Annotated in this window: 91 protein-coding genes and 4 pseudogenes (1 of these 95 only partly in view); 33 read left to right on the forward strand and 62 right to left on the reverse strand. The window is 41.8% G+C overall.

Annotation, left to right across the window (positions count from 1 at the left end; all coding sequences use genetic code 11):
* Nucleotides 1–1,795: the 5' portion of an ABC transporter ATP-binding protein gene (locus MSHOH_RS15700; RefSeq protein ID WP_239451010.1), read on the reverse strand. Its footprint begins 41 nt before the window's first position; the window shows 1,795 of its 1,836 coding nt (coding positions 1–1,795); its start codon is at nt 1,793–1,795; its stop codon lies off the left edge, out of view.
* A gap of 108 nt (nt 1,796–1,903) precedes the next feature.
* Here MSHOH_RS15700 and MSHOH_RS15705 point away from each other — a divergent pair, with 108 nt between their 5' ends.
* Complete coding sequence (locus MSHOH_RS15705; protein WP_048141032.1) at nt 1,904–2,767, forward strand: energy-coupling factor transporter transmembrane component T family protein; 864 nt, start codon at nt 1,904–1,906, stop codon at nt 2,765–2,767.
* A gap of 80 nt (nt 2,768–2,847) precedes the next feature.
* Here MSHOH_RS15705 and MSHOH_RS15710 read toward each other — a convergent pair whose 3' ends face one another.
* Nucleotides 2,848–4,116, reverse strand: a complete 1,269-nt coding sequence (locus MSHOH_RS15710) for a DUF3344 domain-containing protein (protein ID WP_048141034.1) — start codon at nt 4,114–4,116, stop codon at nt 2,848–2,850.
* 589 nt (nt 4,117–4,705) lie between these two features.
* Between MSHOH_RS15710 and MSHOH_RS15715 the strand changes: the two genes are divergently transcribed.
* From MSHOH_RS15715 to MSHOH_RS15725, 3 genes are read left to right on the forward strand one after another with little or no spacing between them, the layout of a single operon-like run.
* Nucleotides 4,706–6,451, forward strand: a complete 1,746-nt coding sequence (locus MSHOH_RS15715; RefSeq protein WP_239451011.1) for a CARDB domain-containing protein — start codon at nt 4,706–4,708, stop codon at nt 6,449–6,451.
* Nucleotides 6,420–7,406 carry a DUF3344 domain-containing protein gene (locus MSHOH_RS15720; protein WP_239451012.1) on the forward strand — a complete coding sequence of 329 codons (987 nt, stop codon included), beginning with the start codon at nt 6,420–6,422 and terminating at the stop codon, nt 7,404–7,406. Before MSHOH_RS15715 ends, MSHOH_RS15720 begins: the two co-directional genes overlap by 32 nt.
* A gap of 33 nt (nt 7,407–7,439) precedes the next feature.
* Nucleotides 7,440–8,123 (forward strand): ABC transporter ATP-binding protein, encoded by a 684-nt coding sequence (locus MSHOH_RS15725; protein WP_048141041.1) that lies wholly within the window; start codon nt 7,440–7,442, stop codon nt 8,121–8,123.
* A gap of 131 nt (nt 8,124–8,254) precedes the next feature.
* Here the strand turns inward: MSHOH_RS15725 and MSHOH_RS15730 are convergent, their stop codons facing one another.
* Nucleotides 8,255–8,758, reverse strand: a complete 504-nt coding sequence (locus MSHOH_RS15730; RefSeq protein ID WP_048141043.1) for an amino acid-binding protein — start codon at nt 8,756–8,758, stop codon at nt 8,255–8,257.
* Between the two features lie 496 nt (nt 8,759–9,254).
* Here MSHOH_RS15730 and MSHOH_RS15735 point away from each other — a divergent pair, with 496 nt between their 5' ends.
* Together MSHOH_RS15735 and MSHOH_RS15740 are read left to right on the forward strand one after the other, a co-directional pair.
* Entirely contained in the window at nt 9,255–10,949 is a 1,695-nt protein-coding gene (locus MSHOH_RS15735; RefSeq protein ID WP_048141044.1) for a DUF3344 domain-containing protein, read from the forward strand.
* Nucleotides 10,946–12,556, forward strand: coding sequence for a COG1361 family protein (locus tag MSHOH_RS15740; RefSeq protein ID WP_239451013.1), 1,611 nt, complete (start codon nt 10,946–10,948; stop codon nt 12,554–12,556). The genes MSHOH_RS15735 and MSHOH_RS15740 overlap by 4 nt, the downstream gene beginning before the upstream one ends.
* Before the next feature lie 584 nt (nt 12,557–13,140).
* Here the strand turns inward: MSHOH_RS15740 and MSHOH_RS15745 are convergent.
* The 11 genes and pseudogenes from MSHOH_RS15745 to nikR (MSHOH_RS15785) all read right to left on the reverse strand — a co-directional run.
* The gene (locus MSHOH_RS15745; protein ID WP_048141046.1) at nt 13,141–16,788 is read right to left on the reverse strand and encodes a CARDB domain-containing protein; all 3,648 of its coding nucleotides are present in this window, start codon (nt 16,786–16,788) and stop codon (nt 13,141–13,143) included.
* Nucleotides 16,789–17,817: 1,029 nt separating this feature from the next.
* Entirely contained in the window at nt 17,818–18,780 is a 963-nt protein-coding gene (locus MSHOH_RS15750) for a DUF3344 domain-containing protein (protein WP_158024207.1), read from the reverse strand.
* A 1,318-nt stretch (nt 18,781–20,098) separates the two neighbouring features.
* On the reverse strand, nt 20,099–20,464 hold the full coding sequence (locus MSHOH_RS15755) for a helix-turn-helix domain-containing protein (protein ID WP_048141049.1): 366 nt from the start codon (nt 20,462–20,464) through the stop codon (nt 20,099–20,101).
* 787 nt (nt 20,465–21,251) lie between these two features.
* Nucleotides 21,252–21,618, reverse strand: a pseudogene (locus MSHOH_RS22980) (ribbon-helix-helix protein, CopG family).
* A gap of 287 nt (nt 21,619–21,905) precedes the next feature.
* Complete coding sequence (locus MSHOH_RS15765; RefSeq protein ID WP_052730891.1) at nt 21,906–24,164, reverse strand: PKD domain-containing protein; 2,259 nt, start codon at nt 24,162–24,164, stop codon at nt 21,906–21,908.
* Between the two features lie 1,760 nt (nt 24,165–25,924).
* On the reverse strand, nt 25,925–27,748 hold the full coding sequence (locus tag MSHOH_RS15770; RefSeq protein WP_048141052.1) for a NosD domain-containing protein: 1,824 nt from the start codon (nt 27,746–27,748) through the stop codon (nt 25,925–25,927).
* 1,123 nt (nt 27,749–28,871) lie between these two features.
* A complete protein-coding gene (locus tag MSHOH_RS15775; RefSeq protein ID WP_048141054.1) occupies nt 28,872–30,437 on the reverse strand; it encodes a DUF3344 domain-containing protein in 1,566 nt (521 codons plus the stop codon).
* Between the two features lie 574 nt (nt 30,438–31,011).
* Nucleotides 31,012–31,158 carry a hypothetical protein gene (locus MSHOH_RS23995; protein ID WP_158024208.1) on the reverse strand — a complete coding sequence of 49 codons (147 nt, stop codon included), beginning with the start codon at nt 31,156–31,158 and terminating at the stop codon, nt 31,012–31,014.
* Nucleotides 31,159–31,722: 564 nt separating this feature from the next.
* Nucleotides 31,723–31,875, reverse strand: a pseudogene (locus tag MSHOH_RS22985) (nickel-responsive transcriptional regulator NikR); the annotation flags it as partial.
* Between the two features lie 698 nt (nt 31,876–32,573).
* Complete coding sequence (nikR, locus tag MSHOH_RS15780; RefSeq protein WP_048141057.1) at nt 32,574–32,996, reverse strand: nickel-responsive transcriptional regulator NikR; 423 nt, start codon at nt 32,994–32,996, stop codon at nt 32,574–32,576.
* Nucleotides 32,997–33,948: 952 nt separating this feature from the next.
* Nucleotides 33,949–34,362, reverse strand: a pseudogene (gene nikR, locus MSHOH_RS15785) (nickel-responsive transcriptional regulator NikR); the annotation flags it as partial.
* Between the two features lie 1,124 nt (nt 34,363–35,486).
* On the opposite strand from nikR (MSHOH_RS15785), the gene MSHOH_RS24395 reads away from it, so the two are divergent.
* Nucleotides 35,487–35,723 (forward strand): hypothetical protein, encoded by a 237-nt coding sequence (locus tag MSHOH_RS24395; RefSeq protein WP_162197649.1) that lies wholly within the window; start codon nt 35,487–35,489, stop codon nt 35,721–35,723.
* A gap of 119 nt (nt 35,724–35,842) precedes the next feature.
* On the opposite strand, the gene MSHOH_RS15790 is transcribed toward MSHOH_RS24395, so the two are convergent.
* From MSHOH_RS15790 to MSHOH_RS15810, 5 genes are all read right to left on the reverse strand, one after another.
* Nucleotides 35,843–38,299 (reverse strand): PKD domain-containing protein, encoded by a 2,457-nt coding sequence (locus MSHOH_RS15790; RefSeq protein WP_239451014.1) that lies wholly within the window; start codon nt 38,297–38,299, stop codon nt 35,843–35,845.
* Between the two features lie 26 nt (nt 38,300–38,325).
* Nucleotides 38,326–39,195, reverse strand: coding sequence for a hypothetical protein (locus MSHOH_RS15795; protein WP_048141060.1), 870 nt, complete (start codon nt 39,193–39,195; stop codon nt 38,326–38,328).
* A 120-nt stretch (nt 39,196–39,315) separates the two neighbouring features.
* Nucleotides 39,316–44,175: a DUF3344 domain-containing protein gene (locus tag MSHOH_RS25335; protein WP_338037949.1), complete on the reverse strand. Its 4,860-nt coding sequence runs from the start codon at nt 44,173–44,175 to the stop codon at nt 39,316–39,318.
* 834 nt (nt 44,176–45,009) lie between these two features.
* Nucleotides 45,010–48,723: a DUF3344 domain-containing protein gene (locus MSHOH_RS24740; RefSeq protein ID WP_204245337.1), complete on the reverse strand. Its 3,714-nt coding sequence runs from the start codon at nt 48,721–48,723 to the stop codon at nt 45,010–45,012.
* 962 nt (nt 48,724–49,685) lie between these two features.
* On the reverse strand, nt 49,686–52,454 hold the full coding sequence (locus MSHOH_RS15810; protein ID WP_239451015.1) for a DUF3344 domain-containing protein: 2,769 nt from the start codon (nt 52,452–52,454) through the stop codon (nt 49,686–49,688).
* Between the two features lie 868 nt (nt 52,455–53,322).
* On the opposite strand from MSHOH_RS15810, the gene MSHOH_RS15815 reads away from it, so the two are divergent.
* The 3 genes from MSHOH_RS15815 (at nt 53,323) to hisE (ending at nt 56,149) form a co-directional block, all read left to right on the forward strand.
* Entirely contained in the window at nt 53,323–54,150 is an 828-nt protein-coding gene (locus tag MSHOH_RS15815; protein WP_048141064.1) for a YkgJ family cysteine cluster protein, read from the forward strand.
* A gap of 319 nt (nt 54,151–54,469) precedes the next feature.
* Nucleotides 54,470–55,756: a 3-isopropylmalate dehydratase large subunit gene (locus tag MSHOH_RS15820; RefSeq protein WP_204245458.1), complete on the forward strand. Its 1,287-nt coding sequence runs from the start codon at nt 54,470–54,472 to the stop codon at nt 55,754–55,756.
* Between the two features lie 78 nt (nt 55,757–55,834).
* Entirely contained in the window at nt 55,835–56,149 is a 315-nt protein-coding gene (gene hisE / locus MSHOH_RS15825) for a phosphoribosyl-ATP diphosphatase (protein WP_048141068.1), read from the forward strand.
* A gap of 176 nt (nt 56,150–56,325) precedes the next feature.
* Here the strand turns inward: hisE and MSHOH_RS15830 are convergent, their stop codons facing one another.
* Nucleotides 56,326–57,201: a CBS domain-containing protein gene (locus MSHOH_RS15830; RefSeq protein WP_048141070.1), complete on the reverse strand. Its 876-nt coding sequence runs from the start codon at nt 57,199–57,201 to the stop codon at nt 56,326–56,328.
* A gap of 520 nt (nt 57,202–57,721) precedes the next feature.
* Between MSHOH_RS15830 and MSHOH_RS15835 the strand changes: the two genes are divergently transcribed.
* The gene (locus MSHOH_RS15835; protein ID WP_048141072.1) at nt 57,722–58,753 is read left to right on the forward strand and encodes an NOG1 family protein; all 1,032 of its coding nucleotides are present in this window, start codon (nt 57,722–57,724) and stop codon (nt 58,751–58,753) included.
* A gap of 19 nt (nt 58,754–58,772) precedes the next feature.
* On the opposite strand, the gene MSHOH_RS15840 is transcribed toward MSHOH_RS15835, so the two are convergent.
* Nucleotides 58,773–59,711, reverse strand: a complete 939-nt coding sequence (locus MSHOH_RS15840) for a cytochrome c biogenesis CcdA family protein (protein ID WP_239451016.1) — start codon at nt 59,709–59,711, stop codon at nt 58,773–58,775.
* 528 nt (nt 59,712–60,239) lie between these two features.
* Between MSHOH_RS15840 and tnpB the strand changes: the two are divergent.
* A pseudogene (tnpB, locus tag MSHOH_RS15845) lies at nt 60,240–61,353 on the forward strand (IS200/IS605 family element RNA-guided endonuclease TnpB).
* Nucleotides 61,354–61,468: 115 nt separating this feature from the next.
* On the opposite strand, the gene MSHOH_RS15850 reads toward tnpB, so the two are convergent.
* From MSHOH_RS15850 to MSHOH_RS26075, 6 genes are all read right to left on the reverse strand, one after another.
* Nucleotides 61,469–62,581 carry a pyridoxal phosphate-dependent aminotransferase gene (locus MSHOH_RS15850; protein ID WP_048141074.1) on the reverse strand — a complete coding sequence of 371 codons (1,113 nt, stop codon included), beginning with the start codon at nt 62,579–62,581 and terminating at the stop codon, nt 61,469–61,471.
* A gap of 142 nt (nt 62,582–62,723) precedes the next feature.
* On the reverse strand, nt 62,724–63,338 hold the full coding sequence (gene hxlB / locus MSHOH_RS15855) for a 6-phospho-3-hexuloisomerase (RefSeq protein WP_048141076.1): 615 nt from the start codon (nt 63,336–63,338) through the stop codon (nt 62,724–62,726).
* Nucleotides 63,339–63,620: 282 nt separating this feature from the next.
* Complete coding sequence (locus MSHOH_RS15860) at nt 63,621–64,133, reverse strand: hypothetical protein (protein ID WP_048141078.1); 513 nt, start codon at nt 64,131–64,133, stop codon at nt 63,621–63,623.
* 13 nt (nt 64,134–64,146) lie between these two features.
* Entirely contained in the window at nt 64,147–64,506 is a 360-nt protein-coding gene (locus MSHOH_RS15865) for a DUF2073 domain-containing protein (protein ID WP_048141080.1), read from the reverse strand.
* Nucleotides 64,507–64,511: 5 nt separating this feature from the next.
* The gene (locus tag MSHOH_RS15870; protein WP_048141082.1) at nt 64,512–65,153 is read right to left on the reverse strand and encodes an Era-like GTP-binding protein; all 642 of its coding nucleotides are present in this window, start codon (nt 65,151–65,153) and stop codon (nt 64,512–64,514) included.
* Nucleotides 65,154–66,346: 1,193 nt separating this feature from the next.
* Nucleotides 66,347–67,342, reverse strand: coding sequence for a PhoU domain-containing protein (locus MSHOH_RS26075; protein ID WP_082089382.1), 996 nt, complete (start codon nt 67,340–67,342; stop codon nt 66,347–66,349).
* 265 nt (nt 67,343–67,607) lie between these two features.
* Between MSHOH_RS26075 and MSHOH_RS15880 the strand changes: the two genes are divergently transcribed.
* Genes MSHOH_RS15880 through MSHOH_RS15890 form a run of 3 tightly spaced genes read left to right on the forward strand, consistent with a single transcriptional unit; the run spans nt 67,608 to nt 69,189 of the window.
* On the forward strand, nt 67,608–68,489 hold the full coding sequence (locus MSHOH_RS15880) for a shikimate kinase (RefSeq protein ID WP_048141085.1): 882 nt from the start codon (nt 67,608–67,610) through the stop codon (nt 68,487–68,489).
* Entirely contained in the window at nt 68,486–68,773 is a 288-nt protein-coding gene (locus MSHOH_RS15885; protein WP_048141086.1) for a chorismate mutase, read from the forward strand. The genes MSHOH_RS15880 and MSHOH_RS15885 overlap by 4 nt, the downstream gene beginning before the upstream one ends.
* A gap of 20 nt (nt 68,774–68,793) precedes the next feature.
* Nucleotides 68,794–69,189: a 5-(carboxyamino)imidazole ribonucleotide mutase gene (locus MSHOH_RS15890; protein WP_048141088.1), complete on the forward strand. Its 396-nt coding sequence runs from the start codon at nt 68,794–68,796 to the stop codon at nt 69,187–69,189.
* Between the two features lie 437 nt (nt 69,190–69,626).
* On the opposite strand, the gene MSHOH_RS15895 is transcribed toward MSHOH_RS15890, so the two are convergent.
* From MSHOH_RS15895 to dph5, 5 genes are all read right to left on the reverse strand, one after another.
* A complete protein-coding gene (locus MSHOH_RS15895; RefSeq protein WP_048141090.1) occupies nt 69,627–70,298 on the reverse strand; it encodes a diphthine--ammonia ligase in 672 nt (223 codons plus the stop codon).
* Nucleotides 70,299–70,429: 131 nt separating this feature from the next.
* A complete protein-coding gene (locus MSHOH_RS15900) occupies nt 70,430–71,329 on the reverse strand; it encodes a carbohydrate kinase family protein (RefSeq protein ID WP_048141092.1) in 900 nt (299 codons plus the stop codon).
* A 283-nt stretch (nt 71,330–71,612) separates the two neighbouring features.
* A complete protein-coding gene (locus tag MSHOH_RS15905) occupies nt 71,613–72,002 on the reverse strand; it encodes a DUF555 domain-containing protein (RefSeq protein WP_048141094.1) in 390 nt (129 codons plus the stop codon).
* A 262-nt stretch (nt 72,003–72,264) separates the two neighbouring features.
* Nucleotides 72,265–72,546 (reverse strand): DUF357 domain-containing protein, encoded by a 282-nt coding sequence (locus MSHOH_RS15910; protein WP_048141096.1) that lies wholly within the window; start codon nt 72,544–72,546, stop codon nt 72,265–72,267.
* A gap of 143 nt (nt 72,547–72,689) precedes the next feature.
* Nucleotides 72,690–73,490 carry a diphthine synthase gene (gene dph5 / locus MSHOH_RS15915; protein WP_048141098.1) on the reverse strand — a complete coding sequence of 267 codons (801 nt, stop codon included), beginning with the start codon at nt 73,488–73,490 and terminating at the stop codon, nt 72,690–72,692.
* A gap of 164 nt (nt 73,491–73,654) precedes the next feature.
* On the opposite strand from dph5, the gene MSHOH_RS15920 reads away from it, so the two are divergent.
* Together MSHOH_RS15920 and trxB are read left to right on the forward strand one after the other, a co-directional pair.
* Entirely contained in the window at nt 73,655–73,897 is a 243-nt protein-coding gene (locus MSHOH_RS15920; RefSeq protein ID WP_048141100.1) for a glutaredoxin family protein, read from the forward strand.
* A gap of 53 nt (nt 73,898–73,950) precedes the next feature.
* Nucleotides 73,951–74,868, forward strand: a complete 918-nt coding sequence (gene trxB / locus MSHOH_RS15925; RefSeq protein ID WP_048141102.1) for a thioredoxin-disulfide reductase — start codon at nt 73,951–73,953, stop codon at nt 74,866–74,868.
* Between the two features lie 325 nt (nt 74,869–75,193).
* Here trxB and MSHOH_RS15930 read toward each other — a convergent pair whose 3' ends face one another.
* A complete protein-coding gene (locus MSHOH_RS15930; protein ID WP_048141104.1) occupies nt 75,194–75,475 on the reverse strand; it encodes a MarR family transcriptional regulator in 282 nt (93 codons plus the stop codon).
* A gap of 245 nt (nt 75,476–75,720) precedes the next feature.
* Here MSHOH_RS15930 and MSHOH_RS15935 point away from each other — a divergent pair, with 245 nt between their 5' ends.
* Both MSHOH_RS15935 and MSHOH_RS15940 read left to right on the forward strand, forming a co-directional pair.
* Nucleotides 75,721–76,233 carry a response regulator gene (locus MSHOH_RS15935; RefSeq protein ID WP_048141106.1) on the forward strand — a complete coding sequence of 171 codons (513 nt, stop codon included), beginning with the start codon at nt 75,721–75,723 and terminating at the stop codon, nt 76,231–76,233.
* Nucleotides 76,234–77,261: 1,028 nt separating this feature from the next.
* A complete protein-coding gene (locus MSHOH_RS15940) occupies nt 77,262–78,140 on the forward strand; it encodes a tetratricopeptide repeat protein (RefSeq protein ID WP_048141108.1) in 879 nt (292 codons plus the stop codon).
* Nucleotides 78,141–78,300: 160 nt separating this feature from the next.
* On the opposite strand, the gene MSHOH_RS15945 is transcribed toward MSHOH_RS15940, so the two are convergent.
* Nucleotides 78,301–79,086, reverse strand: coding sequence for an HAD family hydrolase (locus MSHOH_RS15945; RefSeq protein WP_048141110.1), 786 nt, complete (start codon nt 79,084–79,086; stop codon nt 78,301–78,303).
* Nucleotides 79,087–79,452: 366 nt separating this feature from the next.
* Here MSHOH_RS15945 and MSHOH_RS15950 point away from each other — a divergent pair, with 366 nt between their 5' ends.
* From MSHOH_RS15950 to MSHOH_RS15960, 3 genes are all read left to right on the forward strand, one after another.
* A complete protein-coding gene (locus MSHOH_RS15950) occupies nt 79,453–80,649 on the forward strand; it encodes a tetratricopeptide repeat protein (RefSeq protein ID WP_048141112.1) in 1,197 nt (398 codons plus the stop codon).
* Between the two features lie 206 nt (nt 80,650–80,855).
* Nucleotides 80,856–81,368, forward strand: a complete 513-nt coding sequence (locus MSHOH_RS24745) for a succinylglutamate desuccinylase/aspartoacylase family protein (protein WP_048141114.1) — start codon at nt 80,856–80,858, stop codon at nt 81,366–81,368.
* 359 nt (nt 81,369–81,727) lie between these two features.
* Nucleotides 81,728–82,633, forward strand: a complete 906-nt coding sequence (locus tag MSHOH_RS15960; RefSeq protein WP_048141116.1) for an ATP-grasp domain-containing protein — start codon at nt 81,728–81,730, stop codon at nt 82,631–82,633.
* 74 nt (nt 82,634–82,707) lie between these two features.
* On the opposite strand, the gene MSHOH_RS25740 is transcribed toward MSHOH_RS15960, so the two are convergent.
* The 6 genes from MSHOH_RS25740 to MSHOH_RS15980 form a co-directional block, all read right to left on the reverse strand.
* The gene (locus MSHOH_RS25740) at nt 82,708–82,833 is read right to left on the reverse strand and encodes a hypothetical protein (RefSeq protein WP_269848523.1); all 126 of its coding nucleotides are present in this window, start codon (nt 82,831–82,833) and stop codon (nt 82,708–82,710) included.
* Nucleotides 82,834–83,067: 234 nt separating this feature from the next.
* Nucleotides 83,068–83,913 carry a class I SAM-dependent methyltransferase gene (locus MSHOH_RS15965; protein WP_048141118.1) on the reverse strand — a complete coding sequence of 282 codons (846 nt, stop codon included), beginning with the start codon at nt 83,911–83,913 and terminating at the stop codon, nt 83,068–83,070.
* A 178-nt stretch (nt 83,914–84,091) separates the two neighbouring features.
* Nucleotides 84,092–84,235: a hypothetical protein gene (locus MSHOH_RS24025; RefSeq protein ID WP_158024210.1), complete on the reverse strand. Its 144-nt coding sequence runs from the start codon at nt 84,233–84,235 to the stop codon at nt 84,092–84,094.
* 181 nt (nt 84,236–84,416) lie between these two features.
* A complete protein-coding gene (locus MSHOH_RS15970; RefSeq protein ID WP_048141120.1) occupies nt 84,417–84,908 on the reverse strand; it encodes a cupredoxin domain-containing protein in 492 nt (163 codons plus the stop codon).
* A 549-nt stretch (nt 84,909–85,457) separates the two neighbouring features.
* Nucleotides 85,458–85,847: a hypothetical protein gene (locus MSHOH_RS15975; protein WP_048141122.1), complete on the reverse strand. Its 390-nt coding sequence runs from the start codon at nt 85,845–85,847 to the stop codon at nt 85,458–85,460.
* 648 nt (nt 85,848–86,495) lie between these two features.
* Nucleotides 86,496–86,852 carry a hypothetical protein gene (locus MSHOH_RS15980; RefSeq protein ID WP_048141124.1) on the reverse strand — a complete coding sequence of 119 codons (357 nt, stop codon included), beginning with the start codon at nt 86,850–86,852 and terminating at the stop codon, nt 86,496–86,498.
* Nucleotides 86,853–87,120: 268 nt separating this feature from the next.
* Here MSHOH_RS15980 and MSHOH_RS15985 point away from each other — a divergent pair, with 268 nt between their 5' ends.
* The 3 genes from MSHOH_RS15985 to MSHOH_RS15995 all read left to right on the forward strand — a co-directional run bounded on the left by MSHOH_RS15985 (nt 87,121) and on the right by MSHOH_RS15995 (nt 91,739).
* Complete coding sequence (locus MSHOH_RS15985; protein ID WP_048141126.1) at nt 87,121–88,485, forward strand: NAD-dependent succinate-semialdehyde dehydrogenase; 1,365 nt, start codon at nt 87,121–87,123, stop codon at nt 88,483–88,485.
* Nucleotides 88,486–88,672: 187 nt separating this feature from the next.
* Nucleotides 88,673–90,307 (forward strand): acetolactate synthase large subunit, encoded by a 1,635-nt coding sequence (locus tag MSHOH_RS15990; RefSeq protein ID WP_048141128.1) that lies wholly within the window; start codon nt 88,673–88,675, stop codon nt 90,305–90,307.
* A 64-nt stretch (nt 90,308–90,371) separates the two neighbouring features.
* A complete protein-coding gene (locus tag MSHOH_RS15995) occupies nt 90,372–91,739 on the forward strand; it encodes an aspartate ammonia-lyase (RefSeq protein ID WP_239451393.1) in 1,368 nt (455 codons plus the stop codon).
* Nucleotides 91,740–91,763: 24 nt separating this feature from the next.
* Here MSHOH_RS15995 and eif1A (MSHOH_RS23010) read toward each other — a convergent pair whose 3' ends face one another.
* The 7 genes from eif1A (MSHOH_RS23010) to MSHOH_RS16025 all read right to left on the reverse strand — a co-directional run bounded on the left by eif1A (MSHOH_RS23010) (nt 91,764) and on the right by MSHOH_RS16025 (nt 95,620).
* Nucleotides 91,764–92,114 carry a translation initiation factor eIF-1A gene (gene eif1A, locus MSHOH_RS23010; protein WP_082089383.1) on the reverse strand — a complete coding sequence of 117 codons (351 nt, stop codon included), beginning with the start codon at nt 92,112–92,114 and terminating at the stop codon, nt 91,764–91,766.
* Between the two features lie 252 nt (nt 92,115–92,366).
* Nucleotides 92,367–92,591: a CxxC-x17-CxxC domain-containing protein gene (locus MSHOH_RS16005; RefSeq protein ID WP_048141133.1), complete on the reverse strand. Its 225-nt coding sequence runs from the start codon at nt 92,589–92,591 to the stop codon at nt 92,367–92,369.
* Between the two features lie 369 nt (nt 92,592–92,960).
* Complete coding sequence (locus MSHOH_RS16010; RefSeq protein ID WP_082089384.1) at nt 92,961–93,164, reverse strand: CxxC-x17-CxxC domain-containing protein; 204 nt, start codon at nt 93,162–93,164, stop codon at nt 92,961–92,963.
* A gap of 320 nt (nt 93,165–93,484) precedes the next feature.
* Nucleotides 93,485–93,628 carry a hypothetical protein gene (locus tag MSHOH_RS24750; RefSeq protein WP_204245338.1) on the reverse strand — a complete coding sequence of 48 codons (144 nt, stop codon included), beginning with the start codon at nt 93,626–93,628 and terminating at the stop codon, nt 93,485–93,487.
* A 319-nt stretch (nt 93,629–93,947) separates the two neighbouring features.
* Entirely contained in the window at nt 93,948–94,271 is a 324-nt protein-coding gene (gene eif1A / locus MSHOH_RS16015) for a translation initiation factor eIF-1A (RefSeq protein ID WP_048141135.1), read from the reverse strand.
* A gap of 573 nt (nt 94,272–94,844) precedes the next feature.
* Complete coding sequence (locus tag MSHOH_RS16020; protein ID WP_048141137.1) at nt 94,845–95,069, reverse strand: CxxC-x17-CxxC domain-containing protein; 225 nt, start codon at nt 95,067–95,069, stop codon at nt 94,845–94,847.
* A gap of 326 nt (nt 95,070–95,395) precedes the next feature.
* The gene (locus tag MSHOH_RS16025) at nt 95,396–95,620 is read right to left on the reverse strand and encodes a CxxC-x17-CxxC domain-containing protein (RefSeq protein WP_082089503.1); all 225 of its coding nucleotides are present in this window, start codon (nt 95,618–95,620) and stop codon (nt 95,396–95,398) included.
* Nucleotides 95,621–95,932: 312 nt separating this feature from the next.
* On the opposite strand from MSHOH_RS16025, the gene MSHOH_RS16030 reads away from it, so the two are divergent.
* Nucleotides 95,933–96,259, forward strand: coding sequence for a DMT family transporter (locus MSHOH_RS16030; RefSeq protein ID WP_048141141.1), 327 nt, complete (start codon nt 95,933–95,935; stop codon nt 96,257–96,259).
* Between the two features lie 31 nt (nt 96,260–96,290).
* Here MSHOH_RS16030 and MSHOH_RS25340 read toward each other — a convergent pair whose 3' ends face one another.
* Nucleotides 96,291–96,581 (reverse strand): hypothetical protein, encoded by a 291-nt coding sequence (locus MSHOH_RS25340; protein WP_052730893.1) that lies wholly within the window; start codon nt 96,579–96,581, stop codon nt 96,291–96,293.
* Nucleotides 96,582–96,593: 12 nt separating this feature from the next.
* Entirely contained in the window at nt 96,594–96,728 is a 135-nt protein-coding gene (locus tag MSHOH_RS25345) for a methyltransferase domain-containing protein (protein ID WP_239451394.1), read from the reverse strand.
* Between the two features lie 1,174 nt (nt 96,729–97,902).
* Between MSHOH_RS25345 and MSHOH_RS16040 the strand changes: the two genes are divergently transcribed.
* From MSHOH_RS16040 to MSHOH_RS16050, 4 genes are all read left to right on the forward strand, one after another.
* The gene (locus MSHOH_RS16040; RefSeq protein WP_048141142.1) at nt 97,903–99,234 is read left to right on the forward strand and encodes an MFS transporter; all 1,332 of its coding nucleotides are present in this window, start codon (nt 97,903–97,905) and stop codon (nt 99,232–99,234) included.
* Between the two features lie 121 nt (nt 99,235–99,355).
* The gene (locus MSHOH_RS24400) at nt 99,356–99,526 is read left to right on the forward strand and encodes a hypothetical protein (protein ID WP_162197650.1); all 171 of its coding nucleotides are present in this window, start codon (nt 99,356–99,358) and stop codon (nt 99,524–99,526) included.
* A gap of 37 nt (nt 99,527–99,563) precedes the next feature.
* A complete protein-coding gene (locus MSHOH_RS16045; protein WP_052730895.1) occupies nt 99,564–101,579 on the forward strand; it encodes a serine hydrolase domain-containing protein in 2,016 nt (671 codons plus the stop codon).
* 383 nt (nt 101,580–101,962) lie between these two features.
* A complete protein-coding gene (locus MSHOH_RS16050) occupies nt 101,963–102,274 on the forward strand; it encodes a hypothetical protein (protein WP_158024212.1) in 312 nt (103 codons plus the stop codon).
* A 91-nt stretch (nt 102,275–102,365) separates the two neighbouring features.
* Here MSHOH_RS16050 and MSHOH_RS23020 read toward each other — a convergent pair whose 3' ends face one another.
* The 11 genes from MSHOH_RS23020 to MSHOH_RS16095 form a co-directional block, all read right to left on the reverse strand.
* Nucleotides 102,366–102,560 carry a YwbE family protein gene (locus tag MSHOH_RS23020; RefSeq protein WP_082089386.1) on the reverse strand — a complete coding sequence of 65 codons (195 nt, stop codon included), beginning with the start codon at nt 102,558–102,560 and terminating at the stop codon, nt 102,366–102,368.
* A 129-nt stretch (nt 102,561–102,689) separates the two neighbouring features.
* Entirely contained in the window at nt 102,690–102,938 is a 249-nt protein-coding gene (locus tag MSHOH_RS16055; RefSeq protein ID WP_048141146.1) for a hypothetical protein, read from the reverse strand.
* A 406-nt stretch (nt 102,939–103,344) separates the two neighbouring features.
* Nucleotides 103,345–106,239 carry a heavy metal translocating P-type ATPase gene (locus tag MSHOH_RS16060; protein ID WP_048141148.1) on the reverse strand — a complete coding sequence of 965 codons (2,895 nt, stop codon included), beginning with the start codon at nt 106,237–106,239 and terminating at the stop codon, nt 103,345–103,347.
* A 41-nt stretch (nt 106,240–106,280) separates the two neighbouring features.
* Entirely contained in the window at nt 106,281–106,478 is a 198-nt protein-coding gene (locus tag MSHOH_RS16065) for a heavy-metal-associated domain-containing protein (protein ID WP_048141150.1), read from the reverse strand.
* A 174-nt stretch (nt 106,479–106,652) separates the two neighbouring features.
* A complete protein-coding gene (locus MSHOH_RS23025; RefSeq protein WP_338037950.1) occupies nt 106,653–106,880 on the reverse strand; it encodes a heavy-metal-associated domain-containing protein in 228 nt (75 codons plus the stop codon).
* A 366-nt stretch (nt 106,881–107,246) separates the two neighbouring features.
* A complete protein-coding gene (locus tag MSHOH_RS16075) occupies nt 107,247–108,191 on the reverse strand; it encodes a hypothetical protein (RefSeq protein ID WP_048141154.1) in 945 nt (314 codons plus the stop codon).
* Nucleotides 108,192–108,545: 354 nt separating this feature from the next.
* Entirely contained in the window at nt 108,546–108,866 is a 321-nt protein-coding gene (locus MSHOH_RS22320) for a DUF2933 domain-containing protein (RefSeq protein WP_158024213.1), read from the reverse strand.
* A 42-nt stretch (nt 108,867–108,908) separates the two neighbouring features.
* Nucleotides 108,909–109,868: a 2-hydroxyacid dehydrogenase gene (locus MSHOH_RS16085; RefSeq protein ID WP_048141156.1), complete on the reverse strand. Its 960-nt coding sequence runs from the start codon at nt 109,866–109,868 to the stop codon at nt 108,909–108,911.
* Nucleotides 109,865–110,020 carry a hypothetical protein gene (locus tag MSHOH_RS24030; protein WP_158024214.1) on the reverse strand — a complete coding sequence of 52 codons (156 nt, stop codon included), beginning with the start codon at nt 110,018–110,020 and terminating at the stop codon, nt 109,865–109,867. Before MSHOH_RS24030 ends, MSHOH_RS16085 begins: the two co-directional genes overlap by 4 nt.
* Nucleotides 110,021–110,033: 13 nt before the next feature.
* Complete coding sequence (locus MSHOH_RS23030) at nt 110,034–110,201, reverse strand: YHS domain-containing protein (protein ID WP_338037951.1); 168 nt, start codon at nt 110,199–110,201, stop codon at nt 110,034–110,036.
* 435 nt (nt 110,202–110,636) lie between these two features.
* The gene (locus MSHOH_RS16095) at nt 110,637–111,284 is read right to left on the reverse strand and encodes a hypothetical protein (RefSeq protein ID WP_158024215.1); all 648 of its coding nucleotides are present in this window, start codon (nt 111,282–111,284) and stop codon (nt 110,637–110,639) included.
* Between the two features lie 157 nt (nt 111,285–111,441).
* Between MSHOH_RS16095 and MSHOH_RS16100 the strand changes: the two genes are divergently transcribed.
* The gene (locus tag MSHOH_RS16100) at nt 111,442–112,047 is read left to right on the forward strand and encodes a protein-S-isoprenylcysteine O-methyltransferase (RefSeq protein WP_158024216.1); all 606 of its coding nucleotides are present in this window, start codon (nt 111,442–111,444) and stop codon (nt 112,045–112,047) included.
* 117 nt (nt 112,048–112,164) lie between these two features.
* On the opposite strand, the gene MSHOH_RS24035 is transcribed toward MSHOH_RS16100, so the two are convergent.
* Nucleotides 112,165–112,326 carry a methyltransferase family protein gene (locus MSHOH_RS24035; protein WP_158024217.1) on the reverse strand — a complete coding sequence of 54 codons (162 nt, stop codon included), beginning with the start codon at nt 112,324–112,326 and terminating at the stop codon, nt 112,165–112,167.
* 439 nt (nt 112,327–112,765) lie between these two features.
* Between MSHOH_RS24035 and MSHOH_RS16105 the strand changes: the two genes are divergently transcribed.
* Entirely contained in the window at nt 112,766–113,950 is a 1,185-nt protein-coding gene (locus MSHOH_RS16105) for an FAD-dependent monooxygenase (protein WP_048141164.1), read from the forward strand.
* A gap of 75 nt (nt 113,951–114,025) precedes the next feature.
* On the opposite strand, the gene MSHOH_RS24040 is transcribed toward MSHOH_RS16105, so the two are convergent.
* Complete coding sequence (locus MSHOH_RS24040; protein ID WP_158024218.1) at nt 114,026–114,181, reverse strand: hypothetical protein; 156 nt, start codon at nt 114,179–114,181, stop codon at nt 114,026–114,028.
* A 367-nt stretch (nt 114,182–114,548) separates the two neighbouring features.
* Between MSHOH_RS24040 and MSHOH_RS16110 the strand changes: the two genes are divergently transcribed.
* Nucleotides 114,549–115,199 (forward strand): class I SAM-dependent methyltransferase, encoded by a 651-nt coding sequence (locus tag MSHOH_RS16110; protein WP_048141166.1) that lies wholly within the window; start codon nt 114,549–114,551, stop codon nt 115,197–115,199.
* Nucleotides 115,200–115,343: the final 144 nt, after the last annotated feature.

The raw sequence follows: 115,343 nt of genomic DNA on the forward strand, positions 1-115,343 counted from the left end.
CTGCAAACTCAGGACAGAGGGTCCTGATAAAGCTTTTCAATTCGGAAACGGTGAGCATGGGAGGGACTTCAATTCCCTGTTTTCTTAGATCCAGGGCAAGCCTTGCAGGAAGAGGAGGAATAAGCCCGGCTGCACCAAGCTCTTCAGGGCTCAAGAATACATCTGCTGTCGGACCGTCAAGCAAGATTTTTCCCTGTTTTATCACTACAATCCTTTCCGCGTATTCCGCTGCAAGCTCCATATCGTGAGTTATTAGAACCACTGTTTTACCGAGCCTGTTAAGCTCCCGGATCTTACCCAGAAACTTGCGGATATGTCCCCTGTCCTGCCCTGTGGTAGGCTCGTCCAGAACAAGCAGGTCCGGCTCAAGAGCAAGAATAGAAGCTACTGCCAGCCGCTGGCGCTGTCCTCTTGAGAGGGCATGAGGGTGCCTGTTTCTGTAAGCTGAAAGTTCCATTATTTCCAGGGTGGAATCTGCCAGCCTTTTTATTTCTTCTTCGGGAATTCCAAGATTCTTGAGCCCGAAACGGACCTCTTCAAATACGCTGTCCGTGAAAATCTGAGAGTCCGGGTTCTGGAAAAGGTAGCCTACTTTTTTAGAAAGCTGAGCTGTAGAGTACCTGCTTATGTCTTTTCCATTGAGAAGGACTCTTCCAGAGGCAGGTCTATAAAATCCCATAAGGTGGCCTGCAAGGGTTGTCTTTCCAGCTCCATTGTGACCTAGCAGGGCAAGGAACTCTCCATGTTTGATTTCAAGGTTAAGGTTTTTAAAAATTTCCGAACCATCCTCATGCCTGTAGCAGAGGTTCTCGATCCGGACGTGAGGAAAGCTTTCCAGGGATTGCAGCATAGAAATGGAAATTTCGGATTCGTTTTCCTCCCGGTTCTCAGGCTCACTTTTATCTGCAGGTGCCTGTAGAAGTTCAGACAGGCGTTTCAGGAGAGTTTCATAGGTAGGGACATTTGAAAACTCAGAAGCCAGACCCAGGAAGCTGGTAATCTCGGTAAGCTGAGGAGGATGAATACCGAGACTTCGGAGTTTTTCTTCTTCACGACACAGGATTTCAAAAGGTTTTCCATCAAGAATGATTCTGCCTTCGTCCATAACAAGTATACGGTCTGCCATTTCAAAAACGGCATCCAGTTTGTGTTCTATCAGGACAAGGGTAGTCTGTTTTTCCGCATTCAGCCGCCTGAGCAGTTCAAGCACTTCCAGGGTGCCCTCAGGGTCGAGGTCTGAGGTAGGCTCGTCAAGGACAAGGATCTCAGGCTGCATCGCCAGATTTCCCCCTATTGCAGTCCTCTGTTTTTCCCCTCCTGAGAGAGTGAAGATAAAATGGTCTCTCAGCTTTGCCAGCCCGACTGAGTTGAGAGTTTTTTCTACGCGAGTCATGACCTCCTGCCGGGGTAAGCCGAGGTTTTCAGGCCCGAAGGCAAGATCTTCGGCCACTGTCAGTGCGAACAGCTGGGTTTCGGGGTTCTGGAACACCATCCCAACTTCAAGGGCCAACCTGTGGACTTTTTCGTGTTCGAGATCTTTGCCCCGGAGCAGGACGCGGCCTGACAGGCTGCCTCCTGAAATTTCGGGCACCAGTCTATTAAAGCAGCGTACAAGAGTGCTTTTCCCACAGCCGCTTGGACCCACTAGGAGCACGAATTCCCCTTTTTTAAGCTCAAGGTTTATGTCCGAAAGGGCCGATAAATCCGAATAGGGGTAGTTGTATGTGAGTTTTTCAAGCCTGATATGCGGAGCTGTGGCATCTGTGCCTGTTCCGGAGTCCATATTAGAGTCCATATTATCCAGTATTTCTTATACCTGCAAGGTTAAAATCCTTATGAAAAGTAAGAAATAGTTGGACTATTATTTTCTTTTGTGTGAAAAAATCTGAGGAGGATCTCTTGTTTGAAATGGCTTTTTCGCTATGAACAAAAAAACAGCCTGTTTCACAGGCTGGACCCGAGGGTAAAACTACTCTGGCTTTTCGGAATTTCGGTACTGAGCGTAGTGCTCGGAACTCCTTATTTGCTGGTAGCCCTGTTCGCCTCAACCCTGCCATTCTGGCTTATCCTGAAACCCTCAAAAAACAGGATAAAAGCAATGATCCTCGTTTTCGGAAGTATCGGGCTGGGCTTTATCCTTTCACAGGCCCTTTTCTATTACTGGGCAAAAGACCCGCTGTTAACTCTCATCCCTCCTTCCTTTCCCCTGCTGGGCTCTCTTACAGGAGGAGTCTATTTCTATGCAGATGGGGCCGTTTACGGGCTATACCAGTCCTTCCGTTTTATGACATCGCTGAGCGCTGCAATGCTGGTGCTTGCCACAACCCACCCTTCCAGACTTATCTCTGGGCTTGTCAGCTTCTTTGAAATAAAAATAAGAGGAAAAAATTACAGGATAGGCCTCCCCTATGAAATTGCATTCATGCTTTCTTCTGCAGTCAGTTTTGCCCCTACGATGCTTGAAGAAAGCGGAGTAATTCTCAATGCTATGCAGGCAAGAGGACTGGAGTTAAAAGGCGGGGTCCGCACTAAAGCAAAAGCCCTGAAATACATTCTTGTCCCTCTCGTGGTCAATATACTCCGAGCAGGGCGAAAACTCGCCATATCTGCAGACACAAGGGGCTTTCGGGCAAATAGGCACAGGACCTCCTTAAACGAACTTAGCCTGAAAAGCAACGACTACCTTTTTCTGGCATACACAATATTTTTTACGGCAGGCGGGCTCTATCTGAGCTACTCGGGGTTTGGAGGTACAGTCCCGGTTTAATAAATGGTTTGATAAGGTGTTTAATAAGGAACACCCTCCCGAAAAAAAGAATTATGGAAAGAAGGCAAAAAAGGAACCTTTTATTCTCGGGCTTCCTGCTTCCGGTACCCTGCAATCAGCTTTCCTCCTGTTAAAAAGACAAGGGTAGAAATGAATTCGAAGCCAGGAGCTTTTTCCGTTTCTTTTTCGGAAGTTTCTGCCTGAGTTCGTGTTTCTGAGGCTTCTGGAGTCGGATCTGTTTCTTCCGGATTCTCCGATGTCTCTCCTGTAGAGGCCTGCGTTACTCCTGCCAGGGAGTCTCTTTCAATCACAAGGAAAGTTCCTGAAGGTACCACATAATCCCCTATAGCCTGGAAAAGAATGGAATTTTCTCCGGATTTCAGGTAGTCTTTGATTTCTCTTACATCAATATCTAGATCAGGGTAAGGTTTGCCATTGCAGATTCCCGGAAACTTTTCCTCGTTGACCAGAAGAGTGTTATCCTCCCAGTTCCCGGACTGAGTGATAGTCCAGAGAGTTGCGCTACGGAAAGGGAGCTGCAGGGTGGGCTTGAGCATTTCACATATCGTCTGGTCTGGAGTAGTATAGTAAAGCGGATTATCATTTTCGTCCACCTGGGAATTGAGCATGTCAGCTCCTTCACTGACCCAGTATTCTATATATTTCCCATTCGGATCCGTATATACGATAAGTAAACCTGCACCGTCGAAACAGACATAGGAAGCCCCAGAGCCTGTGTTTTCGAGATCTGTGACGAAAGTGCCCGAACCAGAAATGCGGTCACTCACATCGTAAGCCCAGGTGCCTGTGGGATAATCATAAATGCCCCAACCTTTCCTGTCAGTGTATTCCCGTTCAGGTGTAAGCTCTTCCCCATTAAAGCTCAGTTTCATCTCAGGGTACCTGCCCTGGATTCCTTCGGCACTCCAGGTCCAGTAGGCATAAAGCCTTGCAAATTTCACAGTTGCTCCCTCAGGCAGGTTGACATTGAGGTTCACGGAATAGATGTCTCCGGGGTAGACTTTTCCGCTGTAATAGCTATTGCCTACAGTATAATAGAGATCTCCCTGAACCGTATCATGGATATACAGTTCTAGAGGCTTGTCTGCTACATACCCGTTGTTCTCAGGAGACTGGGCCAGGGCAGGGGAAGCCAGCAGACAGCACAGCCCTGCTATCAGCCAAAATAAACCTGCCGCCAGATAGGGTATATTCCCTACCCTTCGGAATCCTTTATTCTCTTTTTTGTGCCTGTTTTTTGCTTCATTTTCCGGATTTATTTTCAGATAGTTTTTAATCCTACAGATCGTCCTTCGATTCTCTTTTTGCTTTATGCTTCCAGCCTGCATATTCCGTCACCCGTCTGCAAAATTTCTCTGAAGATCTTTTCTAACAATATTGATCAGTACTCTAATGATTTTGACTAGCATGTAAATAGCATATTTGATGCATATAAATTCTTTTAAAAAATAAGTATTTATTAACTTATAATCACATTAATTGTTATTATTTTGAAGCATAACTTTCAAATTTCAACTTAACAATCCACAAAAACCTGAACAATCCGTTATACAGAACTCGAGGAAACAATTGACAGCATTCCATATTTTATTTCAATCAAATGTCCCACAAACGTCCGCAGTTTGCCGTAAGATGTGCCAGCTTAGTTATAGGTTTTTCAGCTTGATATGAAATTTCTATTTTTTTTATTATTTAATACAAGAGGAAAAAATAGTAACATTTAATAACTTTTACTTCGCTGTAATTATTTAATGATATGAAGCTCATTTAATGGGTTGTGCTTAAGAGTAAGAAATTTATCAAAATATAAAACTAGGAACAGTCTGAACTTCTCCTGAAGTTTAGTATTTTGATCTGGTAAGAAAGTGAACGGCTATGAAAACAGGTCACGTAAAAATAACCTTACTATTTATCCTCTTGTTCTCATTTTTACTCCTGATCTTTCCTGTCGAGGCCAGATATTCGTATGATGGAATACCCCTTACTCCGGACGCTCAGGGCACATTCAGGGGAGAGATCTATATCGACGGAGGGCATGGGCTTTCTTTTACGCCTTACGCTCAAAAATTTGACGTGCCTGAAGGCGCTCTTCGCTGGGCTCGCCTGTACATAGGAGTCTGGGGAGGCACGGAAAACTATGAAGGCTGGGTCCAGCCTGAGTTTAACGGGCAGAGGCTTGAGAAGTTCCAGCTTGCCGGGGCCAATGACGAAAACGAGGATGTGTACTGTGCAGGCCATGGGGTTTACTGGGTTTCTTATGATGTAAGCAAGCTTACGAAAAACGGGGAAAATAATGTGGAGATCCTTACAAGCAGTGGCGAACCAGGGAACAAGCTGGACGGGAGAGTTTATGGGGCAGTGCTTGCCGCAGCCTGTGAAGACTCAAAAGCTCCTATGGTTTCCTACCAGCTCCTGAGCGGGAACGTAAACCTTCATGGAAAAGGCTGGAGTGGTACTCTGGCAAATGTTAACGATAGAACAGACGTCAATTTCAGCTGCGGACAGGCTTTGAACAGCAAGGATGCCGCCAAACTTTCGGTAGTATACCTTACCGGGACAAGAGGCCTGCCTAATTATCTGGAGTTCAACGGGGAAATGCTTGGAGTTCCACCTGAGTACTTGTCTGAGAGTTACGGCGGAAAAGCAATGGACATTGCCAATGAGGTGTGTTTTGATGCCTGCGGAGGCGAGGGTTTTTCTTCCAGTTACTTTGATATAGAGTATTTTGAAGTACTCGATTATTTGCAGGCCGACAATTCCGTATCTTTTTTGAGAGGGCTTGACCTGGACGGAGACGGGGAAATCGGTATCCAGGAAGGAGAAGACTACCTGCACCCTGTCCTGGCAGCCCTGGTCCTGACATCTAAAAGTACCTCTTCCATACTTCCCGACCTCTACCCTGAGATCACAGTCCAGGAACAGGAGCTGGTCGATGAAATCCCTGCAGAGATTTCCTTTACAATAAACAACCCTGGAGGGATCTGCGAAGAGAACATTACGGTAAGTTTCAGGGTTGATGGGAGCGAGGTTTTAACTTTCCCTGTCAGGATGGAAGCTTCCGGAGTGTACAGGTCCGCATTCTCATGGCCTGCAGTCAAAGGGGAGCATCTGCTTGAACTCTCCGTGGACCCCGAAGACAGGATAAAAGAGTCGGATAAGGAAAACAATGCCTGTACATTAAATGTCAGTGTCAGGTCAAAGCCTGATCTTTCGGTTTCCCTCGGAGAGCCCGTGAAAATTGAAGATCGGGAAGAAACCGTCTCGGCTTCGGTAATCTTTCTCTCTTTCCTTTCCCTTTTTAGAGTACGGAGAAAAAAATCTCTTCCTCTGCTTTTACTTGCGGTACTCATGATAGCAGTTTTTAGCGGCTGTGTTGAGGAAACCCATGCAGCAGAAAAAGCAGCTTACTTAATTCCAGTAAAGATTACAAATAACGGAGAAGCTTCAGCCCGGGACTTTGATGTAAACCTCTATCTTGATAGGAAAAGTGTCACAGTCCTGAATATTCCAGAACTGGCAGGCCAAAATTCAATTGAGGATAATATAAGGGTTGAGGCCCAGAAAGGGGAGCACACTCTCAGCGTGAAGGTAGATGAGCATAATAATACCATTGAGTCAAATGAGGATAACAATGAATTTGAAAAAAGCTGTTATTTTACTTAATCTCCTGCTGCTCATCACTCCTGTCCAGGCTTCATATGCCGGAGATAAACCCCTCCAGACTGTCATTTATGACAAGCACCGTGGGGGTCTTGACTTTTCTCTGGGGGACAGCAGATACAGCGGGGAGCTTGAATACAATGAAAGTTATCGGGTTAACTTTAGTGTCGAACCCCCTGCTGGGAGTTCCATAAAGGTTGCAAAGGCTTACGTTTACTGGGTCTGGAGCAAAAAAGGGCTTGAAGGTATCTATCCGGAATTTAATGTTTCTCTTGTAAATTCCGGCACTGTTGTGCCTCTTCAGGAGGAAAAGATGTATACGGACACCAAGGGCTTTGTCTCCAGGTACGACTTTTTTTCAGGCGCGCATGCTTATGACCTGAGCGGGGAAATTTCCGGACCAGGCAACTATGCTATTTCGCTTGTGAACACTGCCGAAGACGGAAGCACTTTTTGTGTACAGGGCATAGGACTTCTGCTCATTTATGAAGGTTCGGAGTTGCCGGTGATCGAATACTGGGTCAATGAAGGATGCGATATGCTGTATGCCGAATATGGGATTGATCCCGAAATGGCCACAACAACCGCTTACTTTGAGGGAGTTATCGACCCTGAGAATGTTGCAGATGCATACCTGATAACAGTTTCTCCTTCCGGAGGCTACAGTTCAGGTGCAGAAGCCCGGAACAGGCTTTTCTTTAATGAGAAGACCAGTCGTATTCCGGTCATTGGAGACCTCATACAGATCCTCTTCGGAGGGGGAAAAAGCTGGAAGAATATATACCAGACAAATGAAACTGTCCAGGTAGCTCTGGACGAGAGACCTGTTGGAGCTTATCTGGAGTCAGCAGGGAATTTTGCCAGTGTGCAGGATAACGGAGACTACCTTCTGGTAACAAATGCGATACTTCTAATTGAGTTAAAGGAATCCGAAAACTCCGAAAAGGGAGCTAATTGACATTCTTAGAAAGGGTCAGGGAAGGGATCGTAAGTGACTATCATTGAAACCAGAGATCTATCAAAGTATTACATTTTTGGTTCAGGTCTGCGTGTGGACGCTCTTAGAGAAGTGAATTTGAAAATTGAAGAAGGAGAATTTGTTTCGTTCATGGGCCCTTCAGGATCCGGAAAATCCACCCTGCTTAATATTGTCGGATGCCTGGATAAACCCAGTTCTGGAACGGTCTTCATCAAGGGCACCGAAGTTGACTACAGAAATTCTTCCAGTATTGTCAGTCTGCACAGGCAGACAATAGGCTTTGTTTTTCAAGCTTTTAACCTGATTTCTACAATGAGCGCCATGGAGAATGTCTGCTACCCAATGCACTTCAACAGAACTTCCAGTTCCCTGCAGAAACAGAGGGCAACCGAGCTTCTTGACCTTGTCGGGCTCGGAGACCGGCTGAATCACCTGCCCTCAGAATTATCCGGAGGGGAACAGCAAAGAGTTGCCATAGCAAGGGCACTTGCGAACAGTCCCAGGCTTATTCTGGCAGACGAGCCGACAGGAAACCTTGACTCAGATACCGGAAAAAAGATCGCTGACCTTATGAGAAAAATTAACCGGGAGCAAGGGGTAAGTTTTGTTATTACTACCCATGACCCTGAAATGGCCAGGACTGCGGATCGAGTGGTAAAGCTAAAGGATGGAAAAATCGCTCCAGAGGCTTTTTAAGCCTATGCTTTTTACCTTTAGAGCCAGTACTCATTAAAAGCTGTGATCCATCCAGGCTTTTATCAAAGTGCAGGATGGATATCATTAAATCCTGGCTTTTTGATTAACTCCTGTTGTGCAAAAACGAATTATCAGTAAATGCTTACTCCTTTTACTGAAGGCAGGTTAAGAATATCATCAACAAGATCTCCGGGAACTTTGTGGTCGGTAATTATGGTGAGCCTGGGGTTGTCCGTAAGGTAAGGGTCGTCTGAGACAGCCTGGCGAATGCTTACATTGTGTCTGGAAATCAGGCCCGCAACTTCAGCAAGGATGCCAACATGTGCGGCGTCTTCAGGAATAATAATGATTACCCCGAGCCCAAGAGCAGGAGCTACATCTCTAAGAAAAGGTATTGAATGGACGTTTTTAAATATGGTGCTAAGGAGCTCGTCGGAGACGATAGTCTTTGTGGTCGCGTCAACAACCCGTCTGTCAACTCCTGCTTCCTTTGCAAGCTGAGTATGTGCAATTTCGATACTTCCGGAAGTTACCTTACCTTCCTCATTCACCTGAAACCCGCGTTCAAAAAGTAATTTAAGAACTTTTGCCTGTGCAGGGTATTTCTCAAACTTGTTAAGTAGTGTCTGCCACATATAAACTAACTTTAAATTGAGTCTCCAAATATAAAGCTTGCTGATTGGATTTGAAAAAGCAAAATTAACAGTAAACTGCACATATTTCCGCGGATACTTCTCCTATTGTCATAGGAATGAAGCAAATTCAAGTAGCTTAAAATTTTGAGTCATCCTTTATTTTTTCAAAATATCAGCTTAAGAAAGTGTAACTAAGAAAGTGTAACAGGAATTTTCCACTTTCCTTCAATTGAAACATCAAATCAATGATTTTGAAAACTCTAATTTTTTAAAAAATGAGTCTTAAGAAATGCCAAATTATCAAAAATAAAATAACATTAATTAGAAAAATTGATATATAGTTAATGCATAAAATATCACAAAATTTCAATTTTGTAGGAAAAAATATCCAGTTGGAATACATGGATGAATACCACAATAAATTACGAAAGCTTCTATCAATATCGCAAAAATCGCCAAAACTATAGTGAATGTGTCTAAAGAGATGAAGAATTATATGTTATTAAAAAGCGAAAAACTGAGCAGGTTTTTCCTGTACTTTGCAGGAGTACTGATTTTTTTTACATATGTTTCTCCATGCCTGGCAACTTACAACTTTGAAGGTAGCCCTGAACAGGACGAACTGATTGAAGTTACGTCAGGTACGATAAAAGGCGGTTTGTATATTGACGGGGGAGATGGACTTAAGAAAACACCTTACGTGCAGGAGTTCAACGTGCCAGGGGATTCCGTAGTCTGGGCAAAGATATATGTGGGAGTATGGGGAGGCACGGAAGCAAAAAAAGGAACTCTTGACCTTACAGTTGGCGGGAAAGAGTTCGAAAGTGTGGATCTGGAAGGCAAAGCAGACAAAGGGGACGATGAGGATCAGAATCCTGCTATCTACTGTACTGGACATGGAGTTTACTGGATAGCTTATGACGTCAGCTCGAACATAAGTACCGGACCTTTAAAAGTAGAGGCGAAGACAAGCGGAGATATTGATGGAAGGATATATGGAATAATCCTTGCTGCAGCATATGAAGATAAAGAAGGGGAAGATACAAGATATTGGATTGAAGAAGGGAACATAAACCTTCATGGCAAAGGGTGGAGTGGGGATCTGGCGTCAACGCATGACGAAGCATATGCAGACTTCTCCGGAAAAGTGGACGTTGATAAGTACAAAACCGCAAACCTAGCTGTAGTATACCTTTGCGGCAGCCCTGGACTTGAAGATTCCCTTTACTTTAACGATGAACAGCTCTCCGATGGAGATAATAAAAATGACATAGCAAATTCAAAAAGTTATTTTGATTTCAAATTCTTTGATGTACTGGATATTCTTGCAGATGACGACAACGAACTAAAGTTTCAAAGAGATAATGAAGATTATTTGCATCCTGTACTGGCAGTTCTGAGCCTGGGGACAGGAGAAGAAGGAAGCTCTGATCTGATAGTCTCGGGACTTACCGTTCCTTTACTCTATGCAGGGAAGGACAATACAATAAAGGCAAACATAAAAAACATAGGAAAAGACCCTGCATATGGCTTTCAAGCAGCACTTTATGCTGATGACGAAATTGTATCCACAGTCCCTGTGTCTTCCCTTTCAGATGGAAAAAGTAAAACAATTGAGTTCAACTGGAAACCTGCCCGTGATGGGAAGCAGGCTCTGAAAGTATATGTCGACTATACGAACAAGAAGAAAGAACTATGTGAAGTAAACAACTGGAATACTCCCTTTCTTTCAAGGATCGTAGATCTGACTCCTCCTGAACTTGAAATAGAGTATCCGGAAGATGGAAAATCTGTAGATGCTGGATATCTTACAGTCAGCGGAACGGCTAAAGATACAAACCGGAACCTTACAGTAGAAGTTAACGGACAGAAAGCATTGCTAGCAGGAGAGAGCTGGAGTGCCAGTGTGCCAGTAGTTTCAGGCTCCAATACAATAGTTGTTTGTGCAGTCGACGGGGAAAACAATACTGCAAGGGAGCTCATTATTGTTGACGGAAAAGCTTCATCCAGGTCCGAGTTCAAAAACTCCCTCGAAACCAATAATGAAACCGAACCTTATAATCAGACAGGGCAAATATTCAGGAATTACGATAGTGAGATACAGGCAGACCTATCAGGATTTTGTGGAGAAATTGGGTTCATTGCTGCGGTTTTATATTTAAGACTCCGGAACCGGGGGAAACAGCCATGAACAGAAAGATAAACAGAAAAAGTAGATTCTGTGCAGCTGTAGTTTTTTTCATTGCACTGTTTCTGCTCGCAAATCTTACATATGGATCTGAAAACGAAGATGACTGGGATAATTTAACCGTTACACTCGGGCCTGAAAACTCCATCGTTTCGAAAGATGGATACTCCCTGGAGACACTGAAATTTGACGGATACGGCATGGTGTTGATTCAGGTCCTCAAAGACGACATCGTCCTCGGGGATATAGTCCTGGAAAATAACAGTTCGAACTGGTACTATATGGATAATAAAAATATAAGGCTGAAAGCTTACAATATTACTGACCAGAGAACTCTTCCGATGTTTGGAAGTCTCTTTTCCCCAAAAGCTGAGATCACCTTTGAAACACAAAGAAATATTGAAGAGAACGTTATCCTTGAGCTTGATCTTGAGGCGGACAAAGACGAATACTTTCTCGGTGATGAGGTGATTGTTGATATGGACCTCAGAAACACTGGACTGGTGAAAGCCAAGGAAATAAAGCTGGAGTTAGATTCGGACGGGCTCCTTGTTAGGGAAGGGTGTCCGGAGAAAATAACCCTTAATAAAGGTTCAAAAAAGTCCTGTGAACTCAGATTTAAGTTTCCGGAGAAGGTAAAAGAAAATTATTCCATTAAGGTAAACGTAAACTGGAAAGATAGCTCTGGTGAACATTTTCTTTCCGAAACTGAGGAAATTGAGGTCGTCGAACCTCTGAAAATCTACAAAAACACAGGTTCAGAAGGGTTTTCAGGAAGCCCTGTTTATGTTACGCTTTCCGTAAAAAATATCCAGGACAGAGCAGTGAATGTCCGGCTGCTAGATCTGCTGCCAGCAACGTTCTCGATGATTAATAATACTTCTTCAGAGAGCAAATGCCTGGATCTGGATAGCTCTTCATGTTTAAGCTGGGAGTTTGTGCTGTCCCCGGAAGAAAAAAAGACTTTTTCTTATAGTATACTATCCGAACAACCTGGAGCCCACCGGGTTCCCCAGGCCCATGCATACTCGAATTTATGCGGGCAGCCATATACCGAAAGTTCCGATTCTGAGGATATAATCACTATATACGAAACTATTTCGTACAGTCCATACAGCAACCACACTCTAACAGAAGTGACCCTTGAGTCAGGGAGTGACCTTTCAGCTTATCTGGACAGCAATGGATACGCTCTACTGGATATCCTGGTGGAAAATAACGCCCTCGATGCTTCTATATTTATTCCAAAAGGCACAAGGCTGCTTGATAGCCAGAAAGAGCCTCTAAAAGCAATATCAATAGCAGAGGCAGACCAGCCTCTCCTCCCAGGCACTCTATACCTGGCAGGGAAATATTATTATAGACTTGAGCCCGAAGGTGCAGAGTTCGACTCTGATGTCAGGCTCAGTATGGGCCTCAATGACTCAATAGAAGGAAACTTCCCATCCATATACCTCTCTGAAGATAACTCTACGTGGACTATGGTTGATAGTACCCTTAGTGAAAATGAAAACAGGATTTCAGCCAGGATTACTAACTTTTCTGTGTATGCAGCCCTTGCACAACCTCCGGCGGCAGTAGAATTGTACGTTGACCTGGTTTCCTCATAATTTGGTGGTTGTCCACCATCCTTAGCTCGTTTTCTATCAAATCCTATAAAATGTTCTTCCCAGAAATTGCAAAAAAGAGAAAAATTGAGAGCTGTTAGATGTGTAAAAACTCACACGTAGAAGTCTCAAAACTCAAAAGTAGAAGTCTCAGTTTTTCTTTATATTCTTTTTGCTCTTTTCTGCCGAACTTCAAGCAAGTAGATGGCATATGTTAGACGTATAACGAAAAACCTTTTTTGCAGTCCAAGCAAACCAGGAAAAGTCTGGTAATAGGAAGCAGTGAGTTCAATAACGCCGATCAGGTAAAGATGTTATTGACATTACGGGTTTTTTACCTAATAGCTACAGAAATGTCAATATTGAAACTGCGGAACGAATAGATAGAAGCAGGATTAAGTGTCAGTATTATTTCACTCCTCGAGCCGGATTGTGTATTCAGATAATGGATCACATTGCAAAAATGTTTTTAAATAGAGAAAAAAGAGAAATGGGGGAACAGGGAAGTTTTCTTTATTTTCCCTTCGTTTTTTCTTTCCTTTTTCCCTCCATATTTTCTTCTTCTCCTTTTTTCTTTCCTTTTTCTTTTAAATCATTGCAAACATCCGCACTACGTCATCAAAGTCGATCCTCCCGTTCCCGTTGAAGTCGAAGTACTCCACCGGCATGTTTTCCTCTATCCAGTCCATGTTGTGGAAGTACGCCACTATATCTACGAAGCTGAACTCCCCGTTTCCGGTGAGGTCTTCATAGAACCCGTCTCCGTCAAGGTCCTGAGGGGCATATTCCTGATCCGGCAGGGGAGACAGAAGGGTCACTTCAATTCTTCCTGTTAAAAATGCCGGCTCTATGATGTTTCCTGAATCGTCATCCAGACGTTTAACCCCTATCGAAAGGTTCGCAGATCCTTTCTTCTTTCCGGAAACAGTTAGGGTGGCGAGCACAACATCTGTTGCTCCTGCCTTAACAGTATCTTCCCCGTCAACAGTCTTCAGGTAGATAGAAGTCCCTGGCAGAGAAGAATTCTCAGTAATCAGACCCCAGGAAGGATACTCTATATCAACTATCTCGGCAACAGTCGGGTCGTCAATAGCAACGGTAAGGTTGTAGCCTGAAAGACCTTCTGGGAAATTACTGGCAACGACATTTATCTCAATAGATTCGTTTTCTGAGACAGAGGAGTTTTCCGGGTCAAAATAGAGAGTAACAGTTGACCCGGAAGCTCCGGAAACTTCTATGTAATCCGATTTTAACTCGAAGTCCTTCCCAGCAGCATTTTCCACAGTCAGGTTTACAGTGTAATTTCCGGCTGCATTATAGGTATGCGAGGGATTCTGATCGGTAGCACTGGTACCGTCACCGAAGTCCCAGAACCACGAGGTCGGTATACCTGTGGACTGATCGGTGAACTGTACCGTAAGTGGGACATCTCCGCTCGTCATATTTACGGCAAAATCCGCAACCGGAGTCGTCGATGCCGCCGAAACTGTTACCATTACCGTCATCGCGTTATTTGTCTCATCTGACTCGGCGATCTCATTTTCTGGATCTACAGTTACCTTAAGGTTGTAGTCACCTGCTGATTCCGGCATCCACGAGAAACTGACCTCTGCGCTGCTCCCTGATGCAATACCTGATACAGACTGCGTATCCACAACTGTGCCGTTTACTGAAAGGGTCGTGTTAAAAGCATCTTCTGCATTGCCTGGACCGGTGTTGTTAATTGTAGCGCTGATGGTGCAGGGAGAGTTCGAGGTAATTCTGGATGGTTGAGTTATGGCAGTGGGGATGAGATCAGGAATTAAATCTGCCAGAACTGCAGTGTTCTCATAAGCATATGAGATGCCATTCGTTGCACCTATTAGTAGGTCGTAATCTCCGTCACCATCAAGGTCAGCTAAACATGGATAAGCACTTGACGTACTGGGCGCATCCCATGTCGTTTTCCTCGTCCAGACTGGACTGTTTTTAGTTCCTGTGTTCTCGTAGGCATATCCTGCACCACTCGAACGGCCTATTAGTAGGTCATAGTCCCCATCGCCGTCCAGATCAGCTAAACATGGTGCTGCATTACTTCCTATGTCAGGTACATCCCATTCAGGTTTTCTCGTCCACACCGGGCTGTTAGTAGTCCCGGTGTTCTCATAACTATATGAAAAACCATCTGAAGCACCGACCAGCAGGTCATAGTCTTCATCACCGTCTAGGTCAGCCAAACATGGTGCTGCTCTACTTCCTATGTCAGGAGCATCCCATTCAATTTTTCTTGTCCACACTGGACTGCTTGGAGTCCCTGTGTTCTCATAACCATATGCGTTACCACTATATTCCCCTATTAGTAAGTCATAGTCTCCGTCGCCGTCAAGGTCAGCTAAACGTGGAAATGCATAATATCCTGTGCTGGGAGCATCCCATTCAATTTTTCTTGTCCACACTGGACTGCTTGGAGTCCCTGTGTTCTCATAACCATATATATTACCATTATATTCCCCTATTAGTAAGTCGTAATCTCCATCGTCATCAAGGTCGGCTAGGGTGGGAGATGCACGATCTCCCGAACTATCCGATATGTCGGGTACGTTCCATTCCGATTTAGCTATCCAGATAGGCCCAATTGATGCTGGACCTGTGACATTGATGTGTCCTGTTTTTGTAGTGGAGTTGTTTCCAGCTATATTTGTCGCTGTGAATTTGACGCTATAGGTGCCGATCTTAGTGAAGGTATGTGTGGGATTTTGGCTGGTTGAAGTAGTACCATCACCAAAGTCCCAGAGCCATGAGGTAGGCGACCCTATTGACGCGTCCGTGAACGTGACAATAAGAGGCGCATCGCCGGAAGTAGGTGTTGCCGTGAAATCTGCAACTAGTGGATTGACAACAATGTACCTAGTTTTCGTCTCTGAGTCGTTCCCACCTGCATTGGCGACCGTGAGTTTCACAGTATAGTTCCCTATGTTGGTATAGGTGTAGGTGGGATTCTGTACGTTACTGTCCACTACTCCATCATTGTCGAAGTCCCACATCCAGGAAGTAGGTGAGTTAGCGGACAGGTCGATGAAGGTAACCGTAAGGGGGGCATCGCCGGAGGTTTTGCCCGCACTGAAATCAGCGACTGGAGAAGCTGCTGAAGTCGTACCGACGAGTACATTTAGTATATTATTGTCCTTATTCGACTCTACCACTATATTTTCCGGGTCTGCAACCACGCTCAACGAGTAGATATCTGTGCTGCCGTCAGGTGTCCAGTGAAGATCAACTGTCGTGTTGCTTCCGATTATTAACTCAGAAGCAGGCTGCGTATCTACAACCTTACCGTCCACCATGAGCGATACATTAAAAGACTGAGAGTTATTGCTACCCTTATTCTCGATAGTTGCAGTCATGGTGTTGTTTATGTTTGCAGTCACAGCAGAAGGAGTGAGGCTCACTGGCACAAGGTCAGGAGATTTAGACACAATTGAAAGGCCGTGAAATACCACAGAACAATATGTATCACTTCCCCTTGACACAAGAACGGTCTGGTTCTCAGGCACAAGAGACCCCTGCACATTATCCCAGCGAATATAATTGAAATATTCATCACTTACAGATTCGGTTGCACCTGGAAGAGAATTCCCATTCAGATCCTCATAATTGAACCCTGTAAGGTGAGTTGAATACAGGCTTGCATTCTGTACATCAGCAAGGTCTACAGTCCCGTTGAAGTATGTGGTAGAATTCGGGACATCATATCCCAGAAAGTCAGCATAATGCATCCAGTCGCAGCCTTCTGCAACCCAGTATTCTACTTGTGGCTTAGTTTCGTTTTTCAGTATGACTACAAGAGTACTGCCGTATTGTCTGCCGTCACCCCAAGATACTGAATTGACCGTTGCAGTATTCACTTTCCCGGGATGTAGGTAATCTGTGACATCATAGGGTATCCAAGTCACACCCATATCAGTCGAATAGTAAGATGGGTTGGCCGGGAATAAGTGTCCATTGAATGTTGTGGTTATGGTATCATGGGTAGACTGGCCAGCCCAGACTCCTACATAATATCGCGCAAAAACAACAGTACCGTTTGGTACGTTAAAATTGTTTATAGAATCTTTAGAAGCCCAGTTTGCTATAGATGATACATACATCTCACCCCGCACTGTGTCGTGTGCTATTGTGGGTAAAGCCGAGGCGGTGCCGGCAAAAAGGAATATTACCAGTATAGAGAATATATATTTAGCGTGTTTGAATGTCATTATTCGTCACCTTTGGGTTGATCAACTAAAAAAGAAGAGAAACTGTCTTGTCAGGTTCCCTTTGCTAAGAATATTATTTTTCTTCTTTCCAAAGCCTGTACAGTTGTAGGAACTCTCAGAGTTCGCTATGTGCTTGTACCGTCTTTAGAACTCTGTGATTCTATCAAGTCAAATTCAGTGATGGAACAATACTTCATCAGAGGGATGACACTGATTGCATATTTTGCGGTGTAGATCCATGAATTTGTCCTGAATCAACAGGACATTGAAATACAGGCTAATCCTTCTGATTAATTGATATTAAGTCTAGGTGTGTGTAAGCTTTTACAGTGCAGTAATAGTCGTAATCTGCTGCATAGAAGCTATTTTAAGTAGGAAGTTGCACAGCTGAGAGTTCACATATTTCTAAGAATTGTCGCAGATTTTATTAAATATCATCTCCTTTGATATTAAAATTAAATTAGAGCATATTTTTCCATAGGTCTCCTATTTGTAAAAGGGATTACTGTCATAACACAACTATTTTAAAAAAGAAGTACGAAGTATTTAAATTTTGTTAAATAATAAGATTTGTATTAAATTATATATGAATTTAGTAACACAAAATTGAAGAGTAATAACGCATAAAGTATGACTTATCTTTAATAAAAGTCGAGTACTCGTCCGCTAAAAGGGCAGTCTTTCGCCAAAAAAGAAGATTCCAGTTTTCCAACTGAGGTTCAAGTTTTCTCGTGCCGCTTCAATTCGAAAATCAAAAAAAGAAATGGGAAAGTGAGCCGCCTTATTCCTAGCTTCGTACTGGATGCGATCGTCCTTTTCTTATTCCTAAAAATTCGCAGTCATCCTGAGCCCTGATAGTCGTGAGATTATCTGTCGGGAAGATGTTTTTGGCCACTTTCTGTAACCTTCAGTAGCTATAAGATCAGCAAGATATCACTACCAAAGATCCCTTTTCTTGCTGAAAAATCGATTAATTCGACTGTTACTCTTACTGTGAAATCCTCCATATTTTGGAAGTGGAAAACCTGTTTAAGTAGTTGTTGTATTCACCAGTAGAAACGCATTAGCTGCTTGCATCTGAGTGTCAGTGTTGTAGTTGTTATCGTTCAGTCCATTTTGCATTTTCGCTTCATTGTCGGTTGCAAGGTAGCTTGTGACATCCGTAGTAGTCCATGAAAAATCAGCATATGGGTTTGCATTCCATAATCCTTCCCAAGACCCCGAGGAGAAGCTATTGAAGTACAGCTTGTTATAGGGCGTACCGCCAGATGGAACAACAGTGGTCAGAGTTGCAGACTCCACGTTATTTGTATTCACGTTAGTGAAATCCGCAACGCACTGGGCATCACTCGGTTTTATCCCATATGTCCAACTACTGCCTGTCCATTTGACATATGTCACGTCACACCCCTCATCAATATAGTAATATTTATTAGTACCGCCTGACTGATTGTAAAGTGTAAGAAGCCCCACGGCCTGAATATTGAAAGAACATTTGTCATCACCATCGGTATCGCCGTCGTCACCATTGTAAGGTTCGGCATTTGTAACTTTCACAACATATGTCTTAGAGGGATCAGTTGCATCAACGTAACTGGTAACATCATAAGCACATGTTCCACTTGGATAATCATATCCACTGGCTTCTTTTTGGTCTGTATAGTGATCAGTGGGTGCACCAAGATCAAGTCCATTAAAGACTACATTCATATTTGCTTCCATGCCAGTGTTTGAGGAACTGTTTGTGTCGTTCAGATAACTCCACGTATAGTACACGTAAAGCTTTGCACTGTGATTTGTTGCCCCATCTGGTAGACCTGGCTGGAGCTGAACATAAAAACTATCGCCCGTACTTGTTGTAGAATTGTAGTTCCATAACTTCGGACTGTAAGAACTGTTGCCTATAGTGTAGTTCATGCCGCCTGTGACCATTCCGTTCATTATTTCAGTCAGCGGCTTGTCTGCCGTATAATCAGCAGCCGCTGGTAACACTGTCAAAACCAGCGCCGTGCACAGGAATAGCATAGCCATCCCGATGTGTAAATTTATATCGGATTTTCTTATCATTTTCTCAATACCTCTTTAATTTTTTTATTTTTAATTTATTTTACATGATTTATATTGCGGGCTGTTCCGCATTTTAGTAAAACATCAATTGTACTATTCCATTCTCGGACGGCTTTGAGGGCCGCAGAGCGATGCTTTCCAGTAAGTTTAATATGGATGGAAATAATACAATGAGAGCCTGGAAAAGGATATATTATATCGTTCTCCAGGGTTGGCCTCGACGGTTTTTGGTAGAAACTGCCGAGCGATACTGTGCAAGAGTCTGGAAAATCACTCCTTATCGTCGTTTTCCAGGCTCTTTCTGTCCAATAACTCAATCACCTTTTCTGGATATTTCAGATGATTAATCATCGGAAGTCTCTCTCATTATCCTGGATTACCTGATACTGGCCGGCAGGTGCCTTTGCAGGTCAGGCTCCGGATTTTTTTACTTGTCCCACTTTTGGACTCCACTTCTCTCCAACATAATAGTAATTTTTTGTTACCTATTTAAAGTTATTTCAAATATTTTGTTATTTTTTAAGTTATTTGTCGAATTAAATGTTAATTATTTTGTTTTTTTTATTATCAAGATTTATCAGAAGTTCGAAATTTGTTTTATATTTATTTGATATTGGTAGGCAGTTTTTCGTTAACTTGAGCCTCATGTCTATAAAAAAGTATCCTGTTTCCAGCATTGATATTTTTGAATAACCTGTGTGATATTCATTGCAAAGTTTACTATAATGTTAATTACGAAAGTTATACTATATTATTTTGAATAAATATAATGATTAAGCCGTGAGATGCCAGCTGTTTGCAATTATATCCCAGGAATTAGACGTAGTGCATATTAGTATGTAATTATATATTAGTATTAAATAAGATAGATATTCTAATTAATCACATTTCATGTTATTTAAATTAACAAAAGTATTAAATATTATGGAAGCGTATTATAGTTCTCATTTTCGATTTAGTTTGACTGAGAATACAAAACAAAAACGATAATTTGCCCTGTATATTGCTAATTTACCGCGAAAGTTTTTGGTTGACAGGTTACTGGATGACAGGACTTTATTATACAATTCAAGTCTTTTTTCATGTTTTCTTTCCGTTTTTCTTGCTTTTTTATCCGCTCAAGTTGCTGTTGAGATGGCAGCGTTATGGGCTTCTGGGTGCGCTTTGTGCGGTTGACTTTGTGGTTATGCTTCCTCATCCAATAATACAGGAATTTATAAGCGACATGAAGCTCATTGGCTATTTATTTTGTACTCTTGCCCTGTTGATAGTGCTTGAAGAATTCTGTTTCGTCGGCTTTGGGAGAAAATAGTGATCCTAGAAGTGGAGGCAGACCTATCTCGTTATGAATCCCAGGCTTTTTAAGCGAGAAGCCCAGAGCTTTAGCTATTTCTTTGTCTTTCTTTCCTTCAGCATACAGCCGCTTGAACTCCTTGAAATCGAAAACCGTTTTTTTACGAAGTTGATTTGGAGTTAAGCCTAGTTCGCTCCTGATCTTAGACAAAGTATACCTCGATAAGCCAAGAATTTTGCATATTTTCCTGTCACTCAGTCCTTCGGTATAGAGCCACTTGAATGAATCGAGGTCAACATTGACTTTTGCTCCCATACACAGTCCCCAAAAATTGCCGCAATTGTTCATATATATATAAAACTAGCATTCACATTAAATATTACTAATATTTAATAAAATAACACTAAATCATCTTAACATAACAGAAAATAGTAGATATGAAGTCTTCATACAGATCTTTACGGAAGCGTTTCTAATAAAAGAAACGTCTCCTGAGATTTGAGCAGTTTGATGCCTGAAGTTCTCCATCTGTAGAAAAAGAGAAACAGGCGGGGACTAACGGCATGGGCGAAGCCGTGTAATTCTCTCATTCTCAATATCGAATCTTTTCTGAAATCTTTTCTGACTATCGCCTGAGAACTGCCAGCGTTTTTGAATTATTAAGATCAATCAAATTACTATGTTACTGTCAATAGCTCAGATGTAATATCTAATTTACTCGTTTAGTAATATAATTTTTAAATTATGTAATATTACATATCACAAAATTAATAGGAAATGTTAAATAGAAGCTCGTCATACATATATCATTTAAAAAATCATCCAAAAGCCTCAAAAAAGCCTCAAAAATGTCTCAAAAAAGCTTCAAAAACAGAAACACCCCTCAAATCGATTAGCTAGACTTCCAACCTCTGGAATTCCTCACCTGTAAACGCGGCGGGCGGGGAATTTCAGATACAACTCGTTTTCTATCATTGAAGGCAGGGGTTAACCAGAAAAGAATTCTGGACCTCTGCCCAATTCTCTCTGCCCTGTAAATCTTCTCTGGTATGTGGAAAGGTTAGATATTCTCATTTGGTGCTACAGTTGTTAGTTTTGAAAATTATACTCCTTTAAGGGCTATTATAGCCCCGGCAAGCTCCGTAATTTCCTGACCATTACCATCCAGAACTATCAGTTCAAAACCCTCTTCATGACCAAGGTAAAGGTGTACAGAATACCTTATCAGGTGAGAATAATGGTGCTGGATATCTGTCAGGGATTTGAAAGCTCGCGTTTTGTGCGACCGTAAATAACTGCAATCGTCCCAATGCGATGACCTTTAATATCACCCATCCATTCGTAATAGGTAGTATAACTCGTGATGGCATCTCTTATGGCTTCCGAACGTGAAGGATAGCCTCTCTTTTGATAATTTCATCAAATATTCCTCTGAAATTTTGCGGTCGGAGTATAACCTGAAAGTCCATCAGACAGACTATCAACATCCAGGAACAACTCACAGCTTTCCCGACCTCCGGGGAGATTTCCCCTGATGGACTAATTATAAGTGATGGAGAAGTCCCTATAAGCCAAATGCAGACCCAGGCCAAAAAAAGGATCGCAAAAGCTAAAAGTATCGATACAAAAATTCCGGATATTTCAGGCAACAGACCACCTCACTTAAAAATTTTTTTAAAATAGAGAAAAGGGAAAAAATGTAGGAAAATATAAGGAAGTTTTCATTATTTTCCCTTCGTTTTTTCTTTCTTTTTCTTTAAATCATTGCAAACATACGCACTACATCATCAAAGTCGATCCTCCCGTTCCCGTTGAAGTCTAAGTACTCCACCGGCATGTTTTCCTCTATCCAATCCATGTTGTGGAAGTAAGCCACTATATCCACGAAACTGAATTCCCCGTTTCCGGTGAGGTCTTCATAGAACCCGTCTCCGTCAAGGTCCTGAGGGGCATATTCCTGGTCCGGCAGAGGAGACAGAAGAGTCACTTCAATTTTTCCTGTCAAAAGAGCTGGCTCTATCGGGTCTCCGGAATCATCATCAAGACGGGAAACTCCGATAGAAAGGTTTGCAGATCCTTTTTCCTTTCCAGAAATTGTAAGAGTAGCAAGCACAACATCCGCTGCATCTGCCATAACAGTATTATTCCCGTCAACAGTCTTCAGGTAGATAGAAGTCCCGGGCAGGGAAGAATTCTCAGTAATCAGAGCCCAGGAAGGATACTTGATATCCACTATCTCAGCAACAGCCGGATCGTCTATAGCAACGGTCAGGTTGTAGCCTGAGAAACCTGCAGGGAAATTACTGGCAACGATACTTATTTCAGTAGATTCTTTTTTGTTAACAGAGGAATTTGAAGGGTCGAAATAGAGAGTAACTGTTGACCCGGAATCTTCAGAAACTTCTATGTAATCTGTTTTTAACTCAAAGCCCATGCCAGCGGCGTTTTCCACAGTCAGGTTTACCGTGTAAGTACCGGCTGATGCGTATGTATGAGAGGGGTTCTGCTCAGTTGAGTTAGCTCCGTCCCCGAAGTCCCAGAACCACGAGGTCGGTATACCTGTGGACTGATCGGTAAAATTAACTGCGAGAGGTGCAGTACCATTCGTAATATCTGCAATGAAAGCAGCAACGGGTTCAGGTTCTACAGGTGCAGAAGATACAGTGATGTAATCAGTTTTCACCTCGGAATCGCTTCCTCCAGCATTTGAAACCATAAGACTAACTGTGTAGTTACCGGCCGATTCATATGTATACGAGGGATTTTGCTCAGTTGAATCCACAGTACCGTCATTATTAAAGTCCCAAGAATAGGACGAAACAATGCCTGTTGACTGGTCGGTGAAGTTAACTGTTAAAGGTACATCTCCAGCAGTAGGTGCCGCAGTGAAGTTGGCAATCGGAGCTTCAGGTACTGGTTCGCTAACTACAATGTACTCGGTCTTTACTTCGGAATCGCTTCCTGCTACATTTGCAACCGTAAGGTTGACAGTGTAGTTACCGGCCGCATTATAGGTATGCGAGGGGTTCTGCTCAGTTGAATCAACAGTTCCGTCGTTATCAAAGTCCCATGAATAGGACGAAACAATGCCTTTGGAGTGGTCGATGAAGTTGACTGTCAACGGTGCATTGCCTGATGTCACGTCTGCGGAGAAGTTGGCAACAGGTATTGATGGAAGCACTGTTATGTAATCGGCTTTCACTTTCGGTGTCCAGCCATCATATTTTACAATCACATCGTAAGTGCCGGGTTTGGTGTAGGTATGGATGATGTTGAAATTAGGTGAGTAATCGTATGTCCCATCACCATCCACATCCCAGGCCCACATGTTCCAGTACTCAGGAGCCAGACCAGAAACGTTTCCCGTGAACTCTACAGTGAGAGGGACGGTTCCTTCAGTCACATTTGCTGTGAAATCCGGAGATGGGTAGATTACAGTGATATAGTCAATTTTCAGCTCGGAATCGCTTCCTGCTGAGTTGGTAACCGTAAGTTTCACAGAGTGTCTACCTTCATCAGTATAGATGAATTTTGGGTTCTGCTCCGTAGAATCCACGTCACCGTCATTGTCAAAGTCCCATTTCCAGGTATCCAGAGATCCGGTCGAGCTGTCTGTGAACTGCACTGTCAGAGGTCCGACTCCTGAAGTAATGTCTGCAGAGAAGCCGGCAACAGGGGCTGAAAGTAGTGGTTCACTTACAGATATGTACCCAGTCTTCACTTCTGAATCGCTTCCACCTGCATTGCTTACAGTAAAGTTAACTATATAAGTTCCTTCAGTTGAGTAGGTATGCGAGGGATTCTGCTCAGTTGAGTTTGTTCCGTCCCCAAAGTTCCATGCCCAACCAGTTGCATTGGTAGATATGTCGGTGAATTGCACGGTCAGGGGTGCAGGGCCACTGGTGGTGTTAGCAGTAAAGTTTGCGACTGGTCCAACTGTCGTCACATCTGCTGACGCCAGTTCGGTCATGCACATCAGTGCAGCGATACAGAGAATCAGAAATATTCGTTTCATCTTTCATTCACTCCACATTTCGGAAATTTTCGCCCATAAATCTTGTGACTGTGGCCTTTTTCAGCAGGATCGGAAGGGGGTTGTTCGGGATTAAATCACAGTTATTTTGTAGCTCTTCTAACTGAGGGGGAAATCTCCCAATAATAAAAAATAAAAAAATTTGCTATATATGTCCAAAAACTTGGATCTGCGTTATATGGTGTTTTTCAGATCAGTCCAAATTATTTAATTTAAATTACTCTGTACTCGTAGCTGTAAATTTCTATCTTCGACGATTTTATGAGGGGGATCGCCGAGAGACACTGTCCAGTAAAGGCGTACAAAATGTACAAAATCGTACAAAGGAGAGCCTGTAAGCAGGGCTTCTTTTAATTTATTTTATCTTTAATTCTGGGTTTTTCATACTATCCGATTAGCCTTTTTGGCTGATCGATAACCGGTTATCTCCCACTGGCCTTGCTTTTCTAATCAGGAATTGCATAGTGTATTTTCCAGTTAGTCGGCTGGCTTTTTTACGACCTATCAGCACAATATCGTTTTTATACCCATCCAGTACAAAAACGAGAATCTTACTTAAAATGGAAAAGTAATGACTCCATATTCTGAAAACCAAACCTGTATGAATATATAATATATTTTACCACAACTTTTTTCCCCGGTTGTAAGAAGTCTAGCTGCAAAGTCAGTGGTAGCGTTTGCAAAGTTACAACAGATCTATAATACTCGGATATCCGCTCCGGCTGTACATCAGCTGTTGAAAAAGTTACAACAAACCATATGACTTTTCAGATAGACTCTAAAAGTACGGATGTGTTAATAATATTTAATATTTTGTTATTGTATATGCAATTATTTTTATATTATAGTAATTAATTATGCTTTAATTTATTTTATCTTATATTAGTTATGATTAATTTGAACAAAAATCACATTCTTTGCTTATTCTCTGGCTAGCTTTCGGATATTCAAATTGGAAACGATAATTTTTTCTGACGTGGGACTGATCGATCTTGGTTCTGGAAACTTCTTTTTTTCTACCCGTCTACCTTTTTTACATTGAAAAAAAGCATCATTGAAGGTTGTCAAATAAATTAGTTCATTTTCATATACAGGAAAAAGAATAACTCTCAAATAAGGGATAATACCATCAATCGTTTTCGTTGGTTGATTACAATACAGAACTTAAAATATAAATTATTTGATGTTATTTATTATTAATTATACAAATGAAAATAACACTTAATTAGATTGACATAATGGAAAGTATTAAATATAATGTATCCATACATATCTTTCAGAAGCATTTCTAAATCCAGAAATGCCTTCTGAGATTATGAGCAGTTTAATACCGAAGGTTTCCTGCCTGCAGAAGAAGTTGAAGGCAGGTAGGAAGCTAACGGCGTAGGGCGAAGCCAGATAAATTGTCCATTGCCCAATATCGAATATTTTCTGTAATCTTTTCTGAAGTATTTTCTGGCTCTCGCCTGAAAACTGTCGAGGATCTAAGTTTTTAAGGTTATTTGGTTTGACCGAATGGGTCAGTTACTATCAACTTCTTATCAGATGCTAACAAAAGACTGGTATGTTTGAATTTTCACATTCAGGGACTTAACTTCATTGAGTCCTGAAATGATTTCGCAGATTCAAAACTATTTGAAAGTTCGATACACAATATAATAACTGCAGGAAATTTGCAAAATTGAGGGGAAATTTGAGAAATTTTTCTCAATTCCCTTCATTTTATCATTTTTTCTCCTCACTTAAATCATTCCAAACATCCACACTACATCATCAAAGTCGATCCTCCCGTTCCCGTTGAAGTCGAAGTACTCCACCGGCATGTTTTCTTCTATCCAATCCATGTTGTGGAAGTAAGCCACTATATCTACGAAACTGAACTCTCCGTTTCCTGTAAGGTCTTCATAAAGCCCATCTCCGTCAAGGTCCTGAGGGGCATATTCCTGGTCCGGCAGAGGAGACAGAAGAGTCACTTCAATTTTTCCTGTCAAAAGAGCTGGCTCTATCGAGTCTCCGGAATCATCATCAAGACGGGAAACTCCGATAGAGAGGTTTGCAGATCCTTTTTCCTTTCCAGAAATTGTAAGAGTAGCAAGCACAACATCCGCTGCATCTGCCTTAACAGTATTATTCCCGTCAACAGTCTTCAGGTAGATAGAAGTCCCGGGCAGGGAAGAATTCTCAGTAATTAGAGCCCAGGAAGGATACTCTATATTAACTATCTCGGCAACAGCCGGATCGTCGATAGCAACGGTCAGGTTGTAGCCTGAGAAACCTGCAGGGAAATTACTGGCAACGATACTTATTTCAGTAGATTCTTTTTTGTTAACAGAGGAATTTGAAGGGTCGAAATAGAGAGTAACTGTTGACCCGGAATCTTCAGAAACTTCTATGTAATCTGTTTTTAACTCAAAGCCCATGCCAGCGGCGTTTTCCACAGTCAGATTTACCGTGTAAGTACCGGCTGATGCGTATGTATGAGAGGGGTTCTGCTCAGTTGAGTTAGCTCCGTCCCCGAAGTCCCAGAACCAGGAAGTTGGAGAACCTGTAGATTCATCCGTGAAGCTGACTGTTAAAGGCACATCTCCGGATATCGGTGATGCTGCGAATGCAGCAACGGGAGCAACAGGACCGCTGCCGCCAAAGTAGTTTTCAAAGGGCTGCATCAGGGGGTAGTTATCGGCTCCAAGGTTGTCAGGGAGGACATAAGGGGTATCGCCAATTCCGTCACCGTTGGTATCTGTGCCTGCGTAGTCAGACCAGTAATTCCCCATGTAACCAGTGTATGTCTTGCTGGAGTAGGTGTATTTGATGGGGGTAGTGGAATTCCAGTATGTTAACGCAGGTGCTGTGGTTCCACTGTATATTGTTGGGATGTTGTTTATAAAATTATTAAGATATATTGTATTTACTTCAACTGTTTTATAAAATTCGATAGAATAGTTGTTGGAACTAATGGTATTTCTGGTTATTGTAGTGTTTGCAGCTCCAGAAAATAGAAAAATTCCCGCTCCTTTATTGTTACTGAATGTATTATTTGATATCATACAATTTCTCTTTTCTATTGTAAGGGGGGAATATGTACCGGCACTATTCGAAACGATATTGTTTTCGAATGTTAGGTTATCACAATATGCATCTATGCCTTTTGCCTGAGTTTGTCCATTAATTATACAATCTCTAATAGTTATGTCCGAACAAATTATAGAAGCAGTACCAGGGAGTACTCTATTTACTTTTATGTTTATTCCTTCAAGAACAATTCCAGTTGCAACTCCAGAACTATCTGAAAACCTTATTTCATTACCTGGGGTATTGGGGGCGACTGTTACGACATCAGCGCTTTCTCCTATTATATTTATATTTGGCTTATTAACAGTGAAACCGAGGTATGTCCCTGAATAAACAAAAATTGTATCTCCAGAAGAAACGCTGTTAACAGCAGTTTGTATGTCCGCGAAATCTGCTCCACCACTGTCGTCGACGTACCAGACCTTTGCTTCTGCAGGTATTATTACTATTGTGCAAAGAAGTAGAAATAAAAGTAGAAAGATATTTCTATTCATCGATATCATCCCATAAGTCAAATTGTCACATTCAAAATCATATTTTTGATTTAACACTAACTTTGGCCTTGTCCGTGAGTTATTATAATCTGAAAAGCCGGGAATATTCCCGAAGTTTGGAAATAATTCATTAGTCATCGGTTAAAGAGTTTTATTTCCTGAAAGCTATCGATTTTGCATTTCAAGTATGCATCAAATGTTGGACTTTTTACAGGAAATCGATACCTTGTTCTAGTCCACAGTATGTTTACATATCTGTTAGTTTTCAATCCTTCATACTGTTATTGAAATCACAAATAAGGGATATTTGGCTGCTTGAGCAATGGGCAAAGTTAATATTTTTTTTCAAGCAGCAGTCATTTTGCTTTTTATATCACCTCTTTAAAATAATTAATTTAGTCTAAAATTTTCTATAACTTCACTAGAAAGAATGTCACAAAATCAATATTTTTAAAACATGATTTATCGGAACAGCTATTTAAATTTTATTAAATATTACAATTAATGTTTAATTAAATATTAAAAAATAGCAAAAAATTATCATTTTGTATTATATAATAAATTTCTTTGCCATTTAATACTAAAAATTATGAGTCAGGATAAGCGAAAGTAAGTTGATACGCTTAACCAAAAGATACAGAATAAAGCTGTTAGCTCACTCAATATAAGAAGCTTGCAAATGTTCAGCTCTAGAATAAATATCAAAATAGACAAAAGTCTAAAATTCACATCTTTTGTCATCGGTTAACGAATTTTATGCACAACTTCGAATACCACATATAGCGATTTTCCAACAGAATTCTCTTAGATGTTGCATAAAAAATAACATTTTTTGACGTTTTGTTCCTTAACCGAATCCAAATGAAATTCACATCATTATTACAGAATGTTAGGTAAAATCACAACCTTCGAAAAAATTAAGACTTGCACTTGATTTTGCACATCAAAGCATAAGTCCTAACACAAAAAAGAGAGGTTTTATTAAATTTTATTAAACCTCTCTTTTTTGTGTATCTGTTTATATTTTTCAAATAATATTATATACCTGGGTTTCCACATTTTAAACGCAGATTTCTAGTTCCACTAATATATCAAGGCGTATTCTTGAAATTAGAGCCTCATTTTATATGTTTACTGGGCGTAACACCAATTTTACATAATCTGTATATATTTCACTGGTGCTTTCAAAATCAGTTTTACTGTTCTGTTTCGCCAAGATAGTTATTAATTTTGTGTCGTCACTGATGTAATCATCAAGACTAGATGTTTTTTCTCCGGTCAGAGTCTGCTCGGTTGCATCGTTACAGCTGTCTAATTCTTCATAGGCGCCAGCCCCATCATTTGCAGAGTAGTTCCAAATGTAGAGAGTGACACCATTTCCTGCATTATTCAAACCTTTGCCGTTCCATGTTACGTTGATCGCATCGAAAGCAGATGCATTGGAACAGCAACTAACATTGAACTCAAACCGGTGTGCTGCATAGTAATCAATATCAGCCGAATTATCTCTGAACTGACCGTCGTCATATTTAATCAGGTTATAATCAGCGGTGTTAAATGGAACGTTTGGATCATCGCTGGTGCTCGGCGGGTTTGAATCGGTCTGGTACTTGTACGCAAACATACATATCCCTGCTCTCCCCAGCGTGTTGTTGCTGAAGTCGTAGATATAGGATTCATCCTCTACGGTCAGCAGAGCAAGCGGGATCTTGAAGTAGCCACTGTATAGTGGTCTGTCATCTTCTTCGTTCCGCCCGTACGTCATGTAACTGTTGCTTCCACCGGAAATTAAGCTTGTGACGTCCCAGTTCTGCCACTGGAAGTATGAACCCTGGTGAGGATTGGCCCAGGTCAGCTGATCATCACTGTTGAAAGTATAGTTCCCGTTAAAACTCGAAAGGGGAAGAACAGTAAGGTTTGCTTCTCCAGGAGTATAAACGGCAGACGTATCGAAGGTGGTGTTCCCAGTATAAGGATACCCTTCATCATCTGTCTTATACGAGTCCGTGTCATGGCCCTGGTTCACCCAGTAATGAGTTACGTTACAGGATTCACAGGCCTGGTTATTGTATGCCACCACCAGAATGATCGCCTTTACACGGCCATCGAGTGGCTGAGTGTCGTCCGGCTTACTCACGTTCACTAGAGTTAAGACATCTGATGAGGTGATATAATCACTCACGTCATACCAGATCAGGAAATCACTCGTCACGCGGTTACAGTGGTCATTTATCCAGATCGGACCCTGACCATCCCATACTCCATTGTTATAGGGGAATACGTAGTTCGTGTTCATAATTTCGGAGCCAAGGGTCACATAGTTTACGCCATCCCCGTCCCCGTCAAACTTTGTAGTGACTTTCAGGGGGTAATTGTTTTCCATATGTCCAATATAGGCGTCTACATAGAGCCTTGCCCATGCGATATCATCTGGGTCACACGGTAAGGTGGAGCCCCATGTAATCGATGGATCATACGCAGAATCAAACCCGGGATAAGCATCAAACCACAGGTCTCCGGTTACTGTCCCGTATGTCCCGTTCGCAGTTGTTAGGTTAATTCCTCCTAGGTACGGGTCTGCTGCGGCAGGAGAGGCGATTGCAAATAAAAGCACAAGTGCACCTAAGGGGAGAAGGGGGACGATCGGCGTAGTGCCGCCTTTACTGATCGAATTTATATTCTGAAACATATTTTACTCCTCCTGGGTACTAAACCCAGAATTTTTGATTTTTTTAATATGACTTAACCCAAGCTCTGCTTTTTAAATCACATAACCTTCTCCTGAGATTGGATTATGCGTTGAAATTAAAGCGCATAAGCTACAGGTTTTAATTTTAAGATCACAAGCATCTTAGCTGGCAGATTTACGGAATTAAGCTTACGCGTTTAATTTCAGGAACTCAGGCCCGATTAGCCTTCTCAGCTGATCGATAACCGGTTAATCCGTCACCGGCCCTGCTTTTCTAATAAGGAATTACATAGCGTATTTTCCAAGATTAGGTCGCTGGTCTTTTTACGACAGGTCAACATCATAACATTTTCACGTACTCACCATTTTTCCCCGGTTAAAGAATAATCCTCCAGTATTGCATATAAATTTTGTTATGAAATAAGAGTTATAGTTACAAATTACATATTTATTGTTAATTATATAACTAAAATTAATACCAAATACTAAACATCGATTTATCTACCACATAAATAATTCAATTCTGGGATGATGTTTAGAAGTCAAATTTGAAAAATATAATTTTCTTAAATCTTCATTTTGAGAATTTTACTCCTTCAAGGGCCATTATAACCCCGGTAAGCTCTGTGACTTCTCCGCCATTCGTCCAGAACGTCACTTTAAGGCAGGTTTCATGATCAAAATAGATAGCACTGAAGACCTTAGAGATTCGAGTATTCATGCTGGATATCTACAGGGATCCCGAAGACCGTGCTTTGTGTGATTTTAGATAATTGAGACTGTTCTGAATAGGTTCATTTAAGTTATTCAGAAAATCAACAGAAAATTAAAAAGATTGATATTAACAGATGATTTAGTAACATAAAAATAATCAAACATAACACTAGATTTTATAAAAAAGATAGAAAGTATTAAATAATATGTAGTTGTATATGCGTGCTGCATGGCTGGTATAAACATATAGACAACCAGTTACAAATGCATAAGCTAAAGGTCCTTACTTTTAAAACAACATCTCACGTGACAAAGCCATAAATTTAGATTTATGCGTTTGAGTCTGGAACTCGGGATAAATCAACCTGCTCCAGTTGAGACATATCATCTGTATACCACACCAGCCATTCTTTTCTAACGAGCTAGAGTAACAGTTTTTCAACATTTGGCTGGCCTTTTACATGGCATCAGGCAAGAAAGTGTTATTTGCACTTCAAAAAATCTTGAGGATTCTCACCTTTATAGATATTATGAGAATTCTCAAATGAAGGCACTAAAATATAAAAAATAATTAGACCTTTTTGTTTGGGCCTATTGTTATAGGCTTTGAGAATTTTACTCCTTTGAGGGCTTTTATAGCCTCTGCAAGCTCTGTAATTTCCTGACCGTTACCATCCAGGACTATCAGTTCAAAACCCTTTTTATGGCCAAGGATTACAAAAATAAAGGTAAATCAGGGGCTATTAATACTGATTATCCTGATACGAAGGTTTATACTGCCTTCTCTTAGAGGGTGTCTTAAAATTAAATTTTAGTCTATGATCAGGATAAGACTTAAGCATTTGAATTGAAAAACAGTAGTATTAAACCGTTAAATGCCTAAAATGTGATTTGAAGCCTGATGTCTAATGTTTTTGATTTTATACATCGGGCAAGTAAGTCTGATGTAACAGATTTACGGTTTAATTTGAAATTAGCAGTGTCCGCTATCCAAATATAGAAAAATGGTTTGAGCTTTAAGACAATCTCGTAGAGAATTTATTTCTTCCAGTAAGTAATACAAATTTTAAATACAATAACACTAAATATTATTAAAATTATGAAAAGTATTAAATACATGTTCGACATACATAGTTATGTCCAAAAGACCAAAAAACAGACACAACCCCAGAAACAGACACGCCTCCTAAATTTGTGTACGACCCATTGAACTCTGAGAACTCCTCACCTGTAAATGCGGGCAGGTGGGGAGTTTCAGATGTAACTCGTTTCCGATAGGTGTCCAAAAAAGAGGAGAAGAAATAATAAAAACTCTGAGCCTCTGCCTGATTAATTTTTTTCTGGTGCAATCTTTTCTTGTACGTCTGGTAAAAAACGTTAGTTTTTTTGGAATCAGTTTATATTTTTGAGTTCATGAAAAAGTCAGACCTTTTTGTTTGGGTCTACTGTAGTGAGTTTTGAGAATTTCACTCCTTTAAGGGCTATTATAGCCCCGGCAAGCTCCGTAATTTCCTGACCATTACCATCCAGAACTATCAGTTCAAAACCCTCTTCATGACCAAGGTAAAGGTGTACGGAATACCTTATCAGGTGAGAATAATGGTGCTGGATATCTGTCAGGGAATTTGAAAGCCCGCGTTTTGTGCGATCGTAAATAATTGCAATCGTCCCTACACGATGACCTTTAATATCACCCATCCATTCATAATAGGTAATATAACTCGTGATGGCATCTCTTATGGCTTCCGAACGTGAAGGATAACCTCTCTTTTTGATAATTTCATCAAATTCATCCAGGAGGGCATCAGGAAGGGAAACACCTATCCTCATCAATTCTGCTTCCATTGTATCACGTAGTAATAGTAAATTCATATATAATATAATAGTTTACTAAAAATTAGTAAAATTTATTTGCATTATAATACATTAGTAATTATTAGTAGTACTATATATGCTTAGCACTTAATAGCAAATATGCAAGAGTTAGAGATTATAAAAAACATTGCTGATCGATCTTTATGAAGATTAGTTCTCTCGGATCTGAAAAGATCTTCTATTCATCATTAGATACGCAATTATCATTACAATTTACACTTCAATTCAAGCACAATATTCTGGAACCTGAAAAATGGAATAGCATCTAATCAAAGGTCATATTGGCAATTCAAATCTGCAAAATGCTCTTTAATCACAACGAATTGATACAGATGCGTCAGTTTCTGGTTTTTAGAGTCACAAAAAATTGAAATCGATCAAGATTATTGATGGATTAAGCCTAACATGAGCATTTATAACATATTTCCTTAGAGAGTGTATTTTCCTTCTGGGCAGTAATACAAATTTTAAATATAATAACATTAAATATCAGATAAATTAACAAAAATATTAAATACTTGTTCAACATACTTATGTCTACCGAAAGACATCAAAACCGACGCGCCTCCTAAATCGTGTACGGCATACAACTCCGGGAATTCCTCACCTGTAAGGCAGGCAGGTGAGGAGTTTGGAGTGCAGGCACAGATCAAGAAAAAGTCTGATCCTCTTTTCAACAAATATTTCTCATAAATCTTTTCTTCATATATGCAACAAGACGATAAGGAAAGTCTGTCGTGATATTCTAGAAAATGATATCTGCCAAATGCAGAGAATGATCAAAATTAAATCTGAATAATCAAGACTAACTTCACCCATTTTTCAAATTTGATTTTATTAAGGCTCCAAAACATTGATTCATATCTCCGATGGAAAAATCAGATATTCCATTCAAGTCAGATATCCTATTCAAGTCAGATATTTCATTTGAATTCACAATTATGATCTTCGAGAATTTTACCCCTTTGAGAGCCGTCATAGATTTAGCAAGCTCTACCATTTCTTTGCCGTCCCCCTCCAGAACAACTACTTCAAAACAATCTTCATGACCGAGGTGAACATGCACAGAAGATCTTATCAGGTAAGAATAGTGATGCTGGATATCTGCCAGGGTATTTGAAAGCCCACGCTTTGTGTGGTCATAAGTAAATGCAATTGTTCCTACACAATGGCCTTGAATATCATTCATCAATTCGTAACTGGAAATATAACTCCGGATAGCATCTCTTATACCTTCTGAGCGGGAAGAATATCCTCTTTTTTCGATAGCCTCATCAAATTTACCAAGAAGTGTATCCGGAAGGGAAATTCCTATTCTCATAAGTTCTGTTTCCATTATATTATCCACCAGGTGTTCTCAAATACAGGTTGAGGATATTACTTTAGTTATTGTATGTAATACTATATACATTTTTTTACGTAGTACCTAATGATAGAAAAGTCTGGTGCAGGAAAAATAACCAGTTATAACTGATTAACGATTAAAGTAATGTCAGAATAATTTCTCAAATATGTATTTTTGAAAAGATCTTCAGTATAAGATTTAATTTTCTCATGTAGTGACAAGGAATATCGAGAGTTCCGTCACTGCCATTCCGTCCCCCAATACAACATATCCTGAAAATTTATAGAAAGAAGATACGAAACTTTACTAAAAGTCACCTTGGTGATTTCGAATCCGCGTAAAAACTTAGTATAATAACCGATATGGATATGATCAGAGCCTTGATTGAAAGTTAAATGAAAATTGGAGTCAATTAAGGGAATCACTTTTGTTATGTTTAATATTAACAGTATATAATCTTTTCATAAAGAAGAAGGTTATTCCTTGATTATAATACGAATTTTAAATTTAATAACATTAGATCATATGAAATTAAAGAAAAGTATTAATAAAAGTTTATTGTACATACATATGCTTATACGAACAGACATAAAAATAGAAAATACCTCCCAAACCTATTAATCGAACTTGCAACTCTGGAATTCCTTACTGCAAGTGCAGGCAGGTTAGGAATCCCAGGTGCAAGGGAAAGATAAAAATGTTGGTTCTCTTCTCAATTGAAGTTTTACCATTTTCCATAAAATTCCTTATTTTTCAATAATATTTGATAGGAACATCTATTTCGTAAAAAAAATTGCTTAAGACAGTTTAAAATTAATTTAATGTAATATTATGTCAGTAATTTAATTAAAGAGATTTTTAATCACACTATAGGGAAAAAAGCCTTATTTGAATTTTAAACACATAATTAATATTTATAATTTTATGCGATTTGTAGAAAAAGATTATATTAAATGTTAATTTTTTAAACATATATAACATTAATTAGGTTCTCATTACTGGATTACATATTCAGCGGCATTTAACGGTGCTATTTTAAAGGCACTAAACGTAATTTTTTGACCAAATAAGTAATTATAGGCCATTTTTTTGCATTTAAAGCATTATTGTCAATTTTGGCAAAACCTCAATTAAATCTTTTTGATTTTTTAACGATTATTTGGAAAGTTATCAGTGTTTTAAGATTTTTAGGATCTGTCTCTGATAAGGAGATTAATCCTGAGGAGCAAACTTTGACCGCTATCAAATACGATAAGAGCAAGTTACTTGCTACCCTGACTAGTTTATGTTCAAGAATTGAAGGGCAGATCCCAGAAATAAACAGTTACTGTAAAGGATATTTCCAAGAATAAAAAGATGAAAATTAGACGAAGGGGATGAAAATTAGACGAATATGTGTTAGATAAAAATAAATAAGTCGAATAAATAAAAAGATTAATTTTCAAAAAAAGAAAGGAGGAAAACAGCCTTATTAGGCTGCTTCCGCCCAGAAGATTATCTTTCCTGTTTTAGTCCCAGTCTCTGCATAGTCAGACGGAACCTGTAGAGACACAGCCGCATTTTCCTGGCTGTTCTTTCCTATCACTTTCAAATATTTATCCCAAATCTGGGAGTCCAGTAACAGTCCATGGCTGAAGATCGTCTCTTCAGTAGAAGAATCGTCTACTTTAGCTGTAACATTTACGTCGCAGGTTCCTTTGTTTTTGATACTGAGATTCTGAGGCTCGCTGGTTTTTCCAGGTGACAGTTCCCCGAAATCGAGGGCTGAAGGGCAGACCTCAATGGAAACTACCGGAACAATCTTGACAGTGAGGGAAACCGTAGCAGAAGAGCCGTTGCCCTGGTTCCCTGAGGACTCCGTGACCGTAACATAATCCTCAAGAGCGTTATTTGTCTCGTCCGATTCGGTTATTGCATCTTCGGAATCCACATATACCGCAATACTGTAATCTCCAGACTCAACTGGTGTCCACCAAAAACTGACCTTTTCACTGCTACCTGATGCAAGACCTGATACGGTCTGAGTATCCACAACCGTGCCGTTTACTGAAAGAGTCATATTAAAGGCTCCCGCGTAGCCCACACCGGTGTTATTAATAGTGGCGCCGATGTTGCATGAGGTATTTGCAGTAATTTTGGACGGAGGAGTGAGGGCAGAAACGACAAGATCTGGATATTCCTCCTGAGTAGACGATCCGGTTACCGTAATATAATCGGTCTTCACCTCGGAATCGCTTCCATTTGCACCGGTAACCGTGAGGTTAACCGTATAGTTTCCAACTGTTGCATACGTATGTGAGGGATTCTGCTCAGTTGAATCCACAATGCCGTCATTGTTAAAGTCCCAGGCATAGGAAGAAACAGAACCTGTAGACTCATCCGTGAAATTGACAGTGAGAGGAGCAGTGCCAGAAGTCGGTATTGCTGTGAACGCAGCAACCGGAGCTTCAGGAACTAATTCGCTTACAACAATATACCCGACCTTTACCTCGGAATCACTTCCTGATGCATTTGTAACAGTAAGGCTGACGGTGTAGTTACCGGCTGAAGTATATGTGTGCAAGGGGTTCTGATCAGTGGCGTTGGTACCGTCACCAAAGTCCCAGAGCCAGGATATTGGAGAACCTGTGGATTGATCCGTGAAATTAACAGTAAGAGGGACAGTACCACTCGTTACATCTGCAGTGAAAGCAGCAACTGGTTCAGATTCTGTAGGCGTAGATGATTCCGATACAGTGATATAATCAGTCTTTACCTCAGTATTGCTCCCACCTGCACTTGTAGTAACCGTGAGATTTACAGTGTATGTTCCAGGTGAGGCATATGTGTGTGAAGGGTTCTGCTCTGTACTGTCGATAGAATCATCGTTATCAAAGTCCCAGGCCCAGGCAGTTATGCCTTCTCCACTTGACTCATCAGTAAACTGGACAGTCAGAGGAGCATCACCGGAAGTAGGAGTTGCAGTGAAGTCGGCAACAGGCAGAATTGAAGAACTCTGGACCTTAACACTTGACGCTTCGGAAATGGCATCTATATGACTGCCTGAGTCATCATCCAGGCGTTTGAAAGTGAGGGAAATGTCACTTTCTCCCGGGGCTTCAGCCACAAAAGTGACATTTGCCAGAAGGACATCTTCATCGCCCGGCTGGATGTTGGAGTTATCTACTGCCCTCAGATTAACATAAGAGGCAGGCATACTGGAGTTTTCGGAAATGGCAGCCCAGGAAGGAAATTCCACATTCGTGAACTTTCCAACAGCCGGGTTATCGAGGGTGAGGTTAAGGTCATAGCCTGAAAGACCTCCTGGGAATTTATCCGCCCTGATCTCAAAGATTTGAGATGCGCCCAAAGAAAGAGTAGATTCTGCGGGGAGAATCGAAACAATCGGATTGTCCGAGTTCCCTGCGGTCTTCCCTACAGTTAGTTTTGCTTCCAGGATAGTGACAGAAATCGTATTTTCGGAATCATCATCAAACCGGTTAACGAATACAGTGAGATTTGCTTTCCCAGAAGCAAGGGATTCTACAGTCACCTTGCCTAAAAAGACATCTGAAGCTCCTGCATTTACCTTTTCTGTCAGATCAACGGCTTTGATCTGGACAGAACCCGCCGGAAGACTTGAACTATTATTCAAACTTGACCAGGAAGGGAACTCCACTCCCGTTATCCGGGCAACCGAAGGGTCGCTTATGCTGAGAGTCAGGTTGTATCCCGAAAGCCCGGAAGGTGCCTGGTCAAGATAAAGGTTCAGACTTTCTACGGAGCCAATATCTGAAAAGACAGATTCCTGGGGCACAAAATAGAGTTCTTCACAGGCAGCCACACTCACTCCAAGGCTGAACAGGAGCAGAAGAACTGCAAAGCTTCCCAGTAAGTGTCCTGTAAACTTTTTCCCTGTTACTGTAAACTTTTTTCTTGTTAGTTTCATGGTAAACCTTTCCATAAAAAGTTCATTTATTTTCTTCTCATTTTGCTCGATTTCGGGTGAATTACCGTAAATATAATGAAGACTGATATCGAATAGATGAATCCGAACCCTGGAAGGGTACTTTTTCCGGCATCTATGCCTTTGGTATTTCCACTTTCATCTGCTTCTTCTCCAGAATTTACGGAATTCTCCGGTTTTTTAGAAGTTTCGGAACTTGAGATTTCGACATCATTTCCTAAAGAGGAGTTTTCATCAGCGGAGCTTTTCATTTCCTCTGTGGTTTTGTTTCCGATTTTTTTGTTCTCGGTTTCTTGCATTACGGAAATGGAGCTGTTGTCAGATTGTCCCCCAGAATCCGAAGTCTTAGAACCATCGCCGGCAGATGCGTTTTCTCCTACCTCAACGGTTTGTTCTTCCGAATATTCCGCTCCATCGAGCATGATTGTGTTTTCTAAGTCGTCATCCATTCTGGATACCGTGACGGTGATTCCGGTAGAGCCGCCTTTGAGTCCTTTCAAGGTGAGGACTGCAAGTTCCGCATCGTTAGCCCCTTTTCCTATGGCTTCCTGGAGGTCTACTGCTTTCAACCGTACAGAAGAGGCCGGAAGTTCAGATACATCTGTCAAGGTCGCCCACTCAGGGAAGCTAACGGCCTGTATTTCAGCAACATCCGGGCTATCCAGTTCCACAGTCAGGTTGTATCCTGAAAGCCCGTCAGGCAGGTTATCCACACTCAGAAACAGTTCACAGCTTTCACCGGCTCCCAGGGAGATTTCACCTGACGGCTCGGTTATAAGTAATGGAGAGGCCCCAGCAAGCCCTGTGCAGGTCCAGGCCGAAAAAAAGACCGCAAAGGCTAAGAGTATCGATATAAAAATTTCGGATTTTTCGGGCAACGGATCACCTCATAAAAAGTTTTTCAAAAGGGAGAAAAGGAAAAACGGAGAGAACATAAGCAAGTTTTCTCTATTTTCCCTTCGTTTTTTCTTCCTTTTTTCTTTCCTTTTTCTCCTTAATCAGATCATTGCAAACATACGCGCTACATCATCAAAATCGATCCTGCCATTTCCGTTGAGGTCGAAGTACTCCACCGGCATGTTTTCCTCTATCCAGTCCATGTTGTGGAAGTACGCCACTATATCTACGAAGCTGAACTCCCCGTTTCCGGTGAGGTCTTCATAGAACCCGTCTCCGTCAAGGTCCTGAGGGGCATATTCCTGATCCGGCAGGGGAGACAGAAGGGTCACTTCAATTCTTCCTGTTAAAAATGCCGGCTCTATGATGTTTCCTGAATCGTCATCCAGACGTTTAACCCCTATCGAAAGGTTCGCAGATCCTTTCTTCTTTCCGGAAACAGTTAGGGTGGCGAGCACAACATCTGTTGCTCCTGCCTTAACAGTATCTTCCCCGTCAACAGTCTTCAGGTAGATAGAAGTCCCTGGCAGAGAAGAATTCTCAGTAATCAGACCCCAGGAAGGATACTCTATATCAACTATCTCGGCAACAGTCGGGTCGTCAATAGCAACGGTAAGGTTGTAGCCTGAAAGACCTTCTGGGAAATTACTGGCAACGACATTTATCTCAATAGATTCGTTTTCTGAGACAGAGGAGTTTTCCGGGTCAAAATAGAGAGTAACAGTTGACCCGGAAGCTCCGGAAACTTCTATGTAATCCGATTTTAACTCGAAGTCCTTCCCAGCAGCATTTTCCACAGTCAGGTTTACAGTGTAATTTCCGGCTGCATTATAGGTATGCGAGGGATTCTGATCGGTAGCACTGGTACCGTCACCGAAGTCCCAGAACCACGAGGTAGGTGTGCCTGTAGACTGGTCCGTGAAATTGACAGTGAGAGGGGCAGTACCGCCAGTTACATCAGCAGTGAAAGCAGCAACGGGTTCAGGTTCTACAGGTGCAGAAGATACAGTGATGTAATCAGTTTTCACCTCGGAATCGCTTCCTCCAGCATTTGAAACCATAAGACTAACTGTGTAGTTACCGGCCGATTCATATGTACACGAGGGATTCTGCTCAGTTGAGTCCACAGTGCCGTCATTATTAAAGTCCCAGGAGTAGGAAGAGACTGAACCAGTTGACGCATCGGTGAACTGAACCGTGAGCGGAGCATCGCCAGAAGTGGGTACTGCAGTAAAGTCTGCAACCGGTGCAGTCTCTAGGTATTCAGCCATGAGAATTGTATTCATAGCATACATGCTGTCGCCAGAGGAGCCATTCAGGTAACTCAGTAGGCGTGCGGTATCAGTGCCATCATGAATGGCTCCGGTCACATCGTAAGAAGAGAAACCCATCTGCGGATTTGATAGATAATCACTCCAGAAACCTGGGTACTCCTGGTTGTTGAAATAGAATTTACTCTTTCCAACATCGCTTGCACTGGCCAGGATGGCTATTGCAGTAGCTTTCGAAACACCCGAGGCATTCACACCGCTGAAAGACGCATAAGCTGTGGCCTCGTCGCTGGTTACTGCATAGCTATTCCCTGCTGCGAGAATATCGAACTCATCGTTGATCCAGATCTTTCCCGTTTTTCCTGCAGGGTCGTGGTAGACAACGACCATGTACGCTCCCCACATAGCATAATCATTGCTAGCCTCAGGGGTGATGGTAATACTGTTTCCTGAGGAGTTAAACAGTGACGTTACGTTGTAGACATAAAGCCCATATGGGTAATTGTACATGCCATAACTCTTTTGATCCTTGTAGGTGGCAATCGGAGTTACGGTATTGCTGTTGAACGACATTGTAAATGCCGGGTCAGTTCCCATCTTATTGTAGCTGTACGCCTGGTAGAGCCGAGCGCTTACAACCGTTGTTCCTGCAGGGATTGGCAGGTTCGTTGATGACCATGTATATGTTTTGGCAGTCCAGTTTGCTGAATTATATGCCGTGTTTCCGGCTGAGTAAACAATCCCATGCCTTCCTTCAAACGTAGCCTGCGTTGTTATATCGTTCCCACCGGTGTACCTCTTGCCCTTGTACCCATTATTGACAACAGTTTTTGTGAGGGTCATTGAGTTGTTAGTTTCATCGAACTCGGAAACCTCATTATTAGAGTCTGCAGTGACCGTAATCTCCACGCTGTCTCCTAAGGTTCTAAGAGCAGAGTCCGTTATTGTAAGTGTAGTATTTGCTCCAACTGCAAGACCGCCAGTAGCTACATTTGTATCGACACCATTAATGGTGAATTTGACCGTAAAGTTTCCAGAATCAGCCGCACCTATATTCGTAACAGTTGCCGCTATGGTATTTGTCTCATTTGCAAAAATCTCGCCAACATTCGGGGCGATTGCTGAAACAATGAGATCAGACTTCGAAGACCCATTGACAACAATGTATCCTGTCTTTACTTCAGAATCACTTCCACCTGATCCAGTAACTGTAAGGTTGACAGTATATGTTCCAGGTTCGCTGTAAGTATACGAAGGACTCTGTACGTTACTGTCTACAATTCCATCATTATCAAAGTCCCAGGCATATGAGGATACAGTACCAGTTGAAGCGTCAGTGAACTGAACATCAAGAGGGACCGTTCCGCTGGTCGGGTCTGCAGTGAAATTTGCTACCGGTGCAGATTCCTGTTCTGCCTGGTATTCAACAACAAGTATCTGCTGGAGTGCGTCCATGCCTCCGCTAGTTGTGCTCTGGATGCCGAACTCGTTCACTGTTTCAGTGATATAGTTTGTTGCATTAAAGACCAAGGGACTTGCAGTGTTGGAACTTCCCATCCATGCATTGGTTGCCACGGTATTTCCGTTGAAAAGCAGGTTTCCTTCATCGGGTCCTGCACTTCCTGCAAAACTGTACAGCATAGCGTTCACGACATTAGTCTTGTCAATAGTCATGCCGGTGAAAGGAACGTATGCAATAGCCTCTTCTGGAGTGGTCCCATAACTGGACTCAGATAACCCAAGCTCATCGCACTCTTCGTTAATGAAGATCTGCTTCCTGGTTTCATTAGAGTTCCTGTAGACCACGACAAGAGTGCTGGGATACAGTGCGACTTTGCCGTAAAGGTCATTATTTCCATCGTAGGGAACCGTAACAAGGCTGTTTTCGGATGAGCTAAACTTGTCGGTTACATCGTAGACACAGAGCCCATATTCATAGTCAGCGTACCCGCCAAAATTACTCCAATCCCTGTAGAGAATTCCGTTTCCTGTTGAGAGGTTTCCGTTCTCTATTATGTTCCCGTTGAAGTTAATGTTCAGCCACGGATACCCACCGGGTGTCTGGTCCCAGTTGTAGGCGAAATAAAGGAGGGCCTTTTCTATAGTTGAACCAGCAGGAATCGGAAGGTCGCTTGCACTCCATGTTTCGGTCCTGCCGGAACCCCAGCCTCCAACTCCTTTATAGGCAGATTCAGGCTGTGTGGAATACAAAAGGTTACCATGGAGATCAAAGGTATTTTTAGTAGTGATATTGCTCCCGCCTTCCCAGTAGATGCCTTTGCCCTTATACCCGTTGTATTTGACCAGTTTCGCCGCACTGCTCTTGTTGTTGTTGGCCTCGTTGGTTTCAGGGATAAGGTTATCCGGATCAACGCGTGCTGTGTAGGTCACCGTGTCGCCTTCAAGATTGCGTATGGTCGGGTCGATCAGGGTTACAGTGGTCTGTGCCCCGCTCCCGAGAGACGCGATGGTTGTCGTGTTTGCGGGAACCGTACCATTGGAAACGTCGCTTGCATACAGGGCGACCTGGATATTGGTGGCGGTTTCAGGCCCGCTGTTTTTGATATTGGTGATCTTCACCGAGTTTTGTTCCCTGGAAAAGACCGCACTGGCAGGTACAGGGTTCACAATGCTGGCGATGGTGAGGTCAACCTGGGGCGTCTGTTCGATTTGACTTTTTACCACAAGGAAAGCGAGCGGGATCTTGTAGAATGCTGCAGTGCCGGTACCTGGCAGGTATCTAGCATAGGCAAACATGACACTGCTGCTGCCGGAGACAGAAGAGGTCACGTCCCATGAATCAATCCCTGAGTAGTCACCCTGCGCATCTGCGACCCTATCAAGCCCTATGTTTGTAAATGACCCGGTCTTTGCAGATGCATCGAAGTTATTATCTGATGTTGGGAAACCGTAGTAGCCATTGTTACTTGCCATGTAATCAGCGGTGAGCTTGGCCGATGTGATGCCGGAAAGCCCGCTGGTGTCAAATGTGGTTGTTCCAACGGCAACTTCACCCAGGTTATCCTCAGTATAGTAAGTGCAGGCGTCATGCCCCTCATTCACCCAGTAAGTTGTCTGGGTTGTGGAGGCGGGGTCGTCGTATGCAACAACCAGCGTCACTACCTTTATCCGGCCATCATAGGAACCCGTGGAGTCAACTTTCACCTTGATAGTATCCTCCCCAGCCTGGACCAGGTTAGTAACATCGTACCAGCTCAGGTAGTCACTTGTCACTCGGTTGGTATGGTCATTGAGCATCAGATAAGGTTCCCCGGTGCCGTGCCCTGCAAACTCGCTGTTGTCATTGCCGCCATCGCCATAGTCCCCACCCTGAAGGTAGATGAAGGGCTGTCCTTCGTCAGTTTCTGTCCAGGTGTTGTCCCAGGTCCCGTCGTTATCCCAGTCAACACTGGTGGTGTAGGTGATTTTCTTTGCATCCTGCATATGGCCGCAGTAGCTGGAGACATAGAGCCGGGCCCATTTTACCCGTCCGGATTCCGCCACAGCAGCTGCCGGCAGGGTAAACGTCCTGTCTACAGCATTAGAAAATCCTGTTGACGGAGGGTTTCCGGAGATATAAAGGTCGCCGGTCACTGTCCCAGTCTGAACTGTAGTCAATGGGAGACCACCGACCCAGTCATCTGCAGCTCCTATGCCTGTAAACAGGACAAAGCATAGAACTGCTGAGATCCATAAAAATGAAGGTTTCCTGTTCGTAAATTTTCCTCCTGTACCGTATTAGAGAAAGAGTTCCAGAGGTGTGTAACAGTCCCTATCAAAGAAGTAACAGTAATCCAACCAGAAATCAACCTGTTTCAAAAAATAATACCAAATTTTTGTCATTGTGATTTTAAGAATCTTGTAATGTATTTTCAACAAGATAGCATTAAATTATTCCTTTATCTTATAGAACCCTCTTTGACAGATTGCCTTCTCAAAAATGCTCTACAACTTCTTCCCATTTATGCTTAAATATTATTACTAATTAATATTTTATTAACAACATTTCAGATATATCAATCTTTCTAAATGTGTCTTAAAGATACAAAAGTTCATATTTGTATATACGACAAATGGCAATTTTAGTGCATTTAAGTCCTTTTTACTCAATCTGTTACTCTAAAAATTTAGAAAAATTTCATTTTTCAGCAATCGTTTATTGGTTCATTTGTTTCATTATTAAGCAAGGGATTAGTTTAATAATTATTAATATTATTAATTTAAGTAATAACATTAAACTACCATTGCATAAGGAAATTTGGCTTAAAAAGTAAAAATAATAAGTAAAAAATAGCTATTAAGCTCATCTAGAACTGAAAATCTGACAATATGATACACCGTTGATCTATTCAAAAAAAAGTAGTTACAACTCTCTTTACAATTTCCTTCCCATCCAAAATATGTCTTCCCCCAGTAAGTAATGTATATCTTGAATTTAATAATATTTAATATTCCTAAAGAAAAACAATATTAAATATAAAAATTCTTATGCCTTTATTTAAAAAATAAAAAGAAACAGCCTTATTAGGCTGCTTCTGCCCAGAAAATGAGACTTCCCTGGAATTGCCCTGTAGACGAGTAGTTTAACGGTAGATCAAGCTGAGCTTCGGAGGTTACCGAATTTTTTGCAGCTATGATCTTACTGTAGCTGGACCAGATGCTTTGATCAAGCAAGAGCCCAGTTTTGAAAGGACCGTTTTCCTGGTCATCCACTTCGGCAGTAACCTTTATACTGGTGCCTCCGTTATTCTGGAGAGTAAGGGGCAAAGACTCACTCGGCGTTCCCGGAGAGACTATTCCGAAATCGACCGAATTCGGAGAGACAGTCAGGGAAATTGCAGGAATGATTTTCACTTTAAGTGATACCGTTGAAGAGGAACCTGAGCCCGAAGAAGCTACTTTCGCCTGCTGGATAATCTCTGCGTCCGTGCAGCCATCTTTGCTGGCCGTTGCAGTAATTGTTCCTTCACAGCTTGCATTTACCGCAAGTACAACCGTTCCGTTCGCATCAGTTGTTCCCGAACCTGTAGCACAACCGCTCAGATTTACAAATGCTCCTTCAACAGGGAAATCGTCACTTGTTACAGTATACGTAACATCGGTTTCCTCTTCCACAGTCACATTAAGGGTACTTGCAGAGAGAGAAAGGGCAGGGGTGACAGGCGTTTCATTTTCAGACACCGCCTGCTGGATAAGCTCTGCGTCCGTGTAGCCGTCTTTGCTAGCCTCTGCAGTAATAGCTCCTTTAGAGCTTGCATTTACCGCAAGTACAACAGTTCCGTCCGCATCAGTTGTCCCCGAACCTGTAGCACAACCGCTCAAGTTAACAAGTGCCCCTTCAACAGGGGAATCGTCACTTGTTACGGTATACGTAACATCGGTTTCCTCTCCCACAGTCACATTAAGGGTGCTTGCAGAGAGAGAAAGTGCAGGAGTGACAGAAGTTCTATCCTTAACAACAATATATTCGGTCTTCACCTCAGAATCACTGCCTTCAGATCCGTTTACAGTTAAGTTGACAGAGTAATTACCCGCAGTTTCATAGATATACGATGGGTTCTTTTCCTCGCTGTCGATAGTGCCGTCATTATTAAAGTCCCAGGCATAGGAAGAGATAGTACCGGCAGATTTATCGGTGAACTGGACAGTCAGTGGAGCATCTCCAGAGGTAGGAGTTGCCAAAAAGTCAGCCACTGGCGTAGCAGATGCAGATCCCTCATATTCAATAACAAGTATCTGCTGGAGTGCGTCCATGCCTCCGCTAGTCGTGCTCTGGACTCCCGCCTCGTTTCCGGTTTCATTGATGTAGTCTGTAACATCAAAGACTAAGGGGCTTCCTGAATTGGAACTTCCCATCCATGCATTGGTTGCCACGATGTTTCCGTTGAAAAGCAAGTTTCCTTCATCGGGTCCTGCACTTCCGGCAAAACTGTACAGCACAGCATTTGTGACCTTATCCACGTCAATGGACATGTCGGTGAAAGGAGCGTATGCAGTAGCCTCTTCAGGAGTGGTCCCATAATTGGATTCAGACAAACCAAGCTCGTCGCATTCTTCATTAATGAAGATCTGCTTCCGGGTTTCATTAGCGTTTTCGTAGACCACTACAAGGGTGCTGGGATACAGTGCGTTTTTGTTTTCACCAACAGATGTCATGACAAGGTTGTTTCCTGAAGAGCTAAACTTATCGGTTACATCGTAGACATAGAGCCCGTATTCATAGTCAGCGTACCCGCCAAAATTGCTCCAGTCCCTGTAGAGGGTTCCGTTTCCTGTTGAGATGTTGCCGTTATCAAGGGTGTTCCCATTGAAGTTAATGTTCAGCCACGGATATCCGCCGGGCGTCTGGTCCCAGTTGTAGGCGACATAAAGGAAGGCCTTTTCTATTGTGGAGCCACTCGGGACCGGAAGGTCGCTTGCACTCCAGCTTTCTGTCCGGGTCTCCCAGCCGACAGATTGGTAAGCAGAATCAGGCTGTGTGGAGTACAAAAGGTTCCCCTGGAGGTCATACGTATGTTGGGTAGTGATATTGCTTCCGCCTTCCCAGTAGATACCTTTGCCTTTATAGCCGTTGTATCTGACCTCTTTGGCTGCACTGCTCTTGTTGTTGTTGGTCTCGTCGGTTTCAGCGATAAGGTTGTCAGGGTCAACGACAGCAGTGTAGGTAACAGTACCGCCTTCAAGGTTGCGGATAGTAGGGTCGATCAGGGTTACTGTGGCCGTCTCTTCGCTTGCAAGGGATGCAATCGTTGTCGTGTTTACTGGAACCGTTCCACTGGATACGTCGCTTGCATACAGGGCGATTGAAATGTTGGTAAGGGTGGCAGTTCCGGTGTTCTTGACATTGTTAACTTTCACAGTATTTGCTTCCCTGGCAAAGATCGCAGAAGCAGGAACGGTGTTGACGAGCCCTGAGATGGTGAGGTCGTTCGTCGTCACCTGAGTCGCTTGAGTTACGGTTATGTAGTTTGTCTTCACCTCGAAGTCGCTTCCATCTGCGTTCGTGACTGTGAGGTTGACAGAGTAGGTTCCTGCAGCCCCATAGGTATACAGGGGATTTTGCTGAGTGCTGTCGACAGTCCCGTCATTATCAAAGTCCCAGGCATAGGAAGAAACAGTCCCTGTTGATGCATCGGTAAACTGGACCTCAAGGGGAGCAGTGCCGCTTGTTACACTTGCCAAAAAGTCTGCCACAGGCGGCTGGGAAACCGTTTCAATCGGGCTTTTTACCACAAGGAAAGCGAGCGGGATCTTGTAGAATGCTGCAGTGCCGGTACCTGGCAGGTATCTAGCATAGGCAAACATGACACTGCTGCTGCCGGAGACAGAAGAGGTCACGTCCCATGAATCAATCCCTGAGTAGTCACCCTGCGCATCTGCGACCCTATCAAGCCCTATGTTTGTAAATGACCCGGTCTTTGCAGATGCATCGAAGTTATTATCTGATGTTGGGAAACCGTAGTAGCCATTGTTACTTGCCATGTAATCAGCGGTGAGCTTGGCCGATGTGATGCCGGAAAGCCCGCTGGTGTCAAATGTGGTTGTTCCAACGGCAACTTCACCCAGGTTATCCTCAGTATAGTAAGTGCAGGCGTCATGCCCCTCATTCACCCAGTAAGTTGTCTGGGTTGTGGAGGCGGGGTCGTCGTATGCAACAACCAGCGTCACTACCTTTATCCGGCCATCATAGGAACCCGTGGAGTCAACTTTCACCTTGATAGTATCCTCCCCAGCCTGGACCAGGTTAGTAACATCGTACCAGCTCAGGTAGTCACTTGTCACCCGGTTGGTATGGTCATTGAGCATCAGATAAGGTTCCCCGGTGCCGTGCCCTGCAAACTCGCTGTTGTCATTGCCGCCATCGCCATAGTCCCCACCCTGAAGGTAGATGAAGGGCTGTCCTTCGTCAGTTTCTGTCCAGGTGTTGTCCCAGGTCCCGTCGTTATCCCAGTCAACACTGGTGGTGTAGGTGATTTTCTTTGCATCCTGCATATGGCCGCAGTAGCTGGAGACATAGAGCCGGGCCCATTTTACCCGTCCGGATTCCGCCACAGCAGCTGCCGGCAGGGTAAACGTCCTGTCTACAGCATTAGAAAATCCTGTTGACGGAGGGTTTCCGGAGATATAAAGGTCACCGGTCACTGTCCCAGTCTGAATTGTAGTCAATGGGATACCACCGACCCAGTCATCTGCAGCTGCGGCGCCTGTAAACAGAGTAAGGCAGACTCCACTGCTCAAAATCAGAGTTAACAATATAAAAATTAATTTCTTGTTCGTAAATTTTCCTCCTGTACGTCCTGGAGAAAAAAATTCCAGAGCTATGTACACAACAGTTCCTACTAGGGAAGTAACAGAAACCCAATAGTTTTCAAAAAAAAATTGTTTCAATTATGAGCTGGAAAAATACTCATAGTTAATTTTTAAGCCAGGTAGCGCTGGATTATTCCCTTTTCTGATAGGATTACCTTTTGCAGATTACATCTAGAATTATTTTCTCCATAACTTCTTCCCAATTTAGGTCTAATTATTAATACTAATAATCATTTTATTAACAAATTTTCAGATATATTAATCTTTCTAAATGCTTTTTGAATGGATAAAAATTATCATTTATGAGGATTAAGTAGCAATTTAGCAGTGTTCAAAGCTTTAAACTTAATTCGGAAATCATTCGGAACATATCTTTTTTGAATAATTATTCACGCCGGAAAATACTCACATTTTTTAAATACGATAGTCTATTTTCAACACAATTGCTGCGAAAAATTTGGAAAAAACATGCACTCTCTATATTTGATGGCTAATATGACTATTTATTAAACCAATTATCAAGTCATTTGCATAATTATTATTAATATTTTAAAATAAAATAGCAATATTTAGCAATAAAATAATTATTAGAAATTAACTTAAAAGAATTACTATTAAAAAATTAATCATAAATAACCATGAATTCAATATAAAATCTTTTGGGTTTTAAGAATAACAACTCCTTATAAGGCCAGAAAAAAACAAACATTTTTCTTAAGAATGAGGATCCCTAATAATTTTTAGATTCCAACCTTTCTTACGAATCCCTGTTTCCTCAGGATACAGGCATGAAAATTACCCTAAAAAAACAAAGCTTTTTCTGGTTAGGATTATAACTTCTTTCTGATTCTCACGATATCCCAAATAGAAAATTATAAAAAGCAGCCTTGTCAGGCTGCTTCTGCCCAGAAAAGAAGGCTTCCCCGGAATTGACCTGTCGACGGGTAGTTTGCCGGAAGGGCAAGCTGAGCTTCGGAGGTTACCGAACTTTCTGCAGCTATGACCTTACTGTAGCTGGACCAGATGCTGTTATCAAGCAGAAGCCCAGTTTCGAAAGGACCGGCCTCCTGGTCATCCACTTCAGCGGTCACTTTCATACTGGTGTCTCCATTATTCTGGAGAGTCAGGGGCAAGGACTCACTCGGTGTCCCCAGGGAGACTGTTCCGAAATATAGAGAATTCGGGGAGACCGTCAGGGAAACTGCAGGAATGAGATTTACCTCGAGCGATACCGTTGCAGGAGAACCGGATCCAGAAGAGGAGGATTCTACCGCCTGCTGGGTAAGCTTTGCACGGGTATAGCCGTCTTTGCTGGCCTCTGCAGTAATAGCTCCTTTAGAGCTTGCATTTACCTCAAGTACAACCGTTCCGTTCACATCAGTTGTTCCCGAACCTGTAGCACAGCCACTCAAGTTAACAAGTGTCCCTTCAACAGGGGAATCGTCACTTGTTACGGTATACGTAACATCGATTTCCTCTCCCACGGTCACATTAAGGGTACTTGCAGAGAGAGAAAGGGCAGGGGTGACGGTTGCTCCATCTTTATAACTGATAACAAGGATTGCATTTGAAGGAGCCAGATAGTCGCCATTGTTGTCCGTAACTAAGGGAGGTATTATCCTTGCCCTGTTGTTTTCGGCCAGAAGATAGGTTTCGACAGACCGTGCTTCATCGATGTCCAGATCAGAATAGGGTGTCGAGTCATAAATTCCTGAAGTGTTCATTTCATTGAATTCTAGAGATATACCAACATGCCCCCCGGACTGGACTGTAGTCCAGAGGCGGGCCTCGTCTACACTGCTGAGATCTATGGACCCTTCAAACGGAATTTCTACGGTAGCTTCCTCTGGAGTAAGACCACCTGAAGTACTCATCGTACTTACCATGTCGCAGCCTTCGTTGATCCAGTATTCGATTTCCTCCCCAGAGGAGTCTTCATATACTACAAGCAGGGCAATCCCGTCAAAACAGACAAAGTTTCCGTTATCACTATGAGTGTTTGTGACCACTGTAGTATAAGTTCCGCTTCCGGTCACTAGCCCTGTTACGTCATAAGCCCAAGTCCCTGTCGGGTAGTCATATTGTGAGCCCCAGCCTTTCTGATCTTCGTACTCGGCTTCAGGAGTTAGAGGGCTACCTTCAAACTGCAGACTCATGGAAGGAATAACTCCAGTAGTATCTGTTGCACTCCATGTCCAGAAGTTGTAGAGCCGGGCAAACTTCACAGTTGCTCCTTCAGGAAGCTCCAGGGAGTGGCTTACGCCGTATGTATCTCCGGAAAATACCTTACTACTGTAGCTGCTGTTTCCATAATCATAAATAACGTTTCCTTTAACCATACCATGGGCATAGGTTTCAAGAGGATTATCACCAACGTATCCGTTATGCAGCACCTCCTGTGTCTTACTCAGTGCATTATTTTTTGCGTCCGTATCGCTCATGGTAGAACCTGGGCTGATAACTGCCCTGAGGATATAATCCTTTATTTCTTCCGGCTTCCATAAAAAATCAACCGTTTCGGTAGCACCATTTGCAAGTCCGGGAACCTGCTTACTTTCAATAAGGATGCCATCTGAATAAAGTTCGATGTCAAAACTGTCTGCTTTCTCTGGCCCGTTGTTTATTACAGTAACGCTTACTGTATTGTTCAGGTTGTCCCAGGCTCTGGCAAAACCATTGTGCGAGATTTTTACCGTCTGTACACTCAGATCAGTTGAAGACATTTCTCCGCTGTTACCAGAGGTTTCATTAGAGGTATTATCACCGGGGTCACCAGAAGATGATGTCGTGTATTCGGTTGTCAGAATGCCAAGGGCACATTTATAGAATGCAGCATTCCGGTCATATGTCAAGGTATTTTTGCCGGTAGATTCTAAATAATCTTTAACATCCCATGCATCGGACCCACAGTAAGTTCCCTGCGACGTGCCTGAGGCGAGATTATTACCATTAAAAGTGTATGCTCCATCCGTGCTTGCCATGTGCACAACTGTGAGTTCTGCATCAACCAGGGAAGAATCTTCCGGCAAATCTGCCTCAAAATCTGTGCTTCCCACATAAGTTTCACCCTGATAATCTTCAACATAATAAGTGTCCGCGTCATGTCCGCGGTTGATCTGGTACCAGATCTTGTTCCCACTGCCATCATTATAAGCCACAACAAGGGTTATCAGTTTTATCCGTCCGTCAAAGGAACTATCGAGAGGTGCCGTGCTTACTACAGCTGTATTTTCCCCAGCTTCGATAAGGCTCGTGACATTATAATACATCATATAGTCACTGGTTACCCTGTTTACATGGTCATTTACTTGGACGTATGCTTCCCCGTCATTGCCCCCGTCGACAATGAAATGAAAAGGAACATTCAGAGTTTCGTTTCCAAGGGTCATACCGTTGAAGCTAACGTTTGCGGTTCCCGAGTAATTATTTTGCATGTGACCACAATATACGGTAGTGAGCAGCATTGCCCATTCGACTTTGGCATTATCTGGAAGGGTAAATGTCTGATCTATTGTTTTTGCATCATTAATTCCCTGATCCGCTGTTCCGTAATAGCTATCAACATAGACACCACCGTCTACTGTTCCACTCTGGACAGAGGTGAGAGGAATTCCGCCTACGTAATTATCAGCAAGGCAGACTCCGCTGCTCAGAGTCAACGTTAACAGTATCAAAATTAGTTTTCTGGTCGTAAATTTTCCTCCTGTACTGGGTTTCGAGAAAAAAATTCCTGAGTTCTATGCCAATCAGTTCCTGATAGAGGGATAACAGGAATCAAAGGTGTTGCCAGAAAATCAGAATAAATAAATTTTCATTATTCTTTAGTAAAAAATATTTAATGCCCCTATTTTGTGGTAGATGGAAGATCGAATAATTCCTGCCTCCGATAGGATTCATTTATACATATGTCTCTTAAACATCTTTTTCTCATAAAATCTTCCCAGTTAATGCTTAATATTTAATACGAACATGTATATTATTCATAAATTATCCAATATATTAACCTTTCTGCCAATCATCCAGATTAATTATATTCTAATTATTACATTAAGTGATATGTAAAATGTCACGTATTAAGGTATTAAATATCGAAAATAATACTTATTACAAACCTATTTATGCTTCAGAACTTTTAGCTGTAATCTATAAACTGAGTAAATGAAAAAAAGTAAAAATCTTGTATTAATTTATTTTTACTAAATATTAATATTTGTTTAGAAAATAACAATTTTTAATAATTATTTTACTCACATATTGATTAAAATGTTAAAAATAAAAAATAAATTACATTTAAAGATGGCATTTTATCCAGATATAAGATAGCAGAGAAGGGCAAAAATCTTTTAAAGGCTTGTAAATTTACCTTGGCCAAATTTTGTGATTTAACTGCATTAAAAAATATAGTCATTTAGCGGTTGCAAAACATAAAGCTCATTTATTCATGTATTATTCTTTCTCGTACCTCCTTACTGTTCATCAATTATCGCCTACGTTAGCTTGATGTACCTGCAGAATAAGAATCTGTGTATGGAAGAATTCAGTTCGGGCAGTAAGCAAAAGCCTCAAAAAACAAAGTATCAGCTCATTCTTATTGATGCCCTTAAAAAAGAAATCGAAATAGCCCGCAGGCTTGATCCTGAAAAACTTGCAGCCGAAATAGAAAAAACAGGTTTTTCCTGTCAGTATTGCGGAAAGTGCTGCAGACGAGCTTTTGGAGACAACAGAGTAGTTTTAACCCCAAAAGAAATTGAAAAAATTCAGGAGTACACTGGATTTTCAAAACTTGAGGTTGCAGGTCCTCTTATTCCTGATGCCTGCCAGTTTGAAGAATACGGAGACGAGGAAGAAGATAGGGATAGAAAAATTTCTTCCGGACTATCAAAAATATCAGAAACAGGCGAAGAAACGTTCTCGGAACTCTCCAATCTGTTTGAGCTTCTGAAGGAAGACATAGATTCGGAAGGAAATATCCATACCTACGGCTGGATGCTCAGGCGGAAAAGAAACGGAGATTGCATTTTTCTTGAAAAAGACACAAACCGATGCAGAATATATCCTGTGCGCCCGATGCTCTGCAGCACCTACCCATTTTACATTGAGGGGCTCAAACTGTATACCTGTGAATGTGAAGAAGGACTCGGAGATCATATTTCTGCTGAAGAGAGCCTAAAGCTTGCAGAGACTCTGCTTTCCAGATACATTTTGGAACTCGAAGACACACTTGCCATGTACGAAAAATATGAGGATTTCGAGAGATCGGAAAAAGGTAGGGAGATTGCCAGAAATAGTCTGGAAAAAGGAACGTGTATCTACATAGTCCATGACAGTAAAGGAATTACAAAAATTATTGATTGAGCTGTGAGATTTAAGAAGGTCTCTGTGATTCCTGATAACTGATAAATTGGCGGAGCTATTGGCGCCCAGAAAGAATCATACGGCTTTCCTTTTCCGCGCCGCGCTGGTCTGGTGCCCGCCTGCAAACCAGTAAGAAGACCAATCTGCAAAATAGCACCTCAGTTAAGAGAGACAAAGTCCAGAAAAAGTCTCACTGGCCTGAGGTAACAATTTATTTGCTGATACAAAACTCTTCTACTCTGTCCTGAACTCTATTTTTGTCCTGAATCATCAATTAAATTTATTTATTAGAAAGCGCCAGTTATTCCCCATGACCGGAATGTCTGGTAGTGACAATCGCCCGATGACCGTTTCGGAGAAGATCTTTTCGAAGGCCTCCGGAACTCCCGTGAAAGCCGGGGATTTCGTACTGGCAAACATAGACCTGGCAATGACCCACGACATCACAGGTCCGCTGGCAGTCCAGGGCTTTTACGAAATCATGAGAGATGAAGAAGAAAAGAAAGTATGGGATCCGAGCAAAATTGTAATTATATTCGATCACCAGGTCCCTGCGGACTCAATTAATGCCGCACAAAACCATATTATGCTCAGGAAGTTTTCACAAGAGCAGGGTATTTTAAATTATGATGTTTATGAAGGAGTCTGCCACCAGGTCCTGCCGGAAAAAGGGCATGTATTGCCAGGAGACCTGATTGTGGGCTCTGACTCCCATACCTGTGCATACGGGTCTCTGGGGGCATTTTCTACCGGCATAGGATCCACTGACATGGCAGCCGTTTTTGCTACAGGCAAACTCTGGTTCAGAGTTCCGGAGACTTTCCGTTTTGAAGTAGAAGGCAAACTGCCAAAGCGCGTTTATTCCAAAGACCTTATCCTGCACCTAATAGGAGACGTAGGGGTAGAAGGTGCCAGATATATGGCAGCCGAATATGCAGGTTCGACAATCCGCTCCCTTTCTATCCCCGAGCGCATGACCATGTCCAACATGGCAATTGAGATGGGAGGAAAAGCAGGGATTATAGAAGCCGATGAGGTTACTGAAGCATACCTCAAAGAGCGCGTTCCAGGCTACAAGCTTGATCCGTACTGGAAGTCCGATGAAGGCGCAAAATACCTGGATGTCAGGCACTACGATGTCTCTGACCTTGAACCCCAGATTGCCTGCCCGCATAATGTTGATAACGTAAAGCCGGTAAGCGAGGTTGAAGGCACGAAACTTGACCAGATCTTTATGGGCTCCTGCACTAACGGCAGATTTGAAGACATCAAGATAATGGCCGATATTATGGGCAATGAACCGGTTGCAAAAGGTTTGCGCCTCCTTGTCGTGCCTGCTTCAAAAACCGAGTATATGAAATTGCTGAAAACCGGATATATTGAAAAGCTCATGAATGCCGGTGCAATCATAGAAGCACCCTGCTGCGGACCATGCATGGGCGGTTCTTTCGGCCTCCTTGGTCCGGGAGAAGTCGGGCTTGCAACCTCTAACCGCAACTTCAAGGGAAGAGAAGGAAGTGCAGAATCTTTTGTTTACCTTTCTTCCCCTGCAACTGCAGGAGCTTCCGCCCTTACAGGAGAAATCACAGACCCCAGGAAGGTTTAAAACCCTCCTGTTTTTACTTCTTTTTAATTTTCAAATCAATCAGTAATAACCTAATATTTATATAAAACAGGTGTTCGAATGCCGGAGGCTGACCTATCCATTTTAAACAGGGTGTATGAGATCATCCTGAACCGGAAAGAAAACTACGACGAAAATTCATATGTCTGCAAACTTTTAAACCACCGCAAAGGCATGAACAAGATTCTCGAAAAGGTTGGAGAGGAATCCATTGAAACCATCCTTGCAGTCAGAAACGAAGATCATAAAGAAATCGTTTCGGAGAGCTCGGACCTGATCTTCCATCTGCTGGTATTGCTTGCAGCAAATAATGTTACTCTTGATGAAATCGCAGCTGAGCTAAGTGCCAGGCACGAAAAAATGAAAAGAGACTGAAAGAAATGCCTCAAGAAGACAAAGATTTAAAGGAACAGACAGGACATGAAGAGATAGATATTAAAGGACTCAAAAAGAGTAGTAAAAGAGATTGAGAGGGTTTGAAGCTCCTTAACTTCTGTCCTTCGGTCTGGCATTCCCTTAACTGAATTGCAGTTTCAATAAACTGCAAGTCTTCAATACACAGCGAGTTCATTCAGTACATCGGTTTTTGACAAGGTTCCTTTGGGAACTCCGTTGATTGTTACAATAAGCCTTCCTACGTTATATTTATGGAAGAGTTTTACGACATCATAGAGCTGCATGTCTCCGTCAACGGTTATCAGCTCTTTCGTCATTATGTCCTTAACCTTTACATTTGGTTTTCCCTGGGCAATGGCATGTGCGATATCGGTATAGGTGATTATCCCTACAATTTTTCCTTTATCTTCCACAGGAGCTCCATGTACATTATTCCGGATAAAAAGTCTTGTTGCTTCCTGGATGCTGGCGTTCATGTTAACAAGGAGCGGAGGATACTTCATATAATGCTTGACATGCTTTTTAGGCAGGGAGATCATTTCTGTGATATTAAAAAGGATTGAATTATTAGTGTCATCCCTTCCCGTAACCTCACCACGGATTATCAGGCGGTTTACCGGTGTCGGCCCTACCTGAAGCTTGTCATCCATTACAAAATCCCTGATATTTCCTATTACTCTTATTACCCCGTTGCAGGCGTCGGGATTCCGGACGGTCGTAAAGCTTATTTCTGCAGCTGTTGCCCCGTTAACTATTACGTTGTTTCTGTAGAGAGGAACTACGGATTCATTTTTTAGCTGCTGAATGCGTAAAGAATCATACGCTGCCCCTGTCGGTTTATATCCTCCTTTCGGCCCGGGGACCCCCTCAACCAGGCCAAGAGCTTTTAATAACTGCATCTGGTTGCGGACAGTTCCAGGATTCCTCTGGATAACTTCGGCAATTTCTTCCCCTTTAATTGCCCTATCTTTTTGCCGCTGAAGATTGATTAATGCAATGATAATGTCTTTTTGAATCGGAGTAAGTTCCATACTACCACCATCAATTTCATATACCTTGTATCAGGATGATGTATAACATCTATACATCGAGAATAGTTAGATCGTCTTATTTACCATAATTAATGATTATAAATTCCTAATACAAATTACAATTACAAATATAAATAAAGTCCGGTTCTGCTAAGAAATATGGCTGGTTTTATATCTGCATTTAAGTTATTATAATTTGGAATTAAATATAATTTATAAATGAAACCTGGTAGACAAGAGTTACGACATTATTGTTAATTATGGAACGAATAAAAATAAATTAAACAGTACTTTGTAGACAACCGTATTATTATGGAAAAATGGTGTTTTAAGGATAAACATATGTTTTGCAGTATATAATATCTCTCTTAACTGAGTTCAATGATCCAAATCGAGTTAAAGAAACTCCGCTAAGAAGTTTTTGCCAAATATTTACTTGCGGACTTTAGATTTTTCTGTTAGATTTCTCCGATCAGAAAAACCTTTATATAGATTAAAAGAGCCCCCAGAGGGTTAGAAAATGATGATTTTTGAGAAAATTCACACAGTTCCTACTTCCGAGGAGTTAACCAATAAAGCATTTAAACGGGCAGCAAGAGCTATGTCCGGGAAAACTATTGATGGGAGGGACAGCCGTCTTAGAGCCAATGAGTCCATGGTACTGACGGCTGCAAATATTTTCACGGATAACCTTGCAAATATAGTCAGGCGATTCCCGAGTTTCGAACAATTACCCAGATTCTATTATGAACTGACAGACATCCTTGTAGGCGTAGAGAAACTCAAGATGTCCCTTGCATCTGTGGACTGGGCAAGCAGAAAAATTCATGAAGTTGCAAGGAGCTATGTAGGAAAAATCCGGGACTCGGACATTCCGGAACCTGTAAGAAAAGAAGCTTTCGGCAGGCTTGCATCCATAATCAATTCCATCAATAAGGACCTCCTCTTTCTGAACGAAGCCAGAAACATTCTCAGAAAACTCCCTGATGTTCAGGACGAGCCAACGATTGTAATCGCGGGCTATCCCAATGTGGGAAAGTCGAGCTTTGTTTCAAAAATTACCGGTGCAACCCCTGAAATCGCTCCTTATCCTTTCACAACAAAAGGTGTAACTATAGGTCACTTTACACGGGATGGAGTCCGCTATCAGGTTATGGACACACCCGGTCTTCTTGACCGCCCCATGGCTGAGAGAAACGATATTGAGCGGCAGGCAATTACCGCAATCCACTATCTGGACGCAGTTGTAATGTTCATAATTGACCCGAGTGAGAGCTGCGGATATGAGATTGAAGACCAGAAACGCCTGCTTGCAGAAATCAGGGAGAACTTTAACCTTCCCCTGCTTGTGGTCGCCAATAAAGCTGACAGGCCGGAGTTCACTAAAACGGATGAGGTCGAGCTGAACATGTCCACAATTACAGGAGAAGGAATCGAAAATGTAATGGACAGGCTTCTGGAGATGATTGAAGAAAAACGCCTTAGGTCTTCAGAAGAGCAGTCTTTAGAAAAACAACTTTCAGAAGAGCCGGATGGGGAATCTTCTCTCTGACTTTTTATCTAACCTGTGTTCAGACTATCCTGAGCTGCATCAGCAGGGCAAGTGTGATAAGTATCAGCCCTGTTGTCAGCCGTATTTCCACCCTTCTTCTTTCTCTGAACTCAGTAACTTTTGTAGGGCTTAGTCCGAAGGCGAGTAAAAGCCCGAGGCAAACTACAGGCAAAAGAAGTCCAAGATTGTAAATTCCCATGTATACTATTCCTCTTGCTACATCTGTTCTTAATGCCAGCATACTCAGGATCGAAAGATAGATTGCCCCGACGCAGGGAGCTTTGACCAGGGAAAACATACCCCCTGCAAGGAAGGACAGAAGCAGGAGATTCTTTTCACCCATTCGGCTCATAAAGTCCTTAAGGGATTTCGGGGTCCTGAAGGTAGATTTTGCATGTGTCCTCAGCCAGTAGGCATCATAGATATGCCAGAGCCCGAGCAGGGCAGTCAGCAGGATAGTAATTACCGAAAAATGCATCCTGAGGTGAGGCATGAGATTGACAGTGCTCAAAATGCTTAACCCTGCAAACATATACATGGTGAAGACTCCAGTAGAGAAGCCAAGAGTGATTTTGAGCATTTCTTTTTTCCCTCCTCCCTGCTGGGCCAGGGTAACAGAGGCCAGAAAAGCCATTACTGCAAGCAGGCAAGGATTAAAACCGGCAAGGATACCTGCAGCCAGTACTAAGAAAGGGCTCATTCTCTCAAGGTGTTTACTTTTTCCTTCCCTGCTTCCTGTAAGAGGATACCCGGATTCAGGGGAAAAGAAAAAAGTAGGGGCTTCGATGGTCTCCTGAAAAAAAATTTCGATTGTGTTCAAATTTCCGTAAAAATATCCGGTTGATCCGCCTCCTGCCGAAAAGCTCGAACCGGAAGCAGGGCTCAGTAACAGCAAAATAGATATAAAAACAAGAGTTCCTTTGGTTACAGGCAGCGGACACATTAATTGCTTTTTCATACCTCTCTTCCGAAGCTATTTTTGCAGAAACATTCAGAAATTCCTCTTATGGATGGTATCCCTTTAGAGAACATGATTCTTCGATACGGACAGTTTTCATCAATAAATAGAAATTACTTTTGGGGTGTTCTGGTTGGAAGGTTTTGATCAGAAAAATGCTCAGTGCAAAATATTACTGGTTAACGTGTAGTGGAACAGCTGCAAAAAGCTTTTTTCTATATATCAGGGTATCTGGATACCTCGATATAAATTTTCCCAAAGTTAACAGCATTATTCTGAAACGAGTTAATTGAATAAAAATAAAAGTGCAGGAAAGAAAAGAATACAGAGAAAGAAGTGAATGCAAAGAAAAGTGAAAAGAGAAAATAGAAAAAGGAAGAAAAAAGAAAAAAGAAGCTCCTCTTTAACTTTAAGGCGTGAAGTCCCCTTCCTCGGAGCGAAGCGACAGGTGGGGGATGAAAGCCGTCAACTTCACTATATTAAGTTTAACAAAACCTATATATTTCTTTAAAACGCATAATGTATAGTATGTTAAAAGCCTACAAATATCGAATCTACCCTAGCAAAAAACAAAAGGAAATGATACAAGTTCATTTTGGTGCATGTAGATTTGTCTATAACTGGGCTTTAGAACAAAAGATAAAAACTTATGAACAAACTAGGAAATCAATATCGAGGTTTGATTTACAGCACATTTTAGTCCATGAGGTAAAACCTTCTAACAAATGGTTGAAAGAAGCTAATTCACAGGCTCTACTTGCCTCTTTAGTAAATGTAGAATCAGCATTTACGAAATTCTTTAGAGAGAAATCCGGATTTCCTAAGTTCAAGTCTAAGAAAAATCCGGTTCAATCATATCAAATGCCTCAACATTATGCGGTAGATTTTGAGAAGCAGATAATTAAGCTTCCTAAAATAGGTGAAGTTAAAACCATACTTCATAGAAGGTTTGAAGGCAAACTTAAAACCGCAACAATTTCAAGATCAAGTACAGGAAAATATTATATCAGTATCCTTGTAGATAATGAAAAAGATATTCCTGAAAAGCAGAACTTTTCAGAATCAACTACAATAGGTATTGATGCAGGCATCAAAGATTTTGCAGTTCTATCAAATGGAGAAAAGGTTGAAAATCCAAAATACCTTGAAAATTCTCTAAAAAGAATGAAAGCTCTCCAAAAAAGAGTATCGAGAAAAGTTAAAGGCTCTAAGAATAGGAATAAGGCTAGACAGCATCTTTCAAAAATCCATGAAACTATTAGCAATCAGAGAAATAATTTCCAGCATCAACTCTCTTTCAGACTGATTAGCGAGAACCAAGCTATTGCGCTGGAAACTCTGAATGTTAAAGGTATGGTAAAAAATCATTGTCTGGCTCAATCTATTTCAGATGCTTCGTTGAGTAGTTTTGTAACAAAATTAGAGTATAAAGCTGAATGGTTGGGAAAAACCATTTTACGAATAGGAAGATTTGAGCCATCTTCTAAATTATGCAATGTTTGTGGGCATCACAATTCTAATCTAACTCTTGATGTTAGAGAGTGGACGTGTCCTGATTGCAAAACAAAGCATGACAGAGACATAAATGCTGCAATCAATATCAAAAAGTTCTCTTCAAGATCAAAATCTTATAGTTATCTGACACCTATGGAACGCAGGGGATGAGCTTGTGGACTTGCGAACGGTAGTTCGAGGGATGAAGCAAGAAGCCCCTTCCTCGCTTTCATCAGAAAGCAGGGAGGGGTAGTTCACTAGACTTAGAGCACTTTTTCCATGATGCTCAGGGCTTTTTCGATATCTTTCATTGAAGCCGCATAGGAAATTCTTATGTAGCCGTCACCCGCGCTTCCAAAGGCTGTTCCCGGGACTACGACAACACCGTTTGAGATCATTTTTGAGGCGACCTCTGCGGAGTTTGAGACTCTCGGGAAGGCATAGAAAGCTCCTTTAGGAAGAGCGCATTCCATCCCGAGTTCATTGAGCCCTTTTACAAGCACGTCCCTGCGTTTCCTGAATTCTTCACGCATGACATTGATAGAATCTTTTGGTCCGGTAACTGCAGCGTAAGCAGCTTTCTGGGCAATTGAGTTTGCACAGGCCTGTACGTACTGGTGCACTTTAAGCATCTGGGCAATGTACTCTTTTCTTGCTGCGAGGTATCCGAGTCTCCAGCCTGTCATAGCATAGCTTTTTGAAGTCGCGTTTACAGTAATCACATTATCCGAATAGCTGGCAGGGCTTACATGTTCGCCTTCGTAAATAAAGTACTCGTAAACCTCGTCAGAAATGATGGTTATATTGTGGTCATCTGCAATCTCGGCAAGGGCTTTGATATCTGCCCTGCTTGAAACAGCGCCTGTAGGGTTGGACGGGGAATTAAGGATAATGGCTTTTGTCTTAGGAGTAATTCTCTCAAGCACGGAGTCCGGCTTCATGGTAAGGTCTTCCGCAAGAGGTACACTTACTACTTTTCCGTTCAGGATTTCAGTCAGGGCGTTGTAGGACACAAATCCGGGATTTGAGATAAGAACCTCGTCTCCGGTATTGAGGAGGGCTGCAAGGGCAACAGTAAGGGCTTCAGAGGCTCCTGAAGTCACAATTATTTCCTGAGGAGAGACCGAAAAACCGTTTTCTTCCTGGAATTTATGGCTCAGGGCTCCCCTCAGTTCAGGGATTCCGGGACCTACGGTATATCCGGTAAAACCTTCATTTATGGCTTTAATTGCTGCGGCTTTTATGTGTTCAGGGGTATCGAAATCGGGCTGTCCGAGCCCGAGATTGATGGCGTTTGAGCCTGCAGCTTCGAAAATCTTTCTGATTCCGGATGTATCTATCCGGGAGACGTTTTCTGAAAACTTAATTTCCTTCAAATCATTCCCTCCTTCAGTCCCTGCAAATTACATACCATAAATCCTGCTTTTTTGCCTTAACATGTTATTGTAACGATTATTTTAAGCCATTATTTAAAAATCAGCCCATTGTCCACTATCGATTGTTCAATAACTACTACCTTTATTCGATATTTGTGTGCCTTGACTTGAGTTCTGCTTCTGAAGCACCTGTAAGTGTAATCAACTGGGCAATTATTGAGTCCAGGAAGACAAGGGAGGTAATTTCAAAAGCAGTGCCCAGGGGAGGCAGATTCTTGTAATCTCCTCTCATATTTTTTTCGAGGTAGCCGCCTGCATCATGATCGTTTTTCGTCTTGCTCGGAAGGATCATTGCAATATCAGAGATTCTGCCGAGGGTAGACTCCTTTTTGGAGGTGACGGTTATAAGGGTTGAGCCTATATCCTTTACAATTTTCCCCAGGTCTGCTATGGAACGGGTTTCTCCAGAACCTGAAATAGCAATCACAACATCCTGTTGCCGGACAGCCGGGGTGGTGGTTTCTCCTACAACGTATACTGTGAATCCGAGGTGCATCAGTCTCATTGCAAAAGCTTTGGCAACAAGCCCGGACCGGCCTGCCCCCATTACAAAGACTCTTTCCCCTTCCAGAATCTCCTGAAGCATACTTATTATAGCTTCGCGGTCAAGTACCTTAATTACCTCATTGAGGTTTTCCGCTATAAGTTCCATTGATAAAATTACATCTTTGCAGTCTTTTACCTGATCTTTTTTCATATGAGTTCTCCAAAAAGCATTGAGTTGAGTTCTCAATGACTAATAATAATAACTTTTTATTTACTTCTACCGGATAACTGAGAATAATCTCAAAACACTGGAATGTCGAAAACTGGCGGAGTTTCTGAGACAACTAACTATACAGTATTACTGGAACTACCGAGACTAAAACTCCTGAAATCCTTTCCAGATAACCTTTTTCCGTTTTCTTAAACTTATTGGTAGGGATTTCAGGACAAATTTCTGGAAGCTTCTGTTTTATCCTGCTGCTGTGCCTGCCCATCATCGGCTTGTTTGCTGCTCAGTTTTATAATTAATAGCTTTTAGTTCCCAGCTGTCGATACTATTTCTGAATTCCTGGTAAAGCCGCTGTATATCGCAGTCACTCCCGTTCCAGTAGAAATCCTTTCGTACCTCCCCTTTCTGGAGTTCTTCAAGTACAAACCTGGACAAATGGAAGAGAGCTTTTTTGTTGGAAAAGGGAATGCTGTAATTTACGCGATAACCGCCGGCTGTTTTACCGTAGGACACAAGGATATATCCTTTACTTTCATATTCCGTGATCTCATCAAAGTCGCAGATTATCTCAAACTCGTGAACAGTAGACGGATCTACCTTTGAAATACCAATGAGTACCTGCGCTATGATATAATCAGGAACCTTTCGTCCGAACCATACTGCAATTTTCCCGTAGGTACAGACTACGTCAACGTCGTTCCTGCCCATCTCAAAGGAGCCTAGGGACTGGGGAGGGGATAGTTTTGCTTCCAGGTCTTGGGTCTTTTGGGCACACATTGTTTCCACTTCGTTACTTACTTGCAGAGACAAGTGCACTAATTAGATTCCTGTCCTTTTTAAGGGTTTTGAGCTGGTTTGCGGGCCCTATAACCGTAAGTCTCTTGCTGCTCTGTTTTTTGAAAAACTTTCCCAGCAAAGAGGCGTCGGCATTTGCAGGGTAGCTCTGCATCTCGATTCCAGAAAACACGTCCGGCTGAATTGCTGACATTGTCATCTCAATGAGTTTCGCTTCCTCCATAGGGTTAAGACCCTTTTCAAGCACAAGGATTTTGCCTTTTCGCACCTCGTCGATTATATACCGGACTTTTTCCATGGAAGCCATCTGAGATATCTTGGCTTCAGATACAAGATCAAGTTGGATTCCCTGCATTTGGATCACCCGAACTGTTTGGCCAGAGCTTCGTAGAATGAGTCCATTCCCACCCCTTCAAGCGCCGAGACAGGTACCATGGGATGTTGAGGGAAGGCTTCCTTTATAACTCCGGGGTCAGCGTCAGGAAGGTCTACCTTATTTGCTACGATGAGAAGCGGAAGGTTTCTGGCTTCCATGTTTCCTATAACAGTTACATTGACCTGAGTATAGGGATTTTCTGTAGAATCCATAACCAGTATGACTCCGTCAAGGTCATCCAGCCATTTGACAGCCTCAATTACGCCCTCTGTTGCTTCTTTGGATCTTTTCTTTGATTCGACATCACTCATTCCCTGTTCCATAAAGTCGTGGAAGTCGATCTTCGTTGCAAGCCCGGGAGTGTCAACAATATCAAGACTGATAGTGTGCCCGTTAGTCTCAATAGTAACTCCGTTTCTCCTTTTTGCATGCCTGGTCTCGTGGGCGATGTGTGAAACCGAGCCCATGGTTTCCTCGCTTCCGACCCAGTCCCTGAGGATACGGTTACTGAGGGTTGTCTTGCCTGCATTGGGGGGGCCGTAGATGCCGATACATGCTCCTTTTTTCTTGAAGAGTTTATTGAATATTTTTGAAAAGCTTACCTTAAATCGTTTTATCATATTCATGGCTTCCCTCCATTGGGAAAAGCATAACACCAAAGGATTTCTCGGATTGCTTTCCTGTATGGATTACTGGTGTTTTCGTGACCTTTTTATTTAATTGATCATAGCATATAAATAATTTCCATTTGTTAAGCTGTGGGAATCGGAGAAATTGGAGATACTGACTTCTCCTTTTCAGTATACCTGGGATAAACAGCAGACCTGGGTCTTTCTATATAAAAAATAGAAAGTGCCTGCGTGAAATAACACCAGAATATAAATAAATTACTTCATATCGCCTGATTCCCGCAGAAATTTAACAAAAAGTTTTTGATAAAGAAAATGTTCAGCCTGTCTGTAACTCATTTCCTATTGTCTGTAACTCATTTCCTATTGTCTGTAACTCATTTCCTATTAAATTTTTATGTTTTTACTGATTTTCAGTACTTTCCTTTATATCTTTTCCTATTTTTATTCATCATATCTTAAAAATATAAATGATCACTATCCTGTTAAGGATTTTGCAGGCATCATTTATTAAATTCTCTTCCTGTTTTCTTGTTACCGTAGTTCGAAAAACCTGACCTGCTGAGCCTTAGTCCCTTGTCTTAACTCACCGCATACATACACCAGTGTTACTCTGTTACTCTACGCAGTTTCTGATGAGTAGTTCTAAGAATGCTTTCAATAGAGTCCCTCCAGAATTTTTTTGCTAATCGGGAAATTCAAGGTTGACTATTTACTCTTTTTTAGGGTTTTAATTGTATATTTACTTTATTTATTCAATTAAGAAGATTATATATGAGAATAGATTACATTATATATGAGAATAGACTACCTTAGTCCCCTGATACCTAAAAAAAGGATTTTTTACTTCTTTCAAAAGTAGAACATTCTTTTATTAAAAAATCAATTTACCGGTTTTAAAAGAAGACAGGAGAAAGTATAGTGTTTTTTAAGAAAAATCAATTCTGTTTAGAGAAACAACTTATATTTTGAAGGCTTTTTTGTTAGATCTTATTGTTTTCTCTTAACAGGGCTTAGGGATCATTATTACCTGGCTGATAGACAGGCTAAAGCTTCTACAGCGCAAAGGTAGAAAAACTGGAGATTCTACTTTGGTGCCCTTGAGTAATATTAACAGATTAAATAGGAATTGCTAACAGGAACTTCTGGATTTCTTTCTCTTCAGGAGTATACTCACTTAAGGAGTATATTCACTTATCCTTTATTGCCGAATTTATAGCTATTTCAGCTATGTTAGAGCCAAGGTCTCCTATTCTTGAGAGGCTGTCTACTATAGTCCCGAGAGATATCATGGTTTTGTGGGACTCAAGTTTAAGAATTGACGCATGCAGTTCAGTTACACGTAAACGCATACCATCGATACTGTCAATTACCTGGTTTGCAAGAGAAGTATCGGAGTTATACAGGGCATCCACCGCCTGCTCAACCAGTCCCATATACGTACTGCTAAGGTTCTCTATGACTTCCATTACATCTTTCCTCACAGGCTCCTGAATTTTTGATGCAACATTTGCTATCCTCTGGGAGTGATCTGCTATTCTTTCAATAGGACCTGCTGCCATTCTGAAGTCATGATATTCATCTATACTTGTTTCAGAAGAGTCGGGCATTCTTCCTCCGCAGAGAATGGAACGGAACTGCTTGGAAATCAGAAGGCACAACCTGTCAACTTCATCATCCCTCTGGCTAACATCGAGAGCAAGGTCGTGGTCAGCAGTTTTGAGGGCTCTTATGGCATCCTTTTGCATGGAACCCGTAATCAGGAACATCCTGTGTATGCCTTTTTTAATATGGAGTTCATTGGGATTGAGAAGATCCTGGATGACCACACAGTTTGAGCTTTCTTCAATAATTTCAGGTCCTATCAGCTTGTAACAGACTTTTCTAATGACCTGTTTCTGCTCGGTAAGTATTCTTTTTGAGGTAAACTCTATCCGGTCATAGCCATAGAGGTATGCAGCAATAATATCCCTTTCCAGAGCTTTTGCTTCATAGCCTGTTACATCTATATGTTTCGTTTTTATCGTGCGCCCTTCAAGAATAGGGTCAATTAACAGTTTTCCGTCCGGCTGAGTATGGATGGATACTCTTGTCCCTGTTTCGATTCCTACTTTTTCGGCCCACTGTTTGGGTAGGGAAATAATATAAGTGGATCCGCCTGTCTGCTGTACTTTTCTGGTTTCTATATGGATTCCCCGTTTTTACTTGCTCAGGCCAGGCCTGGAAATAGATGGAAGTAAGATGAAAATTGGATGATACTTAGTTAATATGTATAACTATTTATAATGTGTAGATAAGAAGATAATATATATACAATTCGGTATTACTATTTATATCCTGAAGAGTTTTTCTTTTTTTGGGAGTAATTCCTGAGTTCTGTATTTAAGTTTATCCCATTCTCTGCTCGGAAGAGAGGTAAAAAATATTAAAGAGCAGAGCATTCTGGACTTAATGACACTTAAAGGGCATGCCTGCGCTTTCGGAGCTGGGACAATAATAAACGCCATAGCCACCTGGAAAGGTGCGGCATTCGGAATAGATTTAAAAACCTTTGCAGAGGTGAAACTCTCGGAAGGTGAATTGGTAATTACTGGTTCAATTGAAGAAATGCCTGAAGGAGATACTCGCCTAATAGAACACTGCGTTGAACTCGTCCTTGAGAGATTCGGGCTTGAACTCGGAGGCACTATAAGGACAGGGAGTGAAATTCCCCTTGCAGGAGGGCTCAAGAGCAGCAGTGCTGCAGCAAATGCTTCAGTCCTTGCAACCCTCCGGGCTGTCGGGGAGACAATGCCCTCTCTTGAGATAGTAAAACTGGGTGTAAAGGCTGCAAAGGAAGTAGGGGTTACGATAACAGGAGCTTTTGACGATGCCTGCGCCTCCTTTTTAGGAGGGATTGTAATCACTGACAACCGAAAGATGGAACTTATCAGACGCGAAGAAGCCGATTCAAAAGTCCTGATATTTGCTCCGGCAAAAAAGGCTTTCAGCGCGAGTACGAATGTTAAACGGTCACAATTGATTGCACCATATGTGGAAATGGCATACGAGCTCGCTCTCGCAGGAGAATACGAGCGTGCAATGACGCTTAACGGCTTTCTCTACTGCGGAGCTCTTGGGTTTGATACCGAACATATGCTCAGGGCTCTGGAATGTGGAGTTAAAGGAGTAAGCCTTTCCGGAACAGGCCCTTCTTACGCAGCCCTGGTAAAAGCCGAGCAGGTGAAAGAGCTTAAATCAGCCTGGGAAAGCTGCGGCATGGAAGGAAGAGTTATAGAAACCAGTATAAATAACAGAGATGCGATATCCTTTAACAGAGAGGGATCCTTTTGAGTGAACTTGAAGCCGTCCGCAAAGAAGTAGAGGAGATTGACAGGGAAATCCTGTCCCTTATTGACAGAAGGGTTAACCTTGCTGAGAGAATACTTGAATCAAAAAGAATAAATGGAACTTCCATAAATGACCGTAAACAAAACGAGGTTGTAATTAACAGGGCATTAAATGCTGCAACCGAACTCAACCTTGATGTAGGATCGATAAAGGAAATTTTTGAAATTCTTATAAGGATGAGTATCGAACGCCAGAACGAGTTAAGTGGAAAGGGAAGCCTGCCCTGATTGCCTCAAAGGAGCAAAAAATGGTCGATATTTCACTGATTATGGGCTCTGAGTCAGACAGGGCAATCGCCAATCGTGCGGTTTCCGTAATTGAAAAAACCAAATATACTTACGAAGTGATGGTTATCTCTGCCCACAGGAACCCTGACGAGCTTGACAGCTATATCTCGAACACGGACGCAAAAGTCTTTATTACAATAGCAGGTCTATCGGCAGCCCTCCCTGGAGTTGTTGCCTCCAAGACTAAAAAGCCTGTAATAGGTGTACCTGTAAGCGCAAAACTAGGCGGGCTTGATGCCCTTCTTTCCATCGCCCAGATGCCTCCTGGTGTGCCTGTAGGAAGTGTAGGGATTGACAACGGGGCAAACGGGGCATATCTTGCCCTGAGGATTCTGGATTTAATTGGAACTCCTTAAGAACACTCAGAATTCCAGTTTCTAATTTGTTCGCTGGGGAGTTAAATTCCCGAAACATTTTTTCATATTTTTACGTTTTTTATCATATTTTACTCTTCTAGTCCCATCTTTATGGAGTGATATTAAAAGATGTAGAATAACAGGCATCTGATTTGAAAAAGGAGCTCTGGGAAACATCTGGAGAAGGAGTCTTCCTGCAGAACGCAATTTCTCAGATGCCAGATAAATAATATGATTCCATATATATAAAATTAATATTATACTGAGTACTGAAATACATTCAGCTATGGGATCAGGTTAAAAAGTAAAAAAGCTTCCTGTTATTCACAGGATCTGGCTGCACGGGCTCAGGCTTATCAAGGGCAGGTGTTTCGGATATAAAGTTGAGGCTGCTTTCAGCTTTCTGATACTTATGGAAAATCAGTTCATGTCAGAAATCAGTTCTTGTCAACAAGTCTTGCATCCAGGATCTTTAAGGAGCCTGTGTCGCCTTCCCATTCAATTTCACTTTTCACTATTTCTATGCGCTTTTTGAAGAAAGGTGCGTCAAGGACAACGGTTTCGTATTCTCCGCCTTCCCCTGCCATATGAACCATGTACCTGCGGTTAAGGGCTTTGAGATTTTCTATTGAGTTCACATTAATAGGGCGTCCAAGCCAGGACTTATCGAGACCCTCGGCTGCAACTCTCACAATCCTTATATCAAGAACTTTTGCCATCTCATTCAGGAGCTCTTCAGGATCTTTATGCCAGAGAGGAGCATACACTTTAAGTCCGAGAGAATCGCAAATCTTCTGTACCCTGCTCGCCTGGTACTGCGACTCAATAGCGCCTACGGATACTCCATCCACATTCACTTTCCTCAGGGCAAGGGTAAGGTCATCCAGTTCAAGTTCTTTGATTCCGCTGGACTGCTGCTGAATCAACGGGATTTCACTGGCGGCAGAGATGAGTTCTACCATGTGGAGGTTGATTGAATGGTACATATAGGAGTCGTCCCTTGCGGGAATAATATTAATGAGGTGAGTAACCTCATGCCCCTCTTCAAGGGCTTTTTGAATGGCAAAGACCGAGTCCTTGCCGCCAGAAATCAGTGCTGCGAGTTTCATCTGCATCCTCTTCCATAAATCTATTTTTTCGTACTTCCAGGTTATGACTTGGGATTATAGTTCGTGGATCATTATAATATTTTATATGTTTTTCCCTTTTGGCATTCATCATCCACAGACTTTTTACGAGCTCAGCTCTCTGCCTCCAGCTTTCCAAAATTGGCTTCATAACGGGATTTCATTTCTTCCCAGGTTGGAAGGCTGGTCTGGCAGCCTCTTGTCTGCACGGCAAAAGAAGCTACTGTTGAGCCTATTTTTCCACAAGTGGGAAGGGAATAACCTCTTGTGTATGCCAGCAGAAAACCTGCCCTGTAAGCATCTCCTGCTCCTGTAGGATCTACAGCCTTTACAGAGACTACAGGAATTGCCCATTCTTCGCTGTCTTTGTAGATCCTGCTGCCTTCCGCATCATAGGTAACAACAATAATATCAATCATGGATCTGAGTTCGAAAAAGCTCTTTCCTGTCATCTCTGAAACCCGCCTGATTTCATGCCTGTTTGCAAAGAGAATGTCGGTGTGGGCGAGAATTATCTCGAGATTCTCTTTTGAGTAAGTGACCAGATCCTGTCCGGGATCAAAGGATACAAATCCGGAGATTTGTGCTATCTTTGCATTATAGACGCAATCTGCCGTTGCCAGGTGGACAAAATCTGCAGGTTCGGGTTCCAGCTCTTTGAATTTTGAGGAAGCTCCCCAGTAAAAGTACGTTGTCTGGTTATCTTTCCTATCAGTAAAAATGAAAGCCTTGGAGATTTTTCTGTCTTCAATACTGTAGAGGCGGGAAAGGTCAACGCATGCTTCCTTAAGAAGCTTCTCGTATCCCGAGCTTGAAAAATCCGTGCCAACAGGAGATATCAGCTGGCTTTTTCCTCCCAGCTTTGCAATGGCAACTGCGATGTTTGCAGCCCCTCCCCCAGGATACTCTTCATAGTCAATTATAGGGGAAGATTCGTTTTTTCCTGCGATATTTTCAACATCTACGATATAATCAAGGGCAGTATGCCCTACTACGGAGATAGTTCTGTCCATGCAGTTTCCTCTTTTTTACGGGTCTGGGAGAAGCTCGAGAGTTTTTGAGATTGCGTACTTTGAGATCGAACATATTCTTAAAAGTTGAGTAAAGTAAAAACTCAGGAAAAGATAAAATTAGTGATTTTATCCGTTTCTGCCGTGGCAGACAGCACGACGGGTCCTCTATTTTAAGCCAGAGATTCATTGAGCCCTGGCTATGCGACGCTGCCTGGATGGACGTCGCACAAGGTACACCTTCCTCTGCCCCGGCAATTTAATAGGTTTAAAGGAAAGAACCTGTTTATTTGTTTGCCTTGCCTTTTTGCTGCTGTTCGCCTTTTTCTCCTGACCTTTCGAATTCCGTGACTTCGACAACTGTCAACGGAACATCGCGGAGAGACTTTCCTATGACGGATTTTGCGATCCTTTCCGCATGTTCTGCAGATTCGGCATCAAAAACCTTCATTTCGAAAATAAGCCCTACAAGTGCGGTGTTTGCTGCTATGAAAACACTGCTGAAAGGCTCACCGCATGCCGGACAGGATGTAGTTCCCACATCTACCTCTACAAAATCAAGTTTGGGGTTCAGGCGCTTTCCAGCCTCAGAAATCGCAACCCCTATTGCATCATCAGCTGTTTTTACATCTCTAACCAACCAAGCTGCTTCAAGTACCACATGAAAGTTCTTCATAATTTTCCACCATAATTATTGGTATACATTCTTAAAATTATCCCCGAATAGGGAAAAGTTACGAAACCTGAGGAATAGAGTGAAGTATGTTAATTATTTCGGTTTCGAATACGTGTTTGTATTTATAAGTTTTACGTATTATATGGTTTTTCAGTTTAAGCTTTTGGCTTTTTAATTTTGACTTATAAGTGTTAAAACCTCGTTTAGTAATAAAATCTTGTTTATTAGTGTTACACTTAGTTTATAAGTTTTAGCATCTTATTTATATTGTAAAAAGGGTTTCGTCATCTACTGCAAAGACCCCGAGCTTTACTCCAGCATCAAGCCAGGCATGCCCATAGCTGAAAGAAGCAAGGGCATTCACAGGGTCCTCATTTTCAAGGAAATAGATTCCATCTTTATAATAAGCTTCTGCCATTGTGTAATAATCCTCTGCTACAGCATGCATATGGGAGTTAGGGATTGGAGAGTACTTTGCTTTCTGCAATGCTCTTTTTAACATATTCTCATATCGGTTAACCTTTTCATTTAAATCAGCAGGCATCTTGATCACCAGATAACCAGTTTAGGAGTTATTCAATTGGTTTTTATAAAGTAGAGTTTATTCGACCGATATTTATTCAAATTGGCTAAATTCAAATTCAGTTCTTACTTAACTGGACTTATTTGATTTCTTTATATTCAGTTTCATTCGATATTTTCCATTATTTCTTCAGGCCCGGCTGCAAGTTTGACAAGGGCTTCGGCTTCAAGAAAATGCAATTTTCCCGGAACTACAAGAATATGAAGAGGTTTTCCGAAATCAAAATTCTTCAGGTTTTCTGCATAGTCAGCTTTTACCAAAGGCTTTTCCGAGCCTGCTCTTGCTATTCCCACAGCAACAGCCCTGTTCATTACTTCTTCTCCTCTTTTTCTTTCAACCTCAAGGAGAAGTTCAAGAGCAAGGTTAACGGACATATATCCTTTTTCGTTATCAATATCCAGAAAAACAAGAGTGTGAAGTCCAAGTTCGGAGTTTTGTTTTATGGTATCGTAGGGTGTTTCTGAAACGACTTTTGTCCCTCGCCTGCTTTCGTAAGGATATGGGATACTTGCAGACTTTCCAAAGCGGTAGTTCTGAAGCCCTGTAAGCCCTGAGACAGCTGAAGTAATGGATGCTCCGTGAATCAGGCGAGTTTCTATCCCGAGATTTTTAGCCCTGAGGCGCAGGTCAACGTGAGTTGTGGAGACCATTGTATCTCCACCTGTTAGGAAAGCTATATTTTTATCTTTTGCATTATCAAGCCACTCAGGCTGCTGTTCCACGTCTTCCCTTGAGAGTAAATGGACCTGCTTTCCGTAAAGTTTCTCCATTTTTTCAGGAGTTGTCCCCATGAGGTGGGAAGTATAAAACTCAGCGTACACGAGGTCAGCTTCCCGGATAGCTTCAAGTCCTTTTAAGGAAACATCATATTCGTCAAAAAGGCCCAGTCCTATAAATGTGAGCATAACCCGCTTTAAGAGCTTATTGGTTTAAAACTTTTGGCGCCGCAAACTAATCGGAGAATCTATGAGTGTGAGTCAAGGATTTGCGGATACGCTCAACATATTTATATCTAAAAATTAATAATAGCAATGAGACTTACAATCTCAGTTTTTGGAGATGATCTTTTATGGTTAAGGTTACGCTTATTCATGCCAGCTGGTGTACGGCCTGTCCGGCAACACGCAGGCTCTGGAAAGACCTTAAATCAGAGTACGATTTCGAGTATGAAGAAGTAGATGTAGAGAGTCCTGAGGGACAGGCTCTTATTGATAAGCACGGCATAGTTGGCGTCCCTACAACTCTTATTGATGGAGAGCCTGCATTTACAGGACTTCCTAAAAAAGCCGACGCCATAGCTCGCATTAAATGAAAGTATGCCAGGCTTTATTTTTTTGAACTCATTTTCTATTTATGGGAGGTATTATGTACGATCTGATTATCATAGGAGGGGGGCCTGCAGGGCTTGCAGCGGGCATTTACGCCGTACGTTTCGGGCTTGATACCCTTATTCTGGAAAGAAGCGAGATAAGCGGTCAGATCTCGATGGCCGATGTTGTAGAAAACTACCCTGGCTTTCCATCGATTTCTGGACTTGAGCTAATGGAAAAATATAGAACACATGCTCAGGAAGTAGGGGTGAAAACCAAGATCACTGAAGTTCTCTCTGTCCGGACCGAAGGCGCAAAGAAAATCATTTCAACGGACAGCGGGGATCTCGAAACAAAAGCTGTAATAGTTGCCACAGGTGCAAATCCAAAGTATCTTGACGTGCCTGGGGAGAAAGAATTTATCAGTAAGGGAGTTTCCTACTGTGCAATTTGCGACGGGCCTTTTTTCAAAAATAAAACCGTAGTTGTTATAGGAGGCGGCAACTCTGCAGTTACGGATGCTCTTTTTCTGTCAAAGATTGCCCAAAAAGTATATCTTGTCCACAGGCGGGACCATTTGAGAGCTGCTAAAGTCCTTCAGGATCGGGCGGCTTCAGTTCCCAACATAGAGTTAATGCTTAATACTATTGTCCTGGAAATTGTAGGGAGCAGAGAAGGAGTTAAAAAAGTAGAAAAAATTATATTGCAGGACCTTAACAGCAAAGAAGTCCGTGAGCTTTCCACTAATGGGGTTTTTATCTATGTAGGAATCCACCCAAATACCGAATTCGTTAATGTGGAAAAAGATACAGAAGGCTTCATCAAGACAGACCGCTGGATGGAAACCTCTGAGAAAGGAATATACGCCGCAGGAGACTGCAGTTACACTCCTATCTGGCAGCTTGTAGCAGCAGTAAGAGATGGGGCAGTCGCAGCCACAGCTGCATATGAATATATCGAAAAAATGAAATAAAAAATATTCCAGAGGGTTCAGACTATAGAACCCTCATGAAAATCAGTTTAGCCTGGAAAAACATCTAAGAAGCAGTTAGAGGAATAATACGGAACTTAGATTATCTGATCTTAATAACCTTAAACCTAAACTTAAACCTGAATATATTAATAGTCTTAAACTTAGATCTTAGAATTCTTATCTCGAGTCTTTGGATTATATATAAGGAATAGGAGCCCTAGAGGTCCAGAAATTCTAAAGTCAACACTATCCATGCAAAAATCAAAAAAGAGGACAGCAAGTTCTCTGTCCCGAATTTATGCATTCAGGAATTCGCTTTAAGGCTTTATTCCAGCATTTGATTAATCCTATTATAAAAATCTATGATCAGTTTTGTCGCGTCGCTTTCCATGTTCAGCTGGAAAGTGCGAATCTGCTTCCCAAGAGGTTTTTCTATGACAATACCCGACTCTATTAACGGGGTAATTACCCTTGATACACTGGAATGTGACAGACCGGTTTCTTCTGCTATTCCAGATAGGTAAGTTGATTCGTTCTGGTGCTCGATCAGATTTTTAAGGACGGTCATCTGTGCGGTTTTACCAAAGATTTTTTCAAGTGGATCCATTGTTATCATCTCAGAGGTGGCTGTTCTCCGTAAGTGATTCTTATTTCCAATATTAACTTGCTATTTATGGTTATAAACTTATCTGCTTATTGGGTGGTCAGGCGATTCATATGAAATCCTCTAAATATTTGGATAACTCGGCTTTCTCCCCAATTACTGTGTACATTTTTAGATACTCTCTTCGTTTTAATATTTGAGAAATGTTTAATACCTAAGAAAATATATACTGTATGAGGTGGAGGGAAATGCAGAACATTGATCTTAACCATGAAATATTAAAACTTATAAAAGAACAGCCTGAAATAAGCGAAAGGAACATTGCCCTTGCTCTTTCGATCTCAGAAGACACAGTAAAAACTCGGATTGCAAACCTTCAGGATATCAGAGAAAAAATCCTGATTGTGGGTAATAGGAAAAAAGCCTATGAAAACCTTAAGAAAACACTTGAAGCTGAAAACTATAATGTTGTCAATATCTTGAATAGCTTTTCAGCCCTTGAAACAGTAAGCGAGGAAAGACCAGATCTTATACTGCTTGATACGGCTTTTCTGGATACAGATGGCTTTGAAATTTGCAGGCAACTCAGGGCCAACCCAAAATACCGATGGGTTCCTGTTATGATGCTGGGCGAAAAGAATGAAGCAGAAGACAGCATTAAAGCCTATAAGTCTGGAGCTGATGATTACATTACCGCACCATTAAATCCTCTGGAGCTAAGAGCAAGAGTAGGAATGATTTTGAGACGTAGCCGGGTTTAAATTCGAGAGAGAATTCATTGTCTTATAAGCACTGGCACTCTGATAAAATGGCTTATTTAAGGTGGAATTCCCTTTTCTTTCTCCTTTCAGATTTTGCGTGCTTTTAAGATTTTACATGCTTTTAAGATTTTACATGCTTTAAAGAGTGCTCTAAGGTTCAAAATTCATCAGATTCCTTGAAAATATCTTAATAAAATTATTTACTCACTTTTTAAGAGGTTTTCTTCACTGATATCTTATAATAAGTCCACCGATCCATATTATAACATTTGCTCAAAATGTGCTTGAAATACATCATGTTAAATTTAATAAGACAGATTTTCAGATATATTTTAGGAATATAATAATTATTTTAATGAAGATAGTTCCCTGCAGATCTGATTATGTCACTCTATTAAAGTGAATTTCGTTGTTAAAGATACAGATTTTTCAAAATTACATTTTCTCGTCAGAACCAGATTTATCTATAAACATCAGATTTTCCGTCAAAATTACACAGTTTCGTTGGAGTTTTATAAGAGTTTTGCCGCAACCTCGAGATTGAGGCAACAGGTAATAACTTCAACGCAGTCTACACATAGAAATGGCTTTCTTTTTATCCAGAAGAGATCTGTCCGGCCAATATCCGATTGTATTTCATGACCGGTTCCAAAAGAAGAATAAAACAGACTGATAAACAAACATTACGAGCATATATAATAATTCAGATGTATATTAAAAATAAATTAATATAAAAAACCAATAGTTATGGAATAATATATTATATATTTCCAAAATATTGGCTTAATTCTTAAACACATTTAGAATACTTTATTTTTAAAATAATAAAGTAAATGAATATTTCAAAATGTTTAAAAAAGAATAAAACGTAAATTATTATGCGTAACTGTTTATGTGTCCTTATTTTTGATAAGGAGCTAAAGTATAGAATCCATTTAATGCTCTAAAAGCATATAATATTGTTGTTTAAGGTAGATGTGTGGTAAAGCGGTGGAAAAAATGTAGTCCAAAAAATGTGTGGTGAAGTTATGACTTCGAATGAATGGTATAATAAAGGCGTTGCACTCCAAGAATTGAAAAGGTTTACAGAAGCTCTGGATGCATACAACAAAGCTCTGGAAATAAGCCCTGATAACGCGAAAATCCTGTTTAGCAAAGGGATTGTCCTAAAAAACCTCATGAGGTATGAGGATGCCCTTGAGGCTTTTGACAGATCTCTTGAGATCAACCCTGCTGACGCCAAAACCTGGTGCTTTAAAGCTGAGCTTCTCTTAGGCCTCATGCAGTACGAAGAAGCTCTGGATTCATTCTACAGAGCGATATCCCTTGCTCCTGAAGACCCGGAAGTCTGGTACAGGCGGGGAATGGCTCTCAGGGAAATGCGAGCATATGAAGATGCAATGGATGACCTTGAGAAATCTATCAGGCTCTATTCAAAGAATTATGACATGAGTTCTATGAGCGCAAGCGAATGGTGCAAGAAAGGTATGGGACTCTGTAAAATAAAGAGTTACCATGAAGCTCTTGATGCCTTTAACAGAGCACTTGAGTTAAACCCGACTAACGGGAAAGCCCTTTACAACAAAGGAGTTGCTCTGCGCTGGCTCGGAAAAAACGATGAAGCAAAGTTATACATAGAGAGAGCCGTGGAGATTTTTGACAACAAAATCAAAGCAAATCCCGAGAATGCAAGATTCTGGTATAACAAAGGGATAGCCCTGAGAGACCTTGAAAGATACAAAGAAGCGCTTGAGGCTTTCGAAAAGGCTATAGACATCAACCCGAGCTTTACAAAAGCCTGGATCGGCAAAGGAATAGTTTACGACAGAGTTAAAAAACACCAGAAAGCAATGGAAGCCTACGAAAGGGCAGTCGATATAAACCCAATATATTCAGACCTTATTTGAGTAAATCTAATTCAGGACATATTCCAGAGAAACCGCAGAATACTGAGCCGAAAAAGCCGTTACCGGAAAAATTCGTACAGGAATTAACAGGTATGACGGCTAAAATTAACTTTTTCTGTTATTTTTTATGCTTGCTGACTTTTATTTATGCTGATATATTTTACAAATCCATCTGAAGATCCCATGGTTCAGCATATTTCCCTTGATTTAGCACATCAATGAATCCAATCAGATCCTGAAATGTGTTAAGCTGAAAGTCAAAGCATTGTTCTTTTTCATCTGTTTGTCTCCAGTCTCCATAGGAAGCATATGCTGTTTTAAAGCCTAGCTTTCGTGCAGGAGCCATGTCCCTTTTAATACTATCTCCCACCACCAGGCTTTCCTCCGGCTTTATTCCGAGGGAGTCAAGTGCAAAGAGAAAATGGGCAGGATCAGGCTTTTTAGTACCTGTCATATCTGCAGATACCAGGAATTCAAAGGAATCCAGAAGCCCGACTCTCATAAGCCTTGCCTGGGCATGATATTTGTCAGCATCTGTTATTATTGCAAGCTTCAGGCCAAGTTTCTTTAGTTCCTCAAGAGTATCCCTCACGCCAGGATATAATTTGAGATTTTGCAGTTTTTCCCTGTCATAAATCTCACAGCAATATCTGTACGCCTTGACTGTGTAAAGATTTCTCTCCTGCATGTAGTCCCTTATATTTTCATAATCTTCAAACCCATAAGTTCCCCTGAGGAAGTACCTGAAAAGTTCTTCAGGGTCTTTCATAAAGTTCTTATCCTTTTCTCCAAGATAAGAAAGAATCTCCCTGCATGCTATGAGTTTTACGGCTACGAAATCAAAAAGAGTGTTATCCATATCAAAGAGAACAGCCTTCAGGGTTTTCTGATGGCTTTGCTGTATATTTTTCAGGATATTTTCCGTATTTTCTTTAGTCTCTCTCATCATTTCCCAGCCTATTTTTCATTATCCCCTTGTTTCCTCATCTGCTCAATCTTTCTTGATCTATTCGAGAAATCTGTTCAATATTTTTCTGATTACTTTCATGCCCCATGGAGCTCTTTTGATGTTTTTGAAATGTATTTTTACCGTTTCTGGATCTTTCTGATCTTCTTCTCTTTCCATTCTCTTTTTCTGCACATTTCAGACTACTTTTTGGGGAGAGGCTATAAAAACCATAAAGGACAGATGTATAGATCATAAAGGACAGATGTATAGATCATAAAGAACAACAGACTTAAGTAGATAACGAACGCGAATACTCTAAAATTGTGGTTCTTAATTTTAAAAGATATTAAAGGAAATTTTGACATGGATTCTGGAGAACCAAAGGACAAATCCTTCGAAAAAGAAGGAAAAGAAAAAAAAACTGAGTCCGAAGAGGGATCAGTTTCTGGGGACATGTACGTGCTGGACGACTCGGGGAGTGTGGCAAAAGAAGAGGTCAGCAACGAAATTCTTGCAGCCGAACTTAATGAGTGTGGACTTGATCTTCTGAGGCTTGGCAAGTTTAAGGAGGCAATAGTTGCTTTTGAGAAAGCAATTGAGAAAGACCCGGAGAATATTTATCTTTTAAACAATAAGGCGGCAGCTCTTGAGAGCCTCGGAAAGTTTGAGGAAGCTCTCAAACTCTATCAGGAAGCAGTTAAGATCAATTCCGAAGATGCGGATCTCTGGAACAATATGGCTTTTTCTTACTCCCAGGTAGGAGAATACGAAAAAGCAGTCGATGCCTATGGGAAAGCTCTTGAGCTCAAGCCGGATTATCCTAACGCATGGTATGGAAAAGCCCTGAATCTCAGCCAAGCAGGAAAATACGAAGAGGCTATTGAAGCCTATGGGAAGGTCTTAAAAGAAAATTCGGACTACAAAGAAGCCTGGGCAGGAATGGGTATAGCTCTCGGGCAGATGGGAAACTACGATGAAGCAATAATTGCATACGATAAAGCGCTTGAGATCGACCCGGGTTTTCTTGAAGCCTGGTACTATAAAGGAGTGGACCTTGACAGCCTTGGCAGTTTCAAGCAGGCTCTGAAAGCCTACGAAAAAGCCGTGGAGATTGACCCCAAAAATGATGATGCCTGGAATAATATGGGCATAGATCTGGAAAACCTGGAAAGATATGACGAAGCAATCAACGCTTTTGAAAAAGCAATCGAAATAAATTCCGAAAATTCCGACGTCTGGTACAATAAAGGCTTTACTCTCAGCCAGGTGCAGAGGTTTGAGGAAGCTGTCGAAGCCTACAGGAAAGCTATACAGCTTGATCCTGAGTACCTTGAACCGTACTCAAGTCTGGGTTTTGTACTGGCCCAGCTCAAGCGCTTTGAAGAAGCCCTGGAGATCTATGAAAGAGCTCTTAAGCTTGATCCGGAAGCTGCAGACTCCTGGTTTGGAAAAGCTATCTGTTTGAGTTTCCTCGGTCGCGAAGAAGAGGCTGAGGATGCGTATCGAAAGGCCGTGGAAATCGACCCCAGGTACGCTGAGATCGGAGGAGACATTCAGTAATCCGGAGAGAGTTTTTCTTTTCCGGACCTTATTTTGGTGATTTCACTATTACTCTCTTTTTTTACCTACACTCCTTTAAACTCATTGTATACTCCTACCCAGCAGCTGTAAGTAAACGGAAGCAAATTTACCTGCACCTGTTCAAGGTTAAACACAGGCTCGGAGTATCTGGATTTTTTAGATTTACTGACTGGAAGACGTTATGTGTGAAAATTGGGGATTTGTCACAGGCAATAAGTCATATTTCACCCACTTCTGGTGAAAACAAGAGAAAAAAAGAGTATAAGATGCGGATAATTGACCATCCTTCCGGACAGGAGAGACCTCAACCGCTCCTTTCTGAAAGCTCTAAAGGTTCTCTTGCCGCCCGCCTGGCAGACACCCTGATGAATGAAATCGTAACTAAATGTGATTGCGGAATCGATCTTCATACAGGAGCTATCCACCGCCCCAACCTGCCCCAGGTTCGAGTAAACCTGGATACAGAAGGTTCGGAAAACCTCGGAAAAGCCTTCAACGTACCTGTAGTCCTTGACTCGAAGCTCAGGGACGGATCCCTAAGAGAAGAAGAAATTCTGGGGTTTATCGTAGATCCATTTGGCGGGCCAAGAGAAATGCCGATAACGACAGAAGAGGAAGGTATCGTAATCGGAAAAAACAACCTTCCACTGGTAAACGAAGGAGATACCCTTTTCCATATAGCCCGTTCGAGAGAATAGAACTTGTAGAATCCCAGCTTGAAGAATTTATGAGCCTGAAAGAACCTTCTCAGGATATTGTACAGAGTCGGAGAGACATAGTCAATTCCGGAAGAACCTGAACCCTCCCCGAATGGTTGCAAAGATTTGCTTCCAAATTTATTTTTAGCTTATTCTGTAGCTCTTTTTTAGATTAATTCTGGTTTCTGAGATACCCAATAACTGAAAAAACCCAAGAGTATAAAAAAAGAGGATTCTGGCAAGAAAGCAAGAGTTGGAAACGAAGAGAATAGCTCTATATATCGGAAACACTTTTCAATAGAGATATATCTCCCTTTAAATTTAAAAAAACTCCCCCACAGGGCAGAGCGGATGAAAGAATGAAAGGATGGATTCTTTATAAGAGTACAGCTGCCGAATTGAGGCCCGACCTGTACGAAATTCACCGCTTCATTGAGGTTGCGGGTGAGAAAGAAATAGAACTCAGAGTTGTAAAGCCCGACCAGTTCGACCTGATTGTAACAAGGGATGACAGAAAAAGCATACTCCTCGACGGAGAAGTTGTCCCCCTTCCGGAATTCCTCCTGCCGAGAATGGGAGCAGGCACAACCTACTTCGCGCTTGCGGTCATCCGCCACCTTGAACGCCTCGGAGTCCGCGTATTTAACTCTTCGCAGAGCATTGATACCGTCAAGGACAAACTTTACTCCCAGCAAATTCTGGCAGAAAGAGGAATCTCCTCCCCCAATACGATGTTTGCTAAAAACCCGGTCAATATAAACCTGGTTGAAAAGTACCTGGGCTTTCCCCTCATAGTAAAAGCCCTCTCCGGTTCCATGGGCAAAGGCATTTTCCTCTCGGAAAACCACGACAACTTCCGTGACCTGATGGAACTTATCCACGTAACCAACCCAAATGCAAACATAATCCTCCAGGAATTCGTAAAATCCAGCCTGGGGCGAGATCTCCGCGTCCTCGTAATCGGAGGCCGGGCAGTAGCCTGTATGGAACGAATAGCTCCGGCTGGCAGTTTCAAGTCCAATTACTCCAGAGGCGGAGAAATCCGCAAATTCGAAATGACTCCGGAAATAGAACAGCTGGCAACCGAAACCGCCCGCACCTTCGGACTCGATATAGCCGGCATAGATCTCCTCTTCGACGGCGACCATTTCAAAGTCTGCGAAGCTAACTCTTCCCCGGGCTTTGAGGGGCTTGAGGAATGCTGCGGGATTAATGTTGCAGGGATGATTTACGATTTTGTAAGAGAAAAGGTGGGGGAAAAGTAAAGGTTAACTCGTTTCCGGCTTATATTCAGAAAAATAGCCTATTTCAGTCCAGTGTCTACTTAGCGTTGTTCAAACTAGCAAGAGAAGCAGTTTTTTCCATCCAGACCTACTGTAATATTGAAGGTCTCACTTCTGTCTATCATACTCCCGCCGTAAGAGAATCTATGCCCATAGTTCTTTTTGCGGGGATCCACATCCATCCCTCCTCCTCTACCCGAATTACGCACATAAGAATATTCAATTACTCAATGAAAGAATTCCATGTTGCTGAGGGGTTTGAATTAAGAACTTATACAGCGAATTTCTGCTTGAAAATCTGAACTTTGGAATTGATTTTCAAGTCTTTTTTATATTTTGGCGGTGGCGGAGAGCTTGCTGTACTTCTTTGAAACTTGATCAATTCAGTTTTGTCTGATCCGTTTGATTTGATCTATTCAGTTTGTTTTTTCCCACCACATCTTTACCCTTGTGGACCACCCTCTCTGAATGAGGGTTTCATTCTCTGTTTCAAGTACACCTTCAAAATAGTCCCTCAGGATAGCTTCCTGAGTATCGGAGTTTGCATTGTAATATGACTTAAAATCCTCAACAGCTTCTTCAAGGGTTGTAAACCTGTGGATATGCTCAAAGGGAAAAACGCTTATATTCGGGTAGATTCCCATGTCATAGAGCACGTTATAAAGAACATCGCACTTGGGAGCTGGCTGGTACTCACTCCCGTGAAGAAGTGGCCAGAGTTTCCGGGAATGCATATCCCAGGAAGTTTCCCCTGCAAACCAGTAAAGATAAACGTACTTCGAAGAAGCGTCCACCATCTTCTGAACTGAAGTCCGTATGTCTTTCATGCCCAGGGAATAAGAAGCAAAAACCACATCATAAGGAGCGGAAAGGTCAGACTCGACATCAACGGCTTCCCAGTTTTTGTGTACAGGGTCGATATTTTCGATTCCGTACTCTTTGATGTTGTCCTGCATAACACCCATCATGCCGTCCGAAGGCTCTACAGCGGTTACATGGGCTACACGCTGTGAAATCGGAATTGCAAGGGTTCCGGGACCGGCTCCTATATCGAGGACCCTGGAGTTGGGAGAAAGCTTCATGCCCTCAATTCTCTTCTCGGTTATTTCCCTTGACTTCTCATCCTGGAACATCCTCCAGAAGCGTCTGGCGTTTTCCTTACTGTACCATATGGTCGAACAATCTACATTCCTGTTGGATTTCACCTGTTTTTCCAGTGTCTCTTTCCAGATTTCGTTCCAGTCAATTCCTTTTGACTCCATTCTACAACCTCAATAATATTTATTCGGGAAGGACCCGTATTACTAAAATAATTTAAAATAGCAATATATATACCTTCTTCAGATGAAGTAAGTTACTTTTGGATGGATTTATCCCTTAATCATCACAACAGAATCAGGATTAAAGGTAAGTCTTCGATTTTCACTTCACTGTTATGGTTTAAGTTTCAGGTATTTCGGCCGGATCTTCGGGAAGAGGCTCCTGTTCAGGGAGTGTCAGGTTCTCTATAGGAGTCGGATCAGGTATATTTCCGGGAGTTTCAACTCCTAGCAGGGTTATGAAAACAACAGGTTCATTTCTCATTACTTTTCCCTCATTAAAAAAAAGAGATTACTGAGAAATTCTACTGAAAATAAAGAACCGTTTTTAAAGACTCTGTTATAAGACTCTCTTTAGATCTATTTTTAAAGCTTTTTCCTTTAAGCGAAGATTTCCAGAAAATGGGAGGTTTTGAACCTCAGATCTTGATCAGTACTCCAGGACTTCACTCTTCCTCCACTACTATCACAGTTCCTCTCATAGAAGGATGAATCGAGCAGTAGTACTCATAGGTGCCCGGATCTGTAAACAGGAACTCATACGAGCCTCCCTGTGCCAAGGATGGAGACCCGAAACTGGTACCCGTACCTTTAACTGTATGGGCAATCGGGTCTAGGTTCGTCCATCTTACGGTTTCACCAGCGGATACTGTAACTGTTTCCGGGTTAAAGGAAGAATTAACAATTGATACCTCGGTAACTCCGGATTCATTGGAAGTACCAGGCATTTCACCCTGAACTGGAAGTATAGGTGTTTCTTCTGGAACTGCCTCTTCTCTGACCGGCTCTACAGGTTCTTCAACTGGTGTTCCGGCTTCATCAACTAGCTCTTCGGCCGGAGTCTCAGCTGGCTCAGGTTCTTCAGCACCATCTTCTGCGCATCCTATTGCCAGGAACACGCTGCATAAAACTAGCAAAATAACTAATTCTCTTCTCATATTTTCCCCCATCAAAATTAGTGATTTATAATTAATTTTTGATTTTATAATAGTTCCTACCAGATTCTGAACATAGTTCTTTCTCAATACAGGGAAAACTCTGCAGATAAAAATTAAAGAAACAGCCTGTTATGCGAATTTTTACGGATAGGAAGGCTGGAAAAGAGTTGCTTTAACTTTTGCTCTATGACAGAATTCTGATGAAGCAAGAACTGATAAATAAAACCGTTTTTAAAGGCATTCTAGTTGAAGTGAGACTTCCGGTCAATTCCAGCATATTCGGCATATTCCGGTGTTTCAGGTCTTGAGATTGCCATTTATCTTTGTAATGACCCTATTCCTTCACCATTATTCCCTATACCTTAGGGTCAATCAGTACAAGGACAAAGTTCCTTATCATGGAAATGCAAATGTGCTTCCCATTTCCGGTTGTTGAACTAAGACGCCACAACTTTCGCCATATACTTGAGAGTTTACATAGTAGTGCCGGAGTATAGTGAAAGGATTAATGGATCAGACAGAATCCTGAACTATCACTTAAACAATTCATCACTCGCTAGGAGTTACCCGAATTACTCCGGGCCTTTCTGTGGTGGTTACAGTTTCAGTATCTGCTTCCTCTGCAGCTGTAATCTCCTCTTCAGCTATAATTTCCTCTTCAACTGCACCCCCTTCTTCGGTTACAGTTTCGATTTCAGTTGCATTCATTTCTTCAACCGGAGTTACGGCTTCAACCGGAGTTTCTTCTATGACTTCAGTTACTTCTACTACTTCCTGAACTGGAGTTACGGCTTCAACCCCGGTTACTACTTCAACTTCAGTTACAGCCTCAACTGGAGTTCCTTCTTCAGCTGGTTCTTCTTCAGCACCATCTTCTGCACATCCTATTGCAAGGAATACGCCTAACAGAACTATTAAAACAAGCAGTGCTTTTCTCATATTTTCCCCCCATGAAATCAAATGCTTTATAATTAATAGTTCTATTTTATAATATCTCCTGCTAATTTCTGAACATACTTCCTTTTACGGTCCAGGATTTAATTAGGAGCTTAAGGAGCTTAAACTTGACAATATTAAATACCAACCTAAGATGTTAACTTAAGATAACTTAAGATGTCAGTTTAAGATTTACTTACCACTCGGACTTTACCTTCAAAAACCAAAAAAAATATGTTCCAAAAAGAGATGCTGAAAAATGTAACAGGACAGAATAATAGGATAGAATTGTAGGATAGAATTTAACCTAAAAAAGTAAAACCGTTTTTAAAAGCTTTCACGTTGAAGTGAAATTTCCAGAGTTCCGAAGTTTCACTAATTGAGACTGCCATTCATCTTCGTATCGGCTTTGCCCTTCACTGTCATACTCTATTACCACTTAATTACCACTAAATTTGGGTGAACTGTGTACGATAATAGAGTCCCCTTTTCCGGTAAATGTGAACTTGTATTTTTTTTTGACTGTTGGACTAAAGACCGTAATTATAGCTATTCATTACTATGCATTTGAAGTTCACATAGTAATACCGAAGTACAGCGTAGAGGATTAATAGATCAGGCAAGGTCCTGACTTACTTCTTAAATGATTGATCACTGGGTAGGAGTCACTCTAATTACTCCAGTCCTGTTTGTCCCAGCTGGAGTTTCTTCCTCAACAGGAGTTTCGCCTTCGATTTCGGTCTGATTTTCCTCTCCAGTTGGAGTAATTGCTTCGACCGGAGTTACTTCTTCGACCGGAGTTTCTTCTATGACTTCAGTTACTTCTACTACTTCCTGAACTGGAGTTACGGCCTCAACCCCGGTTACTACTTCAACTTCAGTTACAGCCTCAACTGGAGTTCCTTCTTCAGCTGGAGTTACTGTTTCATTTGGCCTCTCGGTACCTGCACATCCTATCGCCAGGAATACGCCTAACAGAACTATTAAAACAAGCAGTACTTTTCTCATACTTTCCCCCCATGTAAATTTGAGTGCTTTATAATTAACATCCTGGTTTTATAATTATTACTGCCAGTTTCTGAACACAGTTCCGTTATTTAGTTCATTTTTTGTCTACGGATGAGATCTGGATTTATCCAGAGAATAATTATCCGAAGAAATCTAAAGAATCTGAAGGCAATTCAGAGAATCTTTTTCTTTCGAAGGTTTGACCGTCATTAAACTATAATACCGGAAATTCCAGTATAATTAAAGGACTCTTTTTCGGGGGGAGAGCATGAAAATTAAATCCATTAACCCTTATACTGAAGAAATAAACTGGACTTACGATGCATTATCTTTCGGAAACTGCGAGGATCAGATTGAAAAATCCAGGGCTGCTTTTTCAGGATGGGGTTCTCTTTCGGTTGAGGAAAGAACAGTTTATATCGCGCGGGCAGCCAAGGTGCTCAGGCAAAACAGACGGGTATATGCCGAGATTATTACAAAGGAAATGGGAAAGCCGATAAGGCATTCCCTTGCAGAAATCGAAAAATGTGCATGGCTCTGTGATTATTATGTAGCAAATGCTGCAGGGTTTCTGAGAGACGAAATTGTAGAAACAGAAGCCGAAAAGAGCTATGTTACCTATGAGCCCCTGGGAGCTGTTTTAGGGATTATGCCCTGGAACTTCCCTTTCTGGCAGGTTTTCAGGTTTGCAGTGCCCACTCTGATTGCAGGAAACGTATGTCTGCTAAAACATGCCTCCAATGTCCCAGGGTCAGCTCTTAAGATAGAGAAGGTCTTTACCGAAGCAGGGCTGCCTGAAAACGTGTTTAAGACCCTGCTGATAGACGCTAAAACTGCCATGGAAATCATTGATGAGGATCTTGTAGACGGGGTTTCACTTACCGGAAGCGTGGGAGCCGGTTCTGAAATAGGAGAGATTGCCGGAAGGATGATCAAGCCTTTCGTGCTGGAACTTGGAGGGTCTGACCCTTTTATAGTGCTTGAGGATGCAGATATAGACCGGGCTGCAGAGGTTGGAGTGAGAGCCCGCTTCCTCAATGCCGGGCAGAGCTGTATTGCTGCCAAGAGGTTTATTGTCATTGAGGATGTTGTTGTGGATTTCATTGAGGCATTCGAACTGCACATGCAGGAATTGAAGATCGGAGACCCAATGGACGAAGACACTGATATTGGGCCTGTAGCAAAAAAAGAGTTTCTAGACAACCTTGAGAAAGTCCTGAAGGATGCAAAAAAGAAGGGAGCAGAACCTCACGTTTACGGAGAAGAGTATGAAAAGGGCTATTTCTTCAGGCCGACCCTTGTCCCTGCAGCCAGTACTGATATGAAAGTTCTCAACATGGAAGTCTTCGGACCTATTGCGCCAGTGGTTATGGCAAAGGATGAAAATGATGCAGTGAAAATAGCAAACTCCACAGAGTTCGGACTCGGAGCCGAAATATGGTCTGCAGACCTTAAAAGAGCTGAGCGGCTGGCAAAAAGAATCAGGTCAGGCTTTGTAACCATCAATGGGAGAGTTAAGTCCGATCCAAGGTTACCTTTTGGAGGGACAAAGAAATCCGGCATTGGAAGAGAACTTTCATATTATGGACTCAAAGAATTTGTGAATATAAAGACCATCGTGGTCAATAAATAAAAACTAGTAACTGGGAAAAAATGATTGAGGGCAGGACTAAGTCCAGATTAAGAAACCTGATTGAAAACTGATGAAAAACTTGCTTAAACAAAAACCATTAAAAGAATAAACATTGAGAAAATAAATTGAGGATAAAGTCGAATAACATCAGGATTAAGAATTCGGATCAAATAAATTGGAGTTTTTCATGAAAGCTTCGGACCTTTTTGTTGCCCAGCTAAAAGAGGAAGGTGTGGAATATATTTTTGGACTTCCTGGAGAAGAAAACCTTGCCCTTCTCGAATCTCTGCGAAACTCGAATATCAAACTGATCATAACAAGGCATGAACAGGCTGCCGCATTTATGGCTGCAGCTTATGGAAGGCTGACAGGAAAAGCAGGGGTCTGCTTTTCAACCCTCGGGCCGGGAGCAACAAATCTTGTTACGGGTGTTGCCCAGGCCCAGCTTATAGGAGCTCCCTTAATCTCCATATCCGGACAAAAAGCGCTGGTAGACAACTGGCAGGCCCGTTTCCAGCTTGTAGATGTTGTCAGGATTATGGAACCGCTATGCAAGAAGGCTGTATCGATTTTCGATCCCGGGATGATCCCCACAGTAATCCGAAATGCTTTCAAACATGCAGAAGCCGAAAAGCCCGGGGCTGTACACATTGAGCTTCCCGAGGATGTGGCTGAAGAGGAGACCGATGCGGTTGTACAGAAACGGAGCGAAATCAAAATTCCCTATCCCGATCCCAAAGCTGTTGAAATGGCCGCAAGCATGATCAGCGAAGCCGAAAACCCTCTTATTATCGTTTCTTCCGGAGCTAACCGAAAGGCAGTTACTGAAGAGCTCGAATATTTTGCCCGAAAGACCGGTATCTACCTTGTGCATACACAGATGGGAAAAGGGGTTGTCCCTGATGACTGCCTTTACAGCCTTTTTGCTACCGGAATCCATGCAAGAGATTACGTAAACTGCGGAATTGACGGGGCAGACCTGATAATAACCGTAGGCTACGATATAGTAGAATACCCTCCCTACCTGTGGAATAGGTATCTGGATAAAAAGATCATAAATATAGATTTTGTGGAGTCAGTGCCTGACAGATATTTTAACCCGGCAGTAGAAGTAATAGGAGATATTGCTTCCTCTATCCGGCAGCTTGCCGCAAAAATTCAGGAAAAGAGGGAGTTTCCTTTCTTTGAAAATACAAGGACCTTTATTGAAGAAAAAATCAATTCTCCTTTCAGGAAAGGCTACCCTCCACTCCCCCAGGAAGTTGTACGGAGTGTGAGAAAGGTGCTCGGGCGTAAAGATATCATTTCTCTTGACAACGGGATATACAAACTCTGGTTTTCCCGACTTTACAAGACTTACGCCCCCAATACAGTGCTGCTGGACAATGCCCTGGCAACAATGGGTGCAGGCTTTTCAGCAGGGCTTGTTGCAAAACTTCTTCACCCGGAACGCCGCGTACTTGCCGTCTGTGGAGACGGAGGCTTTATGATGAACTGTCAGGAGCTTGAGACTGCAGCCCGTTACGGGATTCCTCTCGTTGTACTTATCCTGAACGACAATGCCTTCGGCTTCATTAAGTGGAAGCAGAAGAAAATGCACTTTGAAGACTTTGCTCTGGATTACGGAAACCCTGACTTTGCACTCCTTGCTGAAAGTTTCGGGGTAACAGGTATGAAAGTAAAAGAAACCGATGACCTGACAGAGGTTCTCGAAAAAGCCTTTTCTCTAAATAAACTGGTGGTCATCGAATGCCCTATCGATTACTCTGTAAACTATGAAACCTTCTCTATAGAACTCGGAAACCTTGTGTGCAAATTCTGATAAAAAATTTCTGTATTTCTGAGGTGGATACATTACTCTAAAAACCCGAATTGAAAGAGATTCTCTGGGAGAACTCGAAGTTCCCGAAGAGGCCTATTATGGCGTCCAGACTCAGCGAGCTCTATGTAACTTCCCTGTCAGCGGGCACAGGCAGAGACCGGATTTTATCAGGGCATATGTTCAGATAAAAAAAGCTGCAGCCCTTGCCAATATGGAACTGGGAGCTCTTGATAGAGACAGAGGGAACGCTATTGTGGCGGCTGCTGATGAAGTGCTTGCAGGCCTGACCGGACGGTACTCGGACCAGTTTCCAGTAGATATTTTTCAGGCTGGGGCAGGTACTTCTTCTAACATGAACATAAATGAGGTTCTTGCTAACCGGGGACTTGAACTGATGGGCCGGAGCCGCGGAGATTATGACTTCCTCAGCCCTAACGACCACGTGAATATGGCTCAGTCAACCAATGACACATTCCCGACTGCTTCCTGTATAGCTGTTATTTTTGCAGCTGACAGGCTTCTTGATGTACTGTCTTCACTCTCGAATGCTTTTCAGGAAAAAGAGCGCGAATTCTCAAGAGTTTCCAAGTCCGGCAGGACTCACCTTATGGATGCCGTGCCTGTGACTCTTGGAGATGAATTCGGAGCTTATGCAGCTGCTCTCTCCAGAGCTTCCCACCGGATACAGGAAAGGCGAAACGATCTCCTGGAGCTTCCTCTTGGAGGCACTGCAACAGGGACAGGGGCGAATACAAACCCGGGATATAGAGAACTGGCAATCTTAAAACTTTCCGAACTCTGTAATTTGCCCTTAAGAAAGGCAGACAACAGTTTCGAAACCCTTCAGAGTCGAGCTCAACTGTCAGCTTTTTCGGGGGCTCTTAAGGAAGTTGCAATAGAACTTATACGGATAGCAAATGATCTCAGACTCCTTAATGCGGGCCCCACTACCGGAATTTCAGAAATAGGGCTTCCATCTGTACAGCCTGGCTCGTCCATGATGCCCGGGAAATACAACCCTGTAATGGCTGAATGTCTGGATATGATAGGTTTCCAGATTATAGGTAATGATACAGCAGTTACTCTTGCAGCCCAGGCAGGACAGCTGGAACTCAATGTTATGACTCCTGTAATAACCTCAAATATCCTTGAGTCCATTGACCTGCTCACCAGTTACCTGCCAATCTTCCAGAAACGCTGTGTAGAAGGGATTCAGGCTCATGAAGAAAGGTGCAAAGCCTATCTTGAATTTAACCCTATCCTGGCAACTTTTCTCACCCCTAAAATAGGCTACCTTAAAGCTGCCGAAATAGCAAACGAGTCCCTGGACAGAAGATTACCTGTTAAGGATATTGCGATAGTGAAAGGAATTTTGAGCAAAGAAGAGGCTGATAAGCTATTAAAAACTGAAAAACTATTAAAAAAGAACTGATATTAAAAAGGTATATGAGGGGCCTTAATTAAGGTACCCTTTTCTTTCAAGCCAGTCAACTTGCGGTCTTGTATACTTCCAGATGACATCAGCTTTTGAATCCTGGATTTCCCACGGGTTTGCTATAACAACGTCACCCTCACGAATCCACATCTTTTTATTTTTGGAGCCGGGAATCCTGCCCATGCGGACAATCCCGTCCATACACTGCAGTGTAACTCTTTTTGAGCCAAGTAAACTTGCTACTGTTGCCAGGACTTCGTTTTTATCCTTACGGGGAGTGCGTACTCTTGTTACTTCAGGAGTATCTCCTGCATTTACTGGTTTGTTTGATCCTGATTGTCTTTTTCTTACAACACTTCTATAATTAGCCAGATTAATTCCTCCTTTATTGATTTTGTTTCTAATTGTTTGATAGTTGCCTGTCCTGATAGTTACTGGTCCTATCAGTGTTTTTCAGTTTATTTTGCCTTTCTCAGTAATCTCCCGGATTTAATTTTCAAGTGCTTGATCAGGCAAGTTCGCAGAAAAATGAAGCGAAAACAAAGGGATGGAAAATAAAAAGTGAAAAATGAATCGAGCATTATTCAAACTTAATTGAAAAAATAACACTCAATGCGATTATAGTTAGAATTTCCTGTAGTTAGGAAGGCAATCTCTGCAGTAAACCGGCCGTCCTTCTGTTGGTTTGAACGGAACTTCGGTCTCAACACCGCAGTCAGAACAGGTAACCTTGTGCATTTCTCTGGGGCCGCTGTTGCCGCCTCTGAAACCACCACGGTTGCCGTCTCTGGGGCCGCCCCGGTTGCTGTCTCTTCCTCTGAAGGAGTTTCCTCTGTCATTAAAACCCATTTTTGTTTCACCTCCGCTTATAGCAGATATTTATCAGTTAAAAAACAAGATTGTATAGAGCTCTTTGATTAAAAACAAAAGCGAGTTTTTAATAACAGATTATACGTCTCTTTATTTTCGACTTCAAAATGACATCCAAATTATATAAACTTTCCTATTAAAGAGTTAATTCACAGAAAGAAAAATTTCAGGAAGGATTAAGAGCAGAACTTCTCTAGCTCAAAATTATGCTTAAAGTAATGATTGAAGTGAGTTAAACGGATAAACTCAAGAAGAGTTCCTGTAGAAAAAGAATTGATCCGTCTGCCTAGGAATAAGACAGGACGGACACACTCTATAAAAGTAAGAATTCCGAAGTGGAGTTCGGACTTAATAACGGTTCTCTCTGGGCTTCCTGTGTTTTGGAAGGCAATCCCTGCAGTAGACCGGTCTGTCGGGATCAGGTTTGAAAGGAACCTGGGTCTCAGCGCCGCAATCAGAACAGGTTGCTGTGTGCATTTCCCTCGGGGCTCCACCGAAACCTCCCCGGTTGCTGTCTCTTCCCCGGAAGGAATTTCTGTCATTAAAAGCCATTTTCTTTTCACCTCCGCTTACAACGGATAGTCATTTGCTTAAAAATAAGATTGTATAGAGCTCTTTGATTAAAAACAGAAATTAGTTTTTAATAACAGATTATACGTCTCTTTATTTTTAATGCTCCTACTATACAGTCAAATTATATAAATTTTACTCATAAAAATTAAAAAAACAATCATAAAATATTTTTCATCTGAAGTCTCCTGATTTTAAATCAGAGCATTCAGATACCTTTACTGCAATCAAACAATTAATATTTAAACCCCACTGGCTTTTTAATCAGTTACTCTTCAGGAACAATGGAACGGATTCATTAATTATCCAATTTCTCTTTTCAGGTAGTGCCAGAAAGCCCATACACAGACCAGCTCCCAGCCTTCAGCACCATATCTGTTGAGGTCTTCTGTAGTTCCTCTGCCTAATTTAAGAATTGGAACACATTTATATTCAAATTTTTTCACGTAATCTCTCCGGATTTAATTTATTTTTAACAAATCTTCTGATTTTAAGTAGAAATGGTAGAAAAAGCCTCCCATAATCGGCAATAAGATTATCTGTAAACATGGGTGTAATGCGTGTTAAACCGGGCATAATAGATGAAACAGTAAAAAGCCTGAAAAGGATAAGCAGGAGACGAAAAGAGTAGAAAACTCTTGAAATAGCTCCGAATAGATGCAGAATAATTGAAAAGAGGGAGATGAGAGGTTTAACCGTTTCGCTGGTTAAAACCAACTGGATCAAGGTATTTTTTTTGTTAGTTAAATTTCGAAATTTTATCCATTATTTCAGATAGCCTTTGCGTTCGAGCCATTCTATTTGAGGTCTTGTATACTTCCAGATGACATCAGCTTTTGAATCCTGAATTTCCCACGGAGTTGCAATTACGATATCACCTTCACGAATCCACATCTTCTTATTCTTAGATCCGGGGATTCTCCCCATTCGGACAACGCCGTCCATACACTGTAAATTGACTCTCTTTGAACCTAAAAGACTGCCTACCGTTGCCAGCACTTCATGGTTCTCCTTACGTGGAGTACGCACTCTTGTCACTTCCTGAGTGCTGGGTGCAGCGTTTGCTGTTCCTTCTCTTCTCTTTCTCATGTTGCTTCTATAGTTAGCCAGGTTGATTCCTCGTTTATTTTGATTTTGAATTTTTAGTTTTTGAATTTTGATTTAGAGTTCAGTTTAGGTGCTGATCAAATTCGTAGCTTAAATTCTTCTGACATGCCTTATGGTGTATTGAACCTTTCTACCTTTAACGATTCTCTGCAGGTACTTTAGTCTGAAAGTTCATAAACGGATAAGAAATTAAAAACCCTTAAAAAACATAAAAGGCCTGAAAAATTTACAAATCCGAAACCTCAAAAAATTGCTTTATTAGGGATCCTATCCACCCAATCCATGATCCCCTAAAAAGAGGTTTGAAAATTATTGTATATTGTATCAACACTTTAAATAAATTTTTGCTGAAATAAGATCTTTTAATGAAATATGACTTTAATTAGTAAATTAAGTGGCAGCTTTAAGTAATTATCGCTCAATACCAGATTCATGGAATTAAGGGTTGATACCCTCACCAGAGTATAATGAATAAAACAAAAACATAGATTAAAAAGTGGAGCAGTGTTGCTGTAATACGTTACAGAACAACACCTTGTATAGAGAAGTTTAAATTTAGAACTTTCTGTGGTTTGGAAGGCAATCTCTACAGTAAACCGGCCGTCCTTCTGTTGGTTTGAACGGAACTTCGGTCTCAACACCGCAGTCAGAACAGGTAACCTTGTGCATTTCTCTGGGGCCGCTGTTGCCGCCTCTGAAACCACCACGGTTGCCGTCTCTGGGGCCGCCCCGGTTGCTGTCTCTTCCCCTATAGGAGTTTCCTCTGTCATTAAAACCCATTTTTGTTTCACCTCCGCTTATAGCGGATAAATCATGATCATAAAAATATGATTGGATATAATTCATTATTTAAAAACAAAAGTGGAGTTTTTAATAACAGATTATATTTCTCATTATTTTTACTAATTCTACAATCTTTTTATGATATATAAAGTTAATCAATAAAATGTTAGAAAATAGAGAGGTAATCCTGTCTAGAAAAAATATAAAAAGAAGCTGAAGTACACAAACTGTATCTTAGAATAAATAGGTAAGATTGGAAACCCTCTTCCCATCAGGCCTCCAGAGAAAAGCTTGGAATAGAAAATTGTTAGAATTCCGGGATTTTAGAACTTCCTGTGTTTCGGAAGACAATCCCTGCAGTAAACCGGTCTTCCTTCAATTGGCTTGAACGGAACCTGGGTCTCAACTCCGCAGTCAGAGCAAACTGCAGGGTAAAGTTCTCTTGGGCCGCTGTTACCGCCTCTGAAACCTCCGCGGTTGCTGTCTCTTGAGCCACCCCGGTTACTATCTCTCCCTCGGAAGGAATTTCCTCTGTCACTAAAACTCACTCTTGTTTCACCTCCGCTTATGGCGGATACCTTTAAGCTTGCCATAAAAATAAGATCCTATACAATTCTTATATTAAAAACAAAAATGAAGTTTTTAATAACAGAATATATGATTCTTTATTTTTACTGCCAATATGACCCTATCGTTATAATATATAAGTTTATCTCAAATAAACGGCGTATAAGGAGAAGCTTTCCGGGCAAGCCGAAGCTTTATTTGCTTCAATTTGACCAGTAAACTAAAGGGAATAGAAAGAAACAAAGAGATGAGTAAGAGAATTGATTTATAAATAGAAACAAAATAACCTATTGATGAGCTATTATTATTTACTATTACTTGCGATATTATTTGAGGTCTGCGGAACAACCTGCATGAAATTATCCGAGGGCTTTTCAAAACTGATTCCCTCAGTTTTGATTTTCGTATTTTATGCAATCAGTTTCTTTTTCTTTACCCTTGCTCTTAAAGGAATAGATGTAAGCATTGCGTATGCGGTATGGGCAGGGCTGGGGACTGCCTTTATAACAATAGTCGGAATTTTCTGGTTCAGGGAACCTGCCTCTGCCCTCAAGACAATTTCTCTTGTCGTTGTAGTTGCAGGAGTTATCGGGCTTCACCTGAGTGATAAAGTAACATAATTGACCTGGTACTGACAACCTTATTGAAAGACTACGTACAAGCCGAAGCTGAAGCTTTGACATAAGCTGGAATTTTAAAGTTCTTCGGTTCCTGACAAAAAGAAGACCTCAGCTCGGGCTTCAAAGTTTTTAGCCACAACACAAACCCTAAAATTTTGTTCCCCGTCCTTGTACTGAGCTCTTCAACCCTGAAATAATCAATCTCAAAACTGCAGTCTACAAGCAGGAACACAAGCTCTTTTTCGGAGAAATGATGTGCAATAAACTCAACATCTCCTATTAAAGATAACCTCAGGGTTTCAGGACTCTGAATGCTTCCCAAGTTATCCTGACTCTATCCTGCAGACGGCACAGAGGTTAAAAAAGCCTGCATGACTGCAACATCGAAACTTGATTCCTGGAAGGGAAGATCAGAAGCATTTCCGAGCTTAAATTTAACCCTTCCCTCTGTCTTCTTATCCGAATCCAGGCTTTTTACAACAGTTTCTGAAAGCTGAAAGCCTTATTGCTTCAATATTTATATCTATCTCTGTTACCGAATATCCCAGAGAAGCAAGCAAAAGAGCAAAGGATAGAGTAAAAGAAAAATCATGAGGCTGGAAAAAAAGTGGAAAAAATAAAAAAATTAAAAAACTGAAGGGGTAGGTAAATTGTCTGGAAATCAATAAAGATATTTCAGGCAACTCCTGAATCCGCCCTACAGGTGTCGCCTGAAAAATGCTTATTGTTAAGGGTTAACCCTGTTAAAGCAGACTTTGACACCGCCTCAGTACTGTTTAATTCAGGGTTGTAGTCCCGCAATTGGCCTGTGACAACCTGTCCAGGTCACAAGATATTATCTTCGCGGGATAACTCAGCGGCCTCTGCTGCAGAGTTCCGGAAGGAATCGGACCGTTGACATCAATATAGATGCAACAGAAGCCGCTGTTTCAGGATGGAAATGCCCTTAACATTCAGGTTTGTTTCTCAATGTTTTTGGAGTACTTACTTTTTGGAGATTTGTTCCTCTCTGTTTTTTGAGACCTTTATTCATTCGTGTTTTTAAAGACCTTTATTTCCTTCACAGTTTTAAAGATCTTTTAATCCCAGCAGGTTGTTTCAAAGCTTTTAGTTTCGCTTTATCCGAAAAACCATTTGGGACTAGAATCTCATATTGTAAAATTAGAATATAAGTATACTTTTTGTAATAGTTCGGTTACCTTACCTATTCAATGCTTTTAAAGCTTGATAATGCTTTATTTTCCTTGATAAAAGATCTGCACAATTTATAATAAATAGAGAGTGGATATGATTTCTTCGATTAACAGACAAGAGTTCTATAAAAAAATAAGTAAATCCTGATCCTTCACCATCCTTCTAAGTATCGTTAAATGTGCAAAATAAGCTGTAAATAGCAACGAAGATGATTTGGAGGTCTGAAAAGACTTTAACCTTCAGGTTCAGGCCTTGAAACTTAAAATAGTCTGATAAACTACCTGCGCTTAGTGGGAAAAACCTGAAGTATTGAGTTGAAGAGAGAAATAACTCTTTTTAATTACCTCCATTCATATTATTCGAACAATCTGAAAACATCCAGACATCAAAACTTTCGAGATTCTGGAAAAGAAATAGTATAAGGCACAGAACCAGCATAGTATCTTTTGATGGAACCGAGTTCGGAAACTTCCTCAGCAGATGGAAAAGCACTTTTTCCTCTATATACCATAACATTTATCGGAACCCTCGGGTTCGGCATCATACTTACTTTTCTCGTATACCTTGTAACTGACTATGGAGGCAACGCTCTTATTTACGGCATTCTTGCATCCACTTACCCTGCTTTCCAGCTTATTGGAGCTCCCGTTCTCGGAAGGTGGTCTGACCTTTACGGAAGGAAGAAGATTTTACTGCTGAGCCAGGTTGGAACTCTTCTTGCATGGGTTATTTTTCTTATTGCCCTGTTCTTTCCTGTAATCCCGCTGCTGGAAGTAGAATCCGACATGCTGGGAACTTTTACAGTTACTCTTCCTCTGTTCGCTCTCTTTTTCGCAAGGGCTCTTGACGGCGCTACAGGAGGAAATATTTCAGTTGCTAACGCTTATCTTGCTGATCTCACTTCAGAAGAAGAGAGAAATAAAAACTACGGAAGGATGTCTGTCGCCTCAAACCTAGGATATGTCTTTGGCCCTGCAATTGCCGGAATCCTTGGGACAACCATTTATGGCGAACTTTTGCCCGTGTCCGTAGCCCTGCTTATTTCTGTCATAGGAACCTTTATCGTACTTTTTCTGCTCCCTGATTCCCGTCCCTGCGCTATTGAAGAATACCCAGAATCCGCAGGCATCAGAAAAGTACTTGGGCAGGAACAGAAAGAATGCTATGAGGTTGAAGGGGGGAGTAAAATAAAATTTAGCGAGGCTTTCAAACTTGAATACATCCCTTTTATGCTCATTGTTTATTTTCTTATTTTCCTTGGCTTCAATATATATTATACTGCATTCCCGGTCTTTGCTGCTGTTGCCCTTCAATGGAGCCCTGCCGAACTGGGCATATACTTTTCCGTAATTAGTGCACTTATGGCGTTTGTGCAGGGCCCCGTCCTTGCAAAGCTTGCAAAGAAATATAGAGAATCAATCTTGGTTGTTGTCGGCGGCTTCATTCTGGGCCTTCAGTTCATCCTGATAGTTCCCGGAAACCTCTTCCTCTTATACTTAGCAGCTGTCTTTTTTGCTTTCGGGAACGGGATCATGTGGCCTTCCATTCTCTCTATCCTCTCTAAATTTGCAGGAAAAAAATACCAGGGATCTGTTCAGGGATTCGCCATGAGCACAAGCAGCCTTGCAAGCATAATCGGGCTTCTTGCAGGAGGCCTGCTTTATACGCAGCTGGGAGTGATCTCCTTCCTGATAGCAGCTGCAATAATATATCTTGTAGTTTTCTTTTCATTCAGGCTTATAAGAATCGAAAGAATAAAAGCGGAAAGAAATGGCAATTGAGAAAATTTCAACCGAATCTTCCAAAAATAATTGGACCTACAAAACGGGCACGGAAAAACTAAATCCAGAGTATATAATCACGGAAAACAAGGAAAAAGGGTAATATTGCAGCTTAGTCTTTTTGAGCACAGCGAAAAGGACAGGATACGGCTGCGGTTACGTCGTAACCCTCAGAAAATCTTCGATTTTCTGTGACTCTGGAGCACAATTCGGGATGGAAACCTCTTCACCCGTGCTTCCTTTCTTCTGTAATATAACAGCTAAAAATACCGATCATTACTTATTCATATAAATATTATATTGGCTTACCAAATTAACAAATGGTGTGGATGATAAAGCATTGGAATTACCACAGTTACGGCATAGATTTGACTACTCATTCACCGGGACACTCGGCAATTAATCCGGGAAGAAATGCATACATCCTTATCCTTGGTCTGGTAATTATTTTCCTGACCCTCAATTCGGCATCTGCTTTTCCTATAAATTCAGTTGTTGCTTCAAACTTTAGCGGTCCTACTGATTCAGGAGAGCTAGAGGTCTTTATGGACGGGGCCGTAAATACACAGCTCAAGGCCCATCATATTCCCGGAGCAACCGTAGCTGTGGTCAAAGATGGACAGGTCATTTTTGCCAAGGGCTATGGTTATGCCGATATCGATGAACGCAAGCAAGTAGCTGGAAATCAAACTCTCTTCCGTGTAGGCTCTGTCAGCAAACTCTTCATATGGACAGCAGTAATGCAGCTTGCTGAACAGGGAAAGCTGGATCTTGATGCCGATGTTAACATATATCTCAAGGACTTTCAGATTCCTTCTACCTATTCCAGGCCTATTACCCTCAAGAATCTCATGTCCCATACATCGGGCTTCGAGGATTTAGCCATTGGAGGACGTGTTTTTGTGCGCAGTTCAACTGATATCATGCCGCTGGACGAGTACCTGAAAAAAGAAATGCCTGCTCGAGTGCGCCCTCCTGGAGAACTAACCGCCTACTCGAACTATGGCTCTGACCTGGCTGCATATATTGTTGAGCAGGCATCGGGAATGCCATTTGATAAGTATGTGGAACAGAATATCCTGCTTCCGCTGGACATGAACAATACAACATTCGACCAGCCCCTACCATCCAGGCTGGCTTCGAACATGTCCAATGGATATGTTTATGAGGACAACGCTTACATAGCAAAGCCTTTTGAATACTTGCAGGTATGGCCGGCAGGCTCTATGAGTTCCACCTCAGAGGATATGGCAAAATTCATGATTGCCCATCTTCAAAACGGAAAGTATGGCAATAGCCGTATACTGCAGGAGGATACGGCACAGCAAATGCACAGCAGTCTCTTCAAAAACGATCCCGGAGTTAGCGGCATAGCATACGGGTTCTTGGAGATGAATCCGGACAAACCGAGAGTTATAGGGCATGGGGGCGACACTATCCTGTTCCATACCCAGCTGGTGCTGATACCCGAAAGCCAACTTGGACTGTTTATTTCCTGTAACGAACAGGCTAGCGAATCAGCCGTCAACGAGCTATGGCAGGTTTTTATGGATTATTACTATCCACTGCCTCTTTCCTCAGTACATGAACCCATCTCCGGCTTTGAACAGAATGCAGGCCTCTTTGCTGGAAGCTACCGCCCAACAAGGAGCGCCTACACCAATTTCGAAAAATTAGCCTCTCTCTTCCAGGAGGTAAGGGTATCTCCAGGCCCGAATGATACTCTGATAACTTCCCAGCTATTCCAGGGGTCAAAAAAATGGATAGAGGTAAAACCGCTGACTTTCATTCCCGCTGATGGTCTGCCTTCCCGGGACGGGCTGGTCTTCGGCAAAGATAGCGAGGGTCATATCAATTATCTCTTCATGAAACTGAATCCCACGACTGCCTATGAGAAAGTGCCCTGGCACGATGATATCAATATTAATCTTTCCCTGTTGGGAGGTTGCATTCTCCTATTCTTGTCGACGCTTATCTGGCCGATGAGATTGATTACCAAGCGCTCCCCTTGGAAGCCAAAAAAGCCTGCCACAATTGCCAGATTGTTTGCAGGTGGAGCCAGCATGATTAACTTTCTGTTCCTGGTGGGATTAATATCTCTTTTTTTGGCTAAGCCAGAAGATGCAGAATTCCTATACTCTATCACTACCTTCTTAATAGTCCTCCTGGCAATCGCCCTGATAGCTGCAATTCTAGCACTTAGCTCTGTTGCATTCGCAGTCCTTGCATGGAAAAATAGCTACTGGGATCTTTCTGCAAGAATTCATTACAGTCTTGTGGTTCTGGCTCTGCTGGCGTTTGTCTGGTGGCTGAATAACTGGAATTTTCTTGGGTTCAAGCTCTAATTTAATCTCATGCCGACGGGAATTTGACCAATTCTAGAGTTCATACACTTGTCGAGGGGGAAAGTGCTTGGTACTCAGAAACTTCCTAATTATTTAATTTAAGGAATTGAAGAATTCATCGGGATTCAAAGGTCTATCAGGATTCAAGGATTCATAACGCATTCCTGACCACAGTTTTCCAGGAAACTCCAGGGAAAAGATTCAATAATTAATTCTGAACATTCAGAAGATTAATTTAGGATATCCAGTAAATCAATTCCAATACAGATTCGCAACTTGGCTTTAAAAAGAATTCAAATTAATAGAATTAAAAAAGAAATTATTTTCAACGAGAAACTGCGAATAAATTGCATAAAATAGTCAAAGTTGAAAAATAATTTATTTTGAACAATCAGCGAGCAGTAGGGGCGAAATGGTATGGGATGGCCTATAACTTCCGGATACTACATAATAGAGGACATGAATTCAAGATCTTCGGCTCAAGCGCCTCTCTGCCCTACTTAAATGAAATCCCGACGACTGCACTCTCCTACTTCTTCAGGGAAAGAAAAGTTACAGATATCGTTGGGGACAGAGACCCCGTTGTAATCCAGAAGCAATGGATCTCTACACAGGCAAAACAAAGAAATGAGGCTCATGTTACTTCCATCCTGAAGTCAATGAAAACAGCTGGCGAAAGTACGAGCAGCAGATAAAGCAAAACGTTGTCTTGAAGGTAAAGAAAAGATAAGCCAGGACTGCTTTTCAGGACATACTGCTCTTCAGGGAGCAGAGCAGCTCAAAGTATTAATAAATCTCCTTGACTCTCCCAACCTGCCCATCGGTCAACTGCACCTTTATCCCGTGAGGATGAGTCGAAGAGTTGGTTAAAATTCTCTTTACAATGCCCTGGGTTATTTTCCCTGTCCTCTGATCCTGCTTTAAAACAATTCCTACTTTTAATCCTTCTTTGACGTTTGATCTTATGCTACATCTGTTCATGGCAGAAGGTAAATTAATAGCTATATAAATTATACGTTTAAAAAATTATTTTCCTATAAGAATTACTTTCTCTTTCAATACTTTCATCAATAAATTGACATTTTCACCGGAAAGTTATTTCACGGTTTCTTATATATGTTCTCTACTTTCAAGCCAGTCTATTATCCTGGGCCAGAGAGATAATGAAATAATCAGGGAAATAACAAAAACAAAAATAGAACCGGCAGTAATATCTACAAGAGTATAGGCTGCTTCCCCCTGGTACATATTGGCTAACAGAGCTCCGAGTAAGAAGAGGTTTACAAGCGCTGCCGAGGTAGCAATACTTGAGATAAGTACAACTCTACTCCTTTTGTCTTTGGATCCAAATTTTACCATATAATCACCGTTAGCCTGATTACCCCCAACAACCGATCACCCTCAATAACCTAACAACCTCACTACTCCCAAGAACATTACATTCTCAATAGCTTCATATCCTTAAAAGCTTCATATCCTTAAAAGCTTCATATCCTTAAAAGCTTCGTATCCTCAACTGGTTAGCTGAAGTATCCGGAAGGTAGAATCCGGAACCTGGCCTGTGGTAAGTTCATCCTGAGAGCTTTTAAAAGCGAGTGCAGGAAAGTTCTATCAACGGGTACTTTTACACTTTATTTTCTACACATCATCGTCCAAGTTTTTTCTGAATTTTACTTTCTAAGTCCTGCTTTCTGCACTCTGTTTGATTTTTCTTTCTTACAGATCTACCTTAAATAATTCAGCTTCAGAAGTATCTTCCCTTAACTTATTTAATCCTGCTTCTTTTCATCAGCAGGGAATTTGTCGTTACAGAAACCGAGCTAAGTGCCATGAAAGCGGCAGCCAGCTCCGGTGTAATCATAATCCGGAGGAAAAAAGGATACAGAATTCCAGCTGCAATAGGGATTCCTATTGTATTGTACCCGAAAGCCCAGACCAGATTTTGCTTGATCTTATTAATGGTAAGCCGGCTCAGTTTAAGAGCTGCTACCACATCTCTCGGATCGTTTTTTATAAGTACTATCTTTGCAGATTCCATTGCCACATCCGTGCCTGCCCCCATAGCGATTCCAACATCGGATTGAATCAGGGCAGGAGCATCGTTAATGCCGTCGCCAACCATGCCGACGAGTTTGCCTTCTTTCTGAAGCTTTTTGATTTCGTTTGCTTTATCTTCGGGCAGCACCTCTGCAAGCACCCTTGGAATCCCTACCTCTCCAGCAATAGCCCCGGCTGTGATAGCATTGTCTCCGGTTATCATAACTACTTCGATATTCATTTTTTTAAGGGTATCAACAGCCTCTTTAGAGTTCTCCTTCAGAGTATCGGCAACTGCAACAAGCCCTACAGCTTCGTTCCCAAGAGCTACAAGCATTGCAGTTTTCCCCTGTTCTTCAAATTTGCGCATCTGGGTTTCAAGCCCCTCAAAAGAAATTGAGTTTTCTTCCATAAGTTTGCGGGTACCAAGCAGGATCTTCCGGTCTTCAAGATAGGCTTCGATGCCCTTTCCTGGAATCGAACGGAAGTTTTTTGCCTCTGCAAGGTCGATTTTTCTTTCATCCGCACCTCTTACAATGGCTTCTCCCAGTGGATGCTCGGATCCTCTTTCAGCCGTTGCGGCAATAAAAAGCACTTCGTTTTCCTCGCGACCGGAAACTGCAAACACGTCCGTGAGTTTGGGGGTACCTTCAGTCAGGGTCCCTGTTTTGTCAAACACGATCGTATCAAGTTTATGCGCCCTCTCAAGGGCTTCTCCACCTTTGATCAGAATTCCGTTTTCAGCGCCTTTTCCCGTTCCGACCATAATAGCTGCGGGTGTTGCAAGTCCTACTGCACAGGGACAGGATATCACAAGGACGGTGATAGCTATAAGCAGGGAAAAGAGGAAGGGACTGATTCCTCCGAGAGCTATGGATTCACCTACTCCGTAGCGCCAGTAACCGATGAAAAACCAGAAGAAAAAAGCCACCAGGGCAATTATATGCACGGCTACGATGAAGTTGCCGGCAAAAACATCTGCGATTCTCTGTATGGGAGCTTTTGTTGTCTGGGCTGATTCCACAAGCCTGATTATCTGGGCAAGGGCAGTATCAGCTCCTACTTTTGTAGCCCTGAACCTGAAGGACCCTGTCTTGTTAAGGGTAGCCCCGATAACAGTATCCCCTTGACTTTTCTCTACGGGGATGCTCTCACCGGTAATCATTGACTCGTCTACTGCAGAGCTTCCCTGAACCACAATTCCGTCAACAGGGATCTTTTCTCCGGGACGGACCACGACAATATCCCCGACAACTACCTCTTCTACAGGAACTTCTTTTTCTTCGCCGTCTACGAGGATCCGTGAGGTTTTTGCTCTTAACCCCATCAGTTTTCGGATGGCTTCCGAAGTTCTGCCCCTGGCTCTTGCTTCAAGGTACCTGCCAAAGACAATGAAAAGTATCAGTAAAGCTACGGTATCATAATAAAGAACGTCGTATCCAGGCCCCAAGTCAAGGAAAGTTGCTGCTACACTGATAAGATAAGCTGACCCTGTCCCTGCAGCAATCAGCAGGTTCATGTCGGTTACTCCATGCTTGAAACCTTTGAAAGTTCCGACGAAAAACTGTCTGCCCGGAAAAAGAAGGACAAGAGTAGAGAGTATAAAAAGTACAACAGGTTCTGTAAGGATCTCAGGAACAAAAGCGAGAAACGGAAATGCCATGCTCATATTTCCAAGAGCTATCGGAATTCCCAGGACAAGGGCAATAATCAGGTTGTTTCTCTGCCTGCGGATTTCAGCATCCCTTGACATTTGTTCCCGGTCTTCGTATTCAACAGTCTCAGCCTGGACCGAAGCCCCATAGCCTATTCCCTGAATTGCAGCAATAATTTCCCTCACAGAAATGCGAGCCGAGTCAAATTCCACAACGGCTTTCTCAAGAGGAAGATTTACGGAGGCCGAGATTACGCCTTCGGTTTTATAGAGGATCTTCTCAATATTTGAAGCACAGGACGCACAGCTCATACCCTGGATATTCAGGGTTACTTTATCCTTCTCGACTTTATACCCTATGGATTCAATAGCCTCTTCAATTTCCTTCGGAGAAACCATGGAAGGATCAAAACTGACCTGTGCCCTGCCAAGTTCCAGGTTAACGGCTACGGAATCCACGCCCTCTTTTTTCTTCAGGATCTTCTCGATGTTCAGTGCACATGCCGAACAGGTCATCCCTGAAACTCCGAGAGTGATTTCTTTTGAACCCGGTTTCTGGCTTGATATGCGAACTGCTTCTTTTTCCGCAGCAATGCATGGTTCGGTAAGAGGGCATGCCTGAGAACTCTCTACCACCCCCTCTTTTACTTCTTCTGAAACCCTGTCTACAGGTTCTGAAAGTAAACCTGCTTTCTCTTTTTCCAGAGCAGGTTCGGAGTTTTCTGCCTGGACTTCTTCTTCATACCCTTCAGTCGTCGCTTCTTCGCGTTCTGTAGAATATCCTGCCTTTCGGACAGCTTCTTTGATATCCTCAAGGCTTAGTTTATCGGGATCAAAGTTAACAGTTGCACTTTCGGCTTCAAGATTGACATCTACAGATTTGACTCCATCAAGAGAAGAAATAGCATCCGCTACTCTTTTCTGGCAGTGACCACAGGTCATGCCATAAACACCTATCGTGATTTCCATCGGATATGCCGCCTATCCAGTTTTTCAGACTGCCTAACCGCTTAAAAAGCGTTTATAGACTCCCTTATATTTTTGTAACCCGCCTCAAGCAGGGTCATCCTTATGACATGTGCATCGGTTATCCGGCTGTCATATACCACATTTACTGTCCTCTCAGGGACGTTTACATTTACACGGGAAACCCCGTTAATAGAGGTAATAAGTTTGGTAACTGTGTCTTTGCAGTACCTGCAAATCATATCATCTACTACAAGTGTTGTCTCCCCGATGTCTTCACCCCCGGATCATCAGCTGCTTTTTAAACAGGCGCTTCACCCATATTATAAAAATCTGTACCTTTTACTATATAATAAATTCCTCGAGCCCGATAAATCGAATCTCTTGAGGAGAATCGCCAAATACATTATCCCAGTTCAGGCTGGCTCATACCCGGTTTCTCTTATTGCAGCTTTGATTTTCTCGGTGTCTGTCTTTCCTTCATCGAACTCAACAACAGCCTGTCTGTTCTCAAGGCTGACATCTACTTTCTTTACGCCCTGCACGCCTTCAATTGCCTTTTTAACCCTCATAACGCAGTGTCCGCAGGACATGCCTTCGACTTTTACGGTTTCCTGAGTAATTGTTTCAACCTCCAGTATAATTTATCTGAAATAACTTGGATTATCAGCTTTATAAAAGTGTTCTCTAGAGAAAAGAAGTAAAGATCCTGTTAAAATAGTTTCCTAGCAATCTTATCTCAAACAGTTATCATAAATCTTAAGGACTGACAGGACTCCAAGTGATAAGAATAAGTATATCCGACCTTAAGGAAACATATCATACCTTATATCATTTTCATATCCAGAATTAGAATGTAAGGACTAATGGGACAATACGAACATGAGATTTGACTGAAAATAGTATTAAACGAACCGCAATCAACACGGACTTACATACACGATCAAAAGATAATAGGGGGATGGACCCCCACTGATTTTATTTATAGGCAGCCTTATCAGGCTTATAACTTAACATCCTTGTTCGGATTCTTCCATACTCTCTAAGTCCATTGTTTTGTTTTGTTCATATTCTTCCATACACCCTAAGTCCATTGTCTTGTTTTGCTCATATTCTTCCGAAGGCTGTAACTTCATTGCCTTATCCATCATTTCCATTGTCATATTTTCTCCGGTCATGCACTCATAGGCCTGAATCATATGACCCATCATTTCCATCTTAGACTCAAGGGTTTCTGTGCTGGAATCTTTCATGTGAAGTTTGTGGAGTACCATAGCTTTTTTCAGCCAGACGCTTGCGCTGTCCATTCTGGCCTTGTCTGTCATCTCCATAGCTGCGCTCTCTCCCATAATACATTTACGGGCATACATCATATTGTCCATCATTTCCATCCGGGACTCATTGGTTGCTTTACTGGGATTCTCCATCTGAAGCTTGTGCAGTACCATAGCCTGCTTCAGCCAGAAATCAGCATTGTTCAACCTGATCTTGGCTCCATACATAGAGACTGCCAATGCTTTGTATGCTGTTATGTTATCCATCTTTTCCATGGTTACATTTTCTCCCATGATGCATTCATGGGCACGCATCATATGATTCAGCAGCTCCATCTTAGACTCATTGGTTGCTTTGCTGGGATCCTCCATGTGAAGCTTATGCAGTTCCATAGCTTTCTCAAGACAGAAATCAGTATAACCCAGCTTAGACTGATCTGCACTTGTGTCCTGATCCATCTCAGCCATGTAGCAGTTTCCGTCAGCCATGTATTCACCGGTCATACAGCGCATCATGGTCTCGTTACCCTGGTAATCCCCTATGCTTGACTGCATCATAGAACGTGTTTGATTGTAATCACACTGACCCATGGTATCTCCTGCAGCGGAACCTACCATCGTAATTGCCACAATTCCCAATACCAGCAAAAATGCTGACTTTATCGTTCCAATCCTGATCATCTTATTTCCCCCGTTACGCACCGAATTTGATAGGTTTAAAGATTCGGTTCCTATTTTATTTATCTCCGCAATATAAAAGTCTTATTATAATAAAAACCGTTTCTGGGGACTCTTTTACAGATTAAGAGGCTTTAAAAAGGAGATAATTAAAAAAAAACATTGAAGACAATGAAATCTTTCATTTTTCACAAAGAAGTGGCTTCGTAACCCAATGTAAGATAAATATCCGGAAAATAAGGCAACCAAAACGCAAGAAGGCTCTTAAAGATGCCAGCCCTGGGAAGCTGAAAATTAAAAGAAAAATGTCAGAAGTTGACAATAATCAGGGCTAAAGACAAAAAGCCGGGATGTAGCTCATTTGATCTTTCGGGTTTGATCATGCTGGATTCCGTCCTTATGTCCTCCAGCACCATGTTCAATCCTTTTATCCTCTTCTTTATGCCCGTGCTTTCCGTCGCCATGCCCGCAATGTCTTCCATGTTCTCTATGATTTCCATACTTTCCACACATGAAAAAATGAAGCAGGATGTAAGCAAGGAAGAATATATAACTGGAGTACGCCAGAAGGTGAGCTCTGTGCTCTGTCAATATATAGAATGCAATGGTAGATAGAATAAAGAGCAAGGCTGCCCTTATAATAAATTTATTTCTTAAACTGAAAATTGTTCCATTCATCAGGGAGTCTCCCAAGCCATAGGGCTTGAGTGCTATTCCTTCTCAGCCCTTTAATACTGAGGGATTCACCACATTTTGTGCCCTACCCCTAATAAACATCTCTACATTCTCAATACTCACATACGTACATTCATCCAAAGATTCTTCAGAGAGAAAAGCAATATGTGGAGTCAACACTACATTATTCATCACTAGAAGTGGACTATTCATTGGTAGAGGCTCTTTTTCGAAGACATCCAGCCCTGCTCCGGCGATCTTTTTCTCCTTAAGAGCTTCTATAAGAGCAGCTTCATTGACCACTTTCCCCCTGGCAGTATTGATCAATATAGCAGTAGGTTTCATCCTTGCTAGTTCTCTCGCACCTATCATATGTTCTGTTTCAGGTGTTAGCGGCACATGCAATGTGACTATGTCACTCTCTGAGAGCAGAGTATCCAGATCTACAAATTTTATGCCCAGTGCTTTTGCTTTCTCAGGATTGGGATGAGCCGTTACAGAGAGCACATTCATGTTGAATCCTTGTGCAATCTGTATCACTCTTTTACCTATTTCGCCCGTTCCAAGTACACCTATGGTCTTGCTCATGAGCTGGTTACCCACATAGTGCTTCCAATCGAATAATCCTTCTCGCAGGTCCATATCTGCCAGATGGACTCTTCTGAGAAGGTTCAGGGATAAGGCAAAGACAAACTCCGCCACCGAGTCGAAGGCATAACTGGGAACGTTTGATACTATTACTTCACGTTCTGTCGCTGCCTCCAGGTCCACATTATCGAAGCCCGTCTGCCACAGAGAGATCAGCTTTAGCTTGGGCGCAGAGCTTATAGCCTTGGCGTCAACTCCGTATCTTCCTACTATTACAACTTCAGCATCCTTTATTCTCTCAATGAATTCGTCATGAGAGAAAGGCACATTTTTGTAAATTTCGAGTTCACCCAACGCTTCGAGCCGTTTTTTGTACTCTTCCGTCATGAATATGGGGTCTGCTACTACTATCTTCATACGCCACCCCGTAATTCCAAATGATGCCTGAGATTCCACTTATCTTTCCTGTAGGAAAAGCTGAAAAAACAGTAAGTTTTGCCTTCGTACTCTGACTTGAAGACAGCAGACTTGTCTTCACGCTCTATCTTGCCCGGGTTTAAAATATTCATATCTTCCCATCCCTTAGGGCTCGATGTACTTTTCTGGATCTTCATCAAACTTCTTTTTATCCGAAAGGGCGCAGAAGTAGTACGTCTTTCCTTTATACTCGCTCTTGAATCTCGCGTCCTTCTCGTCTAGCTTCATCTTACAGACAGGATCAATTACTACTATAATAATACCCCCAATAATTAAAAACGAGTCAAACTATTTCTATTTTATCACCTGAACAGATTTGAGAGGAATTTAATCTGGTGCACGAAATTCAATTCAAGATCGCTTTGGCAGTATTGCTCTTAATAGTTGCTGGCGTCAGACTTTATTACTAAAGGGACCATAGAGGGTTTGAAAAAGTAGCAATAAAACATAAAGGGCATACTTTGATGACCGATGGCTCTTACAGGTTCATCAGGCATTACATGTGCACAGTCATCTTCCAGTTGGGGCAATGATTGGAAAAGAGAAGTTAAAAATACCCCCAGGAAAAATTCAGGAAAAACCATGTTATGGAGAAAAAAAATCGCGATTTTGGAATGTTTTGTGATAGAAGTGTTTTGTAATAGATTTTCTAGGGATTGTAACATCTCAAATTTTTAGAAGCTATTAACCTCCAATTGACTCTCGAATTTAGTGAATTACATGCGGTTCCTCATAAGAGCCTTCAGGCTCATTGTAGGTTGCCAGCATTAGAGCCGCTACCAAGAGCACGCCGGACCAAAGATATCCTAATATCGAGAACAAGATATTAAATGCCCTCAAAACTCCTGCTAATGCAATCAAAGATCCTAAAACTCCATGATACCTCTTCGACCACCGAATTGACTCCGCAGTCCCATGCTGGGGATGTGTCAGGAACATGAAGCCTATGACGACCAGGGCACTAGGCAGCACCAGCCCCAAGATCTTCTTCGAAGATCCTTTTGCAGTCTTTAAAAATTCCATGAGGCCGGCCAGAGTTAGCAACACCCCCATCGTTAGATGCTGCCTCTGCTGGGGGTCGGTCCATACGGCCTTTAAAGTGAGCTTAAGGTTCTTGGTTTCATGGTGAAGGAGTAGGAAGAGTGTGAGGAAGGCTCCAGAGATAGTCAGTAAGGCAGAAGGCAGATATGTCAGGATATTTACGAGTATTCCCACCTCATGTAGCAGAGCTAGCGCGGCAGCAGTTCCAATGACCACACCCATCAAGTTGTGCACAAAATTCGAGGCCCGACGAATGGCCTCTGGAGAGTGCACAGCTCTCCATTTCCTTGCCTCATTCTCTGTCAGCTCGACCATACTTATATTATAATTACATGCTTATATAAGTAAATCTACTGATACAGCTAAGCCTCTGTTACATTCTTTTCTATTTTGTAGCTGCTGAAAGTAATATGCAACTTTTCCCAATGAGGAATTCATAATCAATAAATAGTTTTGTGATAGATTTAATCCTGTGTCTGAAGCTCAGTTTAAGCGCGTCCTGGCAGCCTTGCTTTTGGTGGAAATAGGTATCAGGCTACATTATATGAAAAGCTACAGAGATTTCAAAAGAGCAATGATAAAACACGAGCAAAGAGAGAAAATGTCTCTCGCTTTTGTAGGCCTCGGGTTTATTCCCATATTCTTTTACGTTCTTACATCCCGGATAAATTCTTTTCGCCTTCCTTTCCCTGCATGGCTCCGCTGGTTTGGAGCAGGAATTATCTTTGCTGGCGATCTTCTCTTTGTCTGGTCTCATAGAGCTTTAGGCAGGAACTGGTCTCCCTTCCTGGAGACCTGGAAAGACCATACTTTGGTGACTGAGGGTCCTTACAGGTTCATCAGACATCCTATGTATGCGGCCATTGCTTTAATAGGCATAGGAGTATCGTTCCTCTCTGCCAACTTGCTGGTTATCTTGGCTCATATGCTGTCAATAATAAGCATGTACCTGGTCCGAGTATCCGATGAAGAGAAGATGATGGCAGAACAATTCGGAGACGAGTACAGGGAATATGTGCAGAACACGAGAAGGCTGATCCCAAAGTTGAGAATTTTAAGGAGTAGAAAACAGATTTAGGAAGCAAATTTTGAATCTTAAGGATAGTTCGTGGACTGTTGAGAAAAAAATAGTTAACTGATAGGGTAGTGTTGGGAACTATATTACTGTTTGAGTATGCATCTATGTTCTTCTTGATTACTTTAAACGCGGAATAAACCCCGGAACTTCTGCCATATAACGAGAGTACTCTTCTCCAAATTCCGTCAGCACCTCTTTCTCTTCACTTCCTGTCAGCCTTTTGTACATATATACAAGGATTGGAAACACAATCAGAGTCGACATTGGGTATTTTTGCATATCCCGCCAAAAAGGCGATTAGCGTTTTTTAGATTAATATGACTATTTATATACATGAAGGGATAATTTTTGTATCTATAGATGAGCCAATTTTTGATAGATTCTATTCATGTTAATGAACTCTAGGCGCTTGTTTAACTCCTGGAATTGCTCCTGAAGTTGCTCATAATTTGGGAGCCCGTCTTTTCTAAACGTTAACATACGTAAAATTTAGTAGTCACATTGCATAGGTTAGCAATTATCATCTCAGCAATTATTGTCTACAATAAACCTTTGCTATCTTCGAAAATTGAAAAATTAATTGGGGCTAAGACCAGCGAACCGCCTCTCCTCAGAGCAGTCCCCAAAGTCAAAACTATTTCTCTTGAAGATAAACATTAATACTGAAGATAAACATCGATACAATAGTCGACTAAAATCTCAACTGAGAGTATTTTTTATGATAGATAAAAAAGTTCTCATCTCCGGGGGAGGCATAGCGGGACTTACTCTTGGGATACTGCTCAAGGAGAAAGGATGGGAGCCTTTAGTAATCGAGCGCGATACGGCCGTGAGGACTGAAGGGTACATGATGGGTTTTTTTGGAACGGGCTGGGACGTTGCCGATCGTATGGGATTATTGAGTGATATTAAAAAGGTTCATTATCCAATAGATTATCTGGAATATGTCGATTGGAATGGAGATCCTCATTTTCCGGCAGTGCCCATCGAACGTGTACGCAAGGCCTTTAGGGGAAAATTTGCCTTTCTCCGCCGCCCGGATTTGGAGTTCATCCTTTTCAATCGTGCCTTGGCATCAGGTGTGAGAATAAGATTTGGCACGACCATTCAATCAATTAAAGAAGAGGAGAACGGTTTGCAGGTAGTGTTCAACGACGGAACCATGAGCGCATTTCAGTTGCTTTTTGGCGCTGATGGAGTTCATTCCAACGTTCGTGAATTGATTTTTGGTCCAGAGTCTCAATTCGCCCGATATCTTGGTTATTATGTAGCGGCATTTCACACTCCTAATCATGATTATTGCATCGGACGTTCGCTGGAGATCTATGAGGAGCCGGGCCGTATCGCGTGGTTTTACCCCCTCGATGCCAATTGCATGGATGCGGTGTATATTTTTCGCCATGATAACGTTGGTTACTTGCCTCATGAAAAGCGGCTTGCTTTCGTACAAGAGCAGTTCGATGGGGCCGACTGGATTGCCGAAGATACCTTAAAAAAGGTTTCCTCCTCAAAGCCCATTTATTTCGATGCCATGGAGCAAATTGTCATGCCGGACTGGTATAAAGGGCGAATTGCGCTTCTTGGAGATGCGTGTGGATGTCTTACACTGACTGCAGTACAAGGATCACATATGGCGATGGCAGGGGCCTATGTAATTACGCAGGAGCTTGAGAGGTATTCCGGAGATTATCAATCCGCCTTTACTACCTACCAACAATTCCTCAAACCTTTCGTAGATAGAAAACAAAATGACGCCATACGGTTTGCTGGACAGTTAGTTCCATCTTCGAGAACGAAAATGGTGTTTCGCTATCCACTCATTCGTTTAATATTCAATAAATTTTTCCTGAGTCATTTTCTAAATTTATTGGGTGCGAAAAGTATTCTGGTTAACTATAGTTAAAAATCTAAAGATTGATATTGATAGATCCCGCTGGTAGATCCCTGCGCCACGGTTATTAGTGAGCCGGTTTCAAAATTAGCCTACTATTTCCCACCAGTATATAAGGGAGCAAGCGATATAGATTGGCCTAATTACAGCATCGCTGTCATGGTGCGCCAAGAAAGCGCATTTTACTAAACTCCCATTTGACCCATAGGTATCTACACTTGCCATAAGGCCCAATGGGAGCATAACTGTCATCAAGTGCAAAGCAACTTTTAATATTAACTAGCACTAATCGCAATGGATTTCGTTTTTCGCATCAAGATTTAAACATCCATATGAATTAATATGGCTATAAACCATTGGCATAAGCGCTCTGAAGTCATCTAATATCATTAAGTGTATTGATCTGAAACGAAATTTCTTATATGTGTTGACTTTATATTACTAGCTCCTGATCCTTATTTTTGAATATGTCTGTTATATGGAAATTACTTTGCATTTGGTAGCAGCTATGCTCCCATTGGGCCATTTAGGAAAGAATAATGTGACATAGATATCTTTTTAGTATTCCAATTACAAAAATATAAAGCATATCAATACCGGTTGGAATAATTTGTCAGTATTAAGTCCAAAAGAGGTTGTAGACCTATACAGGAAAAGGGCGAAAAATTATGATCTTACTGCCAACCTGTATTATTTGATTGGCTTTAGATTACACCATTATAGAGTTCTCACAATTGACTCCCTTGATATCAAGAAAGGTGATACTGTCTTGGAATTAGGCTGTGGTACAGGTCTAAACTTCCCATTGCTTCAACAAAAGATCGGAAAAGAGGGCAAGATCATAGGTGTGGATATTACTGATAAGATGCTAGAAAAGGCAAAGGAGCGCGTCAAGAAAAATGACTGGAAAAACGTTGAGTTCTTTCATGATGATGTTGCCCAATACAATATCCCAGAAGGTGTTGATGCAGTCTTTTCAACATTCGCATTGACACTATCTCCAGACTACGACAAGGTGATCAAAAATTGCAGTGAATCACTTAGAAAAGGTGGTAGAATTGCAATTCTTGATTTCAAAATGCCGAACAATTACATGAGATTTCTTGCACCCTTGATGATATTAGTTACAAGGCCTTTTGGTGTCAGGAAAGAACTTCAGTATAGGCACTTGTGGGAATCTGTTGAAAGATATTTCCAAAAATCTTCATTGAGAGAAATGTACGGGGGATTTGTTTACTTATCTGTGGGAATAAAGGATTAAAATAACGACGGATAGATGAGCAATTTTCGAGTTGTCACATTAGAGTATGAACAGAATATGTGTACATCCTGAGATTGTTTAATGCACTAAAAGGGGTTCTGTTAAAAGGGGTTCTGTTGCAAAAGGTCATAATATAGAAGCAAA

The sequence above is a fragment of the Methanosarcina horonobensis HB-1 = JCM 15518 genome (genome assembly GCF_000970285.1).
Lineage (GTDB): Archaea > Halobacteriota > Methanosarcinia > Methanosarcinales > Methanosarcinaceae > Methanosarcina > Methanosarcina horonobensis.

What these genes read in the sequence shown, in the direction of transcription:
- MSHOH_RS15890 (WP_048141088.1), top strand. Translation starts at nt 68,794, where the DNA reads ATGGTCGATATTTCACTGATTATGGGCTCTGAGTCAGACAGGGCAATC.
- MSHOH_RS15775 (WP_048141054.1), bottom strand. Translation starts at nt 30,437, where the DNA reads ATGTTTCAGAATATAAATTCGATCAGTAAAGGCGGCACTACGCCGATC.
- MSHOH_RS15910 (WP_048141096.1), bottom strand. Translation starts at nt 72,546, where the DNA reads ATGCCTGCTGATTTAAATGAAAAGGTTAACCGATATGAGAATATGTTA.
- MSHOH_RS15970 (WP_048141120.1), bottom strand. Translation starts at nt 84,908, where the DNA reads ATGAGAAGAGAATTAGTTATTTTGCTAGTTTTATGCAGCGTGTTCCTG.
- MSHOH_RS15815 (WP_048141064.1), top strand. Translation starts at nt 53,323, where the DNA reads ATGGAAGAATTCAGTTCGGGCAGTAAGCAAAAGCCTCAAAAAACAAAG.
- MSHOH_RS15935 (WP_048141106.1), top strand. Translation starts at nt 75,721, where the DNA reads ATGCAGAACATTGATCTTAACCATGAAATATTAAAACTTATAAAAGAA.
- MSHOH_RS25740 (WP_269848523.1), bottom strand. Translation starts at nt 82,833, where the DNA reads ATGGATGTGGATCCCCGCAAAAAGAACTATGGGCATAGATTCTCTTAC.
- MSHOH_RS16055 (WP_048141146.1), bottom strand. Translation starts at nt 102,938, where the DNA reads ATGGTAAAATTTGGATCCAAAGACAAAAGGAGTAGAGTTGTACTTATC.
- MSHOH_RS15975 (WP_048141122.1), bottom strand. Translation starts at nt 85,847, where the DNA reads ATGAGAAAAGCACTGCTTGTTTTAATAGTTCTGTTAGGCGTATTCCTT.
- MSHOH_RS16040 (WP_048141142.1), top strand. Translation starts at nt 97,903, where the DNA reads ATGGAACCGAGTTCGGAAACTTCCTCAGCAGATGGAAAAGCACTTTTT.
- dph5 (WP_048141098.1), bottom strand. Translation starts at nt 73,490, where the DNA reads ATGCTCACATTTATAGGACTGGGCCTTTTTGACGAATATGATGTTTCC.
- MSHOH_RS15720 (WP_239451012.1), top strand. Translation starts at nt 6,420, where the DNA reads ATGAATTTGAAAAAAGCTGTTATTTTACTTAATCTCCTGCTGCTCATC.
- MSHOH_RS15900 (WP_048141092.1), bottom strand. Translation starts at nt 71,329, where the DNA reads ATGGACAGAACTATCTCCGTAGTAGGGCATACTGCCCTTGATTATATC.
- MSHOH_RS15950 (WP_048141112.1), top strand. Translation starts at nt 79,453, where the DNA reads ATGGATTCTGGAGAACCAAAGGACAAATCCTTCGAAAAAGAAGGAAAA.
- MSHOH_RS24025 (WP_158024210.1), bottom strand. Translation starts at nt 84,235, where the DNA reads ATGAGAAATGAACCTGTTGTTTTCATAACCCTGCTAGGAGTTGAAACT.
- eif1A (WP_048141135.1), bottom strand. Translation starts at nt 94,271, where the DNA reads ATGAGAAAGAGAAGAGAAGGAACAGCAAACGCTGCACCCAGCACTCAG.
- MSHOH_RS15905 (WP_048141094.1), bottom strand. Translation starts at nt 72,002, where the DNA reads ATGAAGAACTTTCATGTGGTACTTGAAGCAGCTTGGTTGGTTAGAGAT.
- MSHOH_RS24030 (WP_158024214.1), bottom strand. Translation starts at nt 110,020, where the DNA reads ATGAATATTTTAAACCCGGGCAAGATAGAGCGTGAAGACAAGTCTGCT.
- MSHOH_RS15765 (WP_052730891.1), bottom strand. Translation starts at nt 24,164, where the DNA reads ATGAAACGAATATTTCTGATTCTCTGTATCGCTGCACTGATGTGCATG.
- MSHOH_RS15835 (WP_048141072.1), top strand. Translation starts at nt 57,722, where the DNA reads ATGATGATTTTTGAGAAAATTCACACAGTTCCTACTTCCGAGGAGTTA.
- MSHOH_RS16095 (WP_158024215.1), bottom strand. Translation starts at nt 111,284, where the DNA reads ATGGTCGAGCTGACAGAGAATGAGGCAAGGAAATGGAGAGCTGTGCAC.
- MSHOH_RS15880 (WP_048141085.1), top strand. Translation starts at nt 67,608, where the DNA reads ATGACACTTAAAGGGCATGCCTGCGCTTTCGGAGCTGGGACAATAATA.
- MSHOH_RS16030 (WP_048141141.1), top strand. Translation starts at nt 95,933, where the DNA reads ATGAGCTATTATTATTTACTATTACTTGCGATATTATTTGAGGTCTGC.
- MSHOH_RS15960 (WP_048141116.1), top strand. Translation starts at nt 81,728, where the DNA reads ATGAAAGGATGGATTCTTTATAAGAGTACAGCTGCCGAATTGAGGCCC.
- MSHOH_RS15745 (WP_048141046.1), bottom strand. Translation starts at nt 16,788, where the DNA reads ATGACATTCAAACACGCTAAATATATATTCTCTATACTGGTAATATTC.
- MSHOH_RS16060 (WP_048141148.1), bottom strand. Translation starts at nt 106,239, where the DNA reads ATGGAAATCACGATAGGTGTTTATGGCATGACCTGTGGTCACTGCCAG.
- MSHOH_RS15895 (WP_048141090.1), bottom strand. Translation starts at nt 70,298, where the DNA reads ATGAAACTCGCAGCACTGATTTCTGGCGGCAAGGACTCGGTCTTTGCC.
- MSHOH_RS16105 (WP_048141164.1), top strand. Translation starts at nt 112,766, where the DNA reads ATGATAGATAAAAAAGTTCTCATCTCCGGGGGAGGCATAGCGGGACTT.
- trxB (WP_048141102.1), top strand. Translation starts at nt 73,951, where the DNA reads ATGTACGATCTGATTATCATAGGAGGGGGGCCTGCAGGGCTTGCAGCG.
- MSHOH_RS15820 (WP_204245458.1), top strand. Translation starts at nt 54,470, where the DNA reads ATGTCTGGTAGTGACAATCGCCCGATGACCGTTTCGGAGAAGATCTTT.
- nikR (WP_048141057.1), bottom strand. Translation starts at nt 32,996, where the DNA reads ATGGAAGCAGAATTGATGAGGATAGGTGTTTCCCTTCCTGATGCCCTC.
- MSHOH_RS16075 (WP_048141154.1), bottom strand. Translation starts at nt 108,191, where the DNA reads ATGATCAGGATTGGAACGATAAAGTCAGCATTTTTGCTGGTATTGGGA.
- MSHOH_RS15735 (WP_048141044.1), top strand. Translation starts at nt 9,255, where the DNA reads ATGTTATTAAAAAGCGAAAAACTGAGCAGGTTTTTCCTGTACTTTGCA.
- MSHOH_RS15930 (WP_048141104.1), bottom strand. Translation starts at nt 75,475, where the DNA reads ATGGATCCACTTGAAAAAATCTTTGGTAAAACCGCACAGATGACCGTC.
- MSHOH_RS15860 (WP_048141078.1), bottom strand. Translation starts at nt 64,133, where the DNA reads ATGTGTGCCCAAAAGACCCAAGACCTGGAAGCAAAACTATCCCCTCCC.
- MSHOH_RS22320 (WP_158024213.1), bottom strand. Translation starts at nt 108,866, where the DNA reads ATGAATGGAACAATTTTCAGTTTAAGAAATAAATTTATTATAAGGGCA.
- MSHOH_RS15710 (WP_048141034.1), bottom strand. Translation starts at nt 4,116, where the DNA reads ATGCAGGCTGGAAGCATAAAGCAAAAAGAGAATCGAAGGACGATCTGT.
- MSHOH_RS23020 (WP_082089386.1), bottom strand. Translation starts at nt 102,560, where the DNA reads ATGAACAGATGTAGCATAAGATCAAACGTCAAAGAAGGATTAAAAGTA.
- MSHOH_RS15740 (WP_239451013.1), top strand. Translation starts at nt 10,946, where the DNA reads ATGAACAGAAAGATAAACAGAAAAAGTAGATTCTGTGCAGCTGTAGTT.
- MSHOH_RS15755 (WP_048141049.1), bottom strand. Translation starts at nt 20,464, where the DNA reads ATGGGAGCAAAAGTCAATGTTGACCTCGATTCATTCAAGTGGCTCTAT.
- MSHOH_RS15870 (WP_048141082.1), bottom strand. Translation starts at nt 65,153, where the DNA reads ATGAATATGATAAAACGATTTAAGGTAAGCTTTTCAAAAATATTCAAT.
- MSHOH_RS15940 (WP_048141108.1), top strand. Translation starts at nt 77,262, where the DNA reads ATGACTTCGAATGAATGGTATAATAAAGGCGTTGCACTCCAAGAATTG.
- MSHOH_RS15945 (WP_048141110.1), bottom strand. Translation starts at nt 79,086, where the DNA reads ATGAGAGAGACTAAAGAAAATACGGAAAATATCCTGAAAAATATACAG.
- MSHOH_RS16005 (WP_048141133.1), bottom strand. Translation starts at nt 92,591, where the DNA reads ATGGGTTTTAATGACAGAGGAAACTCCTTCAGAGGAAGAGACAGCAAC.
- MSHOH_RS16045 (WP_052730895.1), top strand. Translation starts at nt 99,564, where the DNA reads ATGATAAAGCATTGGAATTACCACAGTTACGGCATAGATTTGACTACT.
- MSHOH_RS15985 (WP_048141126.1), top strand. Translation starts at nt 87,121, where the DNA reads ATGAAAATTAAATCCATTAACCCTTATACTGAAGAAATAAACTGGACT.
- MSHOH_RS16010 (WP_082089384.1), bottom strand. Translation starts at nt 93,164, where the DNA reads ATGGCTTTTAATGACAGAAATTCCTTCCGGGGAAGAGACAGCAACCGG.
- MSHOH_RS23995 (WP_158024208.1), bottom strand. Translation starts at nt 31,158, where the DNA reads ATGAATACTCGAATCTCTAAGGTCTTCAGTGCTATCTATTTTGATCAT.
- MSHOH_RS24040 (WP_158024218.1), bottom strand. Translation starts at nt 114,181, where the DNA reads ATGCTCCCATTGGGCCTTATGGCAAGTGTAGATACCTATGGGTCAAAT.
- MSHOH_RS15965 (WP_048141118.1), bottom strand. Translation starts at nt 83,913, where the DNA reads ATGGAGTCAAAAGGAATTGACTGGAACGAAATCTGGAAAGAGACACTG.
- MSHOH_RS16085 (WP_048141156.1), bottom strand. Translation starts at nt 109,868, where the DNA reads ATGAAGATAGTAGTAGCAGACCCCATATTCATGACGGAAGAGTACAAA.
- MSHOH_RS15980 (WP_048141124.1), bottom strand. Translation starts at nt 86,852, where the DNA reads ATGAGAAAAGTACTGCTTGTTTTAATAGTTCTGTTAGGCGTATTCCTG.
- MSHOH_RS15770 (WP_048141052.1), bottom strand. Translation starts at nt 27,748, where the DNA reads ATGAATAGAAATATCTTTCTACTTTTATTTCTACTTCTTTGCACAATA.
- MSHOH_RS15830 (WP_048141070.1), bottom strand. Translation starts at nt 57,201, where the DNA reads ATGGAACTTACTCCGATTCAAAAAGACATTATCATTGCATTAATCAAT.
- hxlB (WP_048141076.1), bottom strand. Translation starts at nt 63,338, where the DNA reads ATGAAAAAAGATCAGGTAAAAGACTGCAAAGATGTAATTTTATCAATG.
- MSHOH_RS15840 (WP_239451016.1), bottom strand. Translation starts at nt 59,711, where the DNA reads ATGAAAAAGCAATTAATGTGTCCGCTGCCTGTAACCAAAGGAACTCTT.
- MSHOH_RS15730 (WP_048141043.1), bottom strand. Translation starts at nt 8,758, where the DNA reads ATGTGGCAGACACTACTTAACAAGTTTGAGAAATACCCTGCACAGGCA.
- hisE (WP_048141068.1), top strand. Translation starts at nt 55,835, where the DNA reads ATGCCGGAGGCTGACCTATCCATTTTAAACAGGGTGTATGAGATCATC.
- MSHOH_RS15920 (WP_048141100.1), top strand. Translation starts at nt 73,655, where the DNA reads ATGGTTAAGGTTACGCTTATTCATGCCAGCTGGTGTACGGCCTGTCCG.
- MSHOH_RS15790 (WP_239451014.1), bottom strand. Translation starts at nt 38,299, where the DNA reads ATGAAACTAACAAGAAAAAAGTTTACAGTAACAGGGAAAAAGTTTACA.
- MSHOH_RS15990 (WP_048141128.1), top strand. Translation starts at nt 88,673, where the DNA reads ATGAAAGCTTCGGACCTTTTTGTTGCCCAGCTAAAAGAGGAAGGTGTG.
- MSHOH_RS15865 (WP_048141080.1), bottom strand. Translation starts at nt 64,506, where the DNA reads ATGCAGGGAATCCAACTTGATCTTGTATCTGAAGCCAAGATATCTCAG.
- MSHOH_RS16020 (WP_048141137.1), bottom strand. Translation starts at nt 95,069, where the DNA reads ATGGGTTTTAATGACAGAGGAAACTCCTATAGGGGAAGAGACAGCAAC.
- MSHOH_RS16065 (WP_048141150.1), bottom strand. Translation starts at nt 106,478, where the DNA reads ATGATTTGCAGGTACTGCAAAGACACAGTTACCAAACTTATTACCTCT.
- MSHOH_RS24035 (WP_158024217.1), bottom strand. Translation starts at nt 112,326, where the DNA reads ATGCAAAAATACCCAATGTCGACTCTGATTGTGTTTCCAATCCTTGTA.